The sequence below is a fragment of the Chlorogloeopsis fritschii PCC 6912 genome, assembly GCF_000317285.1.
Taxonomy (GTDB): domain Bacteria; phylum Cyanobacteriota; class Cyanobacteriia; order Cyanobacteriales; family Nostocaceae; genus Chlorogloeopsis; species Chlorogloeopsis fritschii.
The window spans coordinates 1-115343 of the sequence record NZ_AJLN01000015.1 but is presented as its reverse complement, the minus strand read 5'-3'; the positions used below and the strand labels follow the sequence as shown (position 1 = coordinate 115343).

The following is a 115343-nucleotide window of genomic DNA, read 5'->3' as shown; positions in this document are numbered from 1 at the left end:
TTAAATACTCATACTTGGCTTTCCAAGATTAGCTCACCTAATTATTAACACCACTCATTTTTGATTTGAGGGTTTTAGCTATGAAAATACTTATCATCCGAACTACATTTATTTTGGCGATTCCCTTAGGAATGGTTTTACTTCAGATACCATTAAGTTCTGCTGTCTATGCAAATGCAGATACCTCAAAAACAGGAGCATGTGAAAACATTCTCCCAGCAAGACCTACTGGCGGAGCTAGTTTAGCTAGACTCCTAGCTTTACAAAAGTGCTATAAAGGACTTCCAAAAACCACAGTACAACAATTTAGTAGTACAGGAGTATGTGCAAATATTCCCCCAGCAAGACCTACTGGTGGAGCTAGTTTAGCTAGACTCCTAGCCTTACAACAGTGCTATAAGGAAAATTCGCGAACCACCACTCCACCTAAATAGTATGAGGGTTTGTAAATACCTTCCCTCAGCAATATATGCTGGGGGACATACTATCAATAAACTCTAAGCTTTTTTCATTTCATCTACTTATGTTATCTTATTACATTTAATAGTAAATGCAAGAATACATCAACTACTTGAGGTAGTAAACACAACGCCTTTTTGTATTGCTAGTTTTTTTAGGCTACGTGAAGAGTAAGAGTGTTAAAAACGAAAAATCGGGTGTGACAAATAGCAGTCCACATCAAAGCTTTAACACACTTACCCCAGTTACAGGGGTTTGGTACAGTGGTGTTTTTGTGAGTAGATAATATTTGTAAATTCATAATTTTTAATATTCTAAATTTCACCTTGATTTCATTTTTATCTGTCAAGCTAAGAATTAGCTCAATAGTCTCCTTGCAAGAAAATTACTTTTTATAACTCCTCTAATTAACCTCACCCTATTTTTCAGCAAGCGAGTCTACTGAGTTTTTCCTTTATTAATTATCTTCTGCCAAGTCTCTAACCTACGTTAGAGCCTAATGGATTAGAGTCTTAAATTTTATTTTTAGCCTGAAAATTTCATTCTAATTTCATAAACCTCTGTCAACCTATTTTTAAAGGTAGAACCCTGTTCATAATTATGCTTGCTTCACAAATTTGCCACAAATCTCTAAATGATGAATTGTTTATGCGGGTGCTATTAGTTGAAGATGAACCAGATTTAGGTGCTGCTATTAAGCGAGCTTTAAATCAAGAAAAGTACGTAGTTGATTGGGTTACAGACGGTACTGAGGCTTGGGCATATTTAGAAAATCGTTGGACGCAATATACACTGGCTATTCTTGATTGGATGCTGCCAGGAATATCAGGCCTAGAGTTGTGCCAAAGATTACGAAAAAACAATAATCCTCTACCTGTTCTGATCCTAACAGCCAGGGATAGGATAGAAGACAAAGTTGCAGGGTTGGATGCGGGTGCAGATGACTACTTGGTGAAGCCATTTGGTATGGCGGAATTGTTAGCGCGGTTGCGAGCATTACAGAGGCGATCGCCTCACTTACAACCAAAGGAATTAACTGTTGGTAACCTAACTCTTGATTACAGCAGTAGTGCTGTTGTGAGTCAAAATCCTAATCGAGACAAACAGGTAATTCCTCTAACTAATAAGGAATTTCAGCTACTGGAGTATTTTATGAAGCATCCAAATCAAATTGTTACTACAGAACAAATTCGCAATCAACTTTGGGAAGTGAGTGCAGAACCTGCTAGTAATGTGGTAGCAGCTCAAGTACGTTTGCTACGCCGCAAATTGACAAATAGTGGCTGCACAAACCCAATTGAAACCTTACATGGTATGGGATATCGTCTAAATCTTACCGATGAACCAAAATAAACTGTTTAATCTGACTCGCGTTCGTTTAGCGCTGTGGTATGCGCTAGTCATGGCTTTTATCTTAAGCCTGTGTGGATTCGGCGTCTACAAAGCAGTATCTCATGCCCATTGGATAGCCTTAGACCGAGAACTAGAGTCTGTAGCAGGAACTTTGCATGATAGTATTGAACTAAAACTACAGCAACCCGGACGCTTGGAAACAGTCATACAGCAGCTTTTACCAAATATTTGCATGGTTGGTAATGATTGCATTCAACAGCAGCTAAATTCTAAGCGCCATACTTTAAGCGTTGTTAACCAAGGCTACTACTACGTACGCTTTTTCGATAACTCCGGACGCTTAGTTGCCATAGCAGGCTCTCCTCCAGAAGGACTTCCCTTAACCTTTAACAAGCAAACTTGGCAAACTCTTAAAGACAGCAAAGGCAGGCTTTATCACCAAGTTTCCTTTGTGCTGCACACCCAAGATAATCGAGATTGGGGATATATACAAGTAGGGCGAAGTCTCAATGACTTCAATAGTTATCTAGATGCCGTTAAATTAATTTTAGCTTTGGGATTACCAATAGCAATGGGTTTAGTTGGTGTTGCTAGTTGGTGGTTAGCAGGATTGGCAATGAGACCAATTTACCAATCCTATAGACAAATTCAACAGTTTACAGCGGATGCCGCACACGAATTGCGGACACCTCTAGCTGCAACAGGAGCAACAGTAGAGTCAGCGCTTTTGATGCCTCAGATAGATGAAGAAGAGGCACGGGATATGTTACGAACTATACAGCGTCAGAATCAGCGGCTCACAACTTTGGTTGCTGATTTGTTGCTCTTAGCTCGCTTAGACCGCCAATCGATGTCCATGCGACGTGAATTATGCTGCTTAGATGACGTTGTTAGCGACTTAATTGAGGAGTTTGCAGCAATGTCTAATGCGGCAGGTGTGTTGCTGACATCTTTAATACGAGTTCGTCAACCTGTAAATATTGTAGGGGATTCTGAGCAGCTTTATCGTTTAGTTTCTAACTTAATTGTCAACGCAATTCAATATACGCCACGGGGCGGAGAAGTAACTGTTGTCCTAGACCGCAGTGACCATTATGCTGTGATTCAAGTTCAAGATACTGGAATTGGCATTCCACACAATGAGCTTTCGCAAATTTTTGATCGCTTTTATCGGGTGAATAGCGATCGCTCTCGTAGTACTGGTGGTTCTGGATTGGGACTAGCTATTGCTATGGCAATTGTTCAGGCACACCAAGGCAATTTGAAAGTACAAAGCGAATTAGGTAAATGTAGCATTTTTACCGTCGAATTACCCTTTAATACCCCCCCGCTAAAAAGTTTTTGCTCTATTGAGCCTTTTAAAGGGCTATATCGTCGCCAAAGTAAACGCATCTAAATCTTCTCCATCAATGTAATACTGTTGTGGACGCCATAAGTTCCAGATTACGAGATTACTGTACTTTGCATACACGCCCTAGTTGGGGAGTAATAAGGCTCAAAGGGAGAAACTGGATTTGTCAAAAACATCTTGCGTAGTTTCGGTAAAGCTTTTCGCGCCTCTGACATACCTAAACCTTTAAGACATGAGATTTCTCTAATTCCGTCTAGGGTAAAACGTCCTTTGGTAGTAGAAGGGCTTATCCGTAGAAGATTCTCCTCCCCAGCAAACAGTTTTGCAATCCCTAGAGATGATGAACATTGCCCTAACATAAACAAATCAATGCTTTTAGTTGCCCAGTATAGCTTTCCAAACGGAAACCATTTTTCCCATCCAACATGTGGTGGAGAAGTTGTACAGCCAAGACTGAGTACGCGAAGCGATCGTGAATCCCAACCCAGGGTCCTAATTCTTCATAAAAGGTAAGGATTTCCCCAGCAGATAACCCTAACTCCAAACCTAAAGCTATAATTACACGCTTCAGTAGTGGACGAAACCATTACCCACAAAACAACCTCTGCCGAGAACTGCAACATTGGAATCCCTTTGTACGTAGGATTCAATTTTAATAGACAATTTTCTGAATCCTTGATTAAAATTCATTGGAACTAGGGCGTTTCGTGATTTCACCAACTTCTTTACCGTTGCAATAAACCCAGTTGGTGACGTAGCGTTCAGTGTCATGAAAGCCACTAAATTCAAGACTGTTACCAGAGTATTTATCTTTAAACCATTGTCCTGCTTCTTGTTCTGTATTGAATGTTCTAGCAGCGACTTCTTCTGGTGGAATATTCCAATTTGTATTGCTATATAAATCGCACACATAATGTGTCATAGCTGTTCCTCTCGCGTGAAAACTTGTGTTTTTATTATGGCATTTCCGGACTTTTAGTTAAATATTTGTCATCTTGAAAGCACTGCTGTTATGAAGTTTGGCTTTAAAATAGCGGTTGGAAATAGTTAAATTTACCTTGACATTATCTAATAGATATGACGAGATGTGTAGCTCAAAGATATATTATGGTAGTGAACGCAGACTCACAATTTGATACTTCATCCAGACCTAGCCAAAAATTAAAAAGTGTTAGTTTTACTATGATGCACTTTTATTAAAAATAAATATATGATTTAAGCGTAGTGAAGGATAATATTTGTTGCATCTTGTATACTAACTTTATATTGTGTAGCAAGTTTATTTATATTGGCTTCAGCAGCTGCATGAGCTTTGATAATTGCCTGAATAATATTTAGTGGGATATTAACCTTACAAGTTGTAACTACTGGTTTGGGTAAAGTTATTGCGCCAGGATGCATCAACTTCTATCCCACATCTACCATGATACTTGTACTGATGGTGGTTTTTGCTATAGCAGATACGTTTGATATGCAACCAGGAGTTGTATTCGTGGCTCTTGCAGCAAGCGTGGACAGTTTTATTGGTCTTAATATTATTGTTTTATACATCAATAAACTTCGAGTAATTTTACTTTTAATACTAAAGTTTTAGTCAGAAATCGAATATTACTTTGTTTTTTTAATTAGTCAGGTTTAGGATACTATAATTGCTTTTACAAGCAGAACTAACTTGATTTATTGCTAATATATAATTATACTATTCTATCAAAACTTTGGATTTAAGTTTGCCTATCTCAATTGGTTATCAAATTTAATAAAAAACCTGGATTTTAGTGATTGCTAATATGGCTCATACCAATAATAAAGGTAATAATTATATGTCTGGTAAAAATCAATTAAATAAGGATAATCAACAAAAACAAGTTAAGAAGAATATTAAAAGACTTGTAATTGTTACTGGTGACAAAGGTGGTGTTGGCAAGAGTACCTTTACGCGAGCCTTACTCCAACTTTATATTGATAAAAACCTTTGGTGTATTGCATATGATGCTGACCAACGTAATAATCAGCTACATCGACATTATGAAAAATATTCTGGCTTAATTCGTTGTATTAATGTTTTTGATAAGGGTAAAGCAGACCAGTTATTGATTGATTTGGAAGCAGATTATTTTCCACTAGTTCTGCTCGATTTGCCAGCACAATCTGGAGGTGTTTTTGAGTTATTTGTAAAGGAACTGTCCTTTTTTGACATCCTTGCAGATGAACTTGACTACAGAGTTACTATGGTATCGGTTATCAATCGACTTCGTGATTCTGTAAATATTTTAAAGGCTCTGTATAAAGAATGTTGTGGTGATAAAGTTGATTATGTAGTTGTTAAAAACCTGTTTTTTGGAGATGAAAATAAATTTGGTCGTTACACCTCATCTGATATACGTCATACATTACTTGAAAAAGGTTTAGTTGAAGTTTTGATGCCTGATTTGATGGATTATTGTTATGATTTTATCGATGATAATAGCTTAACATTTGGTCAGGCTTTATCAAAAGAATTCGGTGCTGCCATTTCAGTTCGAGCAAGAGTTGGCTCGTGGCTAAAAGATTTTGAAGAAAAACTTCAACCTGCTCATAAACTATTGGGATTGGATTCCGAGAAATTACCTGAGGGGGAATCACACGCAACAAGACTTGTAATTAAAGAAAAACCTATTAAACAGCAGTCTCAAGAGCAACCTCAAAAACCAGCATAGTATGTTTAGAAAGAGATTTGTGATTACGATTGGTGACTCTCGTGTTGGCAAGTCTACAGTTTCTAGATTGCTTTTAGAGTTGTACAAAAAGTATGAATTAAATATTCGTGCTTTCTACCACGGTCGATGTCCTGGTGACTTGTCTAATAAGTTATCAGTATATGATAAATTGGGCTTTCATATTAAGCATTTGGGACTTAATAGGGGTGATTCTGATGTTTTGTTAAATGAACTGGAGATGTTTTCAGAAATTGACTTAGCATTGACTGATATGCCAGGTCAAAACATATTAGATTTTTTCAGATTTGAGAAAGAGATATCTTTTTTAGAAAATTTAAATTATTTGGGCTATCGTACTACTTTTATACATCCTATTTCTAATCGTAGAGATTGTGTTAAATACTTACAATTGCTCTATCAGTTTGTTGATACTCAGGCTGATTATCTAATTGTTAAAAACCAATATTTTAGTAATTTATTTAAGTACTACGATAATACTGAAATCCAGAAAGACATTAGCAAATTAAAAGGAACAGAACTGATACTACCGAAGCTTGAGGATTACGTTTATCAAGAATTGGAAGATACAAATTTACCTTATTGTATGGCTATCACTACGGAGTCAGATATGCAAGTTCTATATCGTTCTATAGTATATAATTGGATAGAAAATTTTCATGATACTATCATGTATCACAGGGTTACTCCAGTGTATTTAGGTTTAAAAAGAGACAGAAGTGAATTAACTTAACAACAAGCTCATTTTTAGAATCTTTAGGATTTATATTATTTTTATTGTTTTATTTTAACTGGTTATTTTATGAGCAAACTTACAAATTTTTCTACAGAAAATAACCTTAATAAAGAGGAGTTAGAGAAAGAGAAAGAGTATATTGAGGAGTTGATAGCTAAGTCGGGAATGAAGCCATCCGATCCTTTGTTTAAGTTGTACGCTCAGATGGGTACTACTCAATACGCGATTATGCAGCTACCTGGCAAACTTGATACTGTGATAGCAGGCTGGACGTTGGAGGTTGATAAGACACTCAAGGATGCTGCTGAGGTAGCGATAGTCCAACAGAGGGGTGCGATCGCTAAAGCAGCCCAAGAGTTGATAAGGAAGCAAAATGCCAGTTCTTCTTTGACTAGTAGGTTAGATTCACTTGATGTTAGTAACTTTAAGCTAGCTCAAATTAGTCTTATTTTAGGTTGCGTTCTGGCGTTGGGTGTGGCTATAGGGGCTTTTACTTTCAATATGGCTATAGCTTCCCAATCTAGTGGTAAGTCCCCTGTTACAGCTAATCTTAAGCCTGAAGATGCCAAACTTCTAGAGTGGGCTAAATCTAAAGAAGGGCGTGATGCTCGGCAAATTTATAAGAGAAATGCTGGTATTATTCGGACTTGCCGCCAAGGTAAGAATCCTGGTGGCTGTATCATTGATGCTAGCAATCAAAAGTAATCACGCAGCAAAAAATTTATTTTTATCGCAATTAGGAGCAAATTCTTTCGCTTCTTTGTATGTTTTTTCGGTTAAATCTTCTGGACTAAGTATTCCCAACCTGAGAGCCTCACATACAGCTTTCCCCCTAGTGGGTTTATACTTTTCTGTTATCTCTCCTTCTTCTGGTTTGTCGAGTTTACTAATTATTCGGTGTGCGTGCGAGCGCACAGTACTAATTTCTAAGCAAAGCTTGTTAGCCATTTCTTCGTAGGTAAGCCCCTTGGCTAGTAATTTTAGTACATCGTATTCGCGCTTTGTGATTATTTCTCTAGGGATTTCGTTATTAAATTCCCACATAGCTTCTGCTACTATTGTGTGTATATTTGGATCAATCCAAGATTCACCTTTGTAGGTAGTTAAAACTGCCTCGACGATTTTATTTTCTTCATTGCTTTTACTAAAAAAGGAAGTTGCTCCTTTCTTGAACACTTCTTTTATTGCCTTCTTGTCTCGGTTTGCTGTTACGATGATAATCTTAATTTTATTTAAATAAATATTTCTAATTTGTTCAACTACTTTTATTCCACTTACATCAGGTAGCCCTACATCAACAATTACTACATCTGGATCTGTATTTTTAATTATACTTAGGGCTTCTTTTCCGTATCCTGTTTCCCCACAAACCTTAATTTGGTTCGTTCCTTCTAATACAGCTTTTAAACCTAGTCTGAATATATTATGGTCTTCAACTAGGACAGTTTTGATAGGTTTCATATTCTAAATATACTTTTTATATACGTAACACTACTTATATCATTCTTTTGAAATCAGTGCTAAAGCTTAATAATATTCATACACAACTAGCTATTAGTTTAATTATTTTTTTATATTTATACAAAAATTAAAGAAACAGGAGAATCTTAAAGTTTTAATTAACTCTAATTTATAGCTTATTTTAGTGTTATTTCTGAGGTAACTACTGACTGTGTGATGTTTTGATAGTTGCAGCAGTGTTTATATATAGTTTTTGTGCTGTATAAAATTCTGGTAATTGGCAGGAGGCGCAATCAAATTGTTGCAAGGATTGTTGATAGCTTGCAGCAGCCAAGTTATATGGTGATTACTAAGTCTACTATTCCCAATACTTTGGAAAATATAGACTTGATAGTGAATGCCACTTTTAAATTAGCGACTGTTTATTGTCCCGGTAAGCCAGTTATCAAGGTTGTGCAATCAGCAGATGATTTGAATTGTGCTTCTGACTTTGATGATTTTTTAGTGTATCCTTTTGCACCGTTTGAACTTTTGCGGCGGGTGGATTTATGTCTTTGCAGGCATACTGATTACCTCCGAAAGCTTCCCCAGTATTTAGAGATTTTGTCCCATGATGTTTACCACCCTTTGAAGGCAGTTAACTTTGTCTTGGGTTTGGCAAAGGCGGGTAATTATAGTCATAGTCCTGAGCAGTTACATTCTGTACTAGATACTTCCTGCTCTACTATTACCACTGCTTTGGGTATTCTTGCCGAGTTGAAGAGTGAGTTAAGCTTTTTATCAGGTAGCAAGATTGAATCTATCAATATTTCTAAACTTTTACATTCTATCCACGCTCAGTTTCTCGACTATGCGATCGCGCAGTATATAAACTTTACCCTGTTGGTTGAGCCTGAAGCCATTGATATATGCATATACGCAAACTATAACCATCTTTGGCGGATGGTTTGTAACTTGGTTGTTAATGCTTTTAAGTATACCAAGTGGGGCGGTTTTGTTAATATCAAGCTTGATAGCCAAGTAGCTGGTTTCCTCCGCTTGACGGTTCAAGATACTGGTATGGGTATGACTCCAATGCAGTTGCAGCAGTTGAATGTTGATTTGGGAGGAATTTTTCTAGAAGATTCTTTTTCTATTATCTCACCAGAAGTACTCCCCACTGTGGATATTTTTGCAGCAAACGGGAAGCGCTTTACCCAACAGAAATCTTTACAAGCAACGGGCGATTTGGACACAAAACGTTCTCGTAAACCATATGAACGGATTAGCCAGTCTGCTAGTTCCTTTATGCTTAATGGTACTGAATCTCATGTGACTCCTGTAGGTTTGGGCTTGCGTACAGTTAAGTATGTTGCAGATTGTTACCAAGCTAGTGTAAGCGTGTCTTCCAAAGTTGGAGAAGGCTCAAAATTTTGTGTAATCTTTAATTTAGAGGCGAATTTTCAATGTTATTCTACGTGTAAACACTTAACTTGTGGATAATACTCTTACGATGGAAAAACCTGAAAAAAAAAGACGTGGTTGGATATTATTATCGATAATATTGTGAATTTCTCCAACCTATTCGATATTACCTGGCTATTTTTTTGTGGTTTTAGCCTTCAATCATTATTTTTTATTATTAATTTTTTGGTAGGGCAGCTTACCGTCGATACTGACTATTTTAGATTGGTTTACTGTATCGTTATGGCTTGGATTACCTTTCCTAAGAATAAGATACAGAATAGATATATTTTTATTGTTTGTGGGTTTTTGTTCGGTATCTTGGTAGGAATAATTTAATTAAGTAGAAAGCAGAAGGCAGAAGGGAAAAGGCTTATCCTATCTACTTTTTTAGCGTGTGCATTTTATGTTTAATTATGTCTACCTACTTAATTATTCAAGCTCTTTCTCAGAATCCTGAGTTTGTTGCTGAACTTGTTTATGGCGGTTTTGCTTTTCAAAGAGTAACTTAAACCGCTCAAACTCTTCTTGAGTAATATTATTTACTATAATAATATAACTAGGATCATTATGACTTTTGGAAGCTACTAGCGCTTCTTGATTTTCTAAATCTGAATTTCTATCAAGAAAGAGGGTATTTGAATTATCTTCCAGTTTGATGCTAGCTGTGTACTTGTCACCCTGATAAACTATCGACCTATTTTCTGGCTTTCCTTCATTACTTAATACTTCTAAAAGTTTAGGAATTATTATTTGCTGAACATCTGAATGGTTAGCAATTACTACTTTTTTATCCTTAGTAATGGCTTCATTTTTACCATTTTTGTCATCATCTTTTTTATCGGTGCTGGAGGTTTGGCTTTCTATAGCAGTAGTTGTACCTTGGGCTTGATTTTGCTTTCCAGATTCAAAATTCTGGAAATTAATTGGCTCCATACTTTCGATACTGACTTGGGAAAGCATTACTTTTTCATCATGCATTGCGCTTGCTTTTTGAAAAAGTGCTTGTTTGGCTTTTTCTTCTTGCTCTGGGGTAACTAACCCAATTTCTTGTGCTTTTTTAGAAACACTTTCGTCTGTAATGCCGTATTTATTAATTAATTCCTGTAGGTTAGCATATGTCATTGCTTTTGTCATTTTTGTCATTATTTACCTCTCTATTAGTTCTTTTTTAACGTCTTGGAGACTATTTTCAATTCGGAAGTACATAAACCTAAAGTCGTTTATAACTTCTTCATTTAGATTATTTACTTGGATTTTATTTTCTCGAATATATAACAGCACATTATTATCTTTGTCTTTAATTAAATATGTTTGTTCTTGTGCTTTAGTTGCTATTTGATAATTTTTATAACTTTCAGTTTTAACACTCATTATACCGTTAACATCTTCTTGACCCAAGGTTTTAGCAACTTTTTGGGCAAGCTTTGTAATTTCATTAATTTGCTGTAGTTCCCTAATATCACGTGACATAGCTTTGAAAGCTTTTTCAAGATTGAAACTGCTGTCAGTTTTATACTGGTTAGTTACTTCTTGAATTCGATTGATGTATTTTTCTGTTCTACCTAATTTTTTGGCAGCTTCATACCAATTCTGGAGGTTTTGAATAGTACTTTGTTTAATGGTATTAAGAGTCTTATCTATTGAGCTAGTGTGACTATTAGCTGGTGTTAGTGATAATGATTGTTGAATAGCCGCATTTAGAGTTTGCGGACTCTGAGTTTGATTTTTAAGAGTGAAACTTGTTTGTTCTGTTTCCTTTGGCGTTGGCTGTGGTGCTTGGTTGGAAGTAAGCTGTATTGCTTCTGCTAATTGATTTTCTACTACCTGTGAATTAATATTTTCTAGTGCTTTGGTATATCCTTGAGTTAATGCGCGGATGTAGGCTGATTCTAATCCCTTTCCTTCCCAGAAATTTTTTGTCCCACTGGATACTAAATAGCTGCACTGTTTTAGCCATTCGACACCTCCCCTTTGGGTTACAGCTTCCATAAGTTCGGGGTATTGTTCAAATCTTGTTTGCAGTATTTCTGCCATTAGCTGTACTCTTGGTTCGCCTAGAGGCAGAGTTTCCTTGTAGGCATAAAAAGTTTGTTCTGCTGATAGGAAAGGTTGTCCCTCTAGTTTCGATTCGGTATAAGTTTCCGGCCCGTAGTTTCCAGCCGGCATTGCTTTATTATCCCGGAAGGATACCGGATACTCCTTATCTGTGGTGCCGATTTGTTTTGCCTTGACCGTGGTGCTGGTGAGCACTCCTCCCAGAGGATCGGGACTGCGGGAGGATAAGTTAATGCCGGGGGCTATTGTTTTGGATTGCGAGGTAGCGGGAGTAGGGGAGGTAGGTACATCCTGACTGTTATCTTGGTTTTTCTGATAGGCAAGTCCTATTTGTACGATTTCGGCTACCGCTGCTTGCAGCCCTGGGGCTTTGCTTTCCCGGTTACCTGCAATGTTGAGTGTTTGAATGTTGTTTTTCTCAACAAAATCACGCAGTTGTCGTGCGGCGGTGGGCTTGTCGTTAAGTGCAGTTTCGGTGGTTACATGCAGTATGGGTTTGCCCATATCTTGTGCAACTTTGACTGTAAACTTACTCCCAGGACTGTTGATATTGCCGAAGATTGCAGTACCATCAGAGTTGCGAATATTTTCGATAGTGCGCTTGTTGTATGTTTCGACAGCCGTACTCCCTTTTTCTCCCTCAATGAGTCCGTACTTTTGAAGGTTGGGATTTGCGCCGTTTTCCGTTACCCATCCCGCAGCAGCTGTACCTCCGGTGGGCAATCCTAATAATGCAGCACCAATAAGACCGCCCATATCAGCGCCTGTCTGCCCACCACTAATAACCGTGTTGGGTTTTTTATCAGGTTCGGCGATTTTATTTACTTCTGGTTGTATTTCTTTTGGTGTAACTGTGCTAGCAATGCTTTCCTGGGTTGATTGTGTTGCAGTTTGTACATTAGATTTTTCGATAACATTGGCATAAGCTTCCGACAGCGCCCTGATAAATGCGGATTCTTTACCCTTACCCTCCCACTGTTTATCCTGGGCACTAGTTATACTGGTGAGGCAGTGCGTTGCGGTGAGGCAGTCCATTGCGGGGGTTCCCCCCGTTGTAGGAACTGCCGAACCCGTAAGGGGTGTTTCCCCCCAACCCCACTCCGTGGGGGCCCCAAAGCCCCCCGTTGTAGCAACTGCCGTACAGTTTTCCAGCCACTCGGCTCCCCCGCGTTTGGCGATCGCCTCAATTAGCCGGGGGTGTTGTTCGAGTTTAGCCTGAAGTACTTCCACCATTAGCTTGTATTCATCGGCTGATGGATTCAACTGCTTTTGGTGGTTAAATGCGTGTTCTGCAGATGTGTATGCTAGCCCTTCAGGTTTTTGGACATGGGTTTCTACTCCATAACGTCCAGCTGCTGCTTCTGGGTTGTTATTAAATGAAACTTGGTAGTCGTTTTGCAGTTTCCCTTGTTCTTTGGCTAGTGCAGTGGCGTTGGCAAGTGCTGCTCCTAGCCCATCGTTGGAGTCAGGACTAACATTAATAGGTGTTGCAGTTTGCTTCTGGACGGTTGGGAACGGAACAATCTTGTCGTTGACATAATCCCCCAGAGGTTCCATGAACAACCCATATATTTTGCTTTTACTCGCTTGGGTTTGGGTCAGTTCTTTGACTGAATGTTTCTCCCAGTTCGCCCAGGCTTTGGTATACGCTGGATTTTGAATCATTTGGGGGGTAATTTCGTATTGTTTGCCCACACGGAATGCTACCTGTTCACCATTCTTACCAAGGGCGATCGCAATATCTCCCTCTTTGATACCATAAGTTTTTTGGTAGTCCACACCTCTGGTGGTGTGTACTCTACCGTACCCGCGCATGGCATCGATAGTCGTGTTGACTGGTACTTTGTCAGGTTCGCCGTGCGTGTGTAGCGAGTAAACCATTGGTACTGGTTTACCAGATATAGTAGGATTTTCTGGAATCTGGGGATTTTGAGCGCGTGCTGCGGTTTGATTGCCAATGGCAATAAGTTCTTCGACGATTGGTTGCTTTGGGGTATTGGGAAGGGGTGCGTTTCGAGTGGCATTTTTGAGGTCAGTATAGCTACGCTCTACTTTTATTTCGCCGCCAGGTGTCCATTCGTTACTCTTGATAGTCAGGTCATCGTTACTGTTAATTACTGCACGAGGGGGTTGGTTTGAGGCGAGGAAATTTTCAAACTTTTGGCGAACACTATTCTCCCTACCGAGGTCATTTTTAATTGACCAGATGTTGATAGACCATCTCTTGGCTTCAGTATTGATAGCGGCGTGTTCGTTTTTGCAGTTAAACCGTGTTACTGTACCAGATTCAAGTTTAAACTCTTGGTAGGTCGCGTTTTTATTTTCTTCTCTAGTCCATGCCATTTGCTCCTTGGCAGCGCGATATCCCCACTCGGAGTTACCAATATTGATGCTGCGGGCTTCCGTTGCGGCGTATGAGTCATCGCGGTGGTAATTAATGCCAGCGCCGGGTTGCTCTGAGTAAGTCACTAGCACGATATCTGCATCGGGGTAAACCTGCTTCACAAGTTGCATTAACTTGTCGTCTTGTACTCCGCTCTTGAAATCCTTGTCTTTTAAGTCCCATTTGGCACCAACCCAGGCTACTTGTCTACCAGGTGCATAGTTTGATTTATCGGTTTCAAGTACTGGTTTGATGTAGGTTTCGAGATGCGATCGCAGTTGTTCGACTTTTTCGCTCGCGATAACACCCATAATTTCGATGGGCTTAGTATGGTCTGCTTCTTGAGTTGAAGGGAGTACAATTCGTTGTGCAGCAACTTTGCCTTCAATAGATTCTTGTCTAATAGACTGGGCAGTCCAGGTTTGAGTATTTTGTGTTAATGGAGAATTGGGATTGCTGGCGCTGGCGATCACATTCCTTTCATTCCTTATATTGCTTGTTGTCGCTTGGTTATCCAGATTGTTATTGAATGGCTTATTTACTACTAATTGCAGATTTTGAGTGTTATTTTCTTCTATACCAACAGGTTTTGCAGGTGCAATTGGCAGGGGTATCTCTTCCTGACTTAATAACTTGGGACGATTCGGGAGTGATTGAAGTACCTGTTTGTACTCGCTTTGTTGTGGTGTAGAGCTTATTTCTAGTAGGCTACCTTGTTCTTCTACCTTTTGATTAAGCTCATTACTTAATTGTTCGTATTGGTCAAATCCATCTACTTCACCAATATTGATAGCTTCTCCTAAGAGAGTTTTTAGATTTTCTTCCAATTCACTACTGACTGTATCTTTCTCAAGAATAAGTATAGCTATACTGCTATCTTCTTCAATAATGTAATTACTATTTGCTCCTTTAGACTCTAACCAATAGTTGACAGCATTAACATCTTGAACTGGTACTACTAATCCAATCGCTTCTTTAGTAACTTGTGAGTTATTTTCTAGAGTATACTGCTGGTTGGGGTTGCTAAAATATATGGTTTGTTCTGGAATGATTGGAGCAGATAGTGGTGGAGTAACATTACTCTTGATACCGCCAACTCTTTCTATAAATTGTTCTTTTATTTCGGGAGGAATTGTACTTTCATCTAGCATGAATACTGTCATGCCTTTTTTGGTTTCCAATCGGCTTTCTAATTTGGGAACTTGCTCGTATTTTATTCTTACTCTTTCTATAAATTCTTTTGTAACTTCAGCTTTTTTACTATCAACAGCTAACCCAACTAATCCTACTAATTTATCTTCTTGACTCTGAAACATAAGAGTAGGACGTTCGGTAATTTTATCAAATAATTGGCTATTTTTTTGTTCTACTGGTGATACTTCTTTTTGTTGTTCAATTAATTGATAACGTTTAATCCAGTTTTTGGGATATTGTACTGATTCGGGGTTAATAGTTAATTTGCAGGTAGTTTCATTGCTTGTGATAACAACAGGTATGGTTGTTTGAACTTTGTTCTCATTAATTATACCTGCTCTAATTAACTGTTCTGGTACGCTAGGTGTTTTATTGTATTTACTTTTTCCTTTATATACCCGCTCGCTATATTGACCGATAATTCCTAGTGATTTATCGCCGATTTTAGCAGTGTAATAGCAGAGTTTATCATAAGCCTTAATATTTATAAATAGTTCTTGACTTTTGAATTCTTTATCTTTAAACTTATCATCTATTTCTATTCTTACAAGCTTTCCTTCTGGTGTTTCTCCAATAGCAAATGCATTTTTACCTGTAGTAATACTGGTAATTTTTAACTTTAATTGCTGTCCCTTCTGACCGGGCTTTTCTGCCAGCCATCCTGCTTCTATTCCTACCTTTACTGATTCTTTAGAAAGAGTACCTAATTTCTCTTCTTTACTACCATTTTGAAAGGTGATAACATAATCTTCTCGTTCAAGTTTACCTTGAACCATGGTTAAATTTACTTGCTCGCCATTAAACCTTTGGTCTTTATATTGAAATTTTTGTAATTCTTTTGCCTCGAAACTTACTTCGGGTAGTCCAAGTATTTTTGCTGTAACCGTGGCTGTATATACTTCACCCTTTTCAATAATACCAGTTGCTGTTGTACCGATGGGGAGCTTGCCATCGGTGGTGTTGATGTTAGCGAAGGTTTCATAATCTCCTGTTTCTGGGTTTTTGATCTCGATGACATCTTTAATGACAGTATTACCTTTATTGTCTACTTGTTCGCTAATATTAAATCTAATTTCTTGAAGTTGACCCTGGTTTTCTGGCTTGATTATTTCACTTGTACGGTTATAACCTGTAAGGGTAAATTCAGTAAATTGAAGTGTATCTACCTGTTTAATAATTTCATCAATGAAGGTAGCAAATACAAAATTTGATACTTTCTTTTGTCTTTCCACTTCTTGTTCAACTTCACTTTGACCTTTGGAATTAGAAGCTTCACGAGTTGTTGATACTGCCCAGGTAGCAGCAGCCATTGTTAGCTTTTGGTCATCAGGAATCGAATTATAGAAATCTTCGGCTATTCGGTAAGCTTTTTGGTACATCAACTTAATTTGTCCTTCACTCAGTTCAGGTTGGAAGGATATCTTGGTTGATGTAATTTCTTGGTTGGGTATAATTCCCAACTCTTGAAGTTTGGCTTCTTGCTCTTTGAATACAGTTCCTAACGTTCTAAACTTGGGTTTACTATTTTCAGTTTCATCGTTAATTTGAGCGTAGACTCGATATCTGTGGGGCTTATCTTTAGAGCATTTTTCGGCTGGTATTTCTGATACTTTTAAGATAATTTTTTGTGCGTTCCAGATTAAAGGATGATCGTATCTGAGGAGGTTTGTAACATCAAGTTTCTTACCATGCCCTATATCGATACTTGCTGATGGCCCTTTTTCTACCTTTTTGCGCTGGCTGTAACGTGTAGCGTTGTTGAACTCCCTATCAAATTCTCTTTTGGCAAGGTTAGCTTGCAGGCGTTGTTCGTATGTAAATTCTACTCCTTTGAATAGGTTTGAAAATTGAGCTAGTTCACGTGATTCTAGTTGTGCTTTCTCAAAGTACTGGTTAACCTTACTGATAAGGATTTCAACTGGCGAGTTACCTGTTGGTTTAATAGTACTGTCGAGGTAAAAATCTTTTTTCTTATCTCTAATATAGTTGACTTCCCGGTGGAGAATCCGACTGTTGTTGCGGATAATCTCTATTTCCGGATTTTTAGCACTTTTGAAGAGGTCAACCGCAATTTGGTTTTGAAACGCTGCTGCTGCAATCATTTCCCGATACATTCGGGTGTTGATGCCCATTGCAAAGAGTGCAGTTGCCTGGGTTAGGGGTTCTTGCCGAACAGTTTGGATAAACTCTTCCATATAACCGCGATACTTATCAGGAACTTCCTTACCTTTGATACCCTTGGATTTTGCCCAGGCTTCTGTCTTGAATAATTCTTCGTAGTGTTTAGCTACTTGCTGTACGTACTCTATTTGGTCTTTCTCGCTACCAAAGTTTTTTAGAATTGTAATTTCTGACTCTAACGCTTCAATTGACGTAAGATGATTGTTGATAATACCGACGCTAATGCCATCACTCATGTGGATGGCGATTTCTTCAAACTCCGGCTGGCTACCATCTTCCTGATAAAATGACTGTTTCTTGAGTTTGACAGTTGGCTCGTAAGCGTTTTCGGGTAGGTTACGCTCAAGAGCCTCTGCTGTAAGGTTGGGGTACTTGGTTGCTTGCTCAAATCCTATATAATCACCATCATAGTCGCGTGCCTGCCTCTCTTGTTCGGACTCTTGAGGAAGAATTTGTAACTCATAACCAGCTGATTGAAGTTCTTTAATATACTCATTAAACCTGTTAATAAACTCTATTTTGTCTTTGGTTTCGAGCTTACCAATATTTTTATCTAAGTAATTTTCAATACCTTCCAACTGTACATTTTTACCTTGAGCTTTTGGGAGGATAGATAAAAGTTGTTTGTTGAGGCGGTTGTAAATGCGATCGCTTGTTTCATCCGAGACGGCGATAACACCTGCAAGAGGTTTGCCATCGGGGCCAAAGATATCTTCTACTATTTTGTTGGTTGAGACGCACAGGCCATTAGAGTTTAGGAAGGGTGAGCGGAAATTGAGTACCTCCTCACCATCTTGGTAATGAGGAATGCAGACTTCACCATCTCTTAGGTCTTTTGACGGGATGACCATCGCCCGCTCAAAAGTGAGGGTTTTTCCAACGGAGATATCTTGCCACTCGCCTTGGACAAATCGAGCTAGTTCTCTTTGGATTTTCTCAGTTTCTAATAGTTGTCCCGACCCTTCGAGGTCTTTTTTGATGAGCTTGTAAATGCTTGTGTCAGTTGCTAACCGTTCTTGCAGCTTTTCAAATTCTTCGGTTACTTCTGGGTTGATGGTTGCTTCTTCCTCCAATTGGGCGGCTTGTTGTTCCAGGAAGGCTTTACGTTTTTCGTATTTCTCGCAATAGAGTTGGGCTATCTTGCGCGGGTCAGCCAACGCTTCTTTGAGTTTTGCTGCTTCGAGTTCTACCGTTTCAGCAAAATCCTTTAACCCATTGGGAAAGGATGCAATCATTTGAGAGATAGCAGTCTTACCTAACTCAGACTGAGATTTTTCCCCCAGCCAGATTTTTTGGCGATACAGCCCAGGTTTTATTTGAGGTTTGCTTGGCCCGTTGGGGTTATCTTTATCGGTTCCCTTGAAAGCTGATAAGGGAAGAATCAGGTCAACTTTAGCTTGGTTATTAGGATCTTGATAATTGAGGATCTGGTCGAGGTTAGCCGGGCGTACAGTACCCTTTCCAAACCTAAATTTGCCATCTTCACCATCTTTATCCGTCCAACCAAAGCGGTGCTGGATAACCCGGTACTGGTTGCCTTCTTGGTGTCCGGTTAGCTGGTGGTATAACTCTGTGGAGATTTGTCCGTAGCAGTCCCCAGTGAGGTGGTAGGCTTGGTTATTGTCGATAATGCCACCATTTTCCCCGGTAGTATCATCCACGACGAGGACATTTAATTCTGTGGCGATCGCATTTTTACACGAACCGAGGAATATTGATCCATAAGCACCCCTGTCTTTGCTATCAGGACATAACTTGCTTATAGTTTCAAGACATTCCTCTGGGGCGTATAATAGTCGGCTTTTTGATGATAGTAATAGTTTGTGTCCTTCTGGGTGATTTTTTAATTGGTCTGCGGTAGCTTTCTCGTCCATATGTCCAAACGAGAACTCCACATTTGGGAAAAAGTATTCTAGTAGGCTATTTGTCAACTCCTCTTTCAACAGGGAGTCTGGATTGCTTGGATTGTTATCGGTATGAATCCACTGATTTAGACGAGTGTCGAAATGTTTTGCCTCGATAACCATGCCTAAGTATGAAAGCTTTCCCACTCGATTTTATTTTTTATAAACTGAGGTTACATCCAACTAGAATTGGATAATTATTACAATTACTTTATTTAACATGGTATCATTATTAAATTTTTATTAATTAAATAATTATGTTTCCAATTTAATATTTAGATAATCTACCACTTATAGACTTAGCTTTTATATTGAACTTTAGTGAAATATCTGAGTGGTTAATTTCAGGTTTATAGCGGAGTAAAATTGGATTAGCTTGGTCTAAATATAAAGCATGATGCTGTGGTAAGGGATAATTAAGACAAAAATTCTATATCTTTATTTTGAGTAAATGTTGATTGTTTATGAGTTAGTTTTCCCCAGTATTGTTTATCTTCATCTATAGGATTGGCAGCTAATACTGTATTTTTTTCTAGGTTGTATGATGCTATTTCTCTATCATCTTGAAGTGATGAGATAGTTAATTCTTCACCCTTGATAGTAATTTTGTAATTTTTTCCTTTTAAGAGTTTAATTCCTCCATCCATTAACTTGATTTTTCCTGTTTGGTTTGCCAGATCCCAAATTTTACCGATGGTTGGTAATATACTCTCTGCCCAAAATTTATTCTCTGCTGATAGCTGGTTCTCTAAGTCGCTTGTTACTTCTGGTAAAGTGATATTATCTCTGCAGTTAATTGCCTTTGTCTTAGCTTGTTCGAGTACGGCTATATCCCTTTTGTAATCATATGTTAATCCGTACTCGGACTGGAGTTTGTTCCAACTGTAGGGTTTGTATACCTGATAACCAGCAATTTTAATATTATTGTGGATGTAGGTAAAGCCGAGTAATTCCAAACCCCGCATCTTCGGTAATACCCTAATATTGTTCTCCTCTAGGCGTTGAATAAAGGTAGAGACGGTAGGGCTATCTTTAATGGCTTCTTCTATCTTCGAGCGAATAATCTCCTTACTTGTGGGGTTTTTGTGCTTGCTATTGATTTGTCTGATACTTTTACTGCGATTGGGACTTATAGGTGCAATAATTCCATACTCTTGTTTCAATCTAGAGGTGATCGCCTCTGAAGTTGTAGGTGTAACCTCCAATCCCAGTTCTGCTGCGATGCGTCTGGTTGATACCTGACAGTTGAAATAGTCGTAGGAATCATCAACCAAACTGCCATCTAACCTAATACGGGAAGCTATTATATGTAAGTGTTCGTGATCGCGGTCGTGATGGCGAACAACGACGTACTGGGAAGGCGGAAGGTTTGTTTGTTCCTTTGGCAAGTATCCCATGTCTGTTAGATATTCTCTTGCCACATAGTTATACTGACTATCGGATAAATGCTCGTGATAACCTTCACGGTGTGCGATCGCAATAATTAAGTGAGCACATCGCCGCTTGACAGCCTTATGAATGTATTTGGTTGTGAGAAACTGTCTGTTAAATTCTGCTGGAGTTTTTCCCGTCATGTTAGTATCTATAATTACAGTACTCTCTTTTCCCAACACGTATTCTAAAGTATCGAGGAAGCCGGCTTTTTTGTAGATGACGGGTATCACTTTATTAATTACGCTTGATGTCGGTTGGCTAATGCTGTATGTATAGTTTTCCTCATCGCATCTGTATACTAACGTGCTGCAACTCCTCGGTCATTATTAACAGAGACCGTCTGTTTTGTTTTTAGTTTCTTCTTAGATTTAATCAACACGGGTTCAGGTTTCTGCTTTGGAGGCTTCGACGGTTTGCACCTAGAGCAATAAAGGGGATGCGAGGGATAGCATACCCGTTCCACTACTTGGTTACACTGTTTACAGACGAAGCGATAAACTCGTTGCTTGATAATGCGAACGTGAGCCTTAACAAAAACTTCCTTTGTGTCTAAGTGTTTATCCATTGATATTCTGTGATTACTGTGCCTGATTATCTATTCGATTCTAAGGTTCCTAGAAGTATAACGCTTGAGTTACCTTCCAGAATAAGGCTGTCTTCTGATTTTGAGCTAGTCTAGTGGCATGTTGAATGCAACCGCGATAGTTTTATCCACTTGGGCGATCGCCTTCTCGACTGGTTGGGCTAGTTGGGGATGACCTGTTTCTTTTACCAGATGTAATAGCATCATCAGTTCGCTTTTAGCCATACCTGCGGCGCTACGAATAGTTACTACATCAGCAGATGGTTTAGTTGCCAGTACCCGTTTCAACCCACAGGAGCGCAAGTACTCAGAGGCGGTTACTCCCGTAGCAGCAGCTTTCTCTTCAATGGTAGCTTTCTCATTCTCAAACAGGTACACCTTGATAGATTTGGTTCTCTTTGTAAGATTGTTTGTAATTTCCATTTAGTAAATTAATTTAAAATTCTATTCTTGAATGACCCTATTGGGCATACCTTGTCCTATCAATTCAAAATTTAAGCGACAAAATCAAAATTATCTGGAGGTCTGTCTCGATTACTGAGAATAATTCTGTTACTTTTGGTATAACCGATATGATTGTATATGACGACTGTGATAATGCTGCAATAAAGTGTCGGCAGCAAATGTTAGATATGATCGCTCTAGAAAATCTACGTTATTATACTTAATGCATAAGTAGCGATATATAGTCTGACTTTGTTAGTTTAGAGTTGGATAAGGAAAATTTCTCAACCTGAATGTTATAAGCAATACAACACTTGATTAACCGATAATAGTAACACTGCTGGCTGGAATGTAGAAAATATAAGGTTTATATCTCAAATTCAGTAGAGTGCGATCGCCACTATCCATTATGCAAAATTGCTTACATCAAAGTAATAATTTTGTTTACCCTACTGCTAATATACTTTACTGAGAGAATAATAATTCAGATAGCAGAATTGATAAAAATAGCCTTTATATGACAATTGTATTACAAACTCTGGGATTAAATCTGACACTATGTTGTATTTGTGTTGTGCGGATAATGCGATCGCTCTTTTATAGTTGTCGATAAATTGGTTGTTGGAAAGAATATTATCAGTTGAATTAGAAAGCTATTTTTTGAGTAACCCTATCAGACATACCTTGTCTTAGTGGTCTTAGTGGAAGAACAGTACTGTATGGGAATGTCATTCTGGGGAATGGAGGATACTGTGGTTATGCGAGAGTATGGTGGGAGTAGGCGCAACCATACTATACCCATCGACAGTACTCTTGTACTAGGGATATTTGCACTATGTAGGAGGCTAGCTTGGGGCTAGTGTGGGATAGTTGGAGATGACATTTTCTCAGTATAGGTTTAAGGTATAGATGAATACTTTTTATTACTGATAATTTTTCCTTTATCGGTAAGGACATCGTACTTTGTAACTCAATCTTTTAATTAATGGTTTGGAGTTTGGATAATTTGGATGGGTGAGAAAGAATTTGCGGTGATCCCGCAGATTAAAAGGAGTGTAAACACACTTACGGGTAAGATGTTTGAGTACTTGGCATCTAGCCCAATTGAGATGGGGTTAGTGGAGACGGTGGTACATACCCTCAAGGCATTTTGGTTGCCCCTGGCGATGCATTCAGTTGGGGTGAGAGGTGAAGAGTTAAGAAAAGTTGCTATCTGGGCAATTGGGGTATTGGAGAGTCAGATATTATTGATTAAGCGCACTTGTGGCTTAGAGGAGATATCGCAGTTGGTACTAGTTACCCCAATAGTCGGTCAATCTTTTGCTGGGGTTGTACCTCCTACTTCCACACAGACACAACAGCAACCAAATGATAGTATTAATGCTTCTTCTTCTGTTATTGCACCTACCCAAGAAGATGAGTTAGGTGAAGATAACTTTTTCGATGTGGATGAGGATGACCCGATAGCTAAAGCAGAGATAGTAGCGGATGCTGGATTTTACGTTGATTGAAAAAATTAAACCCCACTTGGGAGTGGAGTTCGTATGAGGAGAGATTATTCTTTTGGCGGCGTCACCTCAATAATGTGGAAGCGAATTGTCCCCTCGTCTGAATACCAACTGATGGTAGTTTTCTGACTTCCAGAGATAGGACTACTAGTAATTTCAAATGCACCTTCTGGTTGATGAATGCCGTTAGAGACTGCGCCAGGGATAACTTGTCGAAAAGCTGGACTGTCGGGACAACGACCCTCAAGTATGTTGTAACGAATACGCCACTCGATTGAGTTGAGAACGGATGCGACCAAGTTATCAGTTGCGCCATCAAAGAATATTGCCATGGGATTTCTCCTACGATTAAGTTGTTATCACAGGAGTTATGCGAGAGCAACTGTATAAACATAGACAGTAAGAGATTATTAGTTTGAGTAGTGCTGCTGGTTAGTTTCTACAAATTACAATGTTTAGCGATCGCGTGTTGGATTTGGTTGATAAATTCGTCATGCTTTATTTATTCAGAGGGCGGTAAGCTAACGAGGATTGTGTTTGGCTGTACGTTTTAACATGAGGATTTCTCCTATCAATAAGAAAGTTCGTGTTCTGCTGTCTTCGACTGTTATAGATGTAGAGAGAATTGAGTTATAAAAATAAAAACCCTCTAATTAGAGGGCTTGGTAGCAAGAATTATTTGTACAGCTTCCCAATTTGTTTTTTAATATTAGATGATTTGAAATAGATGCGAAACGAGCCATCAGAGTAGTATTTGATATCGCGTTCGCCGAAAGAGATATCATCTTGACTCAGCCAAGTTTTTATAGAGTCTTGGTTTTCTGCCACAAATATAGCAGGGAAATAGACTCTACCAGTTTTTGCACCTGTTACTTGATGGATAAGAATTTGGGCCTGTGGTAGTGTAAGTACGACAGCCATAGTGTGAATTATTCCGTGGATTTTTCACCCCCTTCTTCGCGTTATGCGGCTGTAAAGGTAGTGTGGGTGAAAGAAAAATCCCTTTAAGAAAGAGGGACTTCTTGATTAATACAAATTACCTTTTCCATCAAACATGAAGTTTGAATTTACCTTTGTTGCTATTGTTATATTAATTAGCTTTGTATTTTTTACTTGCTGATTTGTCGTCTAATAAACTCGTTATATCTTGTGAGCTAATTTTGAGCTTATTTCTAGGGCAGTTTGGATATTTTAGTTTAATTAATTCTGGAGGACTAATTTCAATTACGCGTCTAGATAGCTCTTGAATTATTTGATTAGTTGTACATTCTCTTAATTTAATTAGCCCATCTGCAACGCTCTCTCTTTTCGTGTTATCCCATACAATAATTATTTTTCCACCAAGTGCTTTGATAACATTTTCCACTGTTTTAATTTTAGATTTTTCAGGCATTTCAAACAATTTGCCTATGGCAGAATGATATCTTGAGGCTGGACTGTTTTCTTCTCCAAGAACTTTTATATATTCTTTGGCTAATTTATACAGTGTCCATCCTAAATTCCTAGGCGAGTTTCCAGTAATTCTTTCCAATTAGTATTATTAATTTCGTGCCGCATGATAACTTATTCTTCGCTTGCTTCATGTAATTGAAGCAGCTGCTATTGTGGTGATTTATCCTAATGTAAACTTTTAATTTAATTAGTGGTTATTGAAATTTTTGTGAACCAACCTGCTCTGATGTACGTGTAGGTTAAATTGGTTGTTACCACACTCATTTATAAAAAATAACAAATATGGCTAAAACTAGTGATAAATCTCAACCTAAGAAGATAGTTTTAACTTTGGATATGGGTGGTAGCAAGACTAAGGCGATCGCTCAGGAGTATCCAGAAGGAAAGCCGCAAGTTTTGCTGATGGATTCGGAAGTGGCTGATGTAAGCAAAGCTTCAGTTGAGAGTATAGATGCAGAAGGGTTGCCCGAAAGTCGCGTTTGGGTAGGTGTGGGGGGAGAGTATTATGTGCTGGGAGAACTTGCCCGCCGTCGGTTTAAAGGTATATCTCAACTAAGAGAACTAAAGTATGAACTGGCTATACCCAAAGTATGTGCGATGATTTGGCTTGTGAAGGAGAAACTGAACCTGCATAATGATGTTGCGCTGTATCTAAATATTTTGCTACCGCCAGGAGAAGTGCGCGATAAGGAGCAGTTAGAAACTCGCTTGCGGGAAGTATTTAGGGGGTTTGAGACACCAGCAGGTAGGATGCGGGTGAAGATGATCCGCTATGAAGTAGCTTCTGAGGGTAGTGGGGTATTTTTCCATCGCCGGAGAGTGCTTGATGGGAATACACCTAACTCGTTGTATGTGATGTTGGGTTATCGCAATGCGAGTGTATTTCTTGTTATGGGTGGCGTTCCCAGTCGAGGGATAACTTGCGACTTGGGGATGTCATGGCTGGTGAACAATTTTGTTTCCAAGGTATCAGGATTGAGCCAGGATAATCCTAATATTGTCGGAGTGTTGGTTGAGGCGGGAGCTGATTGTAACCCCCAACTGTTAAAGAAACTCTCGCGCAAGCGTAAAGCCGACGAGATAAAAGCTGATGGGCAGTTAATGTCCAAGGCTTTGTTGCTTGCTCGTGATGAATACCAAAGGGCGATTGTGAGGTGGCTGCGATCGCAAATGGAAGAGGATGTGTGCGAGGTGGTATTTTGTGGAGGTACTGCTGATTATATACGCTACGAAATTGATGCTTACTTCCAGAAGGAAGATACTAGGGTATCTTGGCATGGGGGTATCGCCATCCCAGATATAGCTGGCAGCATGGGCAATCGGATGGCGGATGTCGTTGCGCTGCACGAGCATATGGTGTTGGAGTTTGATAGGGTGACTAATTACAAGCGCTCTCAACCTTTGTTTGATGCTCCTACGGTTAAACCAACTAGTACTGCCAATACTTTAGTAGAGGCTAATAGCTCTGCCAAGAAAGTTCCTAACTACACGCCCCGTGAGATTCCCAAGGAGTTTCTGACAATGAGCGATAAGATTTAGCCTCTGCAAGCATGGATTGGAGTAGAGTGGACATAGAGCAGTAGAAAAAGCAGTAGTTGCAGAAATTTCTGCAACTATTCTCTTTAGATGAATTTTTGAGAGAGTGTTTCTCTAGCAAGGTTAAGCAAACGCTCTTGGATGTATAAAAATAAATAGTCAGAATGTTATTCCTGACCGTTTTTTGATTGTTAAAAATTTTTAGTTAAATAACTTCTGGTTGATTGGCAAGATATTTTTCTCTACGCTGCCAAGTTTTGCGGTTGACCTCTAGTAGTTCAAGAAGCCCCTTGTTGAATTTGTCGATGGAGAACTGAATCATTTGTTGAGTTGAATATTTCGGCTGTTCAACTGTCCCAAAAGTTTCTTATAACTTTGCCTTGAACTCATCCCATTCGGCTTTCTTCCATTTCTTACCAGTTTTGGCTTCACAAGATTCCCCGCAGACCTCCTGCAAGGCATAATAAACCTGCTTTAACTTGCTCTCCTCATAAGATGGAAGTATATAAATACCCATTGTAAATTCGTTAACTTGAGCAAGCTTTTTGGTTTTGGTAGCCATAATTATATCTCCTATTGAGAGTTATTTTTTATTCGTGTTTACTCGGCTAAAGCCGTTGAAAAAACAAACGACTGTTCGCTAATCAGAACAATCGTTTATTTTTTGTTGATTACAGTCCGCTTTTATAGAGTGAACTTCGTATAAAGTTATCTTGGCTTACGCAGCTTCTTCGATAGTTTCAGTAGATTTGCCCCAGTTCGTAACCTGGATCTCTTCAGCTTCTACATAAACAAGCTTTGCTTTCTCATCGCTACCTTTGGGAGTAAATACATTAGTTTCAATGCTTCCCGATACGTTCACTTGCATTCCTTTACGAAACTCAAGTTTATAATTTTGACCGCACCAAAACTTGACTGGAATCCAGGAAGTTTCGCCTCCCTTTTTGTTAACTCCAAGGGAAATTTCCCAAACCTTGCGCTCGCCAATTTGGAATAATTTTGCGTTACCGATGGTTCCGGAAAGTACTACTACGTTGATATTCATGGACATCTCCTAAATGTTGTAACTTGAATCGTTTTTCTTCCGCGAATGCGGCTGTTCAATTCAGTTTTTCTTTTTAGGAGGGTTTTATTTAAACTTGGCTCTACTGCAGCATCTTTGCTTGTAACTCCGGTGTGGATTGATTTTACCCTGCTTAATTATATATTTGTAATATCCTCCAACTAGAGTTATACGTAATTATTGAATCTTCGTTTGTTGTGGGATTTTCGTATCTAGGTAAAGATGATTTTTGTTGATATCTTTACAAGTGGTACGTGCAATGTTAATCATCGACTAGATAAGATAAATTGCTGGGGCTAGTTTATCTAGGTTTCTTTACACTACGGATGATATCCTATGAGCTAGTTAGTGTGATTTCAGATGTGCGTTTAATGAATGCCCATCATCTTGCTTCAGCTTATTTTTTATAGTACTGTTTCCAACTTGATTATTTTTATAGCAGTACTCAGTTTATGAGTACTGCATTAAGAGCCTTGAATTATATTTACTATCATGTTCAATAAATACCAAAAGATACATCATTATTTTGTTTTGTTTAACCCTATTACATATATACTTGTAGTGCCTATATTAGGGTTAATGATTGGCTTACCCTACTTTTTCCGCTCACCTAAAATTGAAGAACCTCCTAAGCTTATAACAGCACAAGACTTTGTGGATTATAGTGAAAAAATTTTAGCTAATAAGTTGTTCGGCGTTGATATTGATGGTAATAGAAGTGAAGTATGTACAAAAGCGTTATCTTACCTTAACCAGGGATTGAAACTCGATCCAAATAACGCTCAAGGTTACGCAGTAAGGGGACTAGTTCAAGATTGTCTCAATAAGTACAAAGCGAGTATATTCGATTTACAAAAAGCGAAGAACCTCTATCAATCTCAAGGGAAAGTTCAAGACGTTGAGCTAACTGAGAGTACGATTAAAAGTATTAAAGAGAAATACAAAGCTAGATAAGTAGGGAAATTAGGATGCTTTTTGTATGTTTTAAGCTAAAGGAGGGATGATTATTATCTCCCTTGCTTCTTTATTTTAGGTTCTCTGTTTCAGATGGAAATAGTTCTTCTATCTGTGCTAACAGACGATTGATTTTATTTGTTATCTTTTTGTCATTTTCTAGAAGTTTCCTGTGTTTTTTTAATAGTCCTTGTACATTTTTTCCTCTTGATGCTAGCTGTTGAAAAGGGGTTTCTTCTTTATCTGTTTTACCTGCTTCTAGAACATCCTCTACTATCTCTTTTATCTGCGATAGTGACAATCCTTCATCAATCGCCTGCTTTATTATTTTCTCCCTCGCTTGTTCATTCTTTACCCGTGCGATCGCATGGGCTTTGGTATATTCTAACTGCCCTCTTATGAGGACATCCTGGATATCGCTTGGTAGTTTAAGTAAAGGTAGGCGTGTTGTGACAAACGACTGCCAGGTAATTTTGCCAAATTTAGAGAACAAGTCTTGTATGGTAAGACTTTCATCGCTCCCCAAAACGTTTTGGGGAACTTTATTTTTTTCCTCATCTAGCATTCTGTTTAGAAAATAAACTATATTCTTTTGGTCAAGATTCAAAATAGCTGCGAGTAGTTCGAGAATGCCAATGGTTTCCTCATAAGCGTTGAGGTCTTCGCGTTGGAGGTTTTCGACCAAGCGGATGCGAACAGCAGCATTCTCATCGCAGTCGATTATATTGACGGGAATTTTTTCTAGTCCGGCTAGTTTGCTTGCTCGCAGGCGACGTTCACCAGCAACTAGTTCAAATTCGTTACTACTTGTGGATCTAACTACAATAGGGGAAAGCAACCCATTTTCTTTAATATTTTCTGCAAGAGATTGAATTTTTTGCGGATCAAAGTACCGACGGGGTTGTGATGGGGGAAGGATAATTGAATCTATTGGGAGGGTAGTAGTGTTTTTGTTGTCTGAATCTTCTTGGCTAGCGCCACTAAATAAATCATCGAGTGCGTTTTTATCGTATGCTTTGAGTTCAACTTGTTTAGTCATATTTATAGTTTTATAAGGTAATTTGCGATTTCTTCTAAGATACTAACTGCTGGGTGATTTTTCTTCCACAGAGCAAGCGGGAGATGTGCTTGTGATGCACTTGGAAAGTCTATCGAATTGGGAATGGGTGTAGTTATGTGCGCCCGTCCTTCGATTTGTTTTTTAATGGCTTCGAGGATACCTGATTGTTGAAGGGTGCGTTTGTCATATTGGGTTGGGATAAAAGCTGCGATTTGTAAATCTTTATGTCCTCCTTTCTTAAGACGGGCAATTGTTGTTAGCAATTGTTCTGTAGCAGCATAGCACTTATATTCTGTCTGTACTGGTATCAGGATGTGGGTAGCTGCCATTACACTCATAATGCTTAGATATCCCAGTGAGGGAGGGCAATCAATTAAGATGTAATCATATTCGCCGACTATTGGTTCAAGTGCAAACTTGAGTTTTTGTCGAGCGTCAGTTGTGATATCGCGTCCTAGTTCGATTTCAGCTCCGGTTAGAGCATTATTGCTGGGTACAAGATACATATTATGGATAGGTTCGTGCCAAATGTATAGCGGCCCGCGTTCGGTGATAGCAGCATATATTGTCTGCTCATCTTTTAGCTCCTTGGGTTCTATTCCCATAAAGGTTGTCAGACTTGCTTGTGGGTCCATATCTATAAGCAAGACTCGGTGTTTTTGAGCAAGATGATACCCAATATTATGAACTGTGGTAGTCTTACCAGCTCCACCAGACTGGTTGAATGCGGCAATTATTTTAGTGTTCTTTTTTGGCATTTTCAAGGGTGTTTTTTAACTCATTTGAAGTGATTCTATCAAAGTCTTCTTAATAAAGAGTAAAAAAATAATGCCAATATGAGTCTCTATACCGACTCATAATGACATTATTCTTAATTCTTAAAGTGGATACTTAAGTATTCATATTAGTATCCACTTTAAAAAGGAGGTTCATCACCTAGATTATTGTTATTTTCACTGGAAATATTCTCCTCCAGATCTTGTGCGAAATCAGGAGATTTTTCTTGTGTAGCTCCAAAATGTGCTAATTCTTGGAGGGTTTTTCCGGTGGGGATAAATCCTCTAATTACGAGGGTAGCTACTTTTTCTTTATAGTTTTCCTGTTCGTTAATTTGTAAATCGATGTACCCGTTAGCTATCCCTTGGCAGTTTTCCCCACTCCCTTTTATATCTACAGCAGGAGTACCTTTAGCACGATAGGGGATTTCATCTACTACCATGCCGTCTTTACCCCGATAACTAAAACTAGCTACCCCATGACAAATGAGTGAACCTTCTCTGTCATGGGTCTCATTAATATTTTCGATTGTTAATGTCAAATTGGTTTCTATCATTTTATAGTGTTCCTATTTACTAATCGAACAATGCCCCCAAGCAAGAACTTTCTACTAAGGGCTATTTTTGAATGCAAAATTCTTTTAGAAATTTGCGTTAGCTATGTTCGCAGTTTGTTTGTCTTCTAAGGAAGATTTATCTTCACTGCGAGGAGAGCTTAACAGTTCGATTTTTTGGACAGTTACTACAGGTTTAGACCTCATAGTTCCTGAATTTTTATCCGTCCACCTATCGAAGCTAAATTCGCCTAATACAGCAATTTGGGTTCCCTTTTTGACATAATTTGCAATTACCTCTGCGGTTGCTCCCCAGGCGGTAAGGTCAAACCAAAGTGGAGTTTCACTTTTATAGGGAGGCCGCACTGCAACTGAAATAGATGCTTTGACAGCCCCACTCTCGAAGTAGCGGACTTCCGGTTCTTGTCCTGCCCTACCAACTAATGTGATGCGATTGAGATACTCGCTCATAGGATTTTAATTTTCTAATACTTCAAATCCCTATTTGCGTAAGCACCTGTTAGTCTGTGGTTGTTGGTAACTGGGTAGGGCTACCCATAATTTGTCTAGGATTTTGTTTATCTATGGGTATAAAATTTGTGGCTACGGGAAGTATATATGTATCGAATTTTTATCAGTTATGGAAACATTCAAATTAGAAATAGACTTGATGCGACCTCTTCAAGTAAGGTTGGTAGAGTGCAAGTTGGTTTTACTGGCGCTAATGTGGATGCAGGATGATGAAAACCAACAAAGAAATCTCCCTGTTGATTATTCATCACCCTTGCTTGTAGATAATTCTGAATGGCAAGATAGGTCTTTTGCTACCCCCGATGTTGAACATTTTAGGAAGGTATCTAATACTGCTCGAATTGGTGCTTGGGATGAGATGATTTTACTCCGTTTGAGTCATTATATTATCCCTCACGTCAATTGTTTATATGATGCTTCTTTTTACGCACTTGTAGTGATTGCGATGCATCTTATAGATGCAGAATTGAAGGGGATATTTGTCAACTCCAGCGATCAATATTTTGCTCGTAGATTAGTATACGAAAGTTTTGAGATTTTAGATAAGCATCAATTTGGCGATAACCTTAAGTTTGGTGATGAAATATATTTTACTGGTATTGAAGAAAAAGATAGCTTAAAGTGGGGAATGTTGCTAAATTACCTTAGCTTTAAACTGGCGGCTTTGGGTGAATTTATTATGGACACTAGCGATATTGATGATGAAGTTGATAATGAATATGATGATTTAGATGAAATTGAAAGGGAAGAGTTTGATAGAAAATACCAACGTTTGCCTGCTGATTATTTCCAATGCAAACCTTATATTGAAAAATGCACTGACCGTTCAGAACTGGTATCAAGATTAGTTCAAAGGGTTGTTTATTACTTATTTGTAGGTAAAGAATATAATGCAAGTCGGTTGGATGAGATAATGTCTATTCCAGTTACTATTCGCTCTACTGTTACTTTTCAATCAAATTTGGCGATTGCTACTTATAGAATTGGTTATTTCATTACTGCTTCAGGGATTGAGGAATGGGCTGAGGGCAAAAATTGGTTTTTGTGTAAGGCTTTTTCTAGTTTGATGCCTTTCTACAACCGAGGTAAGAAAGATGCTGCGGAATTATAAATAAAGAAAAATCAGGATGATAAAAATAATTCTGATTTCACTTATTCATTCATGGTTTCACAGCTATCGCTGCCTACCCAGTAGTTGCTATTTAAAAAAGTGATAATTGTGCGTTGATTTCTTTTAAGGTATTTACCTTTTTGTGTGGTTTTTGTTTGAGCCTTTTACCCCACTCACTACTTACATTTTTGATGACACGAGTGCGGATATCGCTGGCGAGAGTCTCATAATCGTGTTGGATTTGTTTATAATCAATAGGGGTTGTACCAATGATTTTCCATAAATTTTCGTAATCATAATTTGGGAATGGTTTGTGCTTGATAAGGGTGGTATGACTTGCCCAAAGATATACATTATTCCACTCCCAAGATAGCGGAACTTCAAATGTGATTGGCATCATTACAGCAAGCACTTCACTTGGCGTAGCAAGTTTACCCGTTTCTCCTTTATCTACTTCTTCAAGGATTGTATCTAATCTGTCGATTGCTATTGCTTGCCATACCCAAGTGGGAATAGCATCCCTCCATTCTCGTCCACCAGTAATTATTGGGCCAGCTAAATACTTTACTAGCTGCACATCAACTTCCGCTATTTCTAATAAACAGGCGAATACCTTTCTATCCATCCCCATACTGGCTAAAACTTTGAGCATTTTTTGAAGGTTAGGAGTTAGTATTTTCTCTCCTTTCGACTTACTATTTTTGATGGTTTGTGCAATATCAGAAAGGGTTTGTTGTTGCATTTTAACCTCCATATAAAAAGCCGCCAGTTAGTAGTAATTAACTGACGGCTTATTATGTGTAGCAGTATTTTTTTAGGGCATGAGTAACGTATCCCAGATATTTCTAGGTGACACTAAAAAGCAAAGCTGCTTTCTTGCTTGATTGAATTTGACAAGGCTTCCTGTATTTTTGGTCTTTTTCCACCAGCTTGTCTGCAAGTAGGTAAGTAATAAAGCTTGAGTTTGTTTATCCTGCTTGCTTATCCAATTACTTACCTCCAGGGCTGTTATTATGTCTAGTGGAGGTACTTGCAGCTTGTCGAGTATGCTTTCAGGTATGGAATTTAACAGCTTGTGGAATGCGATCGCATGACCAGGGCTTCCAAAACAAACTTTGAGTATGTCCTGATGCAGGCTGATTTTCTGGCTCTCCAAGATAGTTTTTACTTCATCAGTAAATAGTTGACTAAAAGGTACTATTTGACACCTACTTTTAATAGTAGCTAGTATATTTTGAGGTCGGGATGTGATAAGGATAAATACGCTCTTTCCCGGTTCTTCTAAAGTTTTGAGCAAGGCATTGGCGGCGGCGGGTGTGATGCTATCGCACTCATGTACAATTACAACTTTTCGCTCACCCTCGATTGGGGAGGTTGAAACGAAGGTGATGATTTCCCGTACCTGTTCTACACCAATCCTGGAATTATCTCCTTGGGGATGTATTTGCAACAAGTCTGTGGATGCCGAGATATAGGAGGCAAACACAAGAGCAGTTTTAGTTTTACCTACTCCCTCGGTAGTACTAGTAAATAGGTAGGCTGGTGCAGTCTTACCGCTTGCGATCGCACTACTCAAAATAAGTTTTGCGGTATGCTGCCCGATAATTTCAGTGAATAAATTATTCATAGATTGCAGGTTTTGATGATGCTAGGAGTAAAGTTATCAATTCCAGTTTTGAGTTCGCCCTCAACTTGAATAAGTGCTACTAGGCTTTGTTTAAGTTTGGCAGCACTTACGGTTTCGACTTCCTTTTTGAGGAAATACAGCCTTTTGGGGTTGGTTAGTTCAGCAAGTGTTGAGATTTTGTTATCGGGCAGTTTTCCTTCTACCCCTGTTTTGGTAACAAGCCAGGTACGGAAATAAGCTATGAGAGTGGCGATGATTTTGAGAGGGTGTTCGTTGTTACCCACCAGGCGGTGGAGTATTTGCGCTGCTGCATCTGCTTTACCATTTTTGATGGCGTGGGCAAGTTCGGTACAGTTAGTATTGTTGTTGCTAACTAGGGCTTGTACATCTTCTAACCTTAGTTTTTCTCCTTGAGCGTAGATAGCAAGCTTGGCGAGTTCTCTATCAAGCCGTGTAGTATTGTTGCCAATTGCCTCTACAAGATAGCTTGTGGCAGTGGGAGTAAGTTCTAGGGAATAGGTTTTTACTGCTGTTTGAATTAGTTTTTCTATTCCTTGTTTATCCCAACTGGTGATCGGGGGAAATGCTTCAACCTCTGCGTACTGGAGTAGTATTTTAACGGCTTTACTTCTGCCATCTGGTTTGTTTTTTGAGGTAATTAAAAGTAGGTTTTGTTTGGGTATTTTGGAAAGATTTTCTTCGAGAGAAGAAATTACTTCATCCGAGTATTTATTGAATATTGTCCCATCTGTAATATGGACAATCTTTCCTCCCTCCCCCAAAGGAATTGTCATTACCTCTGTTATTATCTGGGGTATTGCTGCCGTTTTACAATCAACTTGGATATAGTTGAATATCTCCCATTCTTGAGTAGTAATATCTTCGATTAATTGTTCTACCCTTTTTGATATTGAATAGGTATCTTCCCCATAAATTAATTTTACTGGCATGGGCAATATACATGTGAATTTCGTTATGGAGATTGCGTTAGCCAGTAAGTAGTGATAAATCAATTTAGCGATAGCTAATAATATTTATCTTGGTTTTAAATTTCAAGTAAAAAATAGGGGCAGCCAAATTGTTTAAATGGACTTATTTATACTCCATGATTAAGGTATTTAAGAGGACAATTACCCCAATTATCCCTACCGAGCAACCAAGGCGCACACTTAGTTCAACACGCTACAATTCTCTATGGTAGGGAATTTTTGACAGGTTGCACCCTCGCTCTAGTAGCATTTCAATATCCTCAGTTGGCGCGAAGATCCGAACATCATTAATCTCACCTATACACGTACTCTTTTGTTCTAGCTATATATAATTATAAAAATAGCTAGAACAAGAGAGTCTCATGCCCAAGAAAAAATGCGGACTCGGATTTGACTGCGCCAGTATGATGCAATGTCCTGGTATCGACCCTGGTAACTGCTTGAATTACAAAACCTGTGGGAGTGCAGTTCAACTCAACCCTGAAGAAGAACTTGAACTTATTCGCATCCAAGAAGAACGAGAGCGCGAGTATACTGAACAACTGCGACGTACTCAGGAAAGGATTCGCCTTACTCGCCATTCTGCCGCGATCCTGATGCTAATGAGACGCGGTTGTCCACAATCACTAGAGTCGTTAGGTGTTACCCCCTCCATCGAAACAATCGCCACGCAATTAGATACTATTCGTACTCTTACTACCAACTTTGACGGTCAATATATCGCTCCACCAGGGTGCGAATTGCATGTATATAATGTCAAGCGCCCCAGTGGTACATACTCGTACTACAAGCTCACAGCCGAACGGGCAGTGTTTGCACCATCCGAGAGGGAACAACAAGTAAGGGTAATTCACGTCAGCCATGAAGATGATGCGCGGTGTATAGAAGCACAACTGGGTATTGAACGCCGTAACAACCTAACCCAGGTGCGAACACTTCTAAACAATGCCACTGCGCTACTTGAAGAAGTAACACGGATTCTCGAACTAACAGCAACCATTAACAGTCCTACTGCCACGCTGGAAGTTATCGACACCGAAGAAATTTTACCTATCGACTAAGAAGCAGCAGAAACGGAAAATATACCTTCTCATATTTTGAAAATCAAGTTTTGAGTTTTAGAGCCTAAAAACCTTGATTTTATGTGTCTATCTTCAGAGTAAGGAAAAAATAAAGTTTTTGAGAAAATTGCCCGGCTGTAAAGCCCAAAAATTGGATAAACGGTTAGTGCCGTTCTTTCGTTGTTGATGCTGACTGTGATGAAGCGTCTGGAGAAGAATTAGCCTTTATTAGCAAGCTCTATCAGAAGATAGTGGAGACTCATTCGCATCCCGATCACGATAGAGAAGTTCCAGTGACGCTCAGATGTCATTGGAGCAGGAATAACAAAATCAAAACCTGTTAGCGATCGCCACCGCACTACGCCAACAAAAACTGACGATTATCGCTCAAGGGCTACTTAGGAGGTTTTATTTTAGCCCGCACAAAGTGCGATTTCACCGAGTCGGTGATTCATCACCTTGAAGTTCAGCCGGATGACAAAGTGCTAGAAGTTGGATTCGGGCCAAAAGTGGGCATTGAGATTCTGGCGGCTGCGGTGTCAACCTGGTATGTGGCAGGTGTTGACTATTCAAAAGAAATGCTTGAGCAAGCCAGAGCGCGGAATGCGAAAGCGATTGAGACAGGCTTAGTCCAACTTGAGTATGGCTCGGTTGAAAAGCTGCCGTTTGCAGATGACACATTTGATAAAGCCTTGGCGATCAACTCCATGCAAGTTTGGCCAGATGCAATGGCTGGGCTACGCTCAATGCGACGGGTGATCAAGGTCGGTGGCAAGATTGCGTTTGGGTTTACTCCTCATTCCGGGCAATCGAGTACTGGATTGACCGAGATGCTCACGACGGCTGGCTTTACTGAGGCACATTTGGTAGAAACAGATCGGGGTTTCTGTGTGCTGGCGACCAAATAATCAGCTGATAAACGTAAAACTGGTGAACATTTAAAATAAAGTCTTGAAATTGCAGAAGCGTGAAGGGCTCGATTTTACGTACTTATGGTTTGGGCTAAGAAATAATAAAGTCATGAAGTTTTAAAGAAAAAATCTCCAAACGCTTCTAGATGAAAATAATAAAGTCCTAAACTGTTACGCAGGTCTAGACTGCTTCGCAACGCCCTATTGTCGGCTTTAGCCCAGTAGACGGTAAGCTCTTTTTGTGGCAGTTAGTTTAAGACTTTGTTTTAAATTTTAGAACTTTATTCTAAATGTACAACTGGCACACAATAATCCCAGGGGGCAATAAGATTTGTTCTAGTTAGATTTATTAAAAATAATAGCTAGAACAAAGGAGTAACCCATCAAATCCATTCAGCTACGTTAGAACTACCTGGACAGCGCGCAGTTAATATCTATCTATTGGTGGAAGATGGCTTTGAGATTACGCGCCCCGTGTAGGATTCTCAAAATTTCGACTGTTTCATTGATGATGCGATAGAAAATCAGGTACTTGCCTTCAATAAGACAAAAGACACCTGGTGCTAAATCATCACGTCTGACACCAACTCTTGGGCTATCAGCGAGAAGCTGGCACTTTTTATCTATTTTTTCTAATAAGCGGTCAGCCGCATTGATGTTATTTTGGGCAATGTAAAGCCATATTTCCAACAGGTCTTCGTCTGCAAGACGAGTACGGACAACTAAAAAAGCCATCAGGTTTAATGTTTCTGGTTGTTCAGCCTGCGCCGTCCTTCTGCTTTCAAGTCTTCAAGGGACATTGAGGAAAAAACTTTTCGATCCGCCTCATCAATGCCTCGGCCAATTTCTTCTTTCAAATAATCGGTATGTTCTTTCCACAGCTGCAAGGCGGCACAGATGACATCATCGGCAGAGGCATAAACGCCACTAGCCACATTGGTTCTTACCAATTCTTCCAGTTCCGAGGGCAAGGAAATTTGCATAAGCCTGCATTGTTTTCATTTGGGAATATAAGCTATTGTTACTGAAAAGTCCCATTAACAACAACTTTTTTCACCCCGTGTCTGCAAGTACAATACTTACAAGCGCTTGTACGCATCCCAAAAAGTCTATGACGTCCGTTTGCCCGTTTCCCTGCCTCTACAGTAACAGTCCACTTGCGTTGTTTTTTGTTGAGTAGTGATAATTTTATCTTAAATCGCTAGAAGACCTCAAGTGAAGCTTAATCGGAACTTGAGGATGAATAGCGGTCAGAAACGAGACACCCTTTGAGCGAAATCGAGCCAAGCGAGATAAACGCAAAGGGTAGTTGAGTTTTTGACAAATTCCTGGTACTCTAACTAATAGTAACCATGCCAAAAAAATGATAGTCTACGAAGCAAAAGCAGAAGCGACAATAGAGCAGTTACTCAAAGTCAATGAAGCTTTGAGGACTGCTCTTTTTGTTAGAAATTCTTGCTTGCGTTTTTGGATGGATGGTCATGCAAAAAATGGTTACGATTTGAATAAATATACAAAAGTTTTGTCAGACAACCCTGCTTTTCCTTGGGTATCAAAACTCAACTCATCGGCAAGACAGGCAATGGCAGAACGTGCCTGGGCAGCAATCTCTAGGTTTTTTGAGAATTGTAAAAACAAAGTTCCTTTTAAAAAGGGTTTTCCCAGATTTCGTAAACTCCAAAACAGAGCATCTGTTGAATATAAACAAAGTGGTTGGTCACTTTCACAGTGTCGTCAATACATCACATTCACAGATAAGTTTGGGATTGGAACGATGAAACTAAGGGGAACTCGTGACTTAAATTACTATCAGTTAAAACAGATAAAACGGGTCAGGATAGTGCGTCGTGTGGACGGTATATATGTCCAATTCTGTATCGACCATGAAAGAAAAGAGCAGTTAGAACCAACAGGTAAATCTCTAGCTCTTGACTTAGGGCTGACTCATTTCTACACAGATAGTGATGGCAATAAAGTAGAAAACCCCAGGTTGCTTCGCAAGTCCGAAAAAACATTAAAAAAGGCACAACGAAGATTATCTCGTTGTGCCAAAGGTTCTAAAAATCGTGCCAAGGCACGAATTAGATTAGGCAAAAAACACCTGAAATTACAACACCAGCGTAAAGATTGGTGCGTCAAATTGGCCCTATGCGTAATAATGTCTGCCGACATTGTGGCATATGAAGATTTACAGGTGAGAAATATGGTGAGAAATCACAAACTAGCCAAGAGTATTTCAGATGCTGGCTGGAGCATTTTCACTCAATGGTTAGAGTATTTTGGCAAGGTGTATGGGCGAGTTGTAGTTGCAGTGCCACCAGCGTACACGACTATTGATTGCTCTAATTGTGGGCAACAAGTTCACAAAACACTCACTACCAGGACACATCACTGTCCACATTGCTCCTACACCGCTTGCCGAGATTGGAATGCTAGCCGCAACATCCTTAACAAAGGATTAGAACTTTTCAGAAATACCGATGGGCAGTCGGGAATTTACTACGCCTCTGGAGAGTCCGATCTCTGCTTGTACAAGGCGACTTCTACAAGTAAATCGTCTCGCAGAAAGAGGAAAATCCAACAGTGATGTTGGAATCCCCGCACAAAACACAGCTTTAGTGCGGAGTGGATGTCAAAACCATCTTAAAACAAAGTTAATTGTTTGTAACTGCTTACTATTTGAGGATTTGCTATTTGCAAAATTTCTTCTCTTTTTCGGGCAACCAATTGGAGATAGTAGTGGGATGAATACTTCTTATGACTGTTTATATTGGTTACTCCCTGGATACTGTAGTAGTAAGTTACGACATCTCCAGTTTTTCCTAGTTTGAGAAGTTCCTTTTCGCCTTCTTTAATTTTGCGGGTGATGCATAACTTTTCTTTGGGGTATTCCCTTGATAAAATCTGAGAACAGATGTGTGCGTAATATTCCTCTGCTGCTGATGTATTTTGAATTAGATAGGTTAAGTACTGAATAGAAAATTCTTTTTCTAATTGCGAGCGATCGCGGCTGCGCCAGTTACCTTTAGTAACGATTTTTCCGTCCACAAGCCATAGAAGGTAGTTTTTGGTTCCCCTTTGGGGGATAAACATGGCATTGGCAATAAATTTTAGCTTGACGGTTATCCCTTGGGGTAGTTGAGACTGAAGTGTAGTGTATACTTCCTCTGGGTTGGGGTGGGTGAAGAACACACCATCAGTATCAACTTCTATGGATGTTGCACCAGCTTTATTGATTACTTCGATCATGAACTGTAAAGTGCGCCGACCGTAGGCTGTTACAAGGGCAGCTGCTTCCATATCATTGAAGGGTAGTTCCGAAGTGCCGAAGAACCCAAACTGAGAATTAGCTAGGACTTTGGTGGATTCTTTTTTTTCCTTAGCAACGATATCTCCAGTACTGGCGAGTTTTTCCAACCTCGACTTCTCGGTTACTAAATATTGCAGGATGCTCAACCCGACTCGGTTCGTATCTTTATGAGAGACAATCCCCTTTGACAATATAGTACTGGGATACATGGAACTAATATCGATGTACCCTACCCTTCTATACAATCCTGGTACAGAGTGAGCTATCCCCCCTTGAAATTTATACTTGCGGTCTGGTTTAGGCTTGTAACCAGGATAGTGATGCTCGAAAATTCTTTCCCATTTGGTACCGTTACCAGCGAGGGCTAGTTGCTGGAGGTTCATTCCTGGTACTACCAGTGCTTCGTAATAGTACGAGGGTACGAGCATATTGGCAATGAGTCGGGTATCTTCTAAGTCGTAGGTCAGATACTCCCTGATTTTTTCCCATCCCCTGCTACCAGAACCAGCTTTCCAGCAAACCTTGATTTCCTCATAAGGAAGAACTAATCGAGTTTGCGAACGCAATCCCATTTCCAAAACAGCTTGTTTGAGCGATCGCCCGTTGGTAAGTTTTTTGGCGATAAAATCCCACCTAAGAACGCAGATATAAATGTCTACGTGTTGGCAGTTGCGGATAAATATTTCCCGAATTTTTAGCGGTTCGCCGCGTACTTGAGCAGTTCGGATAGTGCGGGTCTTAGATGCGACTTTAAAGGGGTGAGTAATGCCGTGTAACTTGCAGCGAGTGATTATAAATGGTAAGTCAAATTGCATCCCGTTGTAGGTGAAAATTACTTCTGGATTTTTCTTTTCCAAATGATTGAGAAATTCCGTGATTATTTTCGCTTCTGAGATATCTATAAAAACAGTGGGACACCCTATTTCATCCATACATCCGATGGCGTAAATGCGATTCTCAACTGGGTCTATTCCTGCGGTTTCGATATCAACAAATAGTTGTGAAAGTTCCTGATACCGCTTTAAGTGTACTTGGGGTTGCCAGGATTTTATTGGAGTGGGGTCTTTCCAATATATGTCTAGCTTGCTTTCATCTACAACGATTCTACCTTTAGACTTTTTAACAAAATCTCTGTGATTGTAACTCATGAATTAGAGATTTTTCCAATTGTATGTATTGGTGATAATTAATAGTTTCTTGCCTTAATAGCGTATGCTCATGTAGTGGTTTAATTATTTGACTTTTTTACAAAATATTTACAAGGTTTTTACCAAATAAAAACCTAATTATTTATCTAGTACATATACTTATACTAATAGTTTAATTTTGCTATAGTTAGTTATGTTATTTAAGAGATTTTTAATATCTTCTATCCTAATTTATCTAGTAGGCTGTTCTCCTAAATCTTCTGATAATACCGCACAGTTGAATTTACCAAAACTTGTGGAATATTCAGCTTCCGTATCTCCCGCACCTGCTTCTCAATCTGAAGTTTTGCCAGAGTTATCCGAAACCAAGAAATTACCTGCTGTAGATTCAGTTAATGATTTGATTAATAATTTCCACTTTGATGGAGACGGGGTGAAGGTACGACTTGTTGTTAAGGACGATAAAGGTTGTTTTGTTTGGATAAAACCTTCTACTCCTGATGCAACTGGTGAATTGGTGATGGAGGGTTTAAAACGTGAGAAATTGGGTTTATGGAAAGGGAATAATACCCAAAGATTATTTACCCAATCTGCTCCTAATCAACTGGATATCTATTCTCCACATGAGGAATTGCAAGCTAGCTATACTAATCCCTCCGTTACAAAAGATTTATTGAAAGCACCAGCTGATTATAAGGAACGCACTGCTGGTTTTGACGTTCTATTGCGACGTGATTTGAGTAAGTCTAAAGTAGCACGTACTATATATACTAATCAGTGCGCCCAGTTTACTAATTTTTACTATCGTGAAGAATTATCACTCGAAATCACACCAAAAAACCGTCCACTTTTTTAAGAAAATTTACATCAACCTCCTAGACTTACTTTGACAAGTTATGTAATGATTTTAAACAAGGCTGCTCATTAAGAGTAAATTTGTGCTGCTAACTTCCATCAAAACCAAGCTAAAATTGACATCATAACAGAATTATAAATGCATATTTGCCTTGATTGGTTTCATTAATGAATTAGAATTACAAGAACTTTCTGATTATTCTGCCATTATCGGAGCCTTAAATACGCATAGTTAAGATGTTAAACAACCAGTCATTTAGAGGTACACCAAAGTCTGATGGAAACTGTTGCTGTATTTTTGTGTATTGAACTTGATTCCAATCTTTTTGATTAAATATACTGTGCGGAACTTCTATATCTACTAATTGTGAATTTTCCATGCTTGCACACCACATCCTAACTCAATAATCAATAATACAGTTCCAATTAGGTAATTCGATCCAATAATGTGGTGAAATTTGACCATGCCCAATCCATTGGAGCGAGCCACACCAGATTGTATGTTCGATACCTTTATTAAACAAAATAGTTGAGAGAATTCTACTATGCCCATCACACTCAGTTGGAGAATTATCCCAAACATCTAATTCGGCACGTAGCTGGCAAATAAAATCATTGTTCATTCCAAGCATTTTTCTCTCCAATAGAGTTTTTACTTTGCGAACCGTATTGATTGCCACATCAGCTTTGTCAGCCACCTGACGCAAAGATAATCCCTCATTAATTGCTGCAATTATTCGTTGTGATGCAGGTTTTTTCAAAAATTTCTCTGCCGTTTCAGCACTTGGTGGGCGACCAATGTGTTTACCCCATTTTTTAGCACGGGACATCCCCTTTTTTTAGTTACAGCGTAGTTTCTCAGGATTGATTTGAAACTGTATACTGGTCATCTTCCGCTTTCCAGGTAGCTCTTGGGCATCCAAAATATACCCAATAGCTTGCAGTTCCTCTATAGTCCGCCACAGAATTTGGTTGTTCCTAGACAGGTTACTGCCCAACAGATCTAAATTTTTGAACAGATATTGCTTAGAAATCACTAAATATTGTCCATCAATTAGCTTATCCCATTTCATTCGGCTAGCAAGATAAACTAGCAGTTTCATCTTGTAGTCATGCTTGGCATTACTCCCTAGCTTCTGCTTGGTGTCTATGCTGTTGGAGAACAGTATGTAATCTCCCGTTCGCTCCGATCCTTCAAAGAATTCCAGCGCCACCGTGTAAGCATCTGCTAGTTCATAAGTGTAATCGGCAGCCTTGGCTAAATCGAAGTCTCGTGGCACATTATCGATTTCGTAATCTCGGATGCGGAGGATACTTTTGACGATGACCTTCGCTCCCATTGTATTGCCTTTTTTCAAAGACTTAGCGAACACTAGCTCAGTTCTATGGAGAGCAACCAAGTCCTGGTTTAGCTGCGATCGCGACCTGGCTGTGAAACTACCATCCTTTGCACGAGTATAGCCTAAGCTTTCTAACAGATCATTGGATCGAAAAGAAACAAGACTTCCGTTGTCCTGCTCTCGCGCTTCCTTGTACAAAAACAGCACAATCGCAACCTGTCGTGGATTTAAAAAGGTTAGCAATGCTTTAAATAAGCGCTGAACTCGGCGATCCTGAATCTTCTCCAGTCCTTTGCTAATTCCCTCTTCTGTACAAACTTTCAGATTTAAGTTGGCATACTGGGCTTTCAGTTCCTCCCACTCCTGAGCAGAAAGTTCTTCTAATTGAACACGACGAGTTAATGCAACTTCGCTCTCGTCTTTAGGGTCAGCGTTAACTCGCATTTCTAAATAATAACCATCTGCATCAGCACGGAGAATGGGCTGTTGTACATCAGGGTTTCTAATTGATGCTCCTGCTCTAGGCAATACCATCAGCAGTTGTCCATCCACGGGAAAAGCGGTATGTTCCTTACTCACAACTATTACCTAATTATTGAGCAAATTTTATCAAGTTTGCCAGTTCTAAACTGCCACACCTCTATAAATTAATAACAGTCTTAGTTAACAAATCTTCATGAAGACCTGTGACTCCGGCGTATGATTTTCACGCTTTTACCTGTGACTCCGGCGTATAGTTTTACCTGTGACTCCGGCGTATAGATATCCTGTTTACCTGTGATTCCGGCGTATAGTTTTATCTGTGACTCCGGCGTATAGTTTTTGAAATCAATTTTTTGAAAGGCTAATGCTGCAAACTATCCAAACATTGACCTGTGACTCCGGCGTACAGTTTTACCTGTGACTTTGGCGTATAGATATTCCGTTTACCTGTGATTCCGGCGTATAGTTTTACCTGTGACTCCGGCGTATGAACCACCTGTGACTCCGGCGTATAAGCGATTTTGCCCCCTTGATATCAAAATCTTTCAATGCTAAGTTTCAAATTTGACAGCCTGCTCGTCATGACTGTCGTCATTTAAAAAGCCGAGGAGAACAGTAAAGGTTCTCTCCCGACTTACCTAAATGCTAGGACTTTGTTAGAGTCAACGCAGCGCCAACTGCGTGGAACAAAAGCCCAGATATAAACATATCTAGACTTTAACAAACTTCCCCCTAAATGGTAAGCGCAGAGAACTGTACTTTTGCTGCTGCCCTGGCTCCGTAAACTAAAAATTCACGGAGTTCGTGTTCAATGGAAGAAAGCTCTAAAAAAATTGCAATATTTGACTTTATTAAGTCAGATATTGACATTAAGCAGATTAATTGCGCTATTTATTCTATTTATCGTAATTATACTTTCACTATCTTCTCCAAATTCATGTTTGCTTTGAACGAGGAGGGTGCTCGGTGATGATTACACAGCTTTCAGCATTTGAAATTGATACCTCACAAGCAATTAAACAGCTAGAGCTTTTGGGATATCAGCGAGGTGATGCTATTTATGTTCGGGCTTTCTTGCCTAAAGAAGACCCCCGTTACGCTCCTAACACAGGACGCAAAGCTGATAAACTCAACTTCAAACAAATTTTGCAGTGGCAGCAGCAGGGTTATGGCATATATTTTGTGATTAACGGCGGTGGCCATAAAGATGAAGACGTTCAACTGTGCCGTGCGGTCTTTATTGAGCATGATGATCTGGAAATAGAGTTACAGCGAAATTTGTGGCAAACGCTTTCGCTACCAGAACCAACCTTTCAAATCCAGACTCGCAAATCCGTGCATTCTTACTGGGTGTTTGAAAAACCCATCCCAGTTGAAGAGTGGAAGCAGTTGCAAAATGACTTACTAACCTACACTGGTGCTGATCCAGCCATCAAAAATCCCAGTCGGGTGATGCGATTGGCTGGTGCGTGGCACATCAAGCCAGGGGAAAAGCCGCAAAGGTGCGATATCATCTCGCAGTCTGGTATTAGGTACAACTATGAAAAATTGCGTTCCTCTGTGCCGTTGTCGCAGAATCCTGAGTTAGTCCAACGAGAGCCTAAAACAGTGCAATCAGCAGCCAGAGCGTTTGCACACGAGCAACAGTACACTCGGTATGAAGACATCTCTGTACCAGTGCCAGTTGCGGTGCCGCTCGAAGTCTGTCTCTCCAAAGAGTCTCGTACTCTGCTCAACTTTGGGGTAAACGAGGGGGGTCGCAATACCAATGGAGCCAAACTAGCACGAGACTTAATTGGCAGTGCCAATTATCTTACTAACATCGGTCAGCAGTTTGACGGCGACCCACAGCTACTGTTGCAGGACTACGCTAGTCGTTGTAACCCGCCGCTACCAGCTAAAGAAGTTGATGCTATCTGGAAGTCAGCCGAAAAAGACCGCCCTAGACCCAGCTGTACTCCTTTATGTGTGGAAACCTGTATTAGGGCTTGGTACTGGAACACTTATATTAAACCGAATCAAAATTTCTTGGCTAGTTTTGGTAGTCCTGCTAGAAATCCTGGGTTTGGTAATGTTTCCGGTGTTGGGAAGAAGCCGCCTATTTCAGATGCCGCACTGCACGAACGCATTCTAGAAATTTTGAGCAGTTGTGATTCCGAGTCAGGGCGAGTGATCGCATTGATGGAGTTGGCGGCTTCGGTGAGGTGTCCCTATCGGCAGATTGAGCAGCTAGTTAAGCTACTTACTTTTGAAGTAGATTTGCAAACTGACACTTTAGTTGCCACGCAGAAGCTTTCATCTTTGCTTAAAACTCATCCTCACCAACTTGACCTTACCCGATTGCTTGAACCTCAGTTCGCCCAACTTCTGATTGATACTGCTAAGGCCATGCCGACAGCTCCTGAATTTTTATTTACGACACTCTTGGGAACTGCGGCATCTCGAATTGGATCGGCAGCGCGAGTAATTGTAAAGCCATCCGCAAAGTACGCTCAACCGATGGTGATGTGGACGAGCATTGTAGCTGAATCTGGTTCTATGAAAACTCCAGCCCAACGGTTAATTATCGATCCCTTAGTGGAATTAGAAGCTGAGGCTTTTGAGCGCTATCGGATGGAACTAGCTGAATACAACAAGCTGCAAACAGTGGGTAAAAGCAAAAAGCAGGACGACTCACAAGAGGAGCCAGCAATAGCACCCACTCGCCAGCGCTATCTAACTAAGGACAGCACACTGGAAACATTGCAGCGAATTCATAGTGAAAATCCTCGCGGACTGCTGTACTACCGGGATGAACTAGCAGGGTTATTCAAAGCCCGTAATCAATATCGCGGTGGTTTAGGGGCTGATGAAGAGCAGGAACTCGATCAATTCAATGGGTCTGCAATTATCTACGACCGCTCAGACAAATCTGTATGCTTACCTAAGAGTGCCATCTCACGTACAGGCAGCATCCAGTGGGAAGTTTTAGCTACTATAATGGGTGACCACAACGACTGCAACGGCAATTTTGCTCGATGGCTGTTCTGTGCTGCAAAGTCTCCTAAACGTTATCTGCGGTTAGTTGGAGAAAGTACTGCTGCCGATACTGGTATCTCTCAAGCACTACGTCAACTTTACATAAAACTCGGCCAGGTGTCAGCACAAGATTACTTTCTAAGCACGGAAGCGGCTAAGTTTTTTGAGGCGTGGCAGCATTCTCTCGTAGATGCCCAAGTTGCTGAGGAGTCCTATGGACTGAGGGCAGTCTATCCCAAGATTGAAGCTTACACCACTAGGTTGGCACTATGGCTACACATCGTCAATGCTGTCTTAAGGGGTGAAACTCTGAGCCAAGTTATCTGTGGTGACACGATGGAAAAGGCCATTGAGCTAGCAGCTTATTTTCTGTGGCAGCATAAATTAATTCATGCTCAAAACTCTCCAGAATCTGGGCTGACATCTTGGGGTCTGAAAATACAGAAAGTGGCTGAACGTCTGGGAGGGGCTACAGCTTCCATGCTCAAGAGTAGCATCCGCGCTTTCCGCAAAAAACCGACTTTTGAAATCCGGCGACTGATGGAAATGATGGCAGCAGCAGGTTGGGGTCGTGTTGAAAATAAAGGGTCTAACTTAGTCTATTTGCCAAATGGTGTACCACTGAGTGAGATTGACAAAATTGACAGAAATTTGACACCTGTGTCAATCCAAAAAACCCAAAGCACTCCTGGATTTGACAATGAATTTGACTCATTTGACATAAATCTTAAGGCACCTGTTTCTTCAGAGAAAGTAACTAACCGCCACTCAAATTCCTCATTACGATTGAAAGATGTAGAGTTACGTCAATTTGTCAATTCAAACGCTCAAATGCCCACCGAAGAAGGTACTGATTTGATTGACAATAACTGTCAATTGGAGCGTCAATTGTCAACGGATGAATGGTCAAATATAGAATTTCTAGGCAATAGTCACGATGATGATTCGTCCCAGTTCCTTGGAGGAAATGATGTACCAACCCCTCTGCCATCAAATGGTAATGCTCCAGAAGCATTATCCGAACTTTTACGAGAATCTACTGAGTTATTAGGTATTAAAGCGAGTGTTGACTTAAATTTCCCGAATGCTACCGCCCAGACACTGCAAGATGTGAACCCAACTGTTACAGGTAGGAAATCAAACAACCGCAAGCTTCAGCCAGTCGAATTTTTGACGGCAGCTGGGGAGTGGATTGGTGGGTATTTTATTGATGCTTGTGTCACTGTTACCAATTTAGTAGGGCGATTTAGTTTATTTGATGCAGAGGGGAGAATGCATGTCTTTGAAGGACAAATCCGAAGAGCATCATCAGGCTAGGTGCAAGCACACCTTTAACACCTACTTTTGTTACATTTATCGCAGCATCTTGTGTTCAATTTTACTCAAAAGCAAGGGGGTGAGACATACTGTAAAAACGGATAACAACTGTATCTTAAGCTGATAATTTCCCATTAAAAAGTTTCAGCTGTTTTTAAAAGGTATCAATTATGACAGTTGGAAAACTTAAATTAAAACCTGGTCAAGAAGTTAATGCAAACAAAAGCGACAAACGGGTAAAAAAAGGTGATAGTGAAATTTCAGTCACTATGACCTGTAATTCTTCTGAACAAGAGTTAGTAGAGCACGAACCCAAACCAAGGGAAGAATTTGCAACAGCTGATACTGTAGTTGTTGCAGTCGAAGTCCTAGAGGAGCTAACCGAGGAGGAAAAAGCTGACCGTCACAGATTGGAGCTAAAAATAGAACGGGCATTTTATGAAGCGGGTTGTGCCTTGAGGGAACTGCGGGAACGGCGGCTATACCGAAGTACTCATAGAACTTTTGAGGAATACTGCCGCGATCGCTTTAATTATAGTCGCGACACTGCTTACCTGAAGATTGCGGCTGCTGTCGTCTATGACAATATTCAGAAATTTTTGCCGACCATTGGTCGGCAAACTCCCATGCCGACCAACGAACGTCAGTTACGTGATTTAGCTAAAGCAAATTTTGAACCAGAACTTCAAGCGGCTGCATGGTTACAGGGTATAGAAGAAGCTGGCGGTAAAGTTCCTAGCGGACGCATTATTAAGGGAATTGTGGAACAGCTCAAGGACAAGCCTCTACTTCTTGCCAGTGATTTTTGCCAAATAGGTGACGTGTTTACCTTAACTAGGTTAGAGGGTACTGAACGCAAATATAATGGCTGTTGGGCGATCGCAGTTGCCCTTAAAGAATTTAGTGTAGAAGTGGACGTTCATGACACTACTCTAAACGTGAAACCTGAAAACCTCAACAAAATTGATTCTCCGGAAGTACATCGCCAACTACCACAAATTAAAAAACGCATCAAGCGTTTGCGCGATTATGGAATACTAGATCGCTGTGCTTATACAGTGTTGGAGTCTCTGGGACGACAGACTTACTTGACCCCTGTCGAGGAAGGCTTGTTGGAATGGTTGGAGAAATATTATGGGGTTGATAGCTGAAACATAATAACTGGTCGATAGCAAAGCGTCAAAGAAGATGAGGTATGATTTCATGAAGTCGTACTAGAGCTTCACTACAAACAATTATCGGGGCGTTACTGATTAAGGGTACGAATTTATCTCACGTAGAGACGCAGTGACGCAGAGAGTAAGAGCTTGAAATATCAAATTTTTAAATTTCATACCTCCATTCAGCAACGCTAAATATTTAATTAAAGTATTTATGAAATAAAACTTTGAGCAAAATTAATTTTACCTTGTCCAGAGTATGTAATTATACTCTACATATGGCAAGTAAGAGCTAGCTGCTCCATTCTGACGAGGATATCTTGAAGCACTAATCTCCACAACGTTTCAGCTAAATTAAGTCAGCGACTTACTAGGTTCCCGCTTTCGAGCCTCAACAGCGGAATAAGGGAATTGCAGCAATGGTGGCAAACACTTGGACAGCCGTAAATATTCCCAGTGCGGGACCAAATCCCAAGTCAAGGGTTTCACCAAACAAAAAGCTACCGATTCCAAATCCTGTAAAGAGCAAAAAAACATTTAGCCCCATCACCTGTCCTCCCTGCTGTTTCCCTCCTAACTCAGTCACAATTCCCGCAAACAGTGGTTGGGTCAGATCGTATCCCAACGAAATAATAGTCACTGCTACAGCGGCAACAAGTAAAGGAACTTGAGGAATCAGGAGCCCTACCCCGATCGCCGCCACACTTAAACCAAGAGCAATCAACCGCCTACGACCCCAGCGATCAGCGGCTCGTCCGATCGTTGAACCAAACAGCAATCCTGGCACTCCATAGCCAAGAATGGCTAGACCAATGCTAATCTCCCCCAAGTTATATCGTTGAGAAAAGTAAACCCCCAACCAGGTATAAATGCCAGAGTGGAAAATTCCATTCCAGAATACATAGCTATAGGTTCTAAAGCCCCGTTTTGTAGCCAGGAGCTTGCGGTAGCCTAAAACCACTTCTCGTAAGGAGAGCCGTGCCTTAGACCTGGAAACCTGAGGTAGCGAACCAAAGCGGAGCAACAGCTCGAACACACCAACGGTTAAGACAGCGGTGCCAATAAATAGCATCCGCCAAGCCACAAAAGGTTCCAAGATTGCACCGGAAGTTGAACCTAACGCCATTCCACCTTCCATCGCTGCAAACAGCAATCCCAAAGGACGCCCACGCTGGTTATGCGCAAATAAATCCCCAACTAGGGCGAGCGACATTGGCACAACACCACTCGCGCCCAATCCGGTTAAGAGTCGCCAGACGACTATCTGCTCAGCAGACTGCGACGTTGCTGTCAGCGCTGTCAAAATAACAAACGCCAGAAGCGAAACTCGGATGACATGCCCCTCCCAGCCGATCTGAGAGCAAACCATAAATCAGGGTGGAAGGGTGGAAATGCCGTAAGCAATCATGTACGCCGGAACAATGAGACCAATTTGCTGCTCCGGAACCTGGAAAACCTCAGCGAGTCGAGGCAGGAGCCGCACGATCGTATAGCCTTGGAAAAAGATTAAAGCAGCGGCCGCACACAGTATCCAAAGCAAAGGTTCGCGCCGCCGTGTATTTCCGGGTTCACTCGCTTCATTAGTATGTTGAGCCATAAACGTCCTCAAGTATTTCGCTCAGGACATTGTAGAGAGGTAACTCTCTACAACGTCACCAAAACCCAAAATGAAACTCCTGTTCTACGCTTCAATGGCAGTAAATCCCACCTGGTCAAGTGCTGCTTTAAGTTGTTCCTCTTGCACTTGGGTCGGCTCATAGCGCACATAGACCCGCTTTTGTGGTACTTTCGGCTTGACTTCTTGAACGCCTACCAGTGAAGTCAGTACCGTGCTGATTTTGCTAGCACAGCCTTCGCAAACCATTCCTGGAACTAGAAACTCTTGTTCAGCCAGTGGCTCTAACTCTGGCAGATCCTCGCGTTGCAGATCGATTCCTCGAATGCGTAGCGTGTTGAGCAGAATGGCAAAAATACTCAGCACCATGATGGTGATGGCTAGCGTCGGCGTAATGAATCCCATTGCTGCCAATCCCATGCCCACCAGGTTAAAGAGCACCGCCACAATCACATTTCCAGTCATCGTGCGGTAGCTGGCTTTGCCCAGAATAAGCGCACTGAGCACGTCATTGAGCCGATCGCCAATCAGGATGACGCCTGCTGATTCGATCGCCACATCTGTTCCAGCCCCCAGCGCAATTCCAATGTTTGCTTGGGCAAGGGCAGGGGCATCATTAATTCCATCTCCGACCATTGCGACCTTACGCCCCGCGTTTTGAAGCGTTTCAATGGCAGCAACCTTGTCTGTTGGCAACAGTTCTGCCCGGACTTCATCAACACCCAGCTTATTTCCAATTGCTTCCGCTACCCGTTGGGCATCGCCCGTAAGCATCACGGTCTTGATCCCTCGTTGCCGCAGTTTCTCAAATAACCGTTGCGCTCCCCGACGTGGTGTGTCTTGCAGTGCAAAAATGCCAATGGCTTCTTTACCCCGTGCCAGTACGACTACTGTTTTGCCTTCATTGCTGAGGGCATCAATCCTCGCTCTAACCTGAGCGGTTAAGGAAACACCGCGCTCTTCAACAAAAGAAGGTTTTCCGGCTAAAACTTCGGTTTCCCCTAGCCTTGCCTCAACTCCCTTGCCTGGAGCCGCACGAAATTCTTTAACGGCGGCTGGCTGAGTGCCTTCCCGCAGCGCAAAGAAGCGGATGGCTTGACCAATCGGATGTTCCGAAGGTTCTTCAATTGCTGACGCTAATGTCAGAGTTTCTATTCGCTCACTGCCAAAGGTCTCAACGTTAGTGACGGTTGGGCGACCATAGGTGAGTGTGCCGGTTTTGTCAAAGACAACCATGTCTACTACTGAAAGTTCATGAAAGACTTCACTTGCCTTGACTAAAAGACCAATCGAAATTCCTTTTCCACCCGCGATCGCAGACAGCATCGGTGTTGTAATTCCCAAAGCGCACGGGTAGCCCATAATGATAGTCGTCAGCAACACCAGCGTTGCCTTAGTGTAGTCACCGCTAAACATTACCCAGCCTGTAAATGCTAGCCCCGCCACAATGAATACAACTGGACCGTAATAGTTCATTAACCGATCCGCCAGTAGTTCCAGCGGTGGCTTACGCTCGGCGATCTGAGTCATGAGACGCACAATTTGACTCAGAAAGCTATCTTGTCCAATCTTAGTGACGCGAATGTTAAGAACACCGTCGAGGTTCAGGGTTCCACCAATCACCTTGGCATTGACTCCTTTCGTGGACGGAACGGACTCCCCAGTAAAGCTAGACTCGTCAACGCTAGCGATCCCTTCAATCACTTCACCATCAAGAGGAATCCGTTCGCCTGGTCGCACAACGAGTGTTTCACCAACAACAACCTCATTTGTCAATACATCGACGGTCTGTCCTCCCCGCAGCACTCGTGCCCGTGGGGGTTGAAGTGAGAGGAGTTTCCGAACAGCTTCAGATGCCTTCTTGCGAGTATCCAGCTTGAAGTAGCCAAAGAAGAGGTGCAATGACATCAACCAGGCAGCAACGGGTAGAAAGTTTGGCCACTGGGGATCGACCAGAGAAAGGGTACCGATAATAAACGACCCCCAGGCTCCGGCTGACAGTAAGACATTCGCATTAATCACTCGCTGCTGAAGTGCCATCAACGTTTTGCGTAGAATGGGATACCCCACCCAAAGCAGAACAACAGCTGCCACCGCCAAGCTAAACCAAGCTCTGGGTTGTGGTGGGAGTTGAAAGAGGTTTAAAGGGTCAATGAGTAGATCGATGAGCGAAAGTGCCATCCCAATGATGCCGCGCTGCCCGAGCAGCTTGAACAGTGCTTCATCTGTGACATACTGCTGCATCTCAGTCTCCGAGACACTGTAACCTAGCTTTTCTACGGCAGTCTTTAACTCTTCCTCATTAATCTGCGATGTATCTGCCTCAACTAGAACAATTCCGTGAACGAGGTTCACCATCACGCTATTGATACCAGGATGACGTTTAAGTGCCTGCTCAATACTCATGGTGCAGAACGAGCACATCATACCTGACACCTTCATTTGAACGGTTTCAGTTGCCATGTGTTTCTCCTTGAGCCCCTACAGATTTTCAAAATTAGATCTTGCACTCACTGTAAACGTTGAACCTGAGTTCAAGGTCAAGCCTATTTTCAAGGAAGTAACCCACACATTAAAAATTTCAAAAACCCCTTGACCTTGAAGCTAGGTTTAGGGTTTAGGCTGGAGATATCAAACCTGAAAAAAGATTCATTGCATCCTTACACCTAAAATGGGGTAGGGCTGGCTTCAAATCAAGGAGGTAGCCAAAAAATGAAACAGGGACGATTTATCAGTGAGTTAAGCCGCCAAGTAGATACCCCAGTGGCAACCATCCGCTACTACGAACGCTTGGGACTGCTCGATCCTCCTGAAAGAACACAGTCTCAATATCGTGTCTATTCAAAAGAAGCCGAGGAGCGCTTACTATTTATCCAGCAAGCCAAGAAATTCGGACTTTCCCTGGAAGAGATCAAACAGATCCTTGAGCTGAGTACCAAGAGCATTGCTCCCTGTAAACAGGTCAAAAAAATGCTGAAGAAGCACCTGGATGATGTTGATCGCAAAATTCAGGAAATGCTTGAATTCCGTCAGGAGTTGACAAGTCGATATATGCAGCTTGATGATTTACTCTCAGATTCATCTACTGCACCCGCCTCAGCAGTGTGTAGTGGAAAAATCTGTGGCTTTATTGAGGGCTTTATTGAGCAAGAAACAGATGGGAAAGCTCAATAGCATAAGTTTTAGTTCCCAAAAGCAATTTGAACATTGCCTTACCCAAATACACATGAAAAGTCTGTACTGTCAATCTTCTACAACGTGGATTCTACATAATTCTTGAAAACTGATGAGTAATTATTTAATAGACATTAGTTGTCTTTGTTGCAGCTTCTGAACAGCTTCTACCCATGCTGGTGCTCTTTTACCATTAATGGGTGTAAGCTCTTGCCAGTGTTCTTGTAACTGGGCTTGTGTCATCTGAGGTAATTGAACATGCGCCCAATTGATAGCATCTTGGGGAGTTTTCCAATCTTTCCAAGGTTGCAGACTGTTCTTTTTAGTTGGAACTATCTCAATAAGGGTAGCTTCCAACCACAGGTGTGCTGCTTCATCCCGCATGAGATTTTGACGTGTCATTAGGAGTGTGATGCTTGATTGAATGCTGGCTGTACTCCACAATTGGGAGATGGTTGTAAGTTCCTTCCAAGTGTCCTCCTCTAATTGAGTAAGATTTCTGCCATTGGGGTTAGTTTTGCAGATAAGTAGGTCTTTAAGGAAATCGACAAGACTGGTGTGGATGGTGATTGGGTGCTTACCGCATGTAATCCAATCTTGGAGAATGCCCAAGTTACCCGTGATTTCCCCTCTGGCAATATTTTCACAGAAAGTGAGTAAATCGTGTTCGGGAATTGTACCTGATAGTTCCCACACCCAATTAGGAGTAATTTCTCCATCGCCCAGTAGGGTTAGCTGATCGAGAAGTTTGAGTGAGTCGCGCAGGTGTCCGTTACAAGCTTTGGCGATCGCGGTTACTGCTGATAGTGTGATGTCAATGCTTTCCTGGGAAGCAATCTCTACTAGGTAATCTACAACTGCTCTTGGTGAAACCCTCCTAAAATCAAACTTGTGACAGCGAGAGGTAATAGTTTCTGGTACTTTGTGTATTTCTGTCGTACAGAATACAAACACTACATGGACTGGCGGTTGTTCGACTGTCTTTAATAATGCTTGCCACGATTGGTGAGACAGGGCATGACATTCATCCACAATCAGGATTTTGTACCTGCCCTCAATTGGTTTGAGTTGGAGGTTGGACACTATTTCGCGAATGTTATCTACACCGGAGTGGCTGGCAGCATCAAGTTCGGTTACATCTACAGATGAGGAATTTGTGATAGTTTTACATGAATTACACTCGCCGCAAGGTTCGGTAGTAGCATTCTCTAATGATTGACAGTTAAGGGATTTAGCGAGAATACGGGCTGTACTGGTTTTACCCGTACCCTTGGGGCCGGTAAATAGGTAAGCGGGTGCAATTTTCCCACAGGCGATCGCATTACTCAAAGTGCGAACAATATGCTCTTGACCGATAATTTGTGAAAGTTGTTGGGGACGATACTTTAGATGCAGTGGTGTGTACATATTCTTAGACTGTCAAATTTTATAAATGGAATTTGTGTATAACCAGCACTATTACTGGCTATACTTTTTGGTTTATACGGTTGTGGTTTCCAATTCCGGTTTAAGTTTTGCTTCCTGCTTGCGTTTGCGGGATTTAGGTTTGTTAGTAGCAGGTGTATCAGATGTAGATTTATCTTCCCGATTGATTGTTTCATCGGATACGTGCTCTGCTTCGGCGCTATTTTCTGCTACTGCTTCCGTGTCTGGTTTTGAGGTATCTTGAAGCTGCTGTGGTTTATTAAAATCCTGTACATCTACAGGCATAACTAGTGTTAGTTGGTCGAGTAACCCACCTACAGGAGAAATGATTACTGGCTGGAGAGGCTTGTTAAACCTGAACACGATTTCATCGGTTGAGATGTGCTTGAGTGCTTCTTGCAGGTAGCCACTATTTAGACCAATACCGATGTTTTCTCCAACACTGGTTTGCGTTTTGATAAGTAGAGAATCTACCGCATCGCCAATATCAGTATTACCTGTCATTAATGTTGCTTGCTGGTCATTGACCTCCCATAGGATTTTGACGATTTTGTGTTTTTTCTCTGCAAAATGGCTAATTCTTTTGAGAATTATTTCCATTCCCTTGCGTTCTACAACTATTTCGTTGGCAAAGCTTCTAGGGATAAAGCTGTTGATATTGGGGAATTGTCCTTCTAGCAACCTGGATGTAAGTTCAGCATTTGGCAGGATAAATTGAATAGTGTTTTTTCCCACCTTGAGGGTACAACTGCTGCTTTGGGCTGCATTCGAGAGGATTTTTTCTAACTCGATAAGGCTTCTTCTAGGAACAGTGAATGAGAGTGGTTCGTAGCTTACTTCTAATTTGGAGGATACAAATGCAAGGCGGTGTCCGTCAGTGCTAGCACAACTCCAATTTTCACCTTGTAATTGAAAATGTACACCTGTGAGGACAAGTTTGGTTTCGTCAGTGCTGCTGCAATACAGACAAGATAAAAGTGCAGCTTGTAGCTTCTTGCTAGGGATACTGATAACGGTGGGGTTTTCTGTTTCTGGGATGCTTGGGAAATCTTCTGCGTTTCCTCCCACAATGCGACACTTTCCCGTACTGTGGCTGATTATGCAGCTGCGATCGCTAACCTCAATATCGAGTTCGCCTGATAGATTGTTAACCGTGTCGGCTAGTAGTTTGGCGTTTAGTGCTACTGTACCTGCTTGTTTTATGTTAGCTACAGAATCAGTTTTGATACTAACATTTAGGTCAGTACCAATTACGGTAAGTTTGCCTGAGTCTGACGCTTCGATTAGCAGACTGCCAAGGATTGGGTCTACTGGTTTTGTAGATATGCCATTTTTGGCTGTTTCAATGAGTTCTGCAAGTACAGATTGAGCAATTGTTAGTTCCATTTTGGTTGTATATCTTTTGTGGATATTCATTCACGAGTGCTAGTTGTTACTAGCACCTATGTTTGTTTTTAAAACAGTCAGTACGGTAAGTCCTCAATAACGGGAGTTGAAGGTGGTAGTGCCATTACTTCGTTTGTGGCTTTACCAACTAAACGGTGGTGTTCGGCGACAACAGCAGAAGTTTTACCAATGCGATAGCTAAACTCAGGGTTAGCTTGCATCAATGTTTGGAATTCTGCTTCTTTGTCCTCACAGAAGAATTCGAGGAAGTTGCTACCATCAGGGTTGGGAGATTTGTAGGATTCGACTACCGCTACCCAGGATTTATCGCGTTGGTTAATTGCTTCCTTGGGTTCGAGTGATGGTACGAAGGTGGGTTGGAATATACCAAGCCGATGAAATTCTTGGGATTTTTCAGCAACAGGTACATCTGCAAACCTGGCGAACGCTACTTCTAGTTCCCGTTGGAATTGTTTATAAGCTTCGCCAAATCTAGAAGAAGCTACTCCCTTAATTGAGAGAACGATTGGTTTGCTGTGGAGGTTTTTGTTGTTCTCATCCACTAGGTTGATTAAGTAGAACCGCCGCAGTACGACTTTATCTTTTCCTAGAGTTTGGTACATATCATATCCGTCACCGTATTCGTAGATACCGATAATTGCACCATCATCCCGTTGTTCGATGTACCTGGGAGAGATATCAAGAATGTGCATTCTGGGAGATTGCAGCAATACTCCCATCTCTGGCGTACCATTGGAGAAGGTATGTTTGTGGATAGGTTCGCCTCCTTGCCAATCAATACCTCCTAAGTATTTATCCTTAATGAATAAGCCTACTTTCTTCGGCTCCATGTGGTTTATCATTTGGCATATGCAGACATTGCTCATGGGAGCGTTATATTCTGGGTTAGCAAATTTTGATATTGCAGACTTTCTCTGTTGGAGATTATCTGGAGTTGTAGGGGAAGGAGGTTGTTCTTTTTGTTCAGATGAAGTTGTACCAGATTTGGTTGGAGTTCTAGGCATAATTATTGTTGTTGAACTAGTTCAAATAAGGTGTGCATTTGCATATGTCGTGGTAAAAAAATAAAGCCGCCTGGATGTAAAAGACGACTTTAGTAGATTTAATCGATTTAACAATATGCCATAAGGTTGCAGTACATTATGGCTTGTGCATTTTGATGATTCGGGTGGTTACACCTGTGGGGTTATTTGATTTAATAAAGGCATTTTTGGGTAAAGATTCATCGTATGCATTCCAACTTTCCAACCATTCTTTAAAATCTTGATATTTGCGGTTGAAGAATACTGATTCTGGAACAATTGTTATTAGTATTCCTCCTGATTTAATTAGCTTCCATGCATGATAAATATGTTCTAATAGTTGAGAGAATGGAGGATTCATGATGACATGCGAGTAGAGATTATCTGTGGTATAACTTGGAAAATCTCTACCAACTAAATTGAACCCTTTGAGTTCGAGTATTCTGCGTAGAGTTGGGTTAATTTCTACTACTTCTAAATCCACTTGAGGGTATTTTTCGACAATCGCTTTTGTGATACAGCCAGAGCCAGCACTTGGTTCAAGTATGCGAGAGTTTTCGTTAATTTCTGCTAATTGAATGAGGCGTTTACAAACATCAGGCGGTGTGGGGAAGAAATCTTTCCATGTCATCCCGATAATTTCCAATTCTAACTTGTTTAACTCCTGTTGAGTTGTACTTATCTCTTGGGGTTTAACGTATAGTTGAATTTCCCTAATAGCAGATACGATTTCGCCTGCATTGTAAATACTTGCATGGTTGAGAGAGTTTACCCAATCTTGGTTATATTCGACGTTAAGGGTTTCTTGCAGTTCCTGGGGAGTTTTTCCCTGTTGAGAAATCCTAAACAGTGTCTCAACCTGTGACTTTTGAGAGATACCGCGCAGTACTTCGGGGATATTTCCCATTTCCCACATTTGTGCGATCGCAAGCAACCAAGACTGGATTGTTTGTAATTCCATCCCTTCAGCGATAATCCCTTGGGCGATGCGCTTGCGGCGTTTAGTTGCTCTTTGGTTCCCAATCGCAGGGTTGAGCTTTGCATCAATAGTTTTCTGCATTGATGCAGCTAGTTCTCGCAGCTTTGCAGCTTTTGTGGGGTTAGGTATATTGAAATTGAAACTAAGGGTGTCGGCGGTGTCTGCTTGCGTTCCAGCTTTAAACAGCGATAGTGATAGCTGCATTTTCCTTCAAATCCTTGAGCGCGCATTCGACTATGAGGGATTCTTCTACATCCCAGGCTTTGACTTCCCAAGGAGTAGTTAGGCGTTCGCTTGGGCGAACAATCGCTTTCGAGCATTTTTCTTTGCAGGTAATCCATTTAAGGAATTTGTCTGCTTTTTCTTTGAAGTCAAACCCAAAATAAGAAGTGATTCTTCTGCCTTTGGGATTTGTTATAGTTCCGACTCTTGGTGATAGGCTATTGAAAGTCCACCCATTGGATGTAAGTTCGATTTTTTTGACTTTAATTTCCGAAGAGTTCATAGTTCGACTTCTGGGATAGCGTCTAGATATTCTTGAGTTGAAATTTCTTTATTTATCCACCTTTGATGGATTATCTCCAAACCTTCCTGTTGAGTTTCTTCTGCAACATCTTCCACAACAAACTGTTCTAAAATCGACAAAAGCCTTTCTTTGAAGACTTGATGTTTTACTTGTGAATAGGTAAACTGATAGATATTATCTGCATTCACAAACAGGTAGACTAAATTAATATGTTCGAGTGGTAATTGAGTTTTTTCGTGTAATAGGAATAATCTGAGTTGTGTATTAAATGAATTTTCTAGTTCTTGGAAATTGGATAGTTTTTGAATAGTCCAATCTATTCCAATCGCTTGTTTATCTTGATAGATGATTAAGTCGTAATTAGCGTGTAATAACTGCGACTTGTAAAGATATTGCACTTCGGCGTTCCATTCTTTGCTACCAGGAATTTCTAGAAATGGTTTGACCGCTTTTACCCACTTGTCTATTTGAGGATATGCTTCTAATAGAGGCTCTACTGGTAACCCTAACCCAATTTGTTGCATAATTAGGTGAAACTCACCACCAAGTTTTTCACCTGGGCTAATTGGGATTATCCTTGTATTTACTTCTGATTTTTTGCTTTCCTGTTCAATATTTTCTAATTGAATTGGATTGAATCTGTTCATCATAAATATCTGTCCTGATTGATTTTTCAAGACAGATATGTGTTAACTATTTGTGGTGATTATTATTTAAACTTGCTGGTATTTTTCAAGGTTGGTAATTGTGGTTTGGATGCTGCGACAGGACATGGTATTTAGATCGAAATAACTGGCGAACTTTGTGATTTTTCCTGTTAGGGTTAACTCTAAGAGGTATTGAGATGCGATCGCTGATGTCATGCGGTTAACAAACAACGATTGGTGATTAAGTATTTGAATTTCCGCACACGACAGATTGTTGGTGTTGAGTTCTTCTGGTTTGGGAAGTAGCAATTCGGGATGTATCAGCGCCGGGGAGGGTAGCTGTTTCCAGAATGAGGGAGTTTTTGGATTGTCGCAACTACTTATAATGTAAAACTCCTGGTGGGTTCCCAATAGAATTTGTCCGGAGTGTGAACTATTGCCGCAGTCTAGCCAGAATATAGAGGCATGTTCGCGGAAGCTATTATATTCCAAGCACGAGTGAATTTGCGCCCTGGCGGCGGCATTATCCACACAGCCTATAATAACTGTCAGGCTGTTCCACCTGTATTTGTTCATATAGTTGGGTGAAAACCAATCCAAAATCGCCTTTACCTCTAACCCGTACTTGGCGCTACACCTGGTAGCAAGACACCTAGCTTTAGGCAAACCCACCTCAGATGGTTGGTAGTTTTGGCGGGCGATATTTTTAGGTTCGACTGTATCTCCGTCGATGATGGTGAGGCTGGCTTCCTTGCCTACTCGGTTTAGTTGCAGCATGAGGCGACACACTTCTTCAGCAAGATATCCTCCAGTACCGCCAGCGCCTATCAAGATAAAGTCTACTTTCTGGTGGGGATGGGGAACAACGGGGTAAGCTTTTTCGCAGTCGAATTGGATCATGGTTCAAATATAAAATTGGGAGCAATTTCAAAAAAGTGGTTATATATCCCTAGCCTGCTGTATATTGTGGGAGTTGTATTAACTGTCCCGACTATTGCAAATACGCGAAATTTCCCTGCTTCCTCTTGGTTGTCTTGGCTACTAGGAATTGCCTTCATGCAGCCATGTGAATGTACTTCAACCAGTGCTTGCCTATATTTAGGGTTGTCTTGTTGTAGCGATCGCACGTGAGTCGATGATGCTTCCTGCATCGGAGTGTGCAACCACCAGCGATTATTCTCAACTCCCAGGTAGAAAAGTATTTCCTGATGGGGATTAACCCTTGCAGTATTAACGATGTCTGCAATCATACTTGCTGGCACTCTCGGTACATTTAACTTGAGATAAGGTTGTATTTCTGCTAACCCTGGTATCTTAGTACGGGCGATTGGCAGGCAAATTTCTAGTTCCGGGCGGTGCGATCGCAAAAAGACTCCATTAGCTGCAACCCAATATTCCTGAAGTTTTTGACTGTATGGGGGAAGGTTGGGATCGAATGTGTAGTAGTGACTGATGAAGGGATTACTCATGTTCAAATAGATACTTGGGTATGTCGTTAGGGTTTTTAATTCTTTGGTAGCTGCAACTTACTAATTCTTTGACTGGGAAGGATTTTGCACCCTGCAAACTGATTAGTAGGTTGCAAACATTGTGAGGATGCGATCTACACTTGTTCTGACTTAAATCCTGGTTAAAAGGGCTGTTCCAGAACAATTGCCAAGCTTTATTTATTGAGTCGGGATTGCAAGTAGGTGGAATATTTTTACCAAAGCAAATTCTATTCGAGTCATTCCAAATATTTGGTAAAGGCGCTTTGTATAACTGACAATCCTGCTTAAAGATTTTTCCCTTAATTACCCATAGATAGTAGCTGCTATAATTTCCAGCAAATATAAATCCTGGCATGGGAACAGTTATGGTTTTATTCCCTTCTAAAAGTTGTATTGTGATTGAGTATTTTTGAGGCGGGTAAAATTGAATAATACCTTCTCCGTTTGGTGTTTTCCCCCACCATAAAGTATTGGGAGATAACCATCCAGAACTAACGGTTTTAGCTGTAAATGCTTTTTCTACAGCTTCAGGTGATATAAACTTATGGCTAGTTTTATTCTCTTCTTTCTCTACTAAAACAAATTGACCTTTAAGTATGATTAAATGTCCTAGTACTTCTTGTTGTGGAATATTTGCAAGGATAGTTTGGCCGTTTAATTCTACATTCATTTGGCAGCTTTATTCCAGATTCTGATGATTTTATTTCGATTAGCTACTGATGTTTTTATCCAGTCGGATAACTCTTGAAATTGGTCTAACATGATAGTAGCTTCTTGCCATTTTTGAGCTAGAAAGACTATATTTTCTTCAGTCCAATCCCACCAATCTCCAGTTTCATAAGTTGTATCTAACCAGATGTTGCCTGTCGAGTAGTCCAGAATGCTAAGGCTAGTTGCTAAATATTGAAGGGGTGATTTAAACTTATTACAGATTTTCACAAGCTTTTGAAAATCTATATCCTCTACTCTTGCTATATACTCAGGCTCAAATCCAAACTTCTCTTCCCAATATTCAAGCTGATACCCATTTCCCATAACCGACAGTAAGAACTTTTCGCTTGTTTCTAGATCTTCAAAGTCATTCTCCCACCATTCGATTATTTGTGGGACTATGGGAATATATTCATACTTGTCACAAGCTTCTATTTCATCAACAAATTCAACAGGGAATAGGTTTGAATCTACTAGCTGAATAAATTCAATTTCTCTATCTGAATAAATGCAATCAGGATGTGCTTTTCTATCGAGAGGAGTTATTGACTCATTCCACTGTTCTGGAAATAATTTTTGGTATAAGCTGAGTAAGTTTGCTTTTTGAGAGAGATTTTCCAGATAGATGATTGTTTCTTTGCAGATAATGGGTATTTTGAATAGTTCTAGTGATATCATAATTATGATGACTGCCGCTACGCGCAGATAGCGGCATTGTTTGACTACAGTACTGGGTAAATGCTGGGAATAGATGGTTGTTGTTTGAGAAAATTAGAAACTTTTTCTGTATATATCTCCCAGCTTTCTCCTACTTTGATTGTGTGGATTATTTCTGCTTGGATACTAATCAAAAGTTCTAGAGGTAGTTGATTTTTAATTTCTAAAAGTTTTAACTTCCAAGCTAATTCAAACGCTGGGTTAATTTGTTCTGGTGCTAATTTGAGTTCGGTGATACAATTACCCTTAGTTCCAGCGCGTTTAACTAGCCTGATTTCGGTTGTATCTCCTGTAGTTGTCCGAGTGATTTCGGCATTAGCATATTCTGGGAAATATGTGCTGATAGCAAGTCTGATTTTCTCATCGTTGCTTGCTGTTTCTTCTGGGATAGGGACTTGTTGACCTTCGATGATAGCGATATAATTCATGATGATTAGAACAGTGAAAGTTGTTTTTTGTTAGATTCGACTTCTTGAGAATTGGCTGGTAACTCTCGCTTTTGTATTTGTTTCTTTTGGTTAGAACTTTTGGTAGTGACTTTTGTTTTTTCAGCAGCTTCAATGATTTTGGGTAGTGCTTCTTCTAACTGGTGAATGTAGTCTCTGAGAATTGGTTGTGAAGTTATTTCCTGATAGTTGATAGTTTCAATGATGGGTGGTGCGTTTCTGATACCAATTGATAGGATGGCTTGTTGCTCATCTGGATGAATGAGTATGGTTATTAAATATGTTTTGGAATTTAGAGTGCTGTTACTATCAACTTGCTCATCAATTTCATCATCTTCTGCGTTATTATTGTTACTAGAATTTAAATCACTACCGTAACTAACTTTGGGGTTAGTTATACTTTCCTGGTTTTGGTCTTGATTGTTCATGAAAGATTGGCAAATTTTGAGAGGGTACGGATGGTAATCCCAGTTCGCCTAAACGACTGCCATTTGTAAGCACATTCTCCTGGTTTATATTTGGGCGATAGTTGACTCCAGGTGTCCCATGCTTCTAGTAGAGTGGGACTGACTGATTTAAGCGCCATTCCTACCTGTATCCAAGTGATGTAGTCATCTGCGAACCGGGGGTGAATGACTTCCACAAATGTGAGTGCAGCCTGAATGTTAGTTTCGATATCTGGGTATAATTGGTATCTGTTTACCCCATATCTGCGGTTATATTTTTCTTGTGGTAGGCAAGTTGCCTTTTCCTTCTGCTTTGACATTTGGGTTATTACCCATTGGGGTGCGATCGCAACTTGTTTTTCTTGGGGACTGCAACCGGGAACCCACTGGTAATACCTCCCTTCTGGGTGATAGGAAGGAGGAAGGACTGAGACGTGATTTTTACCCCTAAACTCCAGATTTGATATTTTGCTAGAAGTAATTGACTTATGTTGGGGTATTAGGTATAGAAACTGGCATTTGTACTTGCCTCCAGAGGTAAAGGCGACTGTTGGTGGTAAGTATGCAAGTGCGCGATCGCATAATTTTTGGGGTGCAATCTCTTTTATTTCCTCCTCTTCTAGCTTTTCTGTAAGGATGAGTATTTGACCCCAGGCGTGTAGCCCGTCGCAGTCGATGGCGACGATATGTCCTTGCGGTTGGTTATCGCCACAGACAATAGCAACCCCAGTAACGCGCGTATACCTTTTCCCTGACCAAATCTTGCATTTAGTACGAATGAGTTCGGTTTGTAGCTGTTTGGGAGAATAAGTTTTATGCTGCCATTGTTTTCCTCCCAGAGGGCGTTTGCCGAAGGTAGGTACAATTCGCCAATTTGATGGTAATTGTTCCAGAGACGAGATGATTTTACGCGCCTGGGGGTGCATCGTTTCACATGATTTTCACTTCTTTACTGTCGGTAGTTGTGTGCATGAGTTTTTAGGAGTAGTTAACATAATTCGTAATTTTTAATTAGAAAGTAGTGATTACGAACTACGAAATCCTATAGTTTAAGCTAATCGTTGGTTGAGGGCATTCTCAACTTGATAAGTCCCAAGGGTGCAGTTAGAATCGAGTGGGAATATGGGAAATTCGGGGAAGTTATTCATGGTTTTTGTTACCGTGCACAGCACCATTACTCCTTCTCTCCCCTTTTTTTCTTGATTGTAGTAATAACTGATTATTTTAAATTCGTTATTGCCTGCTTCAAATCTCTTTCCTGCAAATTGGTAGATAGCCTTTTTCCAATCGGGTTGCCAGCACATTAGAGTATCTATCGCCTTTTGTCTAAAATCTGCTTTATCGATATGAGCAAGTATATTCAATATGCAATATTCTTTTTTGGCGATAACTTCACGGGCATAATTAATTAGCCAGTACTCTGCTTCTTGGAGAATGGCTTTTGATTCTCTGTTTAGGCATACTTCGTCATGGCTTTTTGCCATTACATATGCCCGTTGCTCAAAAACCATGCCGTTAAGTCGCATTTTTAAATCAGATGGATAATATGTCATTAAATCCGCAAGTTCATCACTAATTGCTGGTAGGGGATATTTAATTAGAGGGCAAATTTTAACTTGATATCCCAATTTTACTGATTGATTAATTATTAGGTGAATATCTGATGCAGGAATGAAATCGCCCAACTGATAGTTTGTATCTGTTAATAGATATGTCGGTGCATGAATAATTTGGAATTTTTGGGGTGATTTTTCGCAGTCAGGAACTAACTCTATGTACATAACACTAACAAAAAGACTTTGCTTTAGCTAGCGTTAGTTTATGTCGTAGTTTTACTAATGCAGTATCGCATATTAGTTTTTATAAGCTGTTATATAACTATTTCATGAAAAATTCTACTCTCTATATGAAATAGAGAGTAAAACTATTTTCTTAGAGAGTTTACACCTGTTGCTGGATTAAATCTTGAAGTATAGATAATCCAACTTGTTTGGAGATTGCCGTGTTATCATCAGGACACCTATAGATAACAGTACAGTTTGAACAACCGTGCTTACATGGGCAATTTTCTACTAAAAATCTTGCCTTAGATATAGCTTTTTCTAGGTATTGAAATAGCGTATCGCACATTCCAGTTCCCCCTTCAACCGTGTCGAAGAAGTAGCCGACTAAATTAGGTTGCCTTGGTTCCTCATGTAGTATGAAATCGACATCCTTACTACTGGCTCCATGTTCAACTAGCGGAAGGGCTAGCATCAGCTGATGCGCTAAACTGTGGATGCAAATATCGGTTTCCTTGTATTCAAATAACTCTCTTTCCTCCCTGGAAATGTATTTCTGGTTCTTGATTATTGACCTAATTTGCTCTACCTTTGACTTGAATAAATTTGTTGCTTGTAGGTCTATTTCAACTTCCAGACAACTTGTAGAATAGCTAGTAGTTAAAGCTTCCTTGTACGGTACTTCTTCTACTAGCTGTATGATGTCTCTTTCTGTTAGTTGACTGTTGCATATGGAACAGTTTTCTAATTTGCTTGCTAGGGATTGATTGTGATTTCTACAATCTCGATTCGGACAAGTCCATCTCGACTCCCGGTTGTATAACTTGTATCCGAATATTGACTCCGAGATGTTACATATTTTAGGAGTAAGTTTTATCACTCCCCTTGGTAATTGAATTAACTTTTCTTCGCCTGTAGTTTTGACTTCTTCAAATCTAATTGCTCCTTGAGGGCGTGTAAATAGGTTTGTTTGAGATGTTGGTTTGAGAAAGGCTTGTCCCTCCTTGATTTTGAGTTCTAATGACCGATACCAAACGGGGTTGCCATCAAAATCTTGTGCTATGTAAATAGCATCAGGGTATACCTCCCTCAACGCAGAATTTACAGCACTTTGTTCAAATTCTTCGCCAGTCGAGGTGTTGATGTAGTCGATGTTGTTGCTTCTGCTTCCCCTAATTTTGATATCACCGTGTATATAACCCAAATGGCGAGCGCACGCCAGCTTGTTATTAAAGCTGTACACGAGCTTTTTGTCTTCAAGTAGTTGGTTTGCGATCGCAACTCCCCCTTGTCCGAAATGCTTGGCAATTTGGTTGATTGTCGGGCGTGATTCTTTGCAGCAGGCTAAGATATGTGCTTGTAGTAGGTTTTCAAAATTGGGATTGAAGTTGATTACCTCCGGTGGATCGGTCAATAACCGTTCGGGGTGGTTTGAATAGTATGAGTCTAGGATTGATTGCCTGGAAGGGATAAATACTATCAAGCCTTCTTCCTTCCTACCAGCACGGCCAGCCCTTTGGCGGAAGGAGAGGATACTACCAGGATACTTACAAACGAGTACGGCATCAATGCATCCCAGGTCAAGACCCGCCTCAAGTGCAGACGTTGAGACTATAAATTTAACATCTCCAGATTTTATATCTGCAATGATTTTTCTCCTTTGATTGTTTTTCAAATTGGCATAGAATGCAGAGATAGTATTTTTGAGGTGGGGTAGTCCATTTTCAACTAATATTTTGCGGATTGTTTGGGTTAGGCTTTTGACCGTTTCGCGACTATCGCAAAAGCATATCCCAATTACATCTTTACTAACAAGTAAAGCTGCAATTTGAGCGGTTGTGTACAGAACACTATTTTGGGGCTTGAGACTGATAAAAGTGGTTTGAGCTTTTCTTGCCCCACTTTGACTAATAACCGTAAGATTTTCCCTCCGATTGGAAATTTTTGGGCTATCTCTTGACTATTGTTTATAGTAGCTGAGGCATAAATGTATTTTAGTTGTGATAAATTGCCTCCTGCTTGTTCTATTATTAGTTGGGTGCGACGATTAAGTAAAGCAAAATTAGCCCCAAAAATTCCACAATAGAAGTGAAGTTCGTCCACTACTATAATGGATATTTTGCGTAAGGTTTCAACGAAATTGTAGTTATCAAATTGGTAGTTATTAAGCTCATGATGCCATACATCGGGGGTAACACAAATAATAGAGGGTTTGTGTGTATAAAGTTTTTTGCGTTCTTGGGATGAAGTATCGCCATTAATATTGAGAATAACAGGGCGAATTGACTCTGGTAAAAGGTTTACAAATTCCCTGATTTTTTCTTCTTGGTCAAATGCTAGGGCTTTGAGGTTGAAGAAAATGATACAGGAGTTCCCTTTGAAACATTCGTGAATGACTGGAAGTAGGAAGGATATGCTCTTGCCACTAGAAGTTGGTGTTTCAAGAATAATATGATTTCCTTGATTGTACGCTTCCCACGCTTCAATTTGGTGAGAGTATAATTGATTTATTCCTAATTGCTTAAGCACATTATTTACTGCTGAATGCATGCTATCTGGAATTTGTTCCAGGTTAGCTGCTTGTTCAGGTATTACATCACAGTAGGCAAGTTTATTTCTACCTTCTATTTCAGTAGCTGTTTCTTGATATATTAGACTTTTTGAGGTTGGTGTATGCTGAATTTGGGAAAGATTTCCTTTCTTTATTTCTTCCTCCCAATTGAAGATAGTTTGGCTAATTATGCCTTTTCGGAAATAAAGGTTATCGCCGATAATTGCACTAACTTGAATTATTCCATGCTGCTTGGAGTAGATACTACGACTTGGTTGTAACCACTCTGGTCGGTTGCTCATAAAAACTACCTACTTGTTGTTTTTAACAAGTAAGCGTCAGTGGTTGTAGTGGTTTTATGCAGATTTGACTGTATTATTTTAATCGCCTGGATATACTCAGACGATTTTAATGGGACTGCCTACGTCGCAGTAGACAACATCACTAATTATATGACTAAAGCGATTGGCACAGGTTGCTCCAGCGAGTGTAGTGTCGCAAATACTAGAAAGTGATGTAGATGGAGATGGTTTAACTTTAGCTCAAGAGCTAAAACTTGGGACTAAGGCTACTGAATATAATATGTCAGCCCAAATAGCTGCTGCGTGTCAACAGCAATATCAAGCATTTCCATCCAGGGATTCTGATTTTGAGCTTTAAGTTTTATACAGTTTTTTTCTAGCAATTATTGTTACTTATAAACAGCGATATTCTCCCCTATGCCACACCATACCCTGTATATGGACGCTTGTAGGGCGGATGCAGTCCCAAGACAATTTCTTCCTTTGATACCCCCATCTCTACTAATGCTTGAGCAATATCTAACTCAGTCGTATTGCGCTGAATCCAAATCTTGCCATCTTTAATATCCAAATGGATAAAACAGTTATATACTCGCTTGAGTCCTTCCCAACCAACATCCAGCAATTGATAATGGTCATGTTCTGTATCAAAAACCAGCTGACACTCAACATCTGGGTTACTATTTTCCGCAGATGCCTGTTCAGTTAGTAACTTACGGATGCATTGGCGGTAGTATTCTATTCTCTCCATTCGATAACCTCCTCTTTAATTGGGTCGTAGACCACGAGCTTTAGTTGATAAAACTTGACCGCTTCTTGAACAAACAGTTCTTGGAAGAACGTTTGAAAAGTATCAAAAGGTACTGCCAGATAAAGCGTCCGGTCTGGTTCTTTCATTTGTAGGGCAAGCTGATAGTTGAGAAATTGTCCCAAAGCTACGTGAAAGTCAGTAATCGCCGAACTATTTAGAAAACTTTTTATTTCAACTGCTATTTTTCGCCCTGCTTTCTCAGCTCCTAATATCTTTTCTGCTGCTAAATCAATCTCGAACTTCACACCTTCAATTTTTATTATGAGCGGATCGGCTGTAATTATCCACTCTTCCTTCAGTAGTGCTTGTTTGACAGCAGCATGAAATAGGTCTTTTGCTGACATCTCTCCTCAGTGTGCTTTTAACTTTATCTTATTGTATGTAAACAGAAGTTATATTTGCTACATACCAAAGCCAAAGATGATATTTATTACATCATCTGGAGAGATTTGAAATTTGCGAGCAATACTATTTATATTAGCTTCTCCGTTCATGTGTTCTTGTAGTATTAGCTGAATCGTTGATTCAGATATCTTTGCTTTTTTACCCTGACCGATGCTAGTATAATAGCTTTTAATAAACTCGTTTATTTCTGCTCGTTCAAGTTCTTGCCAACATTTTTTACGGTTGCTCCAAAAACAATTCCCAGGTGCATAATTTCCGGTAGCATCTATACGGGCGATGATTGTATTTTTGGGAGCAGTTCCCATATCTACTAAGAACTGGTTAAAATCATCTTTCCAATCTGGATGTACCTCTATTCCACAACCACCATGTTTTTTATAAAAGGGGTGGTTTTTGTTATAACAAACCTGTTTTATATAATTCCATGAGTGGTATTCTCTTGAATTTTCTGATGTGATTTTGATTGCTTTTTTTCTTCTACATCCGCAGCTATTAGTATTACCAGCAATTAGACTGTGTTTGTAGACATATTTCTCTGTTCCACAGCTACAGCGTACTAAAACTTTGACAAATCTACCTGGTTGTTGTATTTCTGTGTTGTCAATTACTGTTAGTTCGCCGAAGGTTGTTCCTACTTCTATAAGATTTCCTTTCTTAATACAGCCGCAGCTTTTTGTTTTACCATTAAGAAGATTGTACTTGAATACTCCTCTTTCCGTACCGCAAGCTGTACACTGACATAGTATTTCTGTCCCTTGGTTTTTAAGTACTTGCCAATAACCAAATTTCTCTCCTATGTCAATAGTTCGACTATGCATATTTACTAATACTTATTAATATATTTATTTTTATAAAAATATGATGAATTAGCTGATTTTTGATTAATACAAGAGCCAGTTAACTATCATTTTATATCTTGAGTTCGAGTTGTTTGGATGCAGATAATTTGTCTGTTAACCACCTAATTTGCTGTCCAATACCCAAACCTTCCATTGGTGTCCTAATAACGTATTTGTGCGCCTTTAATATAGGAATTACTTGCTTTCGATACAGCTTAACAGTAAGGAAGACTATTTCTGTATCTGGGTTGGTTTTCTGCATGATTCTGCGGGCCACTTCCTGCGCCCACTGCTGGCGTTCATTTGGGGATAGGGAACGGGGGGATAAATCGTAGGGCGAGATTATTTCTTCTGGTTCCAGAACTTTGTGTAAGGGAGAAAGGATTTTCCATCCCCCTTGGGTTTGGGCATACTTGCGACAAGCCTGGAAGTGCTGGGAGCAATAAACTTCCTTCGCCGCTGCTTTTTGATTGGTTTGTTTCCCGCATCCGGCGACAAGGTAAAGAGTTTTTGGTTTACTGAGATAGTGATAAGTTGCCAGTAGCGAGTTAAGGTTGTGTGCCAACCGCATAATGCTTGCTGGGCGGTTGTTTATCTGCTGAGGGTTTATGCGATGACTCCGTGCGATCGCACAAGTCCGACAGTTGCACCTGGCTGCTTGATGCATTGGACATCTAGTCAGTGTTGAATAGAACTGTGTTGCTGCTAAAGGTTTCTCTAGCGTGTGTTGAGCCATCAAAGCTAATACCCATCTCAAAAAAGGTTTTGGCGTATTGCGGCGAGCAGAGTCCGAAAATGTGGAAGTGGATGCTTTTACCCTGAGAACGTATCTTCTGAACGATTGTTTTTATAATGTACAGGTTTGTTGAATACTCTTTCGCTTGCTGTGCTAGTCCTCCTATTCCGAAGTGCTTATAACCAAATTGGTATAGTTTAACACCATACTCTATTTTCTCTTGGAGAGAGAGTCCGTGAATGACGGCGAGGGGTGTTCTACCGGGCAGTTTTTCCTCCGCTATCTTGATAAAAGTCTGTGCCTGTTGGAGATTATATTGCCGCCGCCAGTCAATATTTCTAAGCAGTAGATTATCGGGGCAAGTTACAATATCGCCAGGGCGGCTGCGCTCTCGATATCGGTTGGCTGCATAATGTGCGTTAACATACTGTCCATCGATGGTGGGATAGTCTTGTTCCCGGTACCCAAATGCACCACAGTCGTGGATGATTGGACTATTTTTGGGGATTACTTCAGGTTTTATTGTTAGCGAACACAGCCATCCAGTGGGCTGGTACTCAGTTAGTTCCCATATTCCCACTTTCTTATTATTTAACTTAAGATAATCTCTTTTTCCCAACACCGCGTAAAAACCTGCTTTCATCATTTTAACCCAATTACTCACTATTAAAAAAGCGAGTATTGGCTGTGGTAGTAAAGAAAAATTACCTGTATTTGCATACAGGTTTCATAGAATTTTAGGGTTCTAGATACAGTTGAAAATTGGGATGAAGAGAAAGTTTTTGCTTGATACAATCTAGCTTTCTGTTATATCCATAATTGGCAAGTATCATCTTCTTGAACTCTTCTCTTGTGGCTTTAATATCTCGAAACAGCTTGCTAGTTGGATAGCAAAATGCAGACTGCTGGCGGCTGTAGAACCATACAAGCTGGTTAATTTTGTAGATATCATCGCTATCAAGCAGACAGTAGCTAATTTGTTGGTAAAAGTTTTCCAGTGTGAATGGACGACGTTTTGCGGTTGTCCTAATATCAACCAGGGTATTTCCTACTAAGATTTGATAGTCTGCACCTCCGATCAATTCGCTTAGTGGAAATGAACCATTGCAGATGATTTTACCTGGAGTTATTTGATTTTTAACTGTTTCCCAAGCATGGGGTAATATGCCGATAATTTGTGCTGTATCTTGGATGGTAGGTAACCACTTGCTGAAATATTTAGCTTCTGGGTTTAGACGGTTTTCTCCTTGGAGAAATGGTTGGAGTATTTCGTGGATTTCTCTAGTCCGAACATAATTTTCTAATGTACTCAGTATCATACACTTGAGTGCTTCTTCTTCGAGGGAGTTGGACTCTGCAATACAGTAGTCAAATGCGTGTTCTATTTTTAGCAGTTGTGCGCCTGTAAGTGGTATGCACCCCTTGTACCAGTCTTTCTGGTTGTAAATTAGTCCTAAGTATTTGCTGAGTGCTTTGCTTACAGCATTTCCCGTAAGTGGGAAGTCTGTCCCCTCTGCTGGTTGAATAATTTGCTGTTGAAATAATAATTGATTGTGGCTTGTGATGATCCTTGCTACTGCTGTATTAAACCTTTTATCAAACCACTTTCTGATGGGTGACTCTTTATTCTTTAATTCTGAAGTTAAACTCATACGGCTAACTAGTTGTTTTTGATCTAACTGCGTCAGCTCGCATGTAGTGATTTATATTTTTTTGCTTTTAACTAGGATGAAGTTTTGTTGAATTTCAACCCATCACTGGTGGGCTTTCACACCCTATAATTCCCAAGGGATTTCTGCGGTGAAGTTTACATTTCTATTCCTTTGGATTTCCCTTGAGGTGTAGCAGCGGCGACTGTTTGCTTTTGAGGGAAGCTAACAACCTGGGTGGGGGTAAACTGCTGTTTGATTTCTTCAGCCCGCCATTGTTGCAAGTCCTGCATGATGTATTTGAGGCGGGTGAACTCAATAGTGCTTTCCCCAAGCCTTTGTGCCTCGTTTGTTTTGTGGGTCATGATTTTGAGGTACATTTCCCGCTGGTCTGCAAGCGGCAACTTACCATTGTTGTCTTTAAGCTTTTGTAGGATTTCCTCATTACCCTGGTTGAGGACCCCTCCCCAGGCAAGGCCTCCTTTTTTTGTCATCTCTGCCCACTCTTGAGCAATGTAAGGATGTACTTTAACAGGGATATCGCCTGCACTTTGGATTTGTTGGGGTTCTTGGGCAGGGGGTTGTTGGACTTGTGCTGTTTGTCCGCCCTCGAATATCTGTTCAAGATTGAGTTTGCTGGCGTTTTGGGCAATAAACTTTACCTGGTTGATGTCATAATCGCTGATATTCATCTTGGCGACTTCTTTTTTTATCCCCTCCTCTGTTTTGGTTAACTCGAACTTGACTAATTCCTGAGTACCCCTTTCCTCAGTCTTTTTAAACAATTGCAAGCTGGCTTTCTTGCCTTGGGGGTCGCGGGTGCGCTTAATGGTAAATTCCCCTACAGTAAGTTCATCTTTCCCCACTGCCAAAAGTGTATTGTTGAGAGTGTCCAACATCTCGTTTTGTTTGAACACTTCTAGGGTTTTGATAGTGCCAACGGGAGCGAGACTGCCGAGGGTGTTAGCTACATCTCGGATGTCTGAAGTACTGAGATCGGGTAGCGTTCCCTTATCTTGCAGGTGTTCGCCTACCATCAGGAATTCTTGGCGTTCCACGCCTAACATTTCTTGATTGTGTTTGGTAAATTTGGGTTCTTTGTTTCCCTTACCGGGTTTGAACTCAAAGAGTGAATTTTTCCAAGAGTGAAGTTCGTCACTGCGGCGGTGAATGTTAATAGTGTCTCCCTCTTGCCGAATTACAAAGGCATCACTTCTATAAATGCGGGAACCATCCTGCTCAATGGTGCCGTATTTTTTTAGCATCTCGGTTGCAGCTTTGGCGATATCTTTGTTTTCGCCGTTGTAGCGTTCTTTTTGGGCTTGTTTGTTTTTTATCTCGTATACAGGTACTTCTACCTGGCGTGCCCACTGCTGCGCTTGTGGTTCTACCCTTGGCGTTTTTGCTACCTGTTGGTAAGTATACTCGGCAGCATATTGTTCCTCTTCCTCCAAACTTTCCTTTTTGGGGGTTGCGCGCTTTGCGATTGCGCTTTTCTCTTCTTCCTCAACGAGCTTTTTATTACTGGTAACTGGTATTTCTTCTGAAGTATAGTTTTCTTTATTTTCTACTTTTTCCTGAAGATTACTGCTGACAAATTCTTTGAGGTTTTCTTCTACTTTACCTGGCTGATTTTCTACTGTTTCTGGGGGTATAGTTGATACAGTGGACTCAGAATTTTCGAGATTTGAAGGTTGGTTATCTACATTAGTTTCAGATTGTAAATCGCTTTCCTGACCTTCTATAAATTCTTTAGTATCTTGGTAATTCTTGACAATATCAGATGAAGCAGGTAGTAACTTTACTATTGGTTCGTAAGCTACATCAATAATTTCATCTTGAGAAAGGTTTTTTGTAATTAAGTTAGTCCTACATTTACCTTCATCATCTTGTTCATAAATGATAATTTTATTACCTGAAGAGGTATAGGCAGTTATTTTAATAGCTGCTTCGTAATCTCCAGGTTGATTATCATCTAAATCTGGTACATCTTGTACTAGATGAATGGCAATAGTTTGGGCTTGAAAATCTGTTATTTGTGCGCCTTCTCCTTGGGTAATAACTTGATGATTTTGAGGGTCGCATAAGTCTATTTTTTGCCATTTGTAAGCTCCAGGGGTAGATTCATCGGGGATCAGATTGTAAGTATCCTTACCAATTGTGATTGCGATTTTATCTGCTTCTTCTCTTTCTTTAAGTATTTCCCTAATCTTTTTATAAGTCTCAATCAGGATTTTGGCTAAATCTAAAGCTGCTTGGCTGGTGGTACTGGTTATTTGAAGATAGTTATCTGTTATTTTTTGTTGCTGGGTGTCGAACATGGTGGTTTTGGTAATCTATCGAGAAATACTGATAAGTTTTGTATTTATCATGAGAAAAATTCCTTATAGCTATCCACAGGCAATGGTGCATTTCCTGCTTGTACGGGTGCTTGGGGAATCGGGAAACGCTTATCTACCTCTTTTATCCTAATATCTAAATCTTCTTGAGTTGGTCGTTTTTGAGTACTTTTACGAGCAAGCTTATTGATAAGTTTGTCCCAATTTTTGCTGTTTTCTTCCTCCAGTCCAATGATATATTTTGGTACTTTAATATTTTTTAATATGGGTACAGAACCCTCTTTTCTATTATCATAAGCAGGGTTAATAAATACGCATTTACCGGGTGGTAACTTGAGAAACTGAGCAGGCTCAAATAATTTCCGAGTTTTCTCTTGGTCGGAGATTGAAATACTAGTTTTCCCCCCGACCATTGACCGGGATTTCTGCTTATATTTAATTTCTTCTTCACCAAGGTAAGCACTAAAAATCCTTGCGGATTCTTCTTCACCTGGGTTGAACACAAACTTTGTACCGCACGCACCGAGGATAGCTTTGGCGATTTCCTTACCATAGATTTTTTCTAACTGTCCCATGTTTTGCCAACCGAGGATACCGCAGAATCCTTCAGAACGTGATTCGTTGAGCCACTTAAATAAGTCTGGTAAGAAAATTGACGGCAGTTCATCGACAGAAACCACAAGCGGCCCAGTTTCTTTCCGCTTTTTGGCGATACTGCGGGCGACGGTCATATGCATAATAGAGGTCATCAAAGGACCCACTGCATCTCTACGTTCCCTGTCCAACCCAAATATAATCATCTGCTTCTTGCCTACCTCCAGTGGCAAGGTAGTCTTACCAATAAAGCAACCGAGAGTGTTTTTCGCCATGAAGCGGGTAAACATTAAACTAGCGGTACCTGCGATACCGGCGATGGTCTTTTCCGAGCCAGCCGAGCTAAATAATTGACCAAAAGCTATCCGTATCCACGGGTTAAGGCTAGCAGCCATTAGGCGTTCGACCATCTTTTCGCTCGACAGGATAGCCGCTGCGGTCATAATGTCTGCGTACTCACCAAACTCTTTGGTTAGCATTAAAATAGCCTGCGTCAACTGGTCGCCGGCGGGGCCAAAGAATGCATCTTCAGAGGCATTTCCTAACAGGCGGAAGTTTTTGTTGATAACTGTAGCTAACTGCCGTGCAGTCTCAGCATCACTACTGTCGCGTAAAAAATCGATTGGGTTACATACCTCCGATTCAGGAAATCCCGGTGCGAAGATATGTACGTCATACCCCTTTGATTTAGCGTAACTGGCGATTTTGGCTTGACTGGGGTATTTAAAATCGTATATAATAATACCAAAACCTTGGTCAATTGCTGAGTAAATCATCGGGTTAATAGCTGAGAAAGATTTACCGCTACCAGGTGCACCAATTACGGCAGTCCCGCGTTGGACATCGGGTACATAAACAGGGACTCCCCCACTCCCCTTTGGTGGTTTTTGACCTTTATATCTATGTACTCCAATATACAAGCTGGCACTGTCGTATTTAGGAGAAGTGATTTGTTTGAGAGCTTTTTTCTTAGCTTGGGCGGTTTCCTTTGCTCCACCCCAATAGCTAGTAGCAAGCTTGCCTTTTTTGCCATTACTAAAAAGCTGTAAAAGCAACAATAAGCCAATTCCCCCTGCAAGTACCAAGCCTTGGGGTGAGATTAGCTTATCTGTATATTTACTAAAGTCTTGATTGCTGCTTTTTTTATCAGCCTTTACTTCCCTAACAGTTTTAGTTTTGGCTGTTGCCAATAAGTAATTCATAATTAATATGCGTTAATTTTGCATAAGGAAATCGAAGAAATATGCGATTTTTTCATTGCATATTTCCTCGTATTTCGTATTGGTGTGTTGAGGAGATTGAGGAAACTTAGGGGGTTACTTTTTTGGGCACGCTGAGGGGAGTACCAAGGATAATTGGATCTATTTCCCGATAGGTGAAGAAGGGAACGGGGCCAATGAAGTAAGGCGAGCAGCCTAAATCAATCCATCCACGCTTGCAGATACGGAAGAACATTGCGGTGCTAATACTGCCGTCCGCCTCGTTAATGTCCCAAATGACTTGTTTGAATGATTTGCCGAAGGGATGTCTTCCTGTAGGTTCTTTTCCGCCGTTAAGGTTCCCCAAAATGCCGAACCCGCCTTTTACCTTTTGGTCTTTACCAGACATCCACTGTGCACCAACGACTATATCACTCCCCGAAACTTCGATATGACCACACCTTTTCTCGCACGAAACGTTGAACCCAGCTTGATAGCTACCGCTTATTGATTTCCAGCGTCCGCTTTCAAGCGAACCGAGGGGTAAGTCTACCTTGCCGATAAAGCTAACATCGGGAATTGGTACATTGGGGAACTGGTCAAACGGAACATCAACTAATCCTGGAACCTGATCAATTGTTGTGTTTTGCCAGTTCGTGAAGTCTTTTAGCTGTGCATCCTCAATGCCAGGGATGCTGGTTAGCTTATACTTATCGAGTTTGACATACTTACCGAGTTCGGCTTCTCCCAGTTCGGGATAGTTGTCTAACACCTCACCAACAGTTTGGTAATCTGCGGCGTTGCCTGTAACTTTGGTTACTAGTTCTTGAATTGGTGGGATTGCTCCCACTTCCAAATCTTCTAAATTAGGAATAGATAAAGCAAGGTCTTCGAGTGTTTGCCACTTTAGTGTCTCAAAGTCAGATAGTTTGAGGTCTTTGAGTTTAATACCTGTGATGTTGGCGATGTCTTCAAGCGTGAAATCTTCAATATTGAACTCAGTTGCCTCAAAATCGCCTAATTCCATGACTTCGGAAAGGCTTTGTCCGGCACTCCAGGTGCGGCTTTCCTTCATCCCAGGATTGTTGATATTGGGGAATTCAACACTACCCCCTTCCCCAAACTTCATATTTTTGAACGTGATATTACTCCAATCAGGAGTAGGTGCACCGTTGACGTATTTAACTGCGATAGGTTGTTTATTGGCGGTTTTGGCTTGTTTGGTAAGATTAACCGAATGATTCAAATTTGAATACTTCGATGCAACTGTCTGGGCTAAAGCTTTCTCTCCAAATAGAAGACTACCGATATTGTAATTACCTCCAAACCGGATTAACCCGTGCAGGACGAGTCCTGCTATCATCCCAGCAGCCATGAGATACCGCCATGTATTCATTTTTTGTTCCCGCCATTGGTATCCCTTGCTGGGTAAGCTTTTCGGCTGGCTGGCTACTTTTGTTTGTACCGGGACAATTGCGGCTATTTCATCATTTACTTGGATGGTGTTTTTCTGTTGGTTTATTTCTTCGTTTGTAATATATATTACTTTAATTATTTGGTTGTCTGTTATGAAATCTCTGGTTTCCATAGTTATCTCTTGCTTTCAACAACTAGATTCGGCGATGTAGGTTGTCCAAGTTGGGTATTATTTGTATCGACGTTGAGAGGAGGCATTTCTATGAAGCGTTTTCCTCCTAGCGACATGAGTTTTTCAACCAACTGCATTGATACTCCGGCATTGCTGGCGGCGATGACTAGTTCCTCTCCTTGGGAACGTAACTCAACAAGTTGATTCAGCCGCTTCCAAAGTTTGCTATCCACAGTAATCCACTGCTTATAAAGTGCAACTTGCATTCCTTTGGCGATATACCTGCTGTCAGATAGGGCGAGATAACTAACTTTTGGTTCTACCTGTTCAGGTTTGTTTGGTGTTGTATCGCCAATAATTTCAATTTGGCTGTACTGTGGTGCGCCAGTGCCTGATACTATCCGAAAATGATAAGATTTGCGCGTTCCTCCAGCTTCGGTGATTACCGTCATGTGTGCGCCGTAGGAAGCTGGTGGCAAACCAGGTATTTTGACTTTCTCGATCCGGCGGATGTGTATAAATCCAGCCCCTGTACTCTTCCCAGAACATCTGCCTAACCCTTCCAAGCATCCATCTACATCAAAAACAAACTTTGAGGGGTCATCCAACCAGATTTTCTTGATAGTTTCTCCGGTGCGGTAAAATGAAATCGATACCCCATGCCCGGGCCAGACTTTAACTGTCTGCAATTTGGCATTTTCCCCTGACACCTGGGACGCTGCAACTTGACGGATAGTATTGGCCAGTACAACTTGATTTAGTGTAAGTACAGAGGCGATCGCGCAGGGGGTAATTAAACTAAAGCTGTCTATATATCTGAGTTTCACAGTTTGATTGACCTATCGACTTTAATAGTAACTTTGGTATTTTTAGGTACATACCAGACGTTAGGACGGCGGTTGATTTCATCAGTGGCACGCTCTGTCCGCTTGCTAACTGTTTCGCTAAGTTTGCTAAAGGCACCTTCAAGGAAGGCAGCTGCAAGGTTGCTGTTGTTATTGCGGCTGCGGGTTCTTGTCCCACCTAAAGGCAAATCTTCTGTGACTTCTTCATCCGGCTGGTTGATAATTTCCCCTACTTTGGCAAGACCAGCTATTGTCCCCAAGGTGGCGTCATATTTGGCAATTTCAGATCCCTTGTCGTCGTGAGGTCTGGCGATTAGGGGTGAACCTGCCTCTCCCAAAACTGATATCGTTCCAGGTGATAGAGGATATTCTGTGCCGTCTTTGAGGATGGCCGCGACTTCGGCACGCACGCCTGATGTGCTATCAACCGAAATCATAGCGATAGTTACCTGCGTTCCTGCGGGAATGGCAATCTCACCAGTATTGTTATAAAGCGGCTCGTTCAACCGGGCGACAAACCGTAATGTATTTGTCTGTTCTTGGGAACGAGCGTTATTACTGGTTTGGGGCATAACGAGCGGAGTTACCAGGGTTGCACTTGCAAACGAACCGACAACTAAATACTGCGGTTGTGTTTCTTGGAGTATCTGTGCTTCTTCTGGCAGGTAGTTATTTGCAACTTGTTCGATTTGCTGAGTGGAGTTGTTTTCTTTATTACTAGCAAAACTGGATTCTACGGTCTTTTCTTTGTCAAGTTCTAAGCTAATTTGTGGCTCTTTTACCGAGAAGCTATAAATAACTGGCACGGCTTGATTGTTCTGTCCGTCACTAGTATTTGTATATTCTGGAGTACTGTCGTTTGTATTTACAGGTTGCCAACGCGGGCGCAGTTCTTCAACTTGATTAGAGGTATTGGTAACTGTTTCGGTATTCTCGCTGCGGCGGCTACGGCGACGACGAGAGCGATTGGTATTTTGTTGTGCTGGACTTACTGTTTCTTCAGTTGCACTCACTTCTTCTACTGTTGTGTTTGTGGATTCGCTTACAGTAGTGCTGGCTAACGTATACTCAACCCGACCAACCGAACCTAGACTACGCAGGCGTTCGAGCTCGGCGAGGGGGTCTTTGGCAATGGTTTGGTTGTCATTAGCTGTTTGTTTGGTAACTTTTGCCAGTAGATTGGGAGCAAGGCTGGAACTCTTAGGAGAAGGATTTTTTGGCAAAGGGGCGCTAGGACGCAGAGATGGTATTGGTTGGGAAGCGGCTTTTGTGCGTCTTATCCCAACTGGTTCAGGGTCTTGTTTCCCATATACGTGCCTTCTGGAAGTAGGGGTAGTTTGCCCTGTAACTACCTTTTGTTGTCGAGTAGGGCGCGCTTTTTCTTTAGATTTATCCTCCTCAATATCTTCCACTTCGTCTTCCTTCTCGCCTTTTTTACCATTTAACGCGTCGAGTTCTTCTTGCTGTTTGGCGAGAGCGAGTTTGGCGTAAATATCCCCTTCTTCTTTTTCAGATGAGGTAACTGTGGGAGTGGAAGTAGGGATTACTTCTGGTTTTTGAGCATTATTGCCACCGCCGTTTATCATCCCGTTGAGAACGACAAACATGAGTATAAAACCTACTCCAAATGCACCTCCGATGATACCCAATCTTGACCAGGGAGATGTGACAAAATCGTGTTTGGTTTGTACTAATGCAGGGTCTTCTGCTTCAATTTCCTCTTCGTCAACTACCTCATCTTCCGTACTTGCTATTCCATCTTCTACAGGTTTTTTATCTTCATCAATTGGTAGAAGACTATCTACAGAAGAAAATTTATGATGATTTGGAGTGTCGTCTTGTAACTGCAACATATTTTTATTGAGTAATTACTAATTACTTTTCTTTTTTACCGAGGTTATAATCAACGATTTGGGTAATCTCCAGACCTGAGCGTCTAGCTAAATGAATTTTTTTATCAAATTCGGTTGGTTTGGCTGGCAACTTGGGAGTATCAATAGCCTCGACAGTAATTGTTTTGTTGAAGGCGATTCCTTTACCTTGGTTTTCGCTTCTATTAAAGCTTACCAGCGTACCGATATAATCAACTTCCCATCTTCCATCTTTAATTTTTCTGGGTTCGGAGATATGGCGAGTTACGAGTGAGACTTGAACTTCACCGTTAAATACACCACTTGGAACAATTTCTGCTAATTTTTTAATAAAATTTGCCCGAAAATCTTGATTTTCAGATAGTGCAAATGCTGCTTCCCAGGCTCTAGTTGGAATTTTTTTTCTGTTATTTCTTTTTGTCTGGATATCTATTCCTTTATCCTGTTTGGTGATGTTTTCACCATTTTCGGTTGCTTCGATAATTCCGTTCCAACCGAACATTTTAATCATGCTATCTGAGATAAATCTTTTAATAGTTTCGTCATCACGTTCGTAGGGGCCGACAAATCTTCCAGGGGAGATAGAACCATCTTGGAGTTGAACAACTGTCATGCCTTTGACATAACGGTTTGTACCAGAACTTATTCCAAAAACTATAAATTGTAGTAGAAGAGAAAGTATGCCTGCTCCTGCACCTACACCAGTTGCGATCGCAACTGGTGTTGAAGTCGATTGACCGTAACTGAGGAGGCGAAGCGGTTGCGATTTTGTTTTTGATTTAACCATAATTGATTAATCATTTACCTTTTGAGGCGATAGATTTAGATACATTAATTGCAATTGAGGAACCACTCGTTGCGGCAGCACTAGCAACTTGTGTGGCAACTCCGACTGTAAATTCAGCTGCTTTGCCTAATCCTGTCCAAACTGCGAGTCCGCCACCAGCAGCTAATGCAGATGCAAGTATGGGAGAAAACACACCTACAAATAGGAGAAAAATCATTGGCTGACTGGATTCAGATGTAGCGATTAATTGTCCGCACAGCCCGATCATGATGTTAAAGCAGAGTTTTGCCATTCCCACTGAGAAATAGCCAGTTAACCAGGCGAAAATTGGTTTAGTACCGTAGGGGAGTAGCGAACCACCTACTGCTAGTGGAGCAAGGAGAGCGGTTAGCAGCATTGTGAATTCGATTCCCCACTGATAGGCTACATTTAATCCGAGTAAAAGAACGCTGACGAAAGAGACGATTTGGTCACCAATGTAGCCAGTAATGCTTGAAGCTAATTTTGACCCTATCTCAGCAGGATTTAGACTTGACAGTGCATCTTTAGCTGCATCTAAAGCTGCTAGAGGTCCGAATTCCCAGCTTCCGGAACCAGGCGCATCTCCTTTAAAAAGATTGGGTGCGGTTTTTCTAAGTTCTTTTTCTGCTTGGTCAAAGCATTGTATTTTGTCTTCAGTTGTACCTGGCAAAGAACGGCAGCGTTCCATTGCTTTTCCTACTTGGTCTTTTAATAAAATATTTCCAACAGCTCGGTTATAAGCTACCTCTAGATTTGAGCCAGCTGCTGTGAATTTAAGTACATCGTTGTTGATAATATTGATATAACCTCGGATTGCAAGTGTTCCGCTTTTGAGTAATGCACCATTACTAGCTAGTAATCCGATCACAAGGATGGGCCATATCCAACTTGATAGGGCTTTCATGTCTTCTTGATTAATCCAATTTTTGGCAAGTTCTACCATGAAAAAGATAAGTGTAGCAAGAGCGAAAAAAGTAGCTACATTACACATCGAGATATATAAATTGCCATCAAGAGTTTCTTGCCAAAGTTCATTAAAGCTTTCTGAAATCGTTTCACTAACATTGGCGGCTGTTTTTAAAAGGTCTTGTCCAAAAAAGTCGTCTGGACTGTAATAAAAAAAACCGAAGAAAATTAAATTCATCGTATTCTTAACATTTATCTGAACCATCTCTTAGAAAAACTAAGAGATGATTTGTAGGTTATTCCACCGCTGTTGATCTAAGATTGCTGTAACCAGATATTTCCATTAATTGACTGGACAGCGCGTCAAGATTTACATTTTCTCTTTGTCTTGCAGCAGCATTTTGTTCAGCAATTTGACTGAGCATCAGGTTAGTTTGCTGGGCATCGTGTCGTGCTTGCAGTCCGTCAGTACGGGATTGTCCCAACATTGAAACAATTTGTGAGTTTTGGGCTGCAATTACCTTGAGGATGTTTTGTGAAGCATCCATTGTTTGTGCAGATTCCGCGAGTTCTTTTGCCTCGGCTACAGTTTGTTGGGTTGCTTCAATTTCCTTTTTGGTACGTTCCTGCCCTTGCTCTCCCAGGACACTTTCAACTGTGGCGCGGGTGGTTTCGCGCTCTAGTTCGTTTGCTGCCGATACTGCACCCTCAACGGTATTGCTTTCGTTCCAGAAACCCTTTTGTTTGAGTTGCTCTTTGAGCTTGTCGGCTGAGTTTACTGGATCGGGCATACCCATACTGCCAGTCGAGTTAGTAGTAGCAGTTTTAGCCTCATTTTTGAGTCCACCCCAACTTTCATTTATTGCGGCGGTGAGTTCGTTTTTAGTTTCTTCAAAATAGCTATTGAGTTCGCCCAAAATTTCATTAAAGAAATCTTCGATTGAGAATGCGTAACTAGGTGCAGATCCAATCAGGGTAATTATCCCAATTATCGACCCAATAATTAATCCTTGCTTGGATTTGAGCTTTAATTTTTGTTTCATAATTTACTTACTAGTTATGGATGTGGCAGTTAATTTAAGCCACTTGTTTAGAGTTTTCGTCTAATGTTTTTTCTTCTGGAGTTTGTACTTTTAGTACTGGTTTTTTATTATTTGAATTTAATAGTTCTTTGGTTTCTGCTGTTGGTTCTTCTTTACGAATCATCTGCACGTATGCTTCGGAGAATTTCACCATTCCCAACATGGGATTATCTTTATATTTATTGAGATATAAGGTACGTAATTCTTGCTCGTTGGGGTTGTTTGCTACTGCTGCAAGTAAGCAATAAGCAGGGTAATATCGACAGAAGGTAAGTTTACCGTTGTCGTCGAGCAACCACTGCGAATAAATACTTTCTTGTTTGGGAAAAAATGCTTCCGTGCTGTTGCGAGAGATGATTTCATTGGGATATTTGAATCTTACTATAAATGGCTCTACTGCTGATGTTTGAATCCGACCAATAAGACGAGTTGTGAGGTTAGCAAAAATCTTGGGAGCAGACTTACTTTGGTAGATACTTTCAGGTTCTTGTGCCGATAAAATTACTCTAATACCAGCTTTTGCACCATTAGCGCACAGGCGACCAATTAGCTCGGCAATTGACTCAAAGGAGAACAAAATCGGCGCTTCGTCCAGGAAGAAGATACTTTTTGGACTTGATAATGCCCTTCTCAATGCAGCTGCATATGCTGATAGTGCCAGTACTGCTGCATCAGCTTCTGATGATAACGAACGTAAAGCAAATACAAGTAACTTTGCATCAGTTCTGAAGCTAGATGGACGGGCGATAGATTGACCAACTCGGTTATTTAGCCAGAACTTTAATCGCAGTCTAACTTGGTCGAGTGCACCTAATATTTCGGTTGAATTATTAGTAATTGAATCGAGTTTGATATAACCGGGAGAACAAAAATTATAAAAGTCTTGGAGTGTTGGGATATCATTCCATTCTTGCGTGCCTACTCCTGATTCAAGTGCAAGTTTGTACCGCAATTTGATATCGTCGTCATTGAAGAAAGTCTCAAGACTAAGGGTAATTACACTTTCAATATTTGATATCATGATGGGACTAACCCCTAGGGGATTTGTCCCCAGCACCATTGTTATTAAAGTTGATTTCAAGAATTCCTTGAAATCGGTCATTCGCTCTTTAATTACTTCAGGTTCATACCCTCTTAAATCGGGAATCTCGAATAGGTTGTTTGCCTCTTTACTAATGTCAAAATACGCACCCTCTTCTCCAAAAAATTGCGTGTAATCTGTAAATGTCGAACTACCGTCGGGTTTGGGATAGTCAAGGGCAATAACGGGAATACCCTGAGCAAGGGCTGGTGTAAGCAATCCGGCAACTAGTACCGATTTACCAGCCCTAGTGGTACCGAAGACAGCTAAGTTTTTATGCTGGTTGTACAAGTCGAGGTGGACTGGTGTTCCTCCTTCTGAGGCGATTAGCTCAAATCCGGATTTATCACCCGTGGCTGTACGTACCAGGGGCATGAGTCCGGGTACTTCAGATGAGAAGTAGGGGAGTCTGCGGTTAATGGGTTTGGTAAGTAGATTTTCCCAAATAATTGGAGTAGTTTGAAACCAAGTTTTCCATGCATATTCGAGTTCTCGTTCTACTACCGCAGGTCTTTTGAAGCAACTGGAAAGATATTTGCAAGCTTCGTCTAGTTGTTGACGTGTGTGACTATGGATACAAAATACAAGGGCGGTGTGGATGGGGATAGACCCTCTGAGCATGGTTTCTTGGGCTTTGACAGCTTCTTCGATGTTCATGTTGGCTTTGACATCGATGCTGCCTTTGTCCGCAGACATAGCGGATGATGTAATTGACTGTTTAGTTATTCTTTGAACCGCTGTTTTGGCAAGCGATTGGTTGGCTTTGCTAAGTTGGCAAATAATTTCGGTGTCGGAGATTTTTTCGCGAGAGAGGACTTCCCAGAGATATCGTAGTTGGTCGTATTCAGCTATCCAGCCTTGCGGTTTTTCGCTGAACTGAAGTACGCCGATGTACTTGTCTTGGAGTTTTACCCAAGCGCGATCAACAAAAGGAACAGACTGTTCCTTTTCCAGTACGAGGTGTCTGATGTGGAAGTCGCTGGTTTGTTCTTCTCTAAGTCCCTCGTCATTGAGGATAATAGGGTTGGGGATGGAGATTGGTTCTGAGTGGTTAAACTGTTTCCAAATAACTTCCCAAATGTCACCTGCTGTAAGTACTTTTGTTGATAGACCCATTGTGTTAGCGATAATTTGCTCCCACATTTGGAACCCGGATGTGAAGCTATCGCGGAGGATAGTTTCGATACGTTGGTGTCTAACTGAATGAATCTCTCCAGTAAATTGTTGCCAGTAGGTTTGCAGTTGCTTAATAGCTTTTTCGATAGGGTCGTTACTTTTAGTATCCTCGGTTGCAAGTACTGTGTAAGTACACCAGAAGCGGAGAAATTTGTTCTTGCGTACCCCTGCTTGCGTGAGTTCTCTTGCACGCAGGCGTTCTGACCTAATTAGAAGGGTTAGCTGTTCGAGGTTGCATGATGACTCAATTTTCCTTAGTTCTTGCTGTCTTGCTGTATCATCAGTGAACGAACCCATGTGAATGGTCAGGGTTTCGCGTTCCGGTAATTCTTTGAGTCCTCCTTCGATGTTCTCGAATATAGGTACAATTTGTTCTTCGGGTAGGGATGGGTGAATTCCCTGAATGTCGAAACAGAAGCGAACTTGAATATCTTCTTTCTTTTTAAGAATTAACGCACCGATATCTTTACGACCAGCAAGTGAGATGCTTGCAATTCCGGCCAAGTGAGTGATGTCTTCAAACGGAGTGAGGTTTTTGACTACTCCCAGTTGTTCGGTATTGAGGGATTTTCTGCCAATTTTTTCTTTATTTTTAGTTGGCTTTTCTTTACTCGAAATCATAGCTATCTAAGCGTTAATATTTCTTAAGAGAGAAAGATTATTTGCGTTTTTTTCTTGGTTCTGGTTGGGGGGGATTAACTAGCGATACGAAGGGTTTGTATCCCCGAACGATGCGGGGTGTACCGATAAACTTACCGAAAAAGGCTTTATTGGAAGATGCTGTCCACCAGGTTGCCCATCCCCAAGCGCTTACTATTCCTGTTGCAAGCCAAGACTGTTGCATAAAGCCTTTGACTACCATGTAGGAGATGAGGGCGATCGCACTCCAAGGAACAACTTGGTCGGCAGGGAATGGCCCGAGGCGTGGTTGGTTTCCCAATACACGGTTAACGGTACGAAATTCCCGAACTCTTGTCATGATTACGAAGGGCAAAAGTCAGTTTTTGAATTTAAAATGAGTGGCACACTTCAAAAAAGTGCCACTCGTGTAGTGGCTTTTTTGACGAGTGGCTCCTCAGCCTGTTACCAGTCCTGCGAGCAAGTCTCCAACTACAACTGTGAGGGCAACGATAATTGGTGTGCGGGCGATTGTTTGCCAATCTTCGTCGTTTCTAGCAGCTTGAACGACCCGAATGAGACCAATACCAAGGTAAATTAGGAACAAACCGCGCAGTACTGCAAATACGTATCTAATAATGTCTTCGTTAACACCTGTAAAATACTCTGTGAAAAAGTCTTCTGCGTTTTGCATGAACTGAGCGTTTGCGGGTGCAGCGGCGATATCCAACATAAATACTGCACCTACCAAGCAGAACAGGACAGTATAGATATTAATACCATACTTGCGCTGCATACGCTCGAAGTTGGAAAGTAGGCTGTTCGCTTCCTTGGGCAGTAAAGCTACAATACCAGTTGCAAACGCGAGCGATGCCATTACCATGTGGTGGATGGAGATATCTGCAATCATCAAGCCAGTACCAACTGCCATCAGTCCGGCGATGCTGGCGTTTTCTTTCCAATTGCGCTTTTTGCGGTGGATCTGAGTGGGATATTCGTATTCTTCCTCATAGCTCTTAACGCGATCGTTTCCAAATTCGGATTCGTAGTATGTTCTCATATGGGTGAAATTATGGGATTAGAATTGCTTTTATCTTGAGAGAAGCCGTCGCAGAGATTTTCTTTCCAGTTCACTTCTAGGGTTTGATTAAAATCTGGAAAGCTTTGTTGCTTATGTGTTTATTCTATGAGGGACAATAATTTTGATACATCAGATTAATTGTTTAAGTTTTGATGCTATTTTTGCCTACAAAGTGTTAAAGCAAATTTAAATGCTAGTTAGATTGACAAAGCTAAAAATTTATTTCAAAACTATCTTTAAGCAAAGTAAAAATCCCTCAAATAAATATTTTGAGGGATTGAATGTTTTATTTTTATTCTTTTTTAGGAGAAACAGATAGATTACTTGTTGAAATTTATTTCGATATATTTACCAATTTTTAGTCCTAAAGAATCTGCACTACCAGCAGGTAATTCAATTACTTGATTTACAGGGTGAATTGAACTGTATTTAGGACATTCTTCAGTTTTGCAAGGAGGTGTATTTCTGACGATATTTTTAATTTTTCCATCTTTGAGAAATATCATGTCTAGTGGGATGTAAGTATCCTTCATCCAAAGTTTTACTTTTTCAGGTTTGTCGAGTACAAATAACATTCCGTGATTATTGGGAATCGAGTTACGAAATTTGAGTCCGTGGTTATATTCTTTTCTATCGTCTGCTAGTTCGAGTTGAACTGTTTGATTGTTGCTGGTAAAGGTTGCACCAATCGATAGATACTGGGGTTGGCGAGTCCAAAAGTAGTATGGTAAGGGTGAGAGGGCAGCAGTAAAACCGGCAATTGGCCCGGCAATATTAAGAATTTTGAGGAACAAGCTTTTCTCTGAAGTTTGTGCGCCTTTTGTTTGAGTACTGGTTTGAGTTGTTTGTCTTGTGACTTCCATAATCCTTCTTAGATAAATAAAGTGGTAAAGTGGCTAGAAAAAGAACTTGATGTATGCGATCGCTAACCAAAAATATCGATGTTACCAACGGCAAAGCGCGACGAATCGAGAGGTGAGCTAGGTAAAGCTTGTTGGTCAGCTTTGTTACGCATCGACTCAACTGTGTCAGCTTCCCTCAGGGCGAGAGGGTTAATTTGACGGCGTTCTTCGAGTAATGCTTCAATGGTTAGTTTGAGTGGGGGAAGTTTTTCTTCTGAGTAGATATCTTCTTTTACTGTTGAGCAGAATATAGTGCTGGCGGCGCGTTCTACAATTGTCTGAATTTCAGCACCCACACATCTATTGGTAGCTTTGAGGATTCTGCGCCACTCTTCTTCGCTCCAGGGATCGCCGCCATTGCGGAAGCGCTCGTCAAATCGGGCAGCGTGCAGCTTGAAGATAGTATATCTTTCCCCATTGTTAGGCAGGTCTACCTTGAACAGGTAGTCGAAGCGTCCGGCGCGGGTAAGTTCCGGTGGCAACCATTCCATGCGGTTGACAGAGGCAATCACTAGCACGTCGCTTGTTCTTTCCTGCATCCAGGTTAAAAGCTTACCTGCAAGGCGTTTGGCTAGGTCATCATCCCCGGCAAAACCCTTATCAAAGTCGTCAAAATACAGTATTATTTGTGACAATTTATCTGCTACTTTTAGCAGGCGTTCGAGTTTAATTTCGGCTTGATTGCCAAAACTGCGGAAATTACCCCAATCAACCATGATGAGGGGAATACCCATATTTTGCGAGCAGGCTTTCGCGGAGTGGGATTTTCCCGTCCCCGGTGGTCCCACTAGCATAATACCTTTTGGTACGCGCAAGTTGTATTGTTTGGCGCCAGGGGTCAGGAGGCGCTTAAACTTTTTGAATGATTCTTGCATGAGTTCTAACCCACCCAGTTGGACTTTGGGTGGGGGTAGGAACTCAATATCGTAGAGGCGGTTGAGGAGTTGGATTTTTTGTTTGAGGAGAGCGATCGCTACTTCTTCTGAGTTAATGAAGTCGGTGGTTTTTCTAACTTCCTTGAGTAGATTGAGTATATCTGATATGTACAACCCCATCCCAGCATTTGCTACTGTGAGGACATCTATTTTTGTGTATTCTGGGGGTAATACGCCTGCTTGAGTAAGTGAATTGATGATTTCGCTAACGTCAGGTAAATCTTGTTTCCAGATAAGAATCTCGGCGGCAATATCGCTACTAATATCAGCAGTTGCTCCTAGAATTAGGGCAATTTTACCAGTATTTTGATTGTAAAGTTTGATATTAATTAGTGAAGATTTAATCCACTCGGATACTAAGAAAAAATCAGTTTCTTTTGGGCTATTTTCCTTAATCCAAGGGTATATATTCTCGATAATTAGAACGCCGCTTTCCTGGTATTCTTTCCAAAAGCTGAGTACGTGAAAATAATCTTCTTTATTGTATCTTGGCTTGGGCGTGTATTCAGCAAAACCTCTGATTGCTAGTTTTGAGTCTTTGATTGTCAGTTCTTTGATAGCTTCTTCCCCCAAGTTCCACAGATAGCACTTGCGGTTGGTGTTCTGGCAGAACTGGGTGATATGCACTAGTAGGCGCAGTCTTTCTTGGAGGGGAGATTCGCAGCCGATGAGAGGGTATTCCTCTTGAATCAGCCCTTCGAGTATCTGGAAGCTGTACATAGCTCGATTTAACGTGTATAAGAGCGCATTTTCCCCTATCTACTCAAGATTTGGCATCTAATTTTAGTTCTAAAAAATATCCAATATTAGTTGGTTTTCACAACTTCAATATGACTGTAAGACTGGATATAAACTATTTAATGTTTAAGTAATTTGTGAAGTTAGAGGCTATTATTTAACTTCAATCGCGCTTGTGTCCCGCGCCATAATCGCAGAGCTAGCGTCGGGAGGATGGTGCGACACGTTCCCTAGAAACCAGAATACCTGGGGGATTAGGGGGAAGGAACACTGTCTATGATGTCACAATCAAGACAACTACCTTAACAACTGATTTCTGATGAGGGTGAAAGCCCCTCCCTCCAAGTGGTGGAGTGAAAGCGTAATCCCCAGGTTCGCGACTAGCCATCAACGCCTGAAGCGGGATTAAACGGCGGTAACTGGAAGCCTACTCTGGAATCCCGTCTAGCAAGCTGTATATTGGGTACGAACAGGAATCTACGATTTAAGGGTCGTCACGGCGAAGCGGTGAAACAGGCTGATACACCGCAACCAAAAGGTAAAGGATTATACGAGCTTGGCACTTCATCCTGTGACCAAGAACCACTCTCAAATAAACCCGGCTCAAAGTAGAACCCTAACCGCAGTAAATATCAGAAAGATGCAGATATAGCCGGATGTTTTGATAATATATCGCATCAAGCCTTACTCAGAAAAACAAAGGCTCCACCAATCATCCAAAGAATTCTCAGAGGATGGTTAAAATGTGGAGTCATGGATGGTGTTTTTCAACCAATAGAAGCTGGTACGCCACAAGGCGGAGTAATTTCGCCACTTTTAGCGAATATAGCTCTACATGGATTGGAAGAACAGGTTCATCAAATCGGAACCAAAACAAGACCCACCATCCTATTAGTTAGATATGCTGACGATTTTGTAGCATTTGCCAACAATGAGTCAGACATAGAACGAGCTAAATATGTTATCGAGAATTGGCTAAAAGGCATCGGTCTTGAACTCAAACCCGAAAAAACAAATCTCAGCCACACCCTAAATGGCAAAGCTGGATTTAATTTTTTGGGATTCAATGTGAGACAATATCCAGTTGGGAAATACTCATCCAAAAGAGGATACAAGACCATCATCAAACCCAGTAAAAAGAGTGAAAATCAACACTCAGCTAAACTGAGAAACGTGGTAACACAATTCTCGGCAGGAAAGCAGGAAGACTTAATTAACTGCCTGAATCCAATTATCATTGGCTGGTGCAATTACTACTCAACCGTAGTCAGTAAAGATATATTCTCATCTCTATACGACCGACTTTTTTATAAGTTGATCCACTGGGCAAAACGCAGACACCCTCATCTCAACAGTCGAGAAGCAATCTCACGCTACTGGGCAGTAGATCGGGGTGGAGGATGGGTATTCCAAGCAAAAAGCGGAACCAAACTGCGAAAACACTCGGAAACCCCAATAGTCAGACACGTCAGAGTCAAGGGAGACAAATCACCCTTCGACGGTGACTGGACATACTGGAGCAAAAGAAGAGGAACCTATCCAGGAATACCCCCGCTAGTCTCTTCTCTTCTTAAAACCCAAAAAGGTAAATGCTCCTACTGTGGACTCGATTTCATGCCAGAAGATCTAACAGAGATTCATCATTGCGATGGAAATCACAACAACAATAAACGGGAAAACCTGGCTTTGCTACACCGTCACTGCCACGACCAGGCACACGGCTTAAGGGATAAACCACAAAATTAGTACCCATGACAATGAGCCAAGTTGGAGAGGAGCCGGATAACCTGAAAAGTTTAAGTCCGGTTTTGAAGCCAAGTCGGAGAGGTGACTCTCCGGCTTAGGTTAACTCACACTTTTGACTAACTATGTCTAAATTATCTAAACCAGTTCCATCCTTTCCCCAGGTGTTTGTTCCTCAATTGGTACGGGATAAGAAATTCGCCCCCGTGATTGTACCTTCGGGTACGGGTGATGTGGCTGTGGGAGCGAGTGAGAAGCTATTTGAGAATGTCTTGAAGCATTATTTTGGTGATGCAGTTTTCCCCCAACAGAAAATGTTGCCGCCGGGGCATGATTTGCACTACACGGCTGACTTTCTCATTGTTGAACCAACTACTGGACTCCATCTGGATGTGGAGGTTGATGAACCTATCTCGTTTTCAACAGGAGAGCCTACCCACTGCATCGGGCAGGACGACTATCGCAACAAGTGTTTCGTTGATGCTAATTGGGTGGTGGTGCGATTTGCCGAGGAACAAGTTTCATCCCAGCCAGAACGCTGCGCTCGATTTATTGCTGGTGCGATCGCAAAACTAACGGGCAATGAAACCTATCGTCAGAACTTACTTCATTTGACACTCTCACCTTCAAGGCTTCGCCTGTGAAGGGAGATTCTTGTTTCATCCCCACTTACCTAGACTAGTATTACTACTAGCCCCCGACAGTACGAGTCAACAAGCATTTTGTAATACCGTCTGCCCAACGGCATTTAGACCACGATTTCTGATTACCTCTGAAGCAGCAACATCGCGATTTTTTGTGTACCCACACTCAGGACAAGAATGTATTCTTACATCTAATGTTTTCTTACCTGTGTATGCATCACAATTAGGACATATTTGGCTAGTTCCATCTTTGTTCACTTTGCCAAAATACTTCCCTCTTTTCCAGGCTACATGATTCAATATTGTGAAAAACTGACCGAACCCCGCATCAAGAGTATGCTTACAAAACATACCTTTAGCCCATGTTCTAAAATCAATATCCTCAATAAATATTGAGTCTCCTTGGTCGCAAATTTTATGTGCTGTTTTAAAGTGAAAATCTTTTCTTGTATCAGAAATCTTTTGGTGCAATCTAGCTATCTTCTTGTTTAACTTCTTGCGATTATTAGATCCCAGTTTTTTATTTCTCAATCTTCTTTGTAGCAATTCCAGCTGACGTTGTAGAGATTTAAAAAATAATGGTCTAGCAATTAGTGTCCCTTCAGAAGTAGCCAAAAAACTTTCAAGTCCTATATCAATCCCAATTGGATGACCATGAAAAGATATTTCTGGAATATTAACATCTAGCTAGAGAATTTTTCACCGTCAAAATTGAACTGTACTAGACAAAATGTTTCTACTACATCCCCCCAAGCTTGATTGTGTCGGGGATAATGTTCTATAAAGAGAAATCCTGGGTTTTTGGCTAACTCTTCCTCTTTATATTTATTCCAGATAAGGGTAGCGAGTCTTTCGCATGAGTTTGTGATTGAAGTTCCCGTTTCTGATTCATCTAAGTCCGAACAGATAATAATCACGGGCATCGAGTACGTGCGATAAATTCTTAATTTACATTTGGAAGTCCAAATGTTCAAGTTAATTTGTTCGTAGTCATTTCCTGCCCCTTTCCACTCGAAGATTGTTTCAAGTACGAGATTAGGGCTGTTTAGGTTGATATTGCTGTTATTATGCAAATCCTGGTCAAAGTTATTGCTAGTTAGGGTGCGCTTTTGAGACAAAAACAGACTTTTACTGCACCCTAACTGATTAACGCACTTGTAGTTGTTAGGGTGCGCTTACAACCAAAATTTGGCTTCAACCGCACCCTAAGTGTGCTGCACCAAAGCACAAGTAGAAATTAGGGTGCGCTCATAACTGGAAATCTGCCTTTGACCGCTTCAAGAAGGAGATTCCAAATATCCAAAAGTTAAAGAATTTTTAATCAGAATTACTGATCCTCATAATTTCATTCAAGTGTAATGCCCCTACCAGACTACATCGACAACTCCCGCCACAACTCCAAACCATCCTTTAAACCTTAATTGAGGGTGAAAACCAAATAGTCCTCGATATGCTCAGGCTATCGCCCCCATCCAATTCTTATAGGAAACCCCAAGCGATCGCTCCCTATCTCCCTATATCCCAGGTTCGGCTTGAAAAGCGGAGCCAGTGGAGACAACCAGCCGGCTGAAGCCGGGCGACGGCACAAAACGAGCAAGCGTGAATTAGTGTTTGCATCGCGACCAAATGAAAATACCGCATCGTGGCAAGAAAAAATTAACTTCGATAGTAATTGATGATTTGATGATTATCCAGCGATTTCCTTAATTTGAGCGCTAGTAAGTCTCAAATTCTCCCCACTGGGAAGATTTACCGTCAACTCAAATTTTGCATCCAAAGCGTATAGATAAGCGACAAACTCGTCCCAAGTGTGGGGATAGTTGCAATTTTCTGCCTGTTTTACCCATTTTTCATCTTTTTCGATTTTTTCAGCAATTTCCTTATGGCTGAGATTGCTGGAGTTAAACAGAAAATATCGCAATCTTGATTACAACTGGCAATTAGGCAATGACCAAAACTGGGGAATGTTACGAGCATATTGTTACGCTAATAAATTATTATTAGATTGTCTTCAGACCCAATGTTATGTCAGTCGTGAAACTAGAGAATATATTCTAGAAACATTGCTGTTACCATTTAATGAAATTAAAACAAAGATGGAGTTAGAGCCTTGAGGAATGCCGAGAACGGTTGAGCAAGAGCAAAAGCAATACCCATCCAAAACTCTTTGGCAACACTTTCTGTAAAACTAACTTAAAAAATAAAACCCCACGTGTGAGGTGGGGGGTTTCTCTTGTTGGTACTAATGTACTATAAAGTGACGAAGTTGACAAGCGATTAGGGTAAAGATTGAAACCTGTAGGTGATCGCTGCCAGTAATAGTCGGATTTATGGTAATGATTAGACAAAAATCACACTTATAGCTGCTCTAAATCACAATTTTCTATCTGGAAAATTACTATTCGAGTTTGAAGATATTTGTAGAAATTGAAAATTGAGGTAACGACAATGACTTTTAATTTAACTGATGCCATTCAAGTTATTCTGATTGCTGCTGTCGCTAGCGTAGTGTTGTCTTCTGGTATTTACTGGACATTACCTAAAGCTAAAAAGGCATGAGGGAGTTATAGCATTACAAGAGCGATCGCTCATGCATGAATGCACGGTATAGTCCCAGACTCTCTTCCTAGTCACTTCTACACGAGAGTGGCGTGTTGTGGTGTAGCTTGAAATATGGTTAGCAAACGCTACTTGCATTTCCAATATGAATATCAGGATAAATAAGCTGCTAAAGCCGTAGATGAGGATGTAGAGAATTGCGTCTAGTATCTCTTGCATTGTTTTAAATTTATGTTTTGATCGACTAATAAATAGTAATTTTGAAGCAAGTGAATGATATGAATGCTTTAAGGAATTTTTTCTAGTTGTAATCTTGAAGATACTTTAATTTTTTGATATCAAATAAAAGTGGTTTGATTTTACTCAAACCACTTGATAATCAATTGTAGAAATTGATAGGATATGTCTGTGTTTGTTTGCTTATTTTATTAGGGCTTATGCTCCTAGTTGTGGTTTATTTATTTACGATTTATTTTTCCACCTGATTGGACTTTAAACCGTACCTGCTTACCGATAGTTATCTCAGCAACATTGCTGACATCTTTACCAGATTTGTAGGCTTCGAGGATTGCTTGATTATTAGCTTGGTACTTGATAGTTATAAACTCCGAAGGAAAATCTTCATCATCTACTTCTACTAATAAATTAGCTACTTTAGGCGGGTTGTCCCTAATTTCAATTACCCTTTCCTTGCCAATATTTTTATCAGAGATAAGACCTTTCTCGTGCAACCAAATAAGGGTACGTTTGATTTGCGATAACTGGGTTTTTCGACGCTTGATTATCTGGTCGTGGAGTTCTACTACCCGTGCTTTCCTCTCTTCCCATACCTCTAGGTCAAGATTTAACTGGTCAACTACCCAAGCGATCGCATCGATTTTGGTTTCGATGCTATCCTGAACAGCCATAAGGTTTTGTACGAGTTGTTCGATTAAACCCTCTTCTTGTGACTGTGTAGCCTCTTCAATTTGAAACCACAGTTTAGCAGCATCGAGGGAAAGTTCTTTGAGGGTAAGCTGGTTGATTTCTTTTTCAATTGCTTGAGTCATTTGTTTTACTCCTATTTATGGGAAAACCAGCAGTGGTGGAATACTGCTGGTTCAAAGAGAGAATTTGAAATTGTTAGCTAGCCGCGACAGAAGCCACATCTCACCTGACGGAGGTGTGTGGAGTCGTCACTAGTTGTATCTCATATGGTAGTAGTTAGCCGTTTCGTAAGCCTTAGCTGCTTGGAGTTCGAGATACTCAAGTTCTTGGGGACTAATAATTTGCGTTTGCTGCTGTTTTGGTTTTTTGGTAAATGGTTTAGAATTAACTACAGTATTCATTGCACAACCTTCATTTAGAGCATGAAAGCTGTGCGATAGCACTTGTGCTGTTGTTTGAATAAAAAGGGAGAATGATGGTTTGTTATTCCCCTTTTAAATACTAAACTAATGGGAGAGTTGACTACTAAAACTGGTTAAGACGTCAATACCAATTTTGGTTTTGATTTATCGTTTATATTAGACTTAGAATTAATAATTTTTCTATACAAATTGTTCAGGTAGAGCGACGCACAGGTGTATAGATTTTCCCAAATTTCTTGATTACGGTTGATTTCAACTCCTAAAGACTTGCCAGCAACATATTCCTTTTTTAGATATTCGCAGAAGTGTTTCTCCCAGAGGTGTTTGATTAGCCCTTCTGAAAATTCCTCAAAGGGCATAATCCATTGATATTCCTTGTCTAGGAATACTCTAAATGCAGCTACTACTGGTAGGGCTAAATCTCCGGGTGCACCAAATCCAAAGGAGTATTTACTATCGGGGAGAAGAGTATTTTTTTTGGTGTCAATGCTAGCTAAATTGTTTACCCCTTTGCGGCGGGGGTTTCTCAGATATTCGTCAATGATTGTGTAAAGGCGTTGTTCAATCCACAGGGCAGATGTTAGTAGGTGTAACAGTCGGTTAATCCTTTCCTTTTCTGTTTCGTTGATCTCACTGGGTGTTTTTAAACTGGTTGGGTGTTTTCCTCGTCTTTTGTCACTATCTCCGTTGTAGCGATTGCAGTCCAAACAGTTAAGCAGCTTGAGGATGTGACCTATTGAGCAATGGGCATTTTTTGGTATTCCGCTTTGGTTTTGGTAGTAGCGAATGCGAAATTTTCTTTTTTCTTTTGATTCTAACTGGGCTATATATGTTTTGATGAAATCATAATCGCCGCGAGTGTTGATGCGCGAACTGGCATCGACTGGGGCGTTGGTATTGGCAGCGAGGGCAATATCTCTTACTTCTTTTTCGGTTAACCCGACGTGGATTGTTACTTTAACTCGTACCTTTTCTAGATTGTATTTATAGGCTTGAGCTTTGCTAAACATCGCTACACTGTTACCACCGTTAGCTATACCGTAGTGGCTGTATCCCTCACACTCCTCTAGGATTTCGATTTCTAACTCGCCTTTGGCTACTTCTGTTACTTTGTGTGCGGAGATAATTATGCCACTATGTTTCTCTACAAACTTCTCTGGCGCTACAAATAAGCTATCAAGGATTTGCTTGCAAATCGAACTATTTGGGTTGGGTTCTCTGACGTTAGCTGATAGTGGTAAGTCACATGGGAAATTTGCAACCTGCGCTATACCTACTATGTATTTGGTTTTTGGCGTGCTTATAAGTTCGGTATGGTTATCTACCAGTAGTTTGTAGATTTTGGGCATAACAGCTTTTTTCTTATTAGGTTTAGACTGCTTGCCTTACTTTTACCATGAAAACATTGACATCCCTGCTATTAGAAACTCAAAAGCCTCCCCCTTTCCTTGAGAGCGCCTTTCATTTAGTTTGATGCCATTAGTTGCGTCTTGATTAATTATTAACTGTGGGTGGTAAGAGCCATAGGAGCGACTTCACCCGACACCAGATCTAAGGGGAAATTGTGAGCATTACGCTCGTGCATTACTTCGATTCGCGGGAGCTGATTCCAAGGGAATTTGTCGCACTAAGAATCCTTCAAGCTGGAAGATGTGCATCTTGCTACGCACCATCTGCTAGTTTGGGGGTTTCACGCTTTATTCTTAGGTAAACTAGTTTTCATTTGATTTGGTAGGAATCTTTGCTACTTTAGAGTAAAAAGGAAGAAAAGATATGCCTAACGTTGAAAAAATTAGTGTTGCCTTGATGCCAGAAATGGCTGCTTTTGTCCGTGATGCTGTGGAATTTGGTGAATACGCCAGCAGCAGTGAAGTTATCCGCGAAGCACTGCGCGACTGGAAGCAGAAACGCTTGCTTCAGTTACAGAATTTTGATGAGTTGCGTCGCCTTTGGCAGGAGGGCATTGATAGTGGATCTGGGCAGTATGGCAGTATTGATGCCATTAAGCAAGAAGCACGCAGGCGCTAAAACGAAGCAAAGTAATCTGCTTACCTCCTGCCGTACCCTGCCAATGCCAAGCGGCGAAAAAACTGCCTAAACCAGTCGTGTGGCGATCGGATTCTCGAATTGTCCCATAATTCCCCTCATCCATGAGTGCCATCGCACTTCTTATGGGTACTTCCGCATCATCGCTCCCATCGGAATTTGTGTCATTATGTAACAATTTTGCAAAACAATGACAGTATGATGCCAAACCTTTTACAATCAACATATCGATATCAAAATTGATATCAAATGGCTGAACAAAAATCCCCACCAAGTGAGATGATCCGCGTGCCCGTTCCACTAATTGGGGTGGTTCGGCGGCTATCCAAGCTACATCGGCAAGGGCATACAATTGCCTTGCTACAAGCCTTAGAGGAATTACTAGGAGAATTTGATAGCAAAAATGATATCGATGTCACAGCAGGCAGTAAATCAGTCAAACAGCTAGAACAGAAGCTCTTGAAACTCGAATCCCATCTTGCCGATCAAGGCTCCTCGATGGAAACAAAACTTGAAGCTATCACCAAAAAATTGGAGCTAATCGAACGGGCGATCGCTTCTGGGAGATTGGGCAACAACAAAGGGCGAAGACAAGCATACCCCTACCAACAATCCCCAGTTGAACTACAACCCAGGACAAACGAAAGTCTTGCCCGAAGACTCGGTGTTAGCCCCCAGGGTCTGGCCGCTGAAAGAGAAAACAACAGCGCCAAAGAATTTTTGAGTTGGTCGCGCAACCGCGATCCGATGAGTGTCGCTTGGGAATGGAACGCTTCGGATGGACTATACCACCCCCAACGCTAAAGGATGTCTCTCCAACACTCATCTTCTGGACACTCATCTTCTGGAAGCTTTATATATAGGGACTTCCAGCCATTCGTGCGCCATCGTGTCGCACCTAATTGAGAAAACTGTATGCTACACCAAAGAAATGTTGGCACTGCCATGCTTTACCTATGTTTGCTTTTTTTACGCAGTGCGTGAGAAGTCCCAACACGCCCAACATGGTGAATGTACTTTGCAGTTGTCGCCGGGGAAGCGTGGCCCAAATCTGCTTGCAAGTCAAAATCAGAAGCTCCATTTTTCTTAGCCAGCGTTGCGTGGGTGTGTCGCAAAAAGTGGGCGCTGAACTTAATTCCCGCACAAGCAGAAATTTCCTCCATCATCAGTCGCAACCCGCGATCGCTTAAAGGTTTACCTCTGTCCCGCCGACTGGGACTAGGAAACACCGGCTGATCGTTGCTGGCATCCCCACGATAATCCAGTAACACCGCACTAGTTTCCGGATCGAGACTAATAGTTCTGGTTTTATTTCGTTTCCCCGTCACAGTTAACAATAAACAATCTCCATCCTCCCGAAACTGCCGCCAAAATAACCCCGGCGTAATTATGCGCTTACCATAATCAGAAGTTTGCCGGGCAATTTCTCCTGCCCTCACCCCACTGTAAAAGATGAGAGTAAACAGCAACCAGTGCATCTTATTAGTGTTGTGTTGCAAGTCTACTGCCATCGCCGCTTTTTCCAACTTAGCAATCTCGCGTTCCGAGAGAATGCGCTCTGCAAGCTTATCATCCCACTGTATGCTTAAGTCCTTGCCCAAGTCGATAGCAAAATAACCAATAGAAGCTCTAGTACCCCACTCCCACAAACTTTTAATCGCTGCCGTGTATTTAGCCGCAGTATTTTTACTAATTCCATAAGTATTTTTCTTTCCCCGTACTGGCTTTTCATCCTTGAGCCAAGCCAGATAAGCGTGTAGATGGAATAACGTTACCATCCTCAAATCAGATATCCCAAACCGCGACTGCATATAATCGACAAGCTCATAACCAATTTGCCGATATGCCCGTCGCGTTTGGTCGCTTTTGATAGTGACAGAATGCACCCATAGCTCAATTAGCTGTTGTGTCGAATTAATTTTCTGGCGGTTGGGAAAATAATAATCCACAAGCGCAACACGAGCTTCATCAAGCGGTAGAGTCACCACCTCCACAGCAAGTGATTCCACGCTTAGTACGGGTAAATTTTCCATAATAAAATTCCCCAACCCCCACTGATAATTATGATGCCGAGAATCACAATTCCCGGTATCTTTATAATAATTCTTTCCCAAGCACCACAAAATTACTCATTGAAAATAATCTATATCGTATATCCGCGGATATCCCGTATGCGATGATGGTAGTGGGGAAAGTTGGGGAAGTAGGGGGAGATAGGGAGGTAGGGGGAGTGAGTAAATATGAGAACTCAAAGCAAATGGTTAAAGAACTGGTTAGAAAGCATCAAGATTTAGAAATTTACAAGATGGCATTTGATACGGCGATGCAAATTTTTGAATTATCGAAAAAGTTTCCTGTGGAGGAAAGGTATTCGCTTACCGACCCTCCGGGTACCCTGCGGGAACGCCTCCGGCGTACAGCAGTCGCTCATGGGGGAAACCCCCAAGACCGCGCTGCTTCATCAAATTCGTCGTTCATCCCGTTCTGTGTGCGCGAATTTAGCTGAGGCATGGAGGAAGCGTCGATATGAGGCAGCATTCGTCGCTAAATTGAATGACTGTGAAGCAGAAGCAGCCGAAACTCAAACCTGGATAGAGTTTAGTGTTAAATGTGGTTACTTGAATGTTGAGATTGGTCGAGAACTCTACGGAACCTATAACCAGATTTTGAGTGGATTAGTCAATATGATTAATCATTCTGAATCTTGGTTAATGAAGCACTAAGGGACTTGCAAGTAAATAACTATTCCATCGCTTTTGAAGCTGGGGGAGAAAGAGCATTTCCTCCCTATCTCCCCCTACTCCCCCTACTCCGGCTACTTCCCCCACTTCCCCTACTCTTCTCAGTTCTCCACAACAAAAGCGCGAGGGACTGGTGGATTATCCGCAGATAAATATAAAACTTCTGTCTGAAGAAGACCGGGAGTTGGTGAAGCAGGCCAAGCAGCGTGCTGAGGAGTTGCGCCTCACTTTTAAGGAGTTTGTACTGGATTGTATTAGAAATGCACTTGTGGAAGAGAGTGCGGATGGTGTAAGTGCAACTGCTACTGAAATTGAAGCTTTGAAAGCTCAAATCACTGCCTTGTCAGAGAAAGTGAGCATTCCTTCTGCGACCAAAACGGAAGTGCATACCCTCCAGGAGCGGTTAAATCAATTACGGGTGGGGATTTCAAATGAAATTAAGAAGGATAGGGAGCAACTTGCTTCTTTAACGTTGGCGATCTCCCGACTTGAAAGCCAAATTGAACAGCTAATACCTTCCTTAAATCTTCAAGTGGATGGCGAAGGTAATGCCGACAGTGATAGCGATTGGCTTTTTGGGGAAGGCTCCGGTGGTGTAGGAGGAGAAGATGTTGGGGGTTTTTGAATGTGCCCAACTCATGGAGGGCGATCGCTACTTCTTCAAAATATACTTTACAAGCTAGTAAGACAATGTATTCATACTATCCATTGCAGGTTTAAAATTGTTTAAACAAAAGCAGCATCAGTAGCATCGCTTTTATAGTTGACTTGTACTAAGTCAGAAATTAAGAAAAATTTTTAGTAAAAAATTATTGTTATCTTGGTATGACTGACAGAAATTACAAATGGGAACGGTTTTGGTACAAAGCAGGAAGTGCAAGTCGTGTTAGACCAGTTACTCTCAAATTACTGCTTGCAGAGTATCAAGATGGTAACAAGCAACTTCCCTCTAATCAAGCAGATCTTTACTTAAAAGGCTGCCAAAGGCTTTGTAGAGAGCGAACGGAACTTCGCCAACAACTTATTAAACTTGATGAGCATCAATGTCTGGCTGTAGCAGCACGTATAGCCGCTATCTCAATTTTTACGGGTCGCCCTGTTATTTGGAAAGGAATAGATTTAGATGCTATCCCTGATAGGGATGCCACCATAACTGTTGAAGAATTAATTGGTGGCAATGAGTATTTTGAGAGAAACGGCTTCAAAAACGAAATTTCGGTAGATAAAGATGCTGTAATAGAAACTTTATCTAAAGGGTTTTTCACACGCTACTCTAATGATTCTGCTGATAAGCTTGTTTGGACACATCAAAGTTATGCTGAATTTTTAGCAGCTTGGTATATTAAGCAACAGGGTTTGGCTTTACCCCAGGTGAAAAGTCTCTTATTTCATCCTGACGGCAGACTTGTTCCTCAGTTACATGGAACAGCAGCTTGGGTTGTATACCTAATACCTGAAATGTTTCAGGAAATTATAAATTCAGACCCTGAAGTTATACTTAAGGGAAATATTAATACTGAAAGTAATGAAGATAGATCTAAATTAGTTACTGCTATTCTACAACTTTGTGAAGAGAATAAAATAGTATCTTATGATTTACCAATTTTAACTTATGGAGCTAAATTTTATCATCCAAATTTATCTCAACAACTCAAAGCTTATATTGAAGGAATAAATCAAGAAAATGAGCTCAGGAAGTTAGCCATTTATATTGCTAGAGTTTGTGAATTAAAAGAATTACAATCTATAATTTTATCAGTTGCTCTTGATTTTTCTCAATCTATGGAAGTTCGTCAAGAAGCAGCAAAAACTATTTGTAGTATTGCCGATGAAGAAATAAAAGCCCAGCTTAAACCTTTAATAAACGAAAATCCAGAAGATGAACTGGATACATTGAGAGGTTATGCTTTAAAAGCCACCTGGCCTAAATACTTGTCGGCAACAGAATTATTCAGTGTAATTACATTTCCAAAAAAGTCTAATTCATTCGGAGCCTACGAAAATTTTTTGACTCAGGATTTAGTTAAAGACATTCAACCGAATGATTTACTAATAGCATTAGAGTGGGTTAAAGAACGACAAATTTGGTTTAATCAACAACTTAGGTTGATTGACGAAAGTGGAACTGGAAAAGGGTTAGATTCTTCATTTCGTAAACTTATAATTTCTTTAATAGGTAAGGGGTTTGAATTTATTGATTATCCAGGTGTTATAGAGTCTCTTGCTGAGATAATCTTAACTGCAATGTTTGAGTATCAAAGAATTGGCGGAAGTCATCTTGAAAAGTTGTTTGAATTGGGGTTATGGAATGATGATGAAAAACGCTATAAGCTTTTAGTAGCTATATCGGATCTACTCGTCAATGGAAGCATTCCATTTTTGCAAATATATTTTTTAATTTTGGCAGTGAAAGCAGGTTCGTACAGCTTTCTAAAATATACATTTTTTAAACTTGAATACTCCTTGATAAATTCCAACTTAATTATTGATAATCCAACTTTATATACTAAATTTTATATTTTACAAATTATTACTAACAAAGATTTTTTATGGTTAATAAATTCTTGGAAAACAGCTATTATTACACAGCATAAAAAAGTTTGGTTTAACTTTTTATTAAAAGTATTTAACTTACAAAATCGTGACCATGTAGAACAAATATTGTTATGTATTATAAATGACAATATTCCAGAATTCAAAGAAGCTTTTTCATTCTATATTGATCCAATTGAACTGGATTCAGAGCAAGCAAAGTCCGCTAGAAATTATTATTACAGGAATTTGGAGTTAGATGCTCAATATATAGAGAAAAACAAAACCCAACAAGCAGAGATATCATTAAAAGATATAATTATAAATATCACTCAATTATTAGACGAAGCTCTAGATAAAAATTTAGATGCTTGGTGGCAATTAAACTATTGGATATCTTATAAGATAGATAATGAAAATTTCTATTTATTAGAAGCTGAGGTTGACTTAGAAAAATTACCGATCTGGCAAGAGCTAGATTTTATAATTCGTTCAAGGATTATAGAAGCCGCAAAAAATTATGTTTACAATCAAATCTCAGATGTAGAAGCATGGATGGGAAAAGCATATAGGAGCGATTAGAGAATAAACTTCAGGATAATGAAACTTTACCTGTAACTGAATTGTGGAGTAAAGTAAAAAGTGGTGTACTTAAAAAATTATTTCTCACATTTATAAATCCACTATATAAAGTATTTCAAAATCTTGAAGCTACCATTAATAACCAACAAAATGAAATTCTCAAAGAAGATTTATTTACACCTAAAGATGAACATGACTTGTCTTCTTGTGTAAAAAGATACTTAGATGATGAGCTAAAACCATTAGGTATTATTGTTAGTCGTGAAGTCGAGATTAATCGAAAGGATTATGTAGATTTGCGTATCGATTGTACTTCACAATATGGTAATTATCAAACCATTGAAACTTTTAGTGTGATTATAGAAGTTAAGGGAACATGGAATAAAGAACTTAATTCTTCAATGAAAGAACAGCTTTTTGACCGCTATCTTAGTGATATCAGTTGTCAACATGGAGTTTACCTTGTTGGTTGGTTTAACTGTGATAAATGGAGTAAGCAAGATTATCGTAAATTAGACGCTCAGAGATATACAAAAAATTTCTCAACCCTTGAAGCTGCGAAAAACTACTTTGAAATAGAAGCTAAAAAAATATCACAGCCTAACAAAAAGGTTAAGTCTTTCGTACTGAATGTTTCTCTCCCCTAGTTAATTGACGAAAGTAATAAGCATAGGAGGAATACTTAACCTGTAGCTGAAAGCATCCGATTTTTATAATTTGTTCACACTTTGTACCCCCGTTATTGCATCTCATAGAACTGAACAGCTATTACAAAAATCCGACAATAAAACAAATAAAGTGGCAGCGGCAGAAGGACAGAACTGAAAATAGGAGTGTATTTGAGAGAGTTGCTGCGATCGGGCGCAGCCCATGCACAAAAGAACTACCCTGGCTATGTCCCCAGACTTCTCTTGAATGTCAACATTTATTACATACTACACATAATACTCAAGCAAGGTAAGGATTGGGGAAGATACCAAAGTGCATATATGTAGGGCGGTTATGATTCGTGTCCAGGCAACGAGCTTGCTATCTTCGCCCCAAGTTAATAATTTCAGAATACTCAAGTGGATTGACATTACCAGTGAAAGATAGCTGATCTGGTTCACCCAGATTTAACGTACATTGAACCCAATCTACCCGGTCTACTATACGGGAACGCAGTCGTCTGACCAAAGCACTCCATGATTCAATGTTACCCGAGTCTGAAATTGCCTTAATCTCAAGGAGTTCGTGTGTATTCAGCAGCACTGGCTCAGCCAGTTGCACACAATAGGGCGACCGAAGTTCGGTAGTAAAGCTAATGGAATAGCCCTTGATATCGCATAACTCATCTGCCGCTCTGTCAACACGTACAACAGCTGTCACTTGTGATGCACCAAGAGGTTTATTTGTTGTCATATTACGAAGTTGGCTCGGAAAAATGCAGATGTTTTCTTGCGGTGCATTCAATTCCCTGTCAGAAAAACACACTAAAGCGTAATGGCTTTGCTTTTTTCTGCCAGAAGGCAAAGACGCACGGCTAGTGATGAAACAGTGAATTGGTAATTGTCGCGTCTGTCCTTGTACGTCAACCCACGCGTTCCACAAGACCACTTCAGTTGGTGACACATCAATGGGCTTGGGTTTGCTAGGCATTGGCGAAAAAATAGCACGCAAAGACGCTGTGTCACGGGCAGCGACTCTGGCATTTTCACCCAATGACTGACCAACTCCCCATAAGAAGTAACCGCTACCTAATTGCCGTTCCCACTCCTTCCTACGAATAATAGCTGTCAACTCTTCGCCAGCCTCGGTTCCCATTTTGGTCCAACAGAATGTCGGCGGTAGTTTATTTATTGTCATAGGCATCTCCAAGTGCCTAGATCATATCACCATCCTATTCAATACAAATTAATGTATTGGTTTATAATAACTAAGGTAGAAAATAATCAAACTCAATTCATTAATACAAAAGCTACTATCTCATCTAAAAGCACACAACCTTTCTTCAAGCGAGATGGCTTTGCTAGTGGTGATGAGTAACTGCCAGTTTCACGGTTCAGCGTTCTGTTGGGCAACATCAGTGCATTACTCAGTTATTCATCTCTTATGCGCTGTGGTTATTAAAAAATTGAAAGGGCTAAACAGAAAAAAAGATGACATAGCAGGAGATTCACTTGACTACACCTAATCGCCAGATTGACATGATCTTTGGATCGCTTGAGTCTGCTGGCTTCCCGCGCAGTCTGCAAAATATGTTGCTGCCCGAGTGGGTAACCACAGAAGTGCTATCAGATACTGCCGCTTCATCGGAAATCGCTACAATTCTTGCAAAGCGATTGGGTCTTCGTGCGGCTCCTCTTTTCGCTGCAAGCCCGCGAGTTGAATCGCTTCGGCGACGTGACATAAAGTATAAACGTTCGATTCCGAACAAGTCGAAGAACTTGAAGGCTGCATCATCAATTGCTGTTAGCGTTGCCGAATCTGTTGCATCGGCTTGTCCAGTGGAATTTAGGTTATTTGGAGACAGAGCAGACGTGCTTCGCCAAGAAGTGCTTTCTTCGTTTCCAGGGAACTGGCTAGGTCTGAGGAATTTGTTGATGACCTGCTGGTCACACGGTGTACCAGTAGTTTATTTGGCAGAGCTTGGCAAAGATGTGGCGAAGATGGATGGTATGGTGGTTTATACCCACAGCCGTCCGGTCATTATTTTGTCAAAAGCGTCGTACCTTTGGGCATGGCAACTCTTTATCTTAGCCCACGAAGTCGCCCATTTGGCGCTTGGGCATGTGACTCCTGGCGAAATATTGGTCGATGAAGAACTGAGCGAAGACTCGTACGCTTTGAAGGATAACGACTCCGACGAGCGCCAGGCAGATATGTTCGCGATCGAGTTGTTAAACGGTAGGAAAAACGCGACTTACACCGTGTTAGACAATCGAGTCAACTTCAGAGAACTAGCGGAATCGGCATTTCAGTTTGGTAAGGCACACTATATCGATCCTGGACACATTGTGTTAAATTTTGCCAATCACACCGGAAAATGGGGAGTTGGTAATGCTGCTGCGAAGCTCCTGCAAGGTGAGAATCCATCTGCGTCAACTGTCATTAACGAAGCGATGTGGCGAGAGATCGATACTGAAGCACTACCACCGGACACCATAGAGTTCCTTGGTAGGATTACTGGTTCATACAGTAGGTGAGGTTGCTTATGGATCGGCTAATTCTGATCGATAACGATGCCTTACTTAAACTTGCGCGTTATGGGCTGCTTGATGAGTCCATAGCTCTATTTGGTTGTGTTCCCACCAGTGTGCGCGTACTTGCGACCGCAAAATATTCGCTCTTTCCTGCTAAGAATCGCTTGCGTTTCTGTAAAGATGAAGAGAGTGCCGCTAGGCTAGAAGCATTCCTCAGAAGTTCTATACCACTTGACGCTGGAGCGGCTGACCCAGATCTATTGGATGCGCTGAATGCTGTTCAGAATATCGATGCCGGAGAAGCCTTGCTGCTTGCAGTGGGCGCTACTGACGAGAACACACTCGTAATCACGGGTGACAAGCGTTCTTTGACAGCGCTTTGTACTAATGATTCTGTTACTCAGATCGCCAACGCACTGGTAGGCCGTGTGGTGACTATGGAGGTACTTTTCTCATACTTGGTTGAATACCAATTTGCCCACGTCCAAGATTGTGTGAGATCCAATCCAGATGTCGATATAGCACTGAGAATTGTGTTTGGTGTCAGTAATCCCACCTCTTTCGAGTCAGTACAAGAGGGGCTTTCTTCATACATCAAAAACTTGCGTGCTGTTACAAGAACTCTGTTATATGTGCAATCCAGTTAATTAATTCTTCAGAAAAACTGCATACGGTGTTTTCACACGAGCGACAATTTCGATACGCTTCACAGTCTGTTCATCCGGTGTAACTGGCAGATCATGAGGTGCGTAGAGAAAGCATCCTTTGTCCGCTCGGCCAACCAGATACTTATCAGCCTTGCGCCCACGGCTAGGACCGACTCCAACCTGTAGTTCGCCCAGATCCAAGTCAAATTCCTTTACTCTAAGCTCATCTAGAACCAAAGCGTAGCGTGACCCGCGGACTTCTATACCCTTGGGAATCGGCTGCCAATTAACACCATCGTCCGAGTACTGTTTAGCAATTTCTGGTGGGGCAGCATGTCTAGAGTTCATCTTCTGCATAACAATGAGAACTTCGTTGCCACTTTTTTCCACCTCTTTCGCAAATGGTTGAACCATAGTCAAGGGATGGCAAGTATTACCGCCATAGCCCCAGAAAATTGAACCCGTTTCTTCAAATTCGCGTTGTTTACGTTTGATAATGTCTTCAATATTCTCTTGCGCGTGCAGCCCAACTTTCATGAAAATGATTCCCGCTTTCTTCATCGTATTATCCATTTTCCACCTCAAGCTTTTCAAGTATGTAGAGTTGATCTGATTCTCTTTCTGTGTTCAGTGTTGGGCGCTCACGTACGTATCGAAAGCGCAACGGGGAACTCTTTCCATAAAAATTCTCCAGTCTCGCTGACTCAAGAGGTTCCGATGTTATCTGCATACAACTAGGGTCAATACGACGGAATAGACACGAACATGAACGTAGATCAGGTGCGTCGTCGAGATGATAAAGATGTAACTGTGGCAGCAGTTCGGATACTACATATCCAAGTTCAAGTGCGCGGCGTTGCGTATCGCGTAATACTTCCTGTGTCCATAGTAGATCAGGGTCATCTGCTATAACGACGATACCTAAGCTTTTTTCTTTAGTTGCTTGACTGCCGCGCTCAAAAAAAGCTATAACACTTTCTCCATCGTTACTTGCACCCCAAGGTGGATTGATGTGAAACCCATCGTATGCACCAAAATGCTCTGGGGGCAGTGCTTCTGCCACGTTATAAAGGTGTGCAGAAATCTCAATTTTGGGTTGAAGTTTCTCACCGAATCGTCGCACGGAATTTACGATCCGCTCATCAAAATCAAGTAGAGTAATCGACCTTGGCCCATAATTAATGACATTTTGGGCTTTTAAATGAGCGGCGGACAGTGCAATTCCATCACCGTCCCCGACAAATACGATATCCTTGTTGTCAAAAACACGAGCTACGTACTCTGCTTGGATCACCATATCGGCGACCTTCATGTATATTTGGTCGAACTCGCGAATAGGGGCAGGTCGGTTCTGGACAACGTCTGAAATTGCATTGATCGCTTTTCGCAGGTCAAATTCCATGCAAGCCCCCAAAGAGTGCTCTTGTAAAAAGCAGATTGCATTTTATATTAAAATGCAATAGAGTTCGCCTTCAATTGCAAGTTTGTTTACTCAATAATCGGCGATTGTCTATGGCATAGTACGTAAGCTGCATCTGCTATATTATTTGCTACATCAATCATAACAATACAAAAATTTTTTGCCATTGTTTAGGCTATTTTTCTGATTTATCAGATTTTTTGAGATTTTTTACCTTAGTAAAAAGCTTTTCTTGGTGGGAACTTAATCATTCGCTTGTTGCTCAATATTTGTACTCGCAGTATCATCCGCCAGCGCGATTATAAGGTATTGCCGTCCTTGTGGAACTGCCCAAAGATGGTGCAGCCTTTTTGCAGCGATTTCTGCTATAAGTGTCATTGAGCAGAGGTCTTGAAAACTGCTCTTTCTCAGTGCAGTCCCCTTTTAGTTATGACAATGGTTCAGCTTCCGAGGTATTATTTGCTTGCGCGAAACTAGCCATTAATATTGCAATTGCAGCTTTTTCCCAATAATTTTGTGTGGCTGAGTCTGTGTAATACAAGAAACCACAACCTTAACCATACTGAACATCAAACCAATAATGGGATTTACGGCAGATACTAATGCTATTTTTATGCCGAAGATATGGCTAAAGATGATTAAAAAATAAAGATTAGTCATCTTCATTATTAAAATCTGCTGATAGTCCAGGAATCCATAAAGTAGTTTCTTGCGGTTTTAACCTTCTTTTCTTAGTTGTTTGATTTTCCCTATTTATTTTTTGATCGCTATCGATTTTATTTACTTTTTCAAACCTATTTGTTAGTCCAGGAATCCATAAAGGTGTATCTCTGGATTTTATAATCAAATCATCATTTTTTATGTTTCTTGATTGCGTTAGCTTTTTTTGTCTAATAATTTTAATATCTTGTTCAAGTCTTTGTTGAATTAAAGCTTGCATATAAAGAGGTATCGTGGCTGGATTAGTTTGGGTAGTTTGTAAATAAAGTTTTTCAAACGTTATCCCATCTTCTTCTTCATATACAAGCTGCATTAGCTGTTCAGCTAAATCATCTATACAATCATTTAGATTTTGCTGAGAAATATTATATATGCTCAGATTATGTTCATAATACTCAAGTTCTCTAAAGCCTAAACCATAAACACCATAATGATATTGATATTCTAAGTTATTATATTTAAATAAAGTTCGTTTCATAACTTCTAAGGCTGTTGAATTACTAGATAAATGAATCAAATAGTACTCAACTGTCTTAATATTTTTCATAATTGCAAATGTCCAAGCATATTTAACATTACCTTCTTGCCTATATAGTAATAAACCTTGATTTCTTAAATAAGCTTGCCTGTTACGAAAATCTTTTTGCTCGGCTAGATCTGTATAGTATTCATCTGCTTCAAATTCATGAAAAAACTTTTTATATCTATCTTCCCGCCTAGTTAATATCCTTACCAATCCAGAAAGCATATGAGTTAATAAAACTTCAGATCGACCAAGTGATATTATTTCTCTAACAACTGCTGGCTGAATGTCTAATCCAAAAGGATCTAAAAAAAAGAACGAATAGCCTCGTCTTACTCGGATTATATTAAGGCATTTATCTAATTCGTTTAGAAAATTATTAGTAATTATTTGACATTTGCCTGATACCAGATAATGCTCAAAACCTGCTTTTTTAAGTTGTAATTCTAGACAAGCTGTGTGTTCTATGTTATTATCAATAAATATAAAGTTGATATCAGGATTGTACCAAGGTTTTCTTTCTTGAACCTTTAGTAGACCTTCCTCAACCATCCTAATCATTCTTATGGCTGATCCATCCCAATACTGTTCGCCATCCCTATATACACCCCCACCACAAAACCCATCTATTAATGTAAGTTTCTCAGGACCGAAAACACAGTGACCACAAATTACTTCTATCCAATTTTTTATATATTCTTGTAAAACTAAGTGTTTACCTTTGGCATAAGCAGGTATATCTGGAATTTCTTTCCCGTCAGCACTCCAACTATATTTCTTTTTTCTAGACATTAATTTGATTTCCTTAAATATTACTCAATAGTTAACAGAGATTATACTAATTTTTATATTAAAGTTAATTTTTACAAGATTTAAAATTATTACGATTATTTCTAAACTAAGACAGTTAAATATGACTATTACTCAAGGCTCTGAAAATATTGCTAATCCTCTTCAGAAAAGCGCCCTTTATAAGAAAGGGTTATGTGATTACGTAATTAACGTAGCATCAGGTTGTATTCATGGATGCACTTTTTGTTATGTGCCTTCTACACCAGTAATTAGAGCAAGGCAACCTTATCTCAAAGACAAAGGTGTTAATGATCCTCAAATGGATTGGGGAAAATATCTTTTTATCCGAAAAGACCTACCCGAAAAATTAGAAAGTTCATTGGTGAGCAAAAGAGTATGGCATGAAACTCCCGCTGGTAAGGGCGTGGTTCTTCTTTGTTCCGGCACTGATCCTTACCAAAACAAACAAACAGCAGATATAACACGTATGGCTGTTGAAACTTTATTGAAGCATAACAAAAGAGTTAGGATTCTTACTCGTGGGCTCCTTTGGCTAAACGACTTAGACATTCTTGTTAATCCTAATGTCACAGTAGGTATGAGTATACCATACTTAAATGATACACTCAGTCGCCAAATTGAGCCAGGTTCTCCTCCACCTTCTCTCCGGTTCAAAGCTCTTTTGGAAGGTCGTAAAGCAGGATGTAGGCTTTATGTTGCAGTTGCTCCAACCCCTCCTCAAATAACGCTAGAAGATTTCATTTTTTATCTAGACAAAATATTAGAGATAGAACCAGAGGTTATGTTCTGGGAGCCAATCAATGCAAGAGGAACAAATGGAAAAAGAATGTTGGCAGCAGGTCTAGACTTTATTAAACCTATTATGACTAAAAAAACCTGGGCGAAACATTTTATTGAGCAATGGGAAGCTTTTGAAAAAGCTGCTAATAGCACTGGATGTTTAGAACGCCTACATATATGGCCTGACCAAGAACTTACAGGATTTGTTGATTCAAAAATTTTAGAGTATTGGTGGTACAAACCAACATCTGAGCATTGGTCTGACTACGAAAATCAGGAGGATTTAACTAACTTGAGGCCATCCATAACATAGTTATTCTTTATAAAATTTGTTGCAATTTAAGTATTAATTGCAGAACTTATTTCAAGTATAGCCGCAATTATGGTAATTGTTGGTAGGCACTAGATATAGCAACCCTAAATGATTCATGAAAAAAACTATATTCATGAAGCTTAGGGAAGTTAAATATTTGACCCTGTAAGTAGGTAGGCACAATTTAACCAAACTACGTAAACTTATGTAAAGCACCAAAAAACCTTTAAATCTAAGCTTTTAAGCGATTTACATTTTTTAATATAGTTGTGTTTTTTAGCGCCTACCTACTTACTGATAGCTCAAATAAGCTCTTGACGACAGAGAAACAATTACAGAAAAAATAAAACTCTCGAATCAGTCTTTTTCCTTGCAACCAGATATCTCAATGATTTGCTTGCTATTTGAGTCTTTCTACCAAAAGAGGATGCTCCCGAAACCAAGCAAGTAGTGTTCGTTTTTAGCCTGCCAGATATGACAGGCTATAGTCGATTCAATTTAAGGCTGATTTAACTAGCGACGGACGCTATTTCAGGTGAGAATAATTTGTGATTTTCAATGGCATATTTATAGCTAAATAATCCATTGTTTGACAAGAAAAATTTTTCTTCACTACCCGATATCTTGAGTACTGTGATAACACATGGCGGTTGAATATTGTTATTGCGAATGAATTTCCTTGCAGTTGTACAGGTTTTTTCTTGATGGTTCTGTTGATAGCAACTAAAGCTTGTAACCTTGATAGCAAAACTTTCCCACTTAATTTACGTCTTAAATGGTATCTACCTAGTTTTTGTCTAATTCTTTTTGACATTTTGCACTCTCCTTAATAATTGTGCATGGTTTTTATATCTTTTGAGTTGAATTTCAAGCTGACGGGCTTCTTGTTTACTTGAAGTCTTCCACACATGGACAATTTTGAATTCGATGCCGCGTTTTATCGCAGCACGAGTAAATGCTGCTCCAGACCCTTGTAAGGTATCTCTATCACTGTGGCGAAGGTGATTTATTAGAAGGGACTGTGATGTTGTTAGTAGTATCTCCCTTGCTGGCACTGGCAGGATTTTACGACCCTCCTTTCAGAATCAAGGCGGAATCATCCGTAGATCTGGTGCTAAATGATGGAGAGGAGTTACTACGTGGACGGATTGACGTATTGGTGCTACAAAATCAGTTTTGGGTTGTGGTGTTGTAGTCCAAAAAAACTACGCTTTCAGTTTGGTCGGCTTTACCGCAAGCACTGGCTTATCTGATGGCTAACCCCCATCCCGATAAACCTGTGTTTGGTATGGTGACTAATGGGGACGATGTTTTGTTTATTAAATTGACGCAAGCAGAAACTCCTCAATATGATCTGTCAAGAGTTTTTGCGCTGTTTACATCGAAAAAAGAACTGTATGAAATTTTGCAAATTCTCAAGCGTATTGGTGAGGCGATCGCCTGTCAACGAACTGTAGAACACCGCAACCTTGCTTGTTAAATAACCTAACCCAAGGCGTTGTGTTTCTCTTTGAATAAACCCTAGTAAACCTTTCGACGGCGCACGTTATAAAGATAGTGGTGCAATAAGTCGGGACTGACTGCCAAGATGTTGGGGGGATTGGGAATAAACAAGCGTTGCCGATCGTTGGCTGGTGTATCTCCTGTCATTAATGCGAGTTTAAGACGATTGTTGGGCATTGCCTTCACCAGCGATCGCAATTTTCGCATTTGGTCGAGGGCTAATGCCTTGAGTGGAAAAATATCTGAAGGGGGGACGAAGCAGCCTAAAAAGCTTGGAGTGTAAGGTGGGTAGCGTTTTGTGATAAAAAAAGGTAGGTCTAGTTTTGTCAAGAATACTTACTT

The 115343-nt window shown here is 40.6% G+C and carries 110 protein-coding genes and 5 pseudogenes (1 of these 115 running past the window's edge); 35 read left to right on the top strand and 80 right to left on the bottom strand.

Annotation, left to right across the window (positions count from 1 at the left end):
• From UYC_RS0100725 to rppB, 4 genes are all read left to right on the top strand, one after another.
• Positions 1 to 4, top strand: partial view of a DUF2808 domain-containing protein gene (locus UYC_RS0100725; RefSeq protein ID WP_016877477.1) — the final stretch only. Its footprint begins 473 nt before the window's first position; the window shows 4 of its 477 coding nt (coding positions 474–477); the start codon falls outside the window, past its left edge; its stop codon occupies positions 2 to 4.
• Positions 5 to 80: 76 nt separating this feature from the next.
• A complete protein-coding gene (locus UYC_RS0100720) occupies positions 81 to 434 on the top strand; it encodes a hypothetical protein (protein ID WP_016877476.1) in 354 nt (117 codons plus the stop codon).
• 673 nt (positions 435 to 1107) lie between these two features.
• On the top strand, positions 1108 to 1812 hold the full coding sequence (rppA, locus tag UYC_RS0100715) for a two-component system response regulator RppA (protein WP_026087657.1): 705 nt from the start codon (positions 1108 to 1110) through the stop codon (positions 1810 to 1812).
• Positions 1799 to 3208: a two-component system sensor histidine kinase RppB gene (gene rppB, locus UYC_RS0100710; protein ID WP_016877474.1), complete on the top strand. Its 1410-nt coding sequence runs from the start codon at positions 1799 to 1801 to the stop codon at positions 3206 to 3208. Before rppA ends, rppB begins: the two co-directional genes overlap by 14 nt.
• Positions 3209 to 3842: 634 nt before the next feature.
• On the opposite strand, the gene UYC_RS0100705 is transcribed toward rppB, so the two are convergent.
• Together UYC_RS0100705 and UYC_RS39265 are read right to left on the bottom strand one after the other, a co-directional pair.
• Positions 3843 to 4085 (bottom strand): hypothetical protein, encoded by a 243-nt coding sequence (locus UYC_RS0100705; protein WP_016877473.1) that lies wholly within the window; start codon positions 4083 to 4085, stop codon positions 3843 to 3845.
• A gap of 293 nt (positions 4086 to 4378) precedes the next feature.
• Entirely contained in the window at positions 4379 to 4564 is a 186-nt protein-coding gene (locus tag UYC_RS39265) for a hypothetical protein (RefSeq protein ID WP_016877472.1), read from the bottom strand.
• 386 nt (positions 4565 to 4950) lie between these two features.
• Here UYC_RS39265 and UYC_RS0100690 point away from each other — a divergent pair, with 386 nt between their 5' ends.
• The 3 genes from UYC_RS0100690 to UYC_RS0100680 all read left to right on the top strand — a co-directional run bounded on the left by UYC_RS0100690 (position 4951) and on the right by UYC_RS0100680 (position 7318).
• Complete coding sequence (locus UYC_RS0100690; RefSeq protein ID WP_016877470.1) at positions 4951 to 5859, top strand: P-loop NTPase family protein; 909 nt, start codon at positions 4951 to 4953, stop codon at positions 5857 to 5859.
• Positions 5860 to 5878: 19 nt separating this feature from the next.
• Positions 5879 to 6610, top strand: a complete 732-nt coding sequence (locus UYC_RS0100685; protein WP_235083041.1) for a hypothetical protein — start codon at positions 5879 to 5881, stop codon at positions 6608 to 6610.
• A 69-nt stretch (positions 6611 to 6679) separates the two neighbouring features.
• Positions 6680 to 7318 carry a DUF6753 family protein gene (locus tag UYC_RS0100680; RefSeq protein WP_016877468.1) on the top strand — a complete coding sequence of 213 codons (639 nt, stop codon included), beginning with the start codon at positions 6680 to 6682 and terminating at the stop codon, positions 7316 to 7318.
• Here UYC_RS0100680 and UYC_RS0100675 read toward each other — a convergent pair whose 3' ends face one another.
• Entirely contained in the window at positions 7319 to 8074 is a 756-nt protein-coding gene (locus UYC_RS0100675) for a response regulator transcription factor (RefSeq protein WP_016877467.1), read from the bottom strand. It lies immediately after the preceding gene.
• A gap of 255 nt (positions 8075 to 8329) precedes the next feature.
• Between UYC_RS0100675 and UYC_RS0100670 the strand changes: the two genes are divergently transcribed.
• Positions 8330 to 9556, top strand: coding sequence for a sensor histidine kinase (locus UYC_RS0100670; RefSeq protein ID WP_016877466.1), 1227 nt, complete (start codon positions 8330 to 8332; stop codon positions 9554 to 9556).
• A 393-nt stretch (positions 9557 to 9949) separates the two neighbouring features.
• Here the strand turns inward: UYC_RS0100670 and UYC_RS0100665 are convergent, their stop codons facing one another.
• From UYC_RS0100665 to UYC_RS40280, 5 genes and pseudogenes are all read right to left on the bottom strand, one after another.
• A complete protein-coding gene (locus UYC_RS0100665; RefSeq protein WP_016877465.1) occupies positions 9950 to 10663 on the bottom strand; it encodes a hypothetical protein in 714 nt (237 codons plus the stop codon).
• Between the two features lie 3 nt (positions 10664 to 10666).
• A complete protein-coding gene (locus UYC_RS0100660; protein ID WP_016879193.1) occupies positions 10667 to 19360 on the bottom strand; it encodes a YpsA SLOG family protein in 8694 nt (2897 codons plus the stop codon).
• A gap of 293 nt (positions 19361 to 19653) precedes the next feature.
• Positions 19654 to 20901 carry a relaxase/mobilization nuclease domain-containing protein gene (locus UYC_RS0100655; protein ID WP_235083040.1) on the bottom strand — a complete coding sequence of 416 codons (1248 nt, stop codon included), beginning with the start codon at positions 20899 to 20901 and terminating at the stop codon, positions 19654 to 19656.
• 440 nt (positions 20902 to 21341) lie between these two features.
• Positions 21342 to 21677: a plasmid mobilization protein gene (locus tag UYC_RS0100650; RefSeq protein ID WP_016877462.1), complete on the bottom strand. Its 336-nt coding sequence runs from the start codon at positions 21675 to 21677 to the stop codon at positions 21342 to 21344.
• Between the two features lie 476 nt (positions 21678 to 22153).
• A pseudogene (locus UYC_RS40280) lies at positions 22154 to 22339 on the bottom strand (hypothetical protein); the annotation flags it as partial.
• A gap of 369 nt (positions 22340 to 22708) precedes the next feature.
• On the opposite strand from UYC_RS40280, the gene UYC_RS0100645 reads away from it, so the two are divergent.
• On the top strand, positions 22709 to 23209 hold the full coding sequence (locus UYC_RS0100645; protein WP_016879192.1) for a hypothetical protein: 501 nt from the start codon (positions 22709 to 22711) through the stop codon (positions 23207 to 23209).
• A gap of 44 nt (positions 23210 to 23253) precedes the next feature.
• On the opposite strand, the gene UYC_RS0100640 is transcribed toward UYC_RS0100645, so the two are convergent.
• From UYC_RS0100640 to UYC_RS0100630, 3 genes are all read right to left on the bottom strand, one after another.
• Positions 23254 to 23538: a hypothetical protein gene (locus UYC_RS0100640; RefSeq protein WP_016877461.1), complete on the bottom strand. Its 285-nt coding sequence runs from the start codon at positions 23536 to 23538 to the stop codon at positions 23254 to 23256.
• A 343-nt stretch (positions 23539 to 23881) separates the two neighbouring features.
• On the bottom strand, positions 23882 to 24127 hold the full coding sequence (locus tag UYC_RS0100635; protein ID WP_016877460.1) for a hypothetical protein: 246 nt from the start codon (positions 24125 to 24127) through the stop codon (positions 23882 to 23884).
• A 169-nt stretch (positions 24128 to 24296) separates the two neighbouring features.
• Positions 24297 to 24737, bottom strand: coding sequence for a hypothetical protein (locus UYC_RS0100630; RefSeq protein ID WP_016877459.1), 441 nt, complete (start codon positions 24735 to 24737; stop codon positions 24297 to 24299).
• Positions 24738 to 24940: 203 nt separating this feature from the next.
• Between UYC_RS0100630 and UYC_RS0100625 the strand changes: the two genes are divergently transcribed.
• Positions 24941 to 26197, top strand: a complete 1257-nt coding sequence (locus tag UYC_RS0100625) for a ParM/StbA family protein (RefSeq protein ID WP_016877458.1) — start codon at positions 24941 to 24943, stop codon at positions 26195 to 26197.
• A 364-nt stretch (positions 26198 to 26561) separates the two neighbouring features.
• Here UYC_RS0100625 and UYC_RS0100620 read toward each other — a convergent pair whose 3' ends face one another.
• Both UYC_RS0100620 and UYC_RS0100615 read right to left on the bottom strand, forming a co-directional pair.
• Positions 26562 to 26756 carry a hypothetical protein gene (locus UYC_RS0100620; RefSeq protein ID WP_016877456.1) on the bottom strand — a complete coding sequence of 65 codons (195 nt, stop codon included), beginning with the start codon at positions 26754 to 26756 and terminating at the stop codon, positions 26562 to 26564.
• Between the two features lie 156 nt (positions 26757 to 26912).
• Entirely contained in the window at positions 26913 to 27239 is a 327-nt protein-coding gene (locus UYC_RS0100615) for a single-stranded DNA-binding protein (RefSeq protein WP_016877454.1), read from the bottom strand.
• 510 nt (positions 27240 to 27749) lie between these two features.
• On the opposite strand from UYC_RS0100615, the gene UYC_RS0100610 reads away from it, so the two are divergent.
• Positions 27750 to 28211 (top strand): tetratricopeptide repeat protein, encoded by a 462-nt coding sequence (locus UYC_RS0100610; RefSeq protein ID WP_016877453.1) that lies wholly within the window; start codon positions 27750 to 27752, stop codon positions 28209 to 28211.
• A 70-nt stretch (positions 28212 to 28281) separates the two neighbouring features.
• On the opposite strand, the gene UYC_RS0100605 is transcribed toward UYC_RS0100610, so the two are convergent.
• The 4 genes from UYC_RS0100605 to ssb form a co-directional block, all read right to left on the bottom strand.
• Positions 28282 to 29250, bottom strand: a complete 969-nt coding sequence (locus UYC_RS0100605) for a ParB/RepB/Spo0J family partition protein (protein ID WP_016879191.1) — start codon at positions 29248 to 29250, stop codon at positions 28282 to 28284.
• 2 nt (positions 29251 to 29252) lie between these two features.
• Positions 29253 to 30029, bottom strand: a complete 777-nt coding sequence (locus UYC_RS0100600) for a ParA family protein (RefSeq protein ID WP_016877451.1) — start codon at positions 30027 to 30029, stop codon at positions 29253 to 29255.
• Positions 30030 to 30187: 158 nt separating this feature from the next.
• Positions 30188 to 30604 carry a hypothetical protein gene (locus tag UYC_RS0100595; RefSeq protein WP_016877450.1) on the bottom strand — a complete coding sequence of 139 codons (417 nt, stop codon included), beginning with the start codon at positions 30602 to 30604 and terminating at the stop codon, positions 30188 to 30190.
• 84 nt (positions 30605 to 30688) lie between these two features.
• A complete protein-coding gene (ssb, locus tag UYC_RS0100590) occupies positions 30689 to 31072 on the bottom strand; it encodes a single-stranded DNA-binding protein (RefSeq protein WP_016877449.1) in 384 nt (127 codons plus the stop codon).
• 169 nt (positions 31073 to 31241) lie between these two features.
• On the opposite strand from ssb, the gene UYC_RS0100585 reads away from it, so the two are divergent.
• Positions 31242 to 32243, top strand: coding sequence for a hypothetical protein (locus UYC_RS0100585; protein WP_016877448.1), 1002 nt, complete (start codon positions 31242 to 31244; stop codon positions 32241 to 32243).
• Between the two features lie 91 nt (positions 32244 to 32334).
• On the opposite strand, the gene UYC_RS0100580 is transcribed toward UYC_RS0100585, so the two are convergent.
• From UYC_RS0100580 to holA, 3 genes are all read right to left on the bottom strand, one after another.
• Entirely contained in the window at positions 32335 to 32985 is a 651-nt protein-coding gene (locus UYC_RS0100580) for a hypothetical protein (RefSeq protein WP_016877447.1), read from the bottom strand.
• A 72-nt stretch (positions 32986 to 33057) separates the two neighbouring features.
• Entirely contained in the window at positions 33058 to 33870 is an 813-nt protein-coding gene (locus UYC_RS0100575) for an AAA family ATPase (protein ID WP_016877446.1), read from the bottom strand.
• Positions 33867 to 34820 carry a DNA polymerase III subunit delta gene (gene holA / locus UYC_RS0100570; protein ID WP_016877445.1) on the bottom strand — a complete coding sequence of 318 codons (954 nt, stop codon included), beginning with the start codon at positions 34818 to 34820 and terminating at the stop codon, positions 33867 to 33869. Before holA ends, UYC_RS0100575 begins: the two co-directional genes overlap by 4 nt.
• Before the next feature lie 401 nt (positions 34821 to 35221).
• Between holA and UYC_RS0100565 the strand changes: the two genes are divergently transcribed.
• Together UYC_RS0100565 and UYC_RS35170 are read left to right on the top strand one after the other, a co-directional pair.
• Complete coding sequence (locus UYC_RS0100565) at positions 35222 to 35920, top strand: hypothetical protein (RefSeq protein ID WP_026087655.1); 699 nt, start codon at positions 35222 to 35224, stop codon at positions 35918 to 35920.
• Between the two features lie 446 nt (positions 35921 to 36366).
• A complete protein-coding gene (locus UYC_RS35170; protein ID WP_016879190.1) occupies positions 36367 to 36828 on the top strand; it encodes a class I SAM-dependent methyltransferase in 462 nt (153 codons plus the stop codon).
• Positions 36829 to 37269: 441 nt separating this feature from the next.
• On the opposite strand, the gene UYC_RS0100555 is transcribed toward UYC_RS35170, so the two are convergent.
• Complete coding sequence (locus UYC_RS0100555) at positions 37270 to 37566, bottom strand: type II toxin-antitoxin system RelE/ParE family toxin (protein WP_016877442.1); 297 nt, start codon at positions 37564 to 37566, stop codon at positions 37270 to 37272.
• 5 nt (positions 37567 to 37571) lie between these two features.
• The gene (locus tag UYC_RS0100550; RefSeq protein ID WP_016877441.1) at positions 37572 to 37814 is read right to left on the bottom strand and encodes a ribbon-helix-helix domain-containing protein; all 243 of its coding nucleotides are present in this window, start codon (positions 37812 to 37814) and stop codon (positions 37572 to 37574) included.
• A gap of 380 nt (positions 37815 to 38194) precedes the next feature.
• Between UYC_RS0100550 and UYC_RS0100545 the strand changes: the two genes are divergently transcribed.
• Complete coding sequence (locus tag UYC_RS0100545) at positions 38195 to 39418, top strand: RNA-guided endonuclease InsQ/TnpB family protein (RefSeq protein WP_016877440.1); 1224 nt, start codon at positions 38195 to 38197, stop codon at positions 39416 to 39418.
• Between the two features lie 56 nt (positions 39419 to 39474).
• Here the strand turns inward: UYC_RS0100545 and UYC_RS0100540 are convergent, their stop codons facing one another.
• A complete protein-coding gene (locus UYC_RS0100540; protein WP_016877439.1) occupies positions 39475 to 41289 on the bottom strand; it encodes a 3'-5' exonuclease in 1815 nt (604 codons plus the stop codon).
• A 295-nt stretch (positions 41290 to 41584) separates the two neighbouring features.
• Between UYC_RS0100540 and UYC_RS0100535 the strand changes: the two genes are divergently transcribed.
• Positions 41585 to 42145, top strand: a complete 561-nt coding sequence (locus UYC_RS0100535; RefSeq protein ID WP_235181596.1) for a hypothetical protein — start codon at positions 41585 to 41587, stop codon at positions 42143 to 42145.
• A 217-nt stretch (positions 42146 to 42362) separates the two neighbouring features.
• On the opposite strand, the gene UYC_RS38705 is transcribed toward UYC_RS0100535, so the two are convergent.
• Genes UYC_RS38705 through UYC_RS0100520 form a run of 3 tightly spaced genes read right to left on the bottom strand, consistent with a single transcriptional unit; the run spans position 42363 to position 44063 of the window.
• Positions 42363 to 42524 carry a hypothetical protein gene (locus UYC_RS38705; protein WP_016877437.1) on the bottom strand — a complete coding sequence of 54 codons (162 nt, stop codon included), beginning with the start codon at positions 42522 to 42524 and terminating at the stop codon, positions 42363 to 42365.
• A 21-nt stretch (positions 42525 to 42545) separates the two neighbouring features.
• The gene (locus tag UYC_RS0100525) at positions 42546 to 42974 is read right to left on the bottom strand and encodes a hypothetical protein (RefSeq protein ID WP_016877436.1); all 429 of its coding nucleotides are present in this window, start codon (positions 42972 to 42974) and stop codon (positions 42546 to 42548) included.
• A gap of 9 nt (positions 42975 to 42983) precedes the next feature.
• On the bottom strand, positions 42984 to 44063 hold the full coding sequence (locus UYC_RS0100520; protein WP_016879189.1) for a hypothetical protein: 1080 nt from the start codon (positions 44061 to 44063) through the stop codon (positions 42984 to 42986).
• An 873-nt stretch (positions 44064 to 44936) separates the two neighbouring features.
• Between UYC_RS0100520 and UYC_RS0100510 the strand changes: the two genes are divergently transcribed.
• Both UYC_RS0100510 and UYC_RS0100505 read left to right on the top strand, forming a co-directional pair.
• Positions 44937 to 48302: a DUF3987 domain-containing protein gene (locus UYC_RS0100510; RefSeq protein ID WP_016879188.1), complete on the top strand. Its 3366-nt coding sequence runs from the start codon at positions 44937 to 44939 to the stop codon at positions 48300 to 48302.
• Positions 48303 to 48472: 170 nt separating this feature from the next.
• Positions 48473 to 49453 (top strand): hypothetical protein, encoded by a 981-nt coding sequence (locus UYC_RS0100505; RefSeq protein WP_016877689.1) that lies wholly within the window; start codon positions 48473 to 48475, stop codon positions 49451 to 49453.
• Between the two features lie 400 nt (positions 49454 to 49853).
• Here the strand turns inward: UYC_RS0100505 and UYC_RS0100500 are convergent, their stop codons facing one another.
• Positions 49854 to 50831, bottom strand: a complete 978-nt coding sequence (locus tag UYC_RS0100500) for an MFS transporter (protein WP_016879187.1) — start codon at positions 50829 to 50831, stop codon at positions 49854 to 49856.
• Between the two features lie 312 nt (positions 50832 to 51143).
• Positions 51144 to 53519 (bottom strand): heavy metal translocating P-type ATPase, encoded by a 2376-nt coding sequence (locus UYC_RS0100490; protein ID WP_071588481.1) that lies wholly within the window; start codon positions 53517 to 53519, stop codon positions 51144 to 51146.
• Positions 53520 to 53789: 270 nt separating this feature from the next.
• On the opposite strand from UYC_RS0100490, the gene UYC_RS0100485 reads away from it, so the two are divergent.
• Positions 53790 to 54251 carry a MerR family transcriptional regulator gene (locus tag UYC_RS0100485; protein WP_016877685.1) on the top strand — a complete coding sequence of 154 codons (462 nt, stop codon included), beginning with the start codon at positions 53790 to 53792 and terminating at the stop codon, positions 54249 to 54251.
• A gap of 120 nt (positions 54252 to 54371) precedes the next feature.
• Here the strand turns inward: UYC_RS0100485 and dnaX are convergent, their stop codons facing one another.
• The 16 genes from dnaX to UYC_RS0100405 all read right to left on the bottom strand — a co-directional run bounded on the left by dnaX (position 54372) and on the right by UYC_RS0100405 (position 68701).
• On the bottom strand, positions 54372 to 55658 hold the full coding sequence (gene dnaX / locus UYC_RS0100480; RefSeq protein WP_016877684.1) for a DNA polymerase III subunit gamma/tau: 1287 nt from the start codon (positions 55656 to 55658) through the stop codon (positions 54372 to 54374).
• 72 nt (positions 55659 to 55730) lie between these two features.
• The gene (gene dnaN / locus UYC_RS0100475) at positions 55731 to 57062 is read right to left on the bottom strand and encodes a DNA polymerase III subunit beta (RefSeq protein WP_040431942.1); all 1332 of its coding nucleotides are present in this window, start codon (positions 57060 to 57062) and stop codon (positions 55731 to 55733) included.
• Between the two features lie 77 nt (positions 57063 to 57139).
• Positions 57140 to 58087 (bottom strand): DUF5895 domain-containing protein, encoded by a 948-nt coding sequence (locus tag UYC_RS0100470; protein ID WP_026087668.1) that lies wholly within the window; start codon positions 58085 to 58087, stop codon positions 57140 to 57142.
• Between the two features lie 136 nt (positions 58088 to 58223).
• Positions 58224 to 59288, bottom strand: a complete 1065-nt coding sequence (locus UYC_RS0100465) for a DNA methyltransferase family protein (protein WP_016877680.1) — start codon at positions 59286 to 59288, stop codon at positions 58224 to 58226.
• On the bottom strand, positions 59263 to 59589 hold the full coding sequence (locus UYC_RS0100460; RefSeq protein ID WP_016877679.1) for a hypothetical protein: 327 nt from the start codon (positions 59587 to 59589) through the stop codon (positions 59263 to 59265). The genes UYC_RS0100465 and UYC_RS0100460 overlap by 26 nt, the downstream gene beginning before the upstream one ends.
• Complete coding sequence (locus UYC_RS0100455) at positions 59586 to 60260, bottom strand: hypothetical protein (protein WP_235083063.1); 675 nt, start codon at positions 60258 to 60260, stop codon at positions 59586 to 59588. Before UYC_RS0100455 ends, UYC_RS0100460 begins: the two co-directional genes overlap by 4 nt.
• A 63-nt stretch (positions 60261 to 60323) precedes the next feature.
• Entirely contained in the window at positions 60324 to 61157 is an 834-nt protein-coding gene (locus tag UYC_RS0100450; protein ID WP_016877677.1) for a PRTRC system ThiF family protein, read from the bottom strand.
• The gene (locus UYC_RS0100445) at positions 61154 to 61726 is read right to left on the bottom strand and encodes a Mov34/MPN/PAD-1 family protein (protein WP_016877676.1); all 573 of its coding nucleotides are present in this window, start codon (positions 61724 to 61726) and stop codon (positions 61154 to 61156) included. The genes UYC_RS0100450 and UYC_RS0100445 overlap by 4 nt, the downstream gene beginning before the upstream one ends.
• Positions 61719 to 62417 (bottom strand): hypothetical protein, encoded by a 699-nt coding sequence (locus tag UYC_RS0100440; RefSeq protein ID WP_016877675.1) that lies wholly within the window; start codon positions 62415 to 62417, stop codon positions 61719 to 61721. The genes UYC_RS0100445 and UYC_RS0100440 overlap by 8 nt, the downstream gene beginning before the upstream one ends.
• Positions 62414 to 63136, bottom strand: a complete 723-nt coding sequence (locus UYC_RS0100435; protein ID WP_016877674.1) for a hypothetical protein — start codon at positions 63134 to 63136, stop codon at positions 62414 to 62416. Before UYC_RS0100435 ends, UYC_RS0100440 begins: the two co-directional genes overlap by 4 nt.
• A 44-nt stretch (positions 63137 to 63180) precedes the next feature.
• Complete coding sequence (locus tag UYC_RS0100430; protein WP_016877673.1) at positions 63181 to 63603, bottom strand: hypothetical protein; 423 nt, start codon at positions 63601 to 63603, stop codon at positions 63181 to 63183.
• 5 nt (positions 63604 to 63608) lie between these two features.
• Positions 63609 to 64049: a hypothetical protein gene (locus UYC_RS0100425; protein WP_016877672.1), complete on the bottom strand. Its 441-nt coding sequence runs from the start codon at positions 64047 to 64049 to the stop codon at positions 63609 to 63611.
• A complete protein-coding gene (locus tag UYC_RS0100420) occupies positions 64046 to 64993 on the bottom strand; it encodes a bifunctional DNA primase/polymerase (RefSeq protein ID WP_016877671.1) in 948 nt (315 codons plus the stop codon). Before UYC_RS0100420 ends, UYC_RS0100425 begins: the two co-directional genes overlap by 4 nt.
• Before the next feature lie 123 nt (positions 64994 to 65116).
• Complete coding sequence (locus tag UYC_RS0100415; RefSeq protein WP_016877670.1) at positions 65117 to 65848, bottom strand: hypothetical protein; 732 nt, start codon at positions 65846 to 65848, stop codon at positions 65117 to 65119.
• 160 nt (positions 65849 to 66008) lie between these two features.
• Complete coding sequence (locus tag UYC_RS0100410; protein WP_235083064.1) at positions 66009 to 67583, bottom strand: helicase-related protein; 1575 nt, start codon at positions 67581 to 67583, stop codon at positions 66009 to 66011.
• A gap of 62 nt (positions 67584 to 67645) precedes the next feature.
• Positions 67646 to 68701, bottom strand: coding sequence for a DEAD/DEAH box helicase (locus tag UYC_RS0100405; RefSeq protein WP_026087667.1), 1056 nt, complete (start codon positions 68699 to 68701; stop codon positions 67646 to 67648).
• A 163-nt stretch (positions 68702 to 68864) separates the two neighbouring features.
• On the opposite strand from UYC_RS0100405, the gene UYC_RS0100400 reads away from it, so the two are divergent.
• A complete protein-coding gene (locus tag UYC_RS0100400) occupies positions 68865 to 69059 on the top strand; it encodes a hypothetical protein (RefSeq protein WP_016877668.1) in 195 nt (64 codons plus the stop codon).
• 57 nt (positions 69060 to 69116) lie between these two features.
• On the opposite strand, the gene UYC_RS0100395 is transcribed toward UYC_RS0100400, so the two are convergent.
• The 19 genes from UYC_RS0100395 to UYC_RS0100305 form a co-directional block, all read right to left on the bottom strand.
• Complete coding sequence (locus UYC_RS0100395; RefSeq protein ID WP_016877667.1) at positions 69117 to 69452, bottom strand: XisI protein; 336 nt, start codon at positions 69450 to 69452, stop codon at positions 69117 to 69119.
• Positions 69440 to 69856 (bottom strand): XisH family protein, encoded by a 417-nt coding sequence (locus UYC_RS0100390; protein WP_016877666.1) that lies wholly within the window; start codon positions 69854 to 69856, stop codon positions 69440 to 69442. Before UYC_RS0100390 ends, UYC_RS0100395 begins: the two co-directional genes overlap by 13 nt.
• A 57-nt stretch (positions 69857 to 69913) precedes the next feature.
• The gene (locus UYC_RS0100385) at positions 69914 to 70735 is read right to left on the bottom strand and encodes a hypothetical protein (protein WP_016877665.1); all 822 of its coding nucleotides are present in this window, start codon (positions 70733 to 70735) and stop codon (positions 69914 to 69916) included.
• A 91-nt stretch (positions 70736 to 70826) separates the two neighbouring features.
• Entirely contained in the window at positions 70827 to 71423 is a 597-nt protein-coding gene (locus UYC_RS0100380) for a DUF6884 domain-containing protein (protein WP_235083062.1), read from the bottom strand.
• Positions 71424 to 71430: 7 nt separating this feature from the next.
• Positions 71431 to 72156, bottom strand: coding sequence for a hypothetical protein (locus UYC_RS0100375; RefSeq protein WP_235181595.1), 726 nt, complete (start codon positions 72154 to 72156; stop codon positions 71431 to 71433).
• A 73-nt stretch (positions 72157 to 72229) separates the two neighbouring features.
• Entirely contained in the window at positions 72230 to 73144 is a 915-nt protein-coding gene (locus UYC_RS0100370; protein ID WP_016877662.1) for a hypothetical protein, read from the bottom strand.
• A gap of 155 nt (positions 73145 to 73299) precedes the next feature.
• Positions 73300 to 75462 (bottom strand): hypothetical protein, encoded by a 2163-nt coding sequence (locus tag UYC_RS0100365; protein ID WP_016877661.1) that lies wholly within the window; start codon positions 75460 to 75462, stop codon positions 73300 to 73302.
• A 47-nt stretch (positions 75463 to 75509) separates the two neighbouring features.
• Positions 75510 to 77279 (bottom strand): type IV secretory system conjugative DNA transfer family protein, encoded by a 1770-nt coding sequence (locus tag UYC_RS0100360; protein ID WP_026087765.1) that lies wholly within the window; start codon positions 77277 to 77279, stop codon positions 75510 to 75512.
• A 103-nt stretch (positions 77280 to 77382) separates the two neighbouring features.
• On the bottom strand, positions 77383 to 78861 hold the full coding sequence (locus tag UYC_RS0100355) for a hypothetical protein (RefSeq protein ID WP_016877658.1): 1479 nt from the start codon (positions 78859 to 78861) through the stop codon (positions 77383 to 77385).
• Between the two features lie 2 nt (positions 78862 to 78863).
• Positions 78864 to 79688: a hypothetical protein gene (locus UYC_RS0100350; RefSeq protein WP_016877657.1), complete on the bottom strand. Its 825-nt coding sequence runs from the start codon at positions 79686 to 79688 to the stop codon at positions 78864 to 78866.
• Positions 79685 to 81559, bottom strand: coding sequence for a TrbI/VirB10 family protein (locus UYC_RS0100345; RefSeq protein WP_016877656.1), 1875 nt, complete (start codon positions 81557 to 81559; stop codon positions 79685 to 79687). Before UYC_RS0100345 ends, UYC_RS0100350 begins: the two co-directional genes overlap by 4 nt.
• 22 nt (positions 81560 to 81581) lie before the next feature.
• A complete protein-coding gene (locus tag UYC_RS0100340) occupies positions 81582 to 82364 on the bottom strand; it encodes a hypothetical protein (protein ID WP_016877655.1) in 783 nt (260 codons plus the stop codon).
• A gap of 10 nt (positions 82365 to 82374) precedes the next feature.
• Positions 82375 to 83529 carry a hypothetical protein gene (locus tag UYC_RS0100335; RefSeq protein ID WP_016877654.1) on the bottom strand — a complete coding sequence of 385 codons (1155 nt, stop codon included), beginning with the start codon at positions 83527 to 83529 and terminating at the stop codon, positions 82375 to 82377.
• 58 nt (positions 83530 to 83587) lie between these two features.
• Positions 83588 to 84334 (bottom strand): hypothetical protein, encoded by a 747-nt coding sequence (locus tag UYC_RS0100330; protein WP_016877653.1) that lies wholly within the window; start codon positions 84332 to 84334, stop codon positions 83588 to 83590.
• A gap of 34 nt (positions 84335 to 84368) precedes the next feature.
• Entirely contained in the window at positions 84369 to 87251 is a 2883-nt protein-coding gene (locus tag UYC_RS0100325) for a hypothetical protein (protein ID WP_016877652.1), read from the bottom strand.
• A gap of 37 nt (positions 87252 to 87288) precedes the next feature.
• On the bottom strand, positions 87289 to 87609 hold the full coding sequence (locus UYC_RS0100320; protein WP_016877651.1) for a hypothetical protein: 321 nt from the start codon (positions 87607 to 87609) through the stop codon (positions 87289 to 87291).
• Positions 87610 to 87705: 96 nt separating this feature from the next.
• Positions 87706 to 88308 carry a hypothetical protein gene (locus UYC_RS0100315; protein ID WP_016877650.1) on the bottom strand — a complete coding sequence of 201 codons (603 nt, stop codon included), beginning with the start codon at positions 88306 to 88308 and terminating at the stop codon, positions 87706 to 87708.
• A 341-nt stretch (positions 88309 to 88649) separates the two neighbouring features.
• The gene (locus tag UYC_RS0100310; RefSeq protein WP_016879184.1) at positions 88650 to 89192 is read right to left on the bottom strand and encodes a DUF192 domain-containing protein; all 543 of its coding nucleotides are present in this window, start codon (positions 89190 to 89192) and stop codon (positions 88650 to 88652) included.
• 62 nt (positions 89193 to 89254) lie between these two features.
• On the bottom strand, positions 89255 to 90886 hold the full coding sequence (locus UYC_RS0100305) for an ATP-binding protein (RefSeq protein ID WP_016879183.1): 1632 nt from the start codon (positions 90884 to 90886) through the stop codon (positions 89255 to 89257).
• Between the two features lie 654 nt (positions 90887 to 91540).
• On the opposite strand from UYC_RS0100305, the pseudogene UYC_RS40130 reads away from it, so the two are divergent.
• From UYC_RS40130 to UYC_RS0100295, 3 genes and pseudogenes are all read left to right on the top strand, one after another.
• Positions 91541 to 91963 (top strand): annotated as a pseudogene (locus UYC_RS40130) (reverse transcriptase domain-containing protein); the annotation flags it as partial.
• A 9-nt stretch (positions 91964 to 91972) separates the two neighbouring features.
• A complete protein-coding gene (locus tag UYC_RS40125) occupies positions 91973 to 92650 on the top strand; it encodes a group II intron maturase-specific domain-containing protein (protein WP_321164226.1) in 678 nt (225 codons plus the stop codon).
• Between the two features lie 122 nt (positions 92651 to 92772).
• Positions 92773 to 93291, top strand: coding sequence for a hypothetical protein (locus tag UYC_RS0100295; protein WP_016877645.1), 519 nt, complete (start codon positions 92773 to 92775; stop codon positions 93289 to 93291).
• 66 nt (positions 93292 to 93357) lie between these two features.
• On the opposite strand, the gene UYC_RS35160 is transcribed toward UYC_RS0100295, so the two are convergent.
• Together UYC_RS35160 and UYC_RS0100285 are read right to left on the bottom strand one after the other, a co-directional pair.
• Positions 93358 to 93957 carry an RNA-guided endonuclease InsQ/TnpB family protein gene (locus UYC_RS35160; RefSeq protein WP_268744021.1) on the bottom strand — a complete coding sequence of 200 codons (600 nt, stop codon included), beginning with the start codon at positions 93955 to 93957 and terminating at the stop codon, positions 93358 to 93360.
• Between the two features lie 17 nt (positions 93958 to 93974).
• Positions 93975 to 94409, bottom strand: coding sequence for a hypothetical protein (locus tag UYC_RS0100285; protein ID WP_016877643.1), 435 nt, complete (start codon positions 94407 to 94409; stop codon positions 93975 to 93977).
• Between the two features lie 414 nt (positions 94410 to 94823).
• Here UYC_RS0100285 and UYC_RS39260 point away from each other — a divergent pair, with 414 nt between their 5' ends.
• Complete coding sequence (locus UYC_RS39260; RefSeq protein WP_157787703.1) at positions 94824 to 94967, top strand: hypothetical protein; 144 nt, start codon at positions 94824 to 94826, stop codon at positions 94965 to 94967.
• 11 nt (positions 94968 to 94978) lie between these two features.
• Here UYC_RS39260 and UYC_RS0100280 read toward each other — a convergent pair whose 3' ends face one another.
• Positions 94979 to 95212, bottom strand: a complete 234-nt coding sequence (locus tag UYC_RS0100280) for a hypothetical protein (protein WP_016877642.1) — start codon at positions 95210 to 95212, stop codon at positions 94979 to 94981.
• On the opposite strand from UYC_RS0100280, the gene UYC_RS40275 reads away from it, so the two are divergent.
• Positions 95112 to 95405 carry an NACHT C-terminal helical domain 2-containing protein gene (locus tag UYC_RS40275; protein WP_392408695.1) on the top strand — a complete coding sequence of 98 codons (294 nt, stop codon included), beginning with the start codon at positions 95112 to 95114 and terminating at the stop codon, positions 95403 to 95405. The genes UYC_RS0100280 and UYC_RS40275 overlap by 101 nt on opposite strands.
• A 903-nt stretch (positions 95406 to 96308) precedes the next feature.
• On the opposite strand, the gene UYC_RS0100270 is transcribed toward UYC_RS40275, so the two are convergent.
• The 4 genes and pseudogenes from UYC_RS0100270 to UYC_RS37320 form a co-directional block, all read right to left on the bottom strand.
• The gene (locus tag UYC_RS0100270) at positions 96309 to 96899 is read right to left on the bottom strand and encodes a siphovirus Gp157 family protein (protein WP_016877640.1); all 591 of its coding nucleotides are present in this window, start codon (positions 96897 to 96899) and stop codon (positions 96309 to 96311) included.
• A gap of 129 nt (positions 96900 to 97028) precedes the next feature.
• The gene (locus UYC_RS38700; protein ID WP_016877639.1) at positions 97029 to 97178 is read right to left on the bottom strand and encodes a hypothetical protein; all 150 of its coding nucleotides are present in this window, start codon (positions 97176 to 97178) and stop codon (positions 97029 to 97031) included.
• A gap of 134 nt (positions 97179 to 97312) precedes the next feature.
• On the bottom strand, positions 97313 to 98548 hold the full coding sequence (locus tag UYC_RS0100260) for an AIPR family protein (RefSeq protein ID WP_016877638.1): 1236 nt from the start codon (positions 98546 to 98548) through the stop codon (positions 97313 to 97315).
• Positions 98549 to 98700: 152 nt separating this feature from the next.
• Positions 98701 to 98793 (bottom strand): annotated as a pseudogene (locus tag UYC_RS37320) (photosystem II protein D1); the annotation flags it as partial.
• A gap of 179 nt (positions 98794 to 98972) precedes the next feature.
• Between UYC_RS37320 and UYC_RS0100255 the strand changes: the two are divergent.
• Positions 98973 to 99227, top strand: coding sequence for a type II toxin-antitoxin system ParD family antitoxin (locus tag UYC_RS0100255; RefSeq protein WP_016877637.1), 255 nt, complete (start codon positions 98973 to 98975; stop codon positions 99225 to 99227).
• On the opposite strand, the gene UYC_RS35155 is transcribed toward UYC_RS0100255, so the two are convergent.
• Positions 99202 to 99471: a hypothetical protein gene (locus UYC_RS35155; protein ID WP_040431938.1), complete on the bottom strand. Its 270-nt coding sequence runs from the start codon at positions 99469 to 99471 to the stop codon at positions 99202 to 99204. The genes UYC_RS0100255 and UYC_RS35155 overlap by 26 nt on opposite strands.
• 23 nt (positions 99472 to 99494) lie before the next feature.
• On the opposite strand from UYC_RS35155, the gene UYC_RS0100250 reads away from it, so the two are divergent.
• The gene (locus UYC_RS0100250) at positions 99495 to 100049 is read left to right on the top strand and encodes a hypothetical protein (protein WP_016877636.1); all 555 of its coding nucleotides are present in this window, start codon (positions 99495 to 99497) and stop codon (positions 100047 to 100049) included.
• 146 nt (positions 100050 to 100195) lie between these two features.
• Here UYC_RS0100250 and UYC_RS0100245 read toward each other — a convergent pair whose 3' ends face one another.
• On the bottom strand, positions 100196 to 101278 hold the full coding sequence (locus UYC_RS0100245; RefSeq protein ID WP_016877635.1) for a tyrosine-type recombinase/integrase: 1083 nt from the start codon (positions 101276 to 101278) through the stop codon (positions 100196 to 100198).
• A 224-nt stretch (positions 101279 to 101502) separates the two neighbouring features.
• Here UYC_RS0100245 and UYC_RS35150 point away from each other — a divergent pair.
• The 4 genes and pseudogenes from UYC_RS35150 to UYC_RS0100225 all read left to right on the top strand — a co-directional run bounded on the left by UYC_RS35150 (position 101503) and on the right by UYC_RS0100225 (position 105747).
• Positions 101503 to 101968, top strand: a pseudogene (locus UYC_RS35150) (four helix bundle protein).
• 151 nt (positions 101969 to 102119) lie between these two features.
• Positions 102120 to 102611 carry a hypothetical protein gene (locus UYC_RS0100235; protein WP_016877634.1) on the top strand — a complete coding sequence of 164 codons (492 nt, stop codon included), beginning with the start codon at positions 102120 to 102122 and terminating at the stop codon, positions 102609 to 102611.
• A 200-nt stretch (positions 102612 to 102811) separates the two neighbouring features.
• A complete protein-coding gene (locus UYC_RS0100230) occupies positions 102812 to 105100 on the top strand; it encodes a hypothetical protein (protein ID WP_016877633.1) in 2289 nt (762 codons plus the stop codon).
• Between the two features lie 41 nt (positions 105101 to 105141).
• Positions 105142 to 105747 (top strand): hypothetical protein, encoded by a 606-nt coding sequence (locus UYC_RS0100225; RefSeq protein ID WP_016879181.1) that lies wholly within the window; start codon positions 105142 to 105144, stop codon positions 105745 to 105747.
• A gap of 382 nt (positions 105748 to 106129) precedes the next feature.
• Here UYC_RS0100225 and UYC_RS35145 read toward each other — a convergent pair whose 3' ends face one another.
• Both UYC_RS35145 and UYC_RS39800 read right to left on the bottom strand, forming a co-directional pair.
• The gene (locus UYC_RS35145; RefSeq protein WP_235083059.1) at positions 106130 to 106945 is read right to left on the bottom strand and encodes a hypothetical protein; all 816 of its coding nucleotides are present in this window, start codon (positions 106943 to 106945) and stop codon (positions 106130 to 106132) included.
• 92 nt (positions 106946 to 107037) lie between these two features.
• Positions 107038 to 107163, bottom strand: a complete 126-nt coding sequence (locus tag UYC_RS39800) for a hypothetical protein (protein ID WP_268744020.1) — start codon at positions 107161 to 107163, stop codon at positions 107038 to 107040.
• A gap of 96 nt (positions 107164 to 107259) precedes the next feature.
• On the opposite strand from UYC_RS39800, the gene UYC_RS0100215 reads away from it, so the two are divergent.
• Together UYC_RS0100215 and UYC_RS0100210 are read left to right on the top strand one after the other, a co-directional pair.
• Positions 107260 to 108285, top strand: a complete 1026-nt coding sequence (locus UYC_RS0100215; protein WP_235181594.1) for an ImmA/IrrE family metallo-endopeptidase — start codon at positions 107260 to 107262, stop codon at positions 108283 to 108285.
• A gap of 8 nt (positions 108286 to 108293) precedes the next feature.
• On the top strand, positions 108294 to 108929 hold the full coding sequence (locus UYC_RS0100210) for a hypothetical protein (RefSeq protein ID WP_016877628.1): 636 nt from the start codon (positions 108294 to 108296) through the stop codon (positions 108927 to 108929).
• On the opposite strand, the gene UYC_RS0100205 is transcribed toward UYC_RS0100210, so the two are convergent.
• The 4 genes from UYC_RS0100205 to tcmP form a co-directional block, all read right to left on the bottom strand.
• Entirely contained in the window at positions 108930 to 109502 is a 573-nt protein-coding gene (locus tag UYC_RS0100205; RefSeq protein WP_016877627.1) for a hypothetical protein, read from the bottom strand.
• A complete protein-coding gene (locus UYC_RS0100200; RefSeq protein WP_016877626.1) occupies positions 109495 to 110331 on the bottom strand; it encodes a bis-aminopropyl spermidine synthase family protein in 837 nt (278 codons plus the stop codon). The genes UYC_RS0100205 and UYC_RS0100200 overlap by 8 nt, the downstream gene beginning before the upstream one ends.
• A 261-nt stretch (positions 110332 to 110592) precedes the next feature.
• Entirely contained in the window at positions 110593 to 110727 is a 135-nt protein-coding gene (locus UYC_RS39795) for a hypothetical protein (protein WP_016877625.1), read from the bottom strand.
• Positions 110728 to 111001: 274 nt separating this feature from the next.
• Entirely contained in the window at positions 111002 to 112384 is a 1383-nt protein-coding gene (gene tcmP / locus UYC_RS35140; protein WP_016879179.1) for a three-Cys-motif partner protein TcmP, read from the bottom strand.
• Positions 112385 to 112505: 121 nt separating this feature from the next.
• Between tcmP and UYC_RS0100180 the strand changes: the two genes are divergently transcribed.
• The gene (locus UYC_RS0100180; protein ID WP_016877622.1) at positions 112506 to 113498 is read left to right on the top strand and encodes an SPL family radical SAM protein; all 993 of its coding nucleotides are present in this window, start codon (positions 112506 to 112508) and stop codon (positions 113496 to 113498) included.
• 509 nt (positions 113499 to 114007) lie between these two features.
• On the opposite strand, the gene UYC_RS40270 is transcribed toward UYC_RS0100180, so the two are convergent.
• Positions 114008 to 114154 carry a DUF3155 domain-containing protein gene (locus UYC_RS40270; protein WP_392408706.1) on the bottom strand — a complete coding sequence of 49 codons (147 nt, stop codon included), beginning with the start codon at positions 114152 to 114154 and terminating at the stop codon, positions 114008 to 114010.
• A 320-nt stretch (positions 114155 to 114474) separates the two neighbouring features.
• Between UYC_RS40270 and UYC_RS40120 the strand changes: the two are divergent.
• Positions 114475 to 114978, top strand: a pseudogene (locus UYC_RS40120) (type I restriction endonuclease subunit R); the annotation flags it as partial.
• Between the two features lie 41 nt (positions 114979 to 115019).
• On the opposite strand, the gene UYC_RS0100165 reads toward UYC_RS40120, so the two are convergent.
• On the bottom strand, positions 115020 to 115331 hold the full coding sequence (locus UYC_RS0100165; RefSeq protein ID WP_016879178.1) for a hypothetical protein: 312 nt from the start codon (positions 115329 to 115331) through the stop codon (positions 115020 to 115022).
• Positions 115332 to 115343: the final 12 nt, after the last annotated feature.

Coding starts and splice junctions, on each gene's coding strand:
- UYC_RS0100345 (WP_016877656.1), bottom strand. CDS start 81,559: ATGTTGCAGTTACAAGACGACACTCCAAATCATCATAAATTTTCTTCT.
- UYC_RS0100425 (WP_016877672.1), bottom strand. CDS start 64,049: ATGAACAATCAAGACCAAAACCAGGAAAGTATAACTAACCCCAAAGTT.
- UYC_RS0100665 (WP_016877465.1), bottom strand. CDS start 10,663: ATGACAAAAATGACAAAAGCAATGACATATGCTAACCTACAGGAATTA.
- UYC_RS38705 (WP_016877437.1), bottom strand. CDS start 42,524: ATGGAAAATTCACAATTAGTAGATATAGAAGTTCCGCACAGTATATTT.
- UYC_RS0100465 (WP_016877680.1), bottom strand. CDS start 59,288: ATGCAGCTATCACTATCGCTGTTTAAAGCTGGAACGCAAGCAGACACC.
- UYC_RS0100380 (WP_235083062.1), bottom strand. CDS start 71,423: ATGCATCAAGCAGCCAGGTGCAACTGTCGGACTTGTGCGATCGCACGG.
- UYC_RS0100680 (WP_016877468.1), top strand. CDS start 6,680: ATGAGCAAACTTACAAATTTTTCTACAGAAAATAACCTTAATAAAGAG.
- UYC_RS0100565 (WP_026087655.1), top strand. CDS start 35,222: ATGCCCAAGAAAAAATGCGGACTCGGATTTGACTGCGCCAGTATGATG.
- UYC_RS0100405 (WP_026087667.1), bottom strand. CDS start 68,701: ATGAGCAACCGACCAGAGTGGTTACAACCAAGTCGTAGTATCTACTCC.
- UYC_RS0100230 (WP_016877633.1), top strand. CDS start 102,812: ATGACTGACAGAAATTACAAATGGGAACGGTTTTGGTACAAAGCAGGA.
- UYC_RS0100210 (WP_016877628.1), top strand. CDS start 108,294: ATGGATCGGCTAATTCTGATCGATAACGATGCCTTACTTAAACTTGCG.
- UYC_RS0100450 (WP_016877677.1), bottom strand. CDS start 61,157: ATGATCCAATTCGACTGCGAAAAAGCTTACCCCGTTGTTCCCCATCCC.
- UYC_RS0100385 (WP_016877665.1), bottom strand. CDS start 70,735: ATGCATAGTCGAACTATTGACATAGGAGAGAAATTTGGTTATTGGCAA.
- UYC_RS0100595 (WP_016877450.1), bottom strand. CDS start 30,604: ATGATAGAAACCAATTTGACATTAACAATCGAAAATATTAATGAGACC.
- tcmP (WP_016879179.1), bottom strand. CDS start 112,384: ATGTCTAGAAAAAAGAAATATAGTTGGAGTGCTGACGGGAAAGAAATT.
- holA (WP_016877445.1), bottom strand. CDS start 34,820: ATGCCAGTAAAATTAATTTATGGGGAAGATACCTATTCAATATCAAAA.
- UYC_RS0100490 (WP_071588481.1), bottom strand. CDS start 53,519: ATGAAGGTGTCAGGTATGATGTGCTCGTTCTGCACCATGAGTATTGAG.
- UYC_RS0100355 (WP_016877658.1), bottom strand. CDS start 78,861: ATGGAAACCAGAGATTTCATAACAGACAACCAAATAATTAAAGTAATA.
- UYC_RS0100430 (WP_016877673.1), bottom strand. CDS start 63,603: ATGAATTATATCGCTATCATCGAAGGTCAACAAGTCCCTATCCCAGAA.
- UYC_RS0100390 (WP_016877666.1), bottom strand. CDS start 69,856: ATGTCAGCAAAAGACCTATTTCATGCTGCTGTCAAACAAGCACTACTG.
- UYC_RS0100180 (WP_016877622.1), top strand. CDS start 112,506: ATGACTATTACTCAAGGCTCTGAAAATATTGCTAATCCTCTTCAGAAA.
- UYC_RS0100500 (WP_016879187.1), bottom strand. CDS start 50,831: ATGGTTTGCTCTCAGATCGGCTGGGAGGGGCATGTCATCCGAGTTTCG.
- UYC_RS0100550 (WP_016877441.1), bottom strand. CDS start 37,814: ATGCAAATTTCCTTGCCCTCGGAACTGGAAGAATTGGTAAGAACCAAT.
- UYC_RS39795 (WP_016877625.1), bottom strand. CDS start 110,727: ATGACACTTATAGCAGAAATCGCTGCAAAAAGGCTGCACCATCTTTGG.
- UYC_RS0100270 (WP_016877640.1), bottom strand. CDS start 96,899: ATGACTCAAGCAATTGAAAAAGAAATCAACCAGCTTACCCTCAAAGAA.
- rppA (WP_026087657.1), top strand. CDS start 1,108: ATGCGGGTGCTATTAGTTGAAGATGAACCAGATTTAGGTGCTGCTATT.
- UYC_RS0100200 (WP_016877626.1), bottom strand. CDS start 110,331: ATGGAATTTGACCTGCGAAAAGCGATCAATGCAATTTCAGACGTTGTC.
- UYC_RS35155 (WP_040431938.1), bottom strand. CDS start 99,471: ATGTTGATTGTAAAAGGTTTGGCATCATACTGTCATTGTTTTGCAAAA.
- UYC_RS0100295 (WP_016877645.1), top strand. CDS start 92,773: ATGTCTAAATTATCTAAACCAGTTCCATCCTTTCCCCAGGTGTTTGTT.
- UYC_RS0100340 (WP_016877655.1), bottom strand. CDS start 82,364: ATGGTTAAATCAAAAACAAAATCGCAACCGCTTCGCCTCCTCAGTTAC.
- UYC_RS0100610 (WP_016877453.1), top strand. CDS start 27,750: ATGTTCAATAAATACCAAAAGATACATCATTATTTTGTTTTGTTTAAC.
- UYC_RS0100310 (WP_016879184.1), bottom strand. CDS start 89,192: ATGGAAGTCACAAGACAAACAACTCAAACCAGTACTCAAACAAAAGGC.
- UYC_RS0100605 (WP_016879191.1), bottom strand. CDS start 29,250: ATGACTAAACAAGTTGAACTCAAAGCATACGATAAAAACGCACTCGAT.
- UYC_RS0100305 (WP_016879183.1), bottom strand. CDS start 90,886: ATGTACAGCTTCCAGATACTCGAAGGGCTGATTCAAGAGGAATACCCT.
- rppB (WP_016877474.1), top strand. CDS start 1,799: ATGAACCAAAATAAACTGTTTAATCTGACTCGCGTTCGTTTAGCGCTG.
- UYC_RS0100370 (WP_016877662.1), bottom strand. CDS start 73,144: ATGAGTTTAACTTCAGAATTAAAGAATAAAGAGTCACCCATCAGAAAG.
- UYC_RS0100545 (WP_016877440.1), top strand. CDS start 38,195: ATGATAGTCTACGAAGCAAAAGCAGAAGCGACAATAGAGCAGTTACTC.
- UYC_RS0100315 (WP_016877650.1), bottom strand. CDS start 88,308: ATGAGAACATACTACGAATCCGAATTTGGAAACGATCGCGTTAAGAGC.
- UYC_RS0100245 (WP_016877635.1), bottom strand. CDS start 101,278: ATGGAAAATTTACCCGTACTAAGCGTGGAATCACTTGCTGTGGAGGTG.
- UYC_RS0100420 (WP_016877671.1), bottom strand. CDS start 64,993: ATGCACCCCCAGGCGCGTAAAATCATCTCGTCTCTGGAACAATTACCA.
- UYC_RS0100585 (WP_016877448.1), top strand. CDS start 31,242: ATGGAAACATTCAAATTAGAAATAGACTTGATGCGACCTCTTCAAGTA.
- UYC_RS0100540 (WP_016877439.1), bottom strand. CDS start 41,289: ATGAGTTACAATCACAGAGATTTTGTTAAAAAGTCTAAAGGTAGAATC.
- ssb (WP_016877449.1), bottom strand. CDS start 31,072: ATGAGCGAGTATCTCAATCGCATCACATTAGTTGGTAGGGCAGGACAA.
- UYC_RS0100615 (WP_016877454.1), bottom strand. CDS start 27,239: ATGAATATCAACGTAGTAGTACTTTCCGGAACCATCGGTAACGCAAAA.
- UYC_RS0100395 (WP_016877667.1), bottom strand. CDS start 69,452: ATGGAGAGAATAGAATACTACCGCCAATGCATCCGTAAGTTACTAACT.
- UYC_RS0100620 (WP_016877456.1), bottom strand. CDS start 26,756: ATGGCTACCAAAACCAAAAAGCTTGCTCAAGTTAACGAATTTACAATG.
- UYC_RS0100650 (WP_016877462.1), bottom strand. CDS start 21,677: ATGGAAATTACAAACAATCTTACAAAGAGAACCAAATCTATCAAGGTG.
- UYC_RS0100320 (WP_016877651.1), bottom strand. CDS start 87,609: ATGACAAGAGTTCGGGAATTTCGTACCGTTAACCGTGTATTGGGAAAC.
- UYC_RS0100525 (WP_016877436.1), bottom strand. CDS start 42,974: ATGTCCCGTGCTAAAAAATGGGGTAAACACATTGGTCGCCCACCAAGT.
- UYC_RS0100580 (WP_016877447.1), bottom strand. CDS start 32,985: ATGCAACAACAAACCCTTTCTGATATTGCACAAACCATCAAAAATAGT.
- UYC_RS0100330 (WP_016877653.1), bottom strand. CDS start 84,334: ATGAAACAAAAATTAAAGCTCAAATCCAAGCAAGGATTAATTATTGGG.
- UYC_RS0100445 (WP_016877676.1), bottom strand. CDS start 61,726: ATGAGTAATCCCTTCATCAGTCACTACTACACATTCGATCCCAACCTT.
- UYC_RS0100335 (WP_016877654.1), bottom strand. CDS start 83,529: ATGAATTTAATTTTCTTCGGTTTTTTTTATTACAGTCCAGACGACTTT.
- UYC_RS38700 (WP_016877639.1), bottom strand. CDS start 97,178: ATGAATACTGTAGTTAATTCTAAACCATTTACCAAAAAACCAAAACAG.
- UYC_RS39800 (WP_268744020.1), bottom strand. CDS start 107,163: ATGTTGCCCAACAGAACGCTGAACCGTGAAACTGGCAGTTACTCATCA.
- UYC_RS0100690 (WP_016877470.1), top strand. CDS start 4,951: ATGGCTCATACCAATAATAAAGGTAATAATTATATGTCTGGTAAAAAT.
- UYC_RS0100705 (WP_016877473.1), bottom strand. CDS start 4,085: ATGACACATTATGTGTGCGATTTATATAGCAATACAAATTGGAATATT.
- UYC_RS0100415 (WP_016877670.1), bottom strand. CDS start 65,848: ATGTACATAGAGTTAGTTCCTGACTGCGAAAAATCACCCCAAAAATTC.
- UYC_RS0100440 (WP_016877675.1), bottom strand. CDS start 62,417: ATGAATGTAGAATTAAACGGCCAAACTATCCTTGCAAATATTCCACAA.
- UYC_RS35145 (WP_235083059.1), bottom strand. CDS start 106,945: ATGACAATAAATAAACTACCGCCGACATTCTGTTGGACCAAAATGGGA.
- UYC_RS0100635 (WP_016877460.1), bottom strand. CDS start 24,127: ATGGCTGTCGTACTTACACTACCACAGGCCCAAATTCTTATCCATCAA.
- UYC_RS0100720 (WP_016877476.1), top strand. CDS start 81: ATGAAAATACTTATCATCCGAACTACATTTATTTTGGCGATTCCCTTA.
- UYC_RS0100365 (WP_016877661.1), bottom strand. CDS start 75,462: ATGTTCGACACCCAGCAACAAAAAATAACAGATAACTATCTTCAAATA.
- UYC_RS0100260 (WP_016877638.1), bottom strand. CDS start 98,548: ATGCCCAAAATCTACAAACTACTGGTAGATAACCATACCGAACTTATA.
- UYC_RS0100600 (WP_016877451.1), bottom strand. CDS start 30,029: ATGCCAAAAAAGAACACTAAAATAATTGCCGCATTCAACCAGTCTGGT.
- UYC_RS0100460 (WP_016877679.1), bottom strand. CDS start 59,589: ATGAACTCTTCGGAAATTAAAGTCAAAAAAATCGAACTTACATCCAAT.
- UYC_RS0100660 (WP_016879193.1), bottom strand. CDS start 19,360: ATGGTTATCGAGGCAAAACATTTCGACACTCGTCTAAATCAGTGGATT.
- UYC_RS0100250 (WP_016877636.1), top strand. CDS start 99,495: ATGGCTGAACAAAAATCCCCACCAAGTGAGATGATCCGCGTGCCCGTT.
- UYC_RS0100640 (WP_016877461.1), bottom strand. CDS start 23,538: ATGGCAATATTCTTTGATGGCGCAACTGATAACTTGGTCGCATCCGTT.
- UYC_RS0100205 (WP_016877627.1), bottom strand. CDS start 109,502: ATGGATAATACGATGAAGAAAGCGGGAATCATTTTCATGAAAGTTGGG.
- UYC_RS0100435 (WP_016877674.1), bottom strand. CDS start 63,136: ATGATATCACTAGAACTATTCAAAATACCCATTATCTGCAAAGAAACA.
- UYC_RS0100470 (WP_026087668.1), bottom strand. CDS start 58,087: ATGCCTAGAACTCCAACCAAATCTGGTACAACTTCATCTGAACAAAAA.
- UYC_RS0100575 (WP_016877446.1), bottom strand. CDS start 33,870: ATGAATAATTTATTCACTGAAATTATCGGGCAGCATACCGCAAAACTT.
- UYC_RS0100625 (WP_016877458.1), top strand. CDS start 24,941: ATGGCTAAAACTAGTGATAAATCTCAACCTAAGAAGATAGTTTTAACT.
- UYC_RS0100255 (WP_016877637.1), top strand. CDS start 98,973: ATGCCTAACGTTGAAAAAATTAGTGTTGCCTTGATGCCAGAAATGGCT.
- UYC_RS0100510 (WP_016879188.1), top strand. CDS start 44,937: ATGATTACACAGCTTTCAGCATTTGAAATTGATACCTCACAAGCAATT.
- dnaX (WP_016877684.1), bottom strand. CDS start 55,658: ATGTACACACCACTGCATCTAAAGTATCGTCCCCAACAACTTTCACAA.
- UYC_RS0100505 (WP_016877689.1), top strand. CDS start 48,473: ATGACAGTTGGAAAACTTAAATTAAAACCTGGTCAAGAAGTTAATGCA.
- UYC_RS0100485 (WP_016877685.1), top strand. CDS start 53,790: ATGAAACAGGGACGATTTATCAGTGAGTTAAGCCGCCAAGTAGATACC.
- UYC_RS0100325 (WP_016877652.1), bottom strand. CDS start 87,251: ATGATTTCGAGTAAAGAAAAGCCAACTAAAAATAAAGAAAAAATTGGC.
- UYC_RS39265 (WP_016877472.1), bottom strand. CDS start 4,564: ATGCATCCTGGCGCAATAACTTTACCCAAACCAGTAGTTACAACTTGT.
- dnaN (WP_040431942.1), bottom strand. CDS start 57,062: ATGGAACTAACAATTGCTCAATCTGTACTTGCAGAACTCATTGAAACA.
- UYC_RS0100645 (WP_016879192.1), top strand. CDS start 22,709: ATGGGTGAGAAAGAATTTGCGGTGATCCCGCAGATTAAAAGGAGTGTA.
- UYC_RS0100555 (WP_016877442.1), bottom strand. CDS start 37,566: ATGGCTTTTTTAGTTGTCCGTACTCGTCTTGCAGACGAAGACCTGTTG.
- UYC_RS0100675 (WP_016877467.1), bottom strand. CDS start 8,074: ATGAAACCTATCAAAACTGTCCTAGTTGAAGACCATAATATATTCAGA.
- UYC_RS0100455 (WP_235083063.1), bottom strand. CDS start 60,260: ATGATGAACAGATTCAATCCAATTCAATTAGAAAATATTGAACAGGAA.